The organism is Rhodococcus sp. NPDC076796, assembly GCF_040702765.1.
Taxonomy (GTDB): domain Bacteria; phylum Actinomycetota; class Actinomycetes; order Mycobacteriales; family Mycobacteriaceae; genus Rhodococcoides.
In genome coordinates this window covers 392162-507504 of the sequence record NZ_JBFBMS010000002.1, presented here as the reverse complement: position 1 = coordinate 507504, position 115343 = coordinate 392162, and the positions used below count along the sequence as shown (strand labels likewise).

Sequence of the window (115343 nt, the reverse complement as noted above, 5' to 3'; positions counted from 1 at the left end):
GTTGGCGCATCGCGCGGTTCGCGGTGTCATCTACGGCTACCGCGAGGCCTACGTGACCGTGTTGGCGGACAACCCGTGGATGCTGCCTGCGGTGAAAATGTTCGCGAAGTCGAATCTGAAGCGTCAGGTCAAGAACCCCGTGAAGCGTGCGGCGCTGACTCCCGACTACGCACCGGGCTGCAAAAGGCTTCTGCTGTCCAACGATTGGCTGCCGACACTCGACCGGTCGGACGTCGATCTCGTGACGTCGGGGCTGACGTCGGTCACCGAGAACGGCGTCGTCGACGCCTCGGGCCGCAACCACGAGGTGGACACGATCATCTTCGCGACGGGGTTCACCCCCACCGAGCCACCCGTGTCGCATCTGTTGCGCGGCAACGACGGCCGGACGCTCGCGGAGCATTGGGGCGGCAGCCCGCAGGCGCATCTCGGGACCACCGTCGCCGGCTTCCCGAACCTGTTCCTGATGTACGGCCCCAACACCAACCTCGGGCACAGTTCCATCGTCTACATGCTCGAGTCGCAGGCCAACTACGTGGTATCCGCGCTGAACGAGATGAAGGATCGCAGGGTCGCGGCCGTCGAGGTCAACGAATCCGCTCAGCGGCAGCACAATTCGTGGGTAGATTCCGAGCTCGACGGCACCGTCTGGAATGCCGGCGGCTGCTCGAGTTGGTACCTCGACGCCAACGGCCGCAACTCCACGATGTGGCCCACCTACACATTCCGGTTCCGCAACAAGACGCGCGAGTTCGACGTCGCGAACTATCGGCTCGCGTCCGACACTCTCGAATCAGACCACGAGGTGGTATCAGCATGAGCGACTACGACGTATTGATCATCGGCTCCGGTTTCGGTGGCAGCGTTGCCGCATTGCGGGCCGTCGAGAAGGGCTACCGGGTGGCGGTTCTCGAGTCCGGCCGCCGATTCGAGGACGACGAGCTGCCGAAGACCAGCTGGCGTCTGCGCAAGTACCTGTGGGCTCCGGCGCTGGGTTGCTATGGGGTGCAACGTATCCACCTGCTTCCCGATGTGCTCGTGATGGCGGGCGCTGGCGTCGGCGGAGGTTCGCTGAACTACGCGAACACGCTGTACCAGCCCCCGGCCAAGTTCTTCGAGGACCCGCAGTGGCGCTCGATCACCGATTGGCAGCGCGAGCTGAATCCGTACTACGACCAGGCCCGCCGAATGCTCGGCGTCGAGACCAACCCGACCATCACCGCCTCGGACAAGGTGATGAAAGAGGTGGCCGAGGACATGGGTGTGGGGGACACGTTCACCTCGACCCCGGTGGGCGTCTACTTCGGCGATCGCGGCCGCACTGCGCCCGACCCGTTCTTCGGCGGTGCCGGCCCCGAGCGCACCGGCTGCACCGAATGCGGAGCCTGCATGACCGGCTGCCGCGTCGGCGCGAAGAACACCCTCGTCAAGAACTACCTGTATCTCGCCGAACACGCTGGCGCGCATGTTCTTCCGTTGACCACCGTGGTGGACGTGCGCCCGAACGGCGCAGGCTACGACGTGGTGACGCGACGCACGGGCGGGAAGCTGCGTCGCAAGGAGAAGACGATCACCGCCGATCAGGTGATCTTCTCGGCCGGCACCTACGGCACCCAGAAGCTGATGCTCGCGGCCAAGGAGAAGGGCTCGCTGCCGCGGCTGTCCGAGCGGATCGGTTCGCTCGTGCGCACCAACTCCGAGGCCGTGCTCGCGGCGACCGCCCGCGGCCGTGAGGTCGACTACCACGAGGGCGTGGCGATCACGTCGTCGTTCCATCCGGACGATCACACGCACATCGAGCCGGTGCGATACGGCAAGGGCAGCAACGCCATCGGCCTGTTGCAGACCGTGCTCAGCGACGGCGGCGGCAAGATGCCGCGCATCCTCAAGACCCTCGGCGTCGCGCTGCGTCATCCCGGCGCTGCGGCGCGCAGCCTGTCGGTGCATCGTTGGTCGGAGCGCACCGTCATCGCATTGGTGATGCAGACCGACGACAACTCGCTCGAGCTCGGATCGAAGAAGGGACCCTTCGGGCGTCGCCTCACCAGCAGGCCCGGCGCGGGTGATCCACCGCCGCAGTGGATTCCGCAGGGTCACGAAGCCATTCGTCTGCTCGCGGACAAGATCGGCGGCGACCCGGGTGGATCGATCGCCGAGATCGTCAACATTCCGATGACCGCGCACTTCCTCGGTGGCTGCGCGATCGGCGACTCGCCGCAGACCGGCGTGATCGATGGGTACCAGCGCGTCTACGGCTACGAGGGACTGCATGTGCTCGACGGCTCTGCCGTCAGCGCCAACCTCGGCGTCAATCCGTCCCTGACGATCACGGCCCAGGCCGAGCGAGCAATGGCGTTGTGGCCCAACAAGGGTGAGCCCGATCGGCGACCCGCGGTGGGCTCGGACTATCAGGAGATCACACCCACTCAGCCGGTGCACCCGGTGGTGCCGGTGTCGGCCCCGGGCGCTCTGCGGCTCCCTCTGACCGTCGTGGGGAGGGATTCCTGATGTGGAGTGTCACCGAATCCGAGACCGAGCGCACCGACTGGCCGGTCAGCCCGGCAGCGCCGTGGCCGGCGAATGTCCGCGCCACGATCTGGTGGCATCGGGCCCGGTCGTCTGATTTCGCGCCGAACGGTGCCAAGACGCTGCCGATCACGATGTGCATGGTCGTCGACTACACCACCTCGCCGGTCGGCCCGTACCGCGAAATACTGGCGAGCCCGGCGCTGCGCCGGGACGTCGGACGCGTGCCTCGCATGGCGGTGCCGTTCATCGCCGTCGATTCCGCGACGTCGGTGCACGGTGGCCGGACCAACTGGCACCTGCCCAAGGTGTTGGCCGAATTCGAGGGTGACGTGCTGGGCGAGGCCGGGGCGAGCGGCGACGAATGGTCGGTGCGAACGACGTCCCGCGCCGTGGGACCGCAGTTCCCGATGCTCGGCTCCCTCGGTTTCGCCCAGCCGGTGTCCGGCGGCTCGGCCGTCGCCACCGCGAGTCTGAAGGGCAAGGCCAGGGTGGCCCGCGTCGAGGTGGACGCCAAGGGCCCGACGTTGAGTCGCTGGATGCCGTCGGGCACGTATTTCGGGTTGCAGATCGTGTCGGGGTCGATGCGGACGGGTGAAGCGCGCCTGGTCGGATAGCCACGAGCCACTTTTCTTGACTTAGTCCAGAATAAGGGCATACTGGAGCGCATGCAGCTCTGAATGCGGTCACAGCCCGACCGTATTCGGACGCCGACGGCATCGCGGACAGCCCACGGATTTGTCGTCGACGAAGACGAGATCGTGTTCTGGGGTTTGTGCGACGGCTGCATGAGGCATCCCGTCTGACATTGCGGTCCAGCGTACGGCCGCTCGGTTTCACAGATCTTTCGAAGAGCAGCCCTTTTCGAACTCGATTCAGCCCTTCAGGAGGCTTCGTATGACCAAGCCGATCACCAACAAGCCGACCACCAGCAACTCGGGAATCCCCGTCCCCAGCGATGATCAGTCGCTGACCGCCGGAACGCAGGGACCGATTCTTCTGCACGACCACTACCTCATCGAGAAGATGGCGCAGTTCAACCGGGAGCGGGTCCCTGAGCGCGTCGTGCACGCCAAGGGCGCAGGCGCGTTCGGTGAACTCGAGATCACCGGAGACATCAGCAAGTACACCAAGGCGAAGGCGTTGCAGCCCGGTGCCAAGACCGAGATGCTGGCGCGCTTCTCCACTGTCGCGGGCGAGCAGGGCAGCCCCGACACCTGGCGCGACCCGCGCGGCTTCTCGCTGAAGTTCTACACCGAGGAAGGCAACTGGGACCTGGTCGGCAACAACACCCCGATCTTCTTCGTCAAGGACCCGATCAAGTTCCAGGACTTCATCCGTAGCCAGAAGCGCATGCCCGACTCCGGTCTGCGCGACAACAACATGCAGTGGGACTTCTGGACTCTGTCGCCCGAGTCGGCACACCAGGTGACGTGGCTCATGGGTGACCGCGGAATCCCCAAGTCGTTCCGCCACATGGACGGATTCGGTTCGCACACGTACCAGCTCATCGCCGAGGACGGCACGAAGACCTGGGTGAAGTTCCACTTCAAGACCGACCAGGGCATCGACTACCTGACGCAGGACAAGGCCGACGAGGTCGCGGGCACGTCCCCCGATCACCACCGTCAGGACCTCTTCGGATCCATCAAGAACGGCGACTTTCCCAGCTGGACCCTCAAGGTCCAGCTCATGCCGTACGACGAGGCCGAGAACTACAAGTACAACCCGTTCGACCTCACCAAGGTCTGGTCGCAGAAGGACTACCCGTTGATCGAGGTCGGCAAGATGACCTTGAACCGCAACCCGGAGAACTTCTTCGCGCAGATCGAGCAGAGCTCGTTCGAGCCGTCCAACACCGTGCCCGGCATCGGCTTCAGCCCCGACAAGATGCTGCTCGGACGCGTCTTCTCGTACGCCGACGCGCACCGGTACCGCATCGGAGCGAACTATGCGCAGCTGCCGGTCAACGCCCCTAAGTCCGAGGTCAACTCGTACTCCAAGGACGGCAACATGCGGTACTCGTTCAATTCCCCGGAAACGCCCGTCTACGCGCCGAACTCGTTCGGTGGCCCGTCGGCGGACACGAACAAGTACGGCGACGACGGAGCGTGGGACTTCGAGGCTCGTTTCGTGCGCACCGGGTACATCGAGCACCCCGAGGACGGTGACTTCGTGCAGGCGGGAGCCTTGGTCCGCGAGGTCATGGACGACGCGCAGCGCGAGCGTCTCGTCGGAAACATCGTCGGACACGTCCTCAACGGCGTCAGCGAGCCCGTCCTGAGCCGCGTGTTCGAGTACTGGACCAACGTCGATCCCGAGCTCGGCAAGAAGGTCGAGGAAGGCGTTCGGTCGCAGCAGAACGAGACCGCGCCGACCACCGGTGCAGGCGCCATCGACGATCCTGCCGACGAGGCCGCAAAGGTCTGATCCAATCGGACCTGGGATCGGCGTCACAGCGATGATGGCGTCGATCCGGAACAACGCTCGGGTACATGCCGTTGTGTAGTACAGACGGAAGAACAATAATGGTGTGCGATGCATACCGTCGTCCAACGGCAGGGAGGCCACATCATGACGAACCCCATTACCAGCACCCTCGACGCAGGTCAGCAGAAGATCGCCGGCGACGCGCTCCAGGGAACCGTGGTCGATCTCATCGACCTCTCGCTCATCGCCAAGCAGGCGCACTGGAACGTTATCGGTAAGAACTTCCGGTCGGTGCACCTCGAGCTCGACGAGTTGGTCACGGCCGCACGTGAATTCACCGATCAGGCCGCCGAGCGTGCCACCGCTATCGGCGTCAGCCCCGACGGCCGCGCAGCCACTGTCTCCTCGACGGCAGGCACCAAGGGCTTCGGTGCCGGATGGACTCAGGACAGCGAGGTCGTCCCGGCCGTCGTCGACAACCTCGCCGCGGTCGTCGAGCGTCTTCGCGGACGCATCGCCGACACCGGTGAAGCCGATCCGGTCACCCAGGACCTGCTCATCGGCATCACAGCTCGGCTCGAGCAGCTGCACTGGATGTGGCAGGCCCAGGCCAGCTAGCCAGCGGTTCTGCACTCGACAGGCCCCTCGCGGACAGCGGGGGGCCTGTTGTTTTTGTCTGTTGATTGTTTGCCTGCACCACCCCCGGGTATCCGACGGTCATGCCTGTTCCGAAGCCGACTGTCGAGGCTGTTCTGCTCGACATCGACGGCACCCTCGTCGATTCCAACTACGTGCACGTCGACGCGTGGTCGCGTGCGTTTCGTGAGGCCGGCCACGAAGTGCCGTCATGGCGCGTTCATCGCAGCATCGGGATGGACGGGTCGAAGTTGCTCGAGACGCTCGTCGGGTCGTCCGACAGTGCGGTGGCGCAGGAGGCGAAGAAGCTGCACGGCGAGTACTACGCCGATGCCTCGGCCGATCTCGAGGTTCTCCCGGGTGCCCGTGAACTGTTGGCGGACTTGAACTCTCGCGGCGTGACCGTCGTGCTCGCCACCTCGGCTCCCGAGAGCGAATTGTCGACGTTGCGCGACCTGCTCGCGGTGGAGGATTCCGTCGCGGTGGTGACGAGCGGCGAGGATGCCGAGGTCGCGAAGCCGGAGCCCGACATCGTCGCGGTCGCCCTCGAACGGGCCGGCGTCGAGGCAGCGAATGCCGTGATGGTCGGCGACAGTGTGTGGGACATCGAATCGGCCGGGCGCGCAGGTGTACGCGCCATCGGCGTTCTCAGTGGCGGCATCTCGCGTGGTGAGTTGCTCGACGCGGGCGCGGTTGCCGTGTTCGACGACCCGGCCGATCTGCTGGAGCACGTCGAGAGCAGCCCGATCTTCGCTGGAAAGGCACGTGCTTGAACGAGTTCCGTAAGCCGTGCCCCAGGGTCGACGGCTACGTCCCCATCGAAAGTTACGGAGCGATTGGCGACGGCCGAACCGTGGCGATGATCGCCGACGACGGCCGAATCGACTGGTTTCCGGTGCCCAACCTCGACTCGCCGCCGCCGTTCGCATCGTTGCTGGATGCCGGGAACGGTGGATACATCGAACTGACGCCGCTGGCAGAATACACCGTCCAGCGTGAATTCGTCGCTGGGACAAACGTTCTGAGTACCACGTTCCGTACCGACACCGGTACGGTCAGGGTTACCGACTCGTTGAATACCGGGGTCGCCGGGCGTCTTCCGTGGGTGGAGTTGGCCCGCCGCGTCGAGGGTGTCGACGGCACTGTCGAGTTGGCGTGGTCCGTGGCACCGGGCACCATGCTCGGCATCGCGTCGCCGTGGGCGTACGACACCGAACACGGCACCGTTCTGCGTGTCGACGGATTGACCTTGGCAGTGCGGACTCTGGGCATCGAGAACGTGCGCGTGGCGGACCGCGACATCGGTGGGGTTGTCTCCACGCAACCGGGCTCGCGACATGTGCTGGGTGTCGTGGGGACGGAGAACGAGCCGCTGCCGTTGCCCGATCCGCAGCATCTCGACGAGGGGATCGACCGGACCATCGACAATTGGCGCGTCTGGTCCGGCGAGTTCTCGTACGAGGGTCCGTGGGCGGAGCACGTAGCCCGCAGCGCGCTGGCACTGAAGCTGTTGCTGCACAGTCCGTCCGGTGCCATTGCTGCCGCAGCGACAACCTCGCTGCCCGAGAATCGGACCGGTGGCAAGAACTGGGACTACCGCTACGCGTGGGTTCGCGACGCCGCGTACACCATTCGTGCTCTGCAACGCTTCGGTCTTCGCGAGGAGATCCATGCTGCGGTGGCGTGGCTGCTGAAGGTGATCCGTGTCAACGATCCGTTGGTCAACGTGTTCTACACCCTCGGCGGCGAATTGCCCGGTGGCACCGAACAACCCGACGTTCCCGGCTGGCGGGGCATCGGGCCGGTGGTCAACGGCAACGCCGCGGCGGACCAGCTGCAATTGATGATCTTCGGCGACCTGTTCTCGATCATCCGGCAGTACGTCGACGCAGGAAACATCCTCGATGCGCAAACGGGTCGGCTGCTCGCGACCATCGCCGACGAGGCCTGCGACTCGTGGCAGCGCAAGGACGCCGGGATCTGGGAGCTCGAGGACGAGCAGCATTACACGAGCTCCAAACTGGGCTGTTGGCAGGCGCTCGACTGCGCGGTGCACCTTGCCGAGGCGGGGGAGATCCCGGGCATACCGGATCGGTGGAAGGCCGAGAAGGAACGCATCCGGCACTACATCGATACCGAGTGTTGGTCGGACGAGCGTCAGGCCTACCTCGCGTACCCGGGTGCAGACGGGCTCGATGCGTCGGTGCTGCTGGCAGCCGAGATGGATTTCGATCGCGGAGAACGTCTTTCGTCCACCATCGATGCGCTCGTCGAAGAACTCGGTGCCGGACCGCTGATGTATCGCTACAGCGGCGTGTCCGAGGAAGAAGTGACCTTCGTGGCCTGCGCCTTCTGGCGGGTGTCGGCGTTGTCCTGCGTCGGTCGAGACGACGAGGCCACGGCCCTGATGGACCAGTTGGTGGAGCTGTCCAACGACGTCGGGTTGTACAGCGAAATGATCGATGCTTCGGATGGATCGTTTCTGGGTAACTTCCCGCAGGGCTTGAGCCACCTGGCCCTGGTGAATGCGGCGCTGACCATCGCGCGCTCGCACGACGCCACAGCCTGACATCAACCTCTAGTGCAAAGTGGGATCGTATGGATCTGGGAATCGACGGTAGAACTGCGCTGGTGACCGGCGCAGACTCCGGCATCGGCTGGCACACCGCGAAAATGCTGTTGGCCGAGGGCGTTCGGGTCGTCGTCAGCGACAAGGATCAGAGCTCGCTCGACGACGCAGCGGCCGAACTCGGGGCACCGGAAGGGCAATTGTTCGCCTTCGCTGCGGACGTCACCGACACCGAGGCCGTCGAGAACCTGGCCGCACGCACGCAGCAGGCCGTGGGCGACATCGACATCTTCGTCCAGTCCTCTGGCGTGACGGGTGCCCAGGGGCTGTTCCACGAGATCGACGAGGAAGGGTGGCGTTCCACCCTCGACATCGACCTGATGGGACCGGTGCGACTGTTGCGGGCATTCCTGCCCGCCCTCCGCCGCGGTGGCTGGGGACGCATCGTGCTGCTGACGTCGGAGGACGCCGTGCAGCCCTACGACGACGAATTGCCTTATTGCTCAGCCAAAGCCGGGGTTCTGGCTCTGGCCAAGGGGCTCTCGCGCAGCTACGCGTCGGAGGGGCTGCTGGTCAATGCGGTCTCTCCTGCGTTCATTCACACCCCGATGACCGACGCGATGATGGACAAGCGCGCCGAGGAGAAGGGCACCGACCGCGACGGTGCCATCGAGAGCTTCCTCGACGAGGAGCGTCCGTACATGGAGCTGGGACGCCGGGGCGAACCCGAGGAAGTTGCCGCGGTGATCACGTTCCTGTGCTCGGACCGCGCCAGCTTCGTCAACGGATCGAACTACCGAGTCGACGCCGGTTCCGTCGCAACAATTTAGGAGACACATATGACCAATTTCGGATACACCTTGATGACCGAGCAGAGCGGCCCGAAAGAGTTGGTGAAGTACGCCGTCGGTGCCGAGAAGGTCGGTTTCGACTTCGAGGTCGCCAGCGACCACTACTCGCCGTGGCTGTCCTCGATGGGGCACTCGCCGTACGCCTGGACGACGCTGGGCGCGGTCGCTCAGGCCACCGAACGCGTCGAGCTGATGACGTACGTGACGTGCCCAATCATCCGGTACCACCCCGCCGTCGTCGCGCAGAAGGCCGCGACGATGCAGATCCTGGCCGACGGCCGCTTCACCCTCGGCCTCGGCAGTGGCGAGAACCTCAACGAGCACGTCGTCGGCGAGGGCTGGCCGTCCATCGACAAGCGGCAGGACATGTTCGTCGAGGCGCTCGAGATCATCAGGGCGTTGCACGCCGGTGGCTTGGTCACATACGACGGCAAGCACTTTCGCGTCGACTCCGCCCGGATCTGGGACCTGCCCGAGGGTGGCGTGCCCATCGGCATCGCAGCCGGCGGTGAGAAGGCCGTGGCCCGGTTCGCCGAATACGGCGATCACCTGATCGCCACCGAGCCGGACGCCGATCTCGTCAAAGCATGGTCCGACAACCACGAGGGACCGGCGCGGTCCATCGGGCAGATCCCCATCTCCTGGGATCCGGACTCCGGCGCCGCGATCGATCGGGCTCACGACCGATTCCGCTGGTTCGCGGGCGGCTGGGCCGTCAACGCCGATCTACCGACGACGGCCGGATTCGCCGGAGCCACCAAGTTCGTGCGCAAAGAGGACGTGGCCGACACCATTCCGTGTGGACCGGACCTGGACGCCATCGTCGAGGCCGTGAAGCCGTACTGGGAGGCCGGGTATACCGACATCGCCCTGGTTCAGGTAGGCGACGAAACTCAGGAACGCTTCCTGGCCGAGGCCGCGGGACCGCTGTTGGAAAAACTGCGCGCAGCGTCCAGCTGATTCCGACCACACGAGACCCCGATCGAGACCGTCGATCGGGGTCTCGTGCTGTCAATGGACTTCGGTGCTACTGGGCGAGGGTCGACAGGTTCTTCGAGATGCTCGACGTCAGTGCCTTACCGACGATCGCGGCGAGGCCGGGGACGGGCGCGTCGAACCCGATCGTGTAATCGAGGTCGGTGCCGCCGTCGGCGGTGGGGGTGAACTTCTGCACGCCCCAGTGGCCGCGTAGCGGGCCGCCCTTGGTGATGCGGTACTCGATCAACGAGTGGGGTTCGGAGGTGATCGTGGTTTCCTCGAACGCGGGCAACGGACCCAGCTTCAGGCTGCGAATCGAGCCGACGCCGTTGCGGGAGGTGTCTCCGTCTTTCACGCGACGGATCTTGGCCAGGAACAGCGGGCCCAGGTTCTCGTGCTCGGACAACGCCGCGAAGACGACCTCGGGGGGAGAGACGAAACGGTGCTTGACGTGTACGCGGGTGGGTGTCGGCATGTCGAGAAGTCCGTTCGCTGGCTCCGGCAAGGTCGACTCACAGTACGTGACCGCCGCACAACTGAAAATGGACCCGCTCGAGTGAATCGAGCGAGTCCATCTACGCCTATCTGTGTCGGGGTGGCGGGATTCGAACCCACGACCTCTTCGTCCCGAACGAAGCGCGCTACCAAGCTGCGCCACACCCCGTGTACCGCTGGAGAAGTCTAACTCACGACTGCCTCGGAACGCGAAACGCCCTCGTCGGAGACGTTTTTCGGACCCATTCTCGGGGCCGGAGTCAGCGTGATCAGGGTTGCTTCGGGCCGGCAGCAGAACCGCGCAGGCGCGTACGGCGACGTTCCGAGGCCAGCGGAGACGTGCAGCTGGGTGTGCGCACCCCACTTGGACGGACCCTTGACGCGCGAACGGTCGATCTCGCAGTTGGTCACCAGAGCGCCGTAGAACGGCAGGCACAGCTGGCCGCCGTGGGTGTGTCCGGCGAGGACGAGGTCGTAACCATCCTGGGCGAACTTGTCCAGCACTCGCGGCTCGGGCGAATGGGTGATGCCCAGGCGCAGGTCTGCCAACGGATTGGGCTGACCGGCGATGGTGTCGTATCGATCGCGCTTCAGATGCGGATCGTCGACGCCCGCCGACGCGATCCGCACCCCGGCCACCTCGAGCTCGCGGCGCACATGCGTCACGTCGAGCCAGCCCCGCTCGGAGAACGCGGCCCGTAGGTCGCGCCACGGCAGCGAGTCGCCGGTGGTGCGCTTGTGGTTCTTGTCGAAGTACTTGAATGGGTTCTTCGGCTTGGGCGCGAAGTAGTCGTTGCTACCGAACACGAACAGACCCGGCCGAGCCAGCAGCGGCCCAAGAGCCTGCACGACGCTGGGGACGGCACGCTGGTGGGAAAGATTGTCTCCGGTGTTGACGACCAGATCGGGGTCGAGGCGGTCCAGTTCGCGCAGCCAGTTCTGCTTCATTCGCTGGCCGGGCATCATGTGCAGGTCGCTGATGTGCAGCACGCGCAGCGTCGCCGAACCCGGCTCGAGCACCGCCATGGATGTCTCGCGCAGCGTGAACGCGTTGCGCTCGATGAGTGTGGCGTATCCGACGCCCAGCGCCGCGGCTCCCGCAGTCCCGATCACGGAACTTCTCAGCGGGGACGCTCTGACGGCATCTCGCGCGTGCTCGGCAACCGAGCGCAGTTGCGTCGAGGCACTGCGCAGCTGGGTCGAGGTGGGGAGTAACGGGTGACTGAATTGTGCGGACACCTCATCCACGATACGTCAGCAACCGGATATGGACGTGCGAGCCGACGACTGCGCCGCGTAGCGTTTCCGCCATGTCCGAACTCAAGGCCCGCCTCCGTACCGACCTGACCGCAGCGATGAAGGCGAAGGACAAACTCCGCCTGGCGACGCTGCGCATGATTCTCGCCGCCATCCAGACCGAGGAGGTCTCCGGCAAGGAGGCCCACGATCTGACCGACGACGACGTTCTCAAAGTGCTTGCCAAGGAAGCGAAGAAGCGCGGCGAGTCGGCCGAGATCTACACGCAGAACGGCCGCGGCGAGCTCGCCGCCAACGAGCATGCAGAGGCGCAGATCATCAACGAGTATCTGCCCACTCCGCTCACGGACGAGGAGCTGGCCACCATCGTGGACACCGCTATCGCCCAGGTCGCTGAAGAACTGGGCGAGCGACCGGCGATGAAGCAGATGGGCCAGGTCATGAAGGTCGCGTCGGGACTCGCCGCAGGCAAGGCCGACGGATCACGCCTGTCGAAGGCTGTCAAAGACCGCTTGTGACCACCCATGTGAGTAGAAGTTCGTAGCACGCTACGAACTTCTACTCACATGCGGCGCAGCCGCTCAACGAGGAACGGTGATACCCGGGATCGCCGGGATCTGGATGCCCGGCGGTAGGTCCGGAATCTGGATGTTCGGCAGCGCGGGCGTCGGAGCCGGGGCCGGTCGAACCGAACCGTCACTGACGTAGATCGTGATGTTGGATCCGGGGACCGCCGAGCCCGACGGCGACGTCGACACCACGGTGCCGCGTGCAGCCTGATCGGCCGTCGTCACCGCGGTCACCTGGAAGCCCGCACCCTGCAGCGTGGACGTCGCAGACGACTGGCTCTGACCGGTGACATCGGGAACCTGGCCGTTGGCCGAGCCGCGGACGTACTTCTGGTCGACGGGTGGCAACGTGACGGGTCCGAAGTTGGTGGCGATCGGGCTCATGGCGTCGAACCACGTCCTGGCCGGCTCGTTACCGCCGAAGAGGTTGCCGGACCCGCAGGGTCGCAGTGGGAACGAGCAGATCTCGCTGGGCGTGGGGGAGTCGCCGTAGGTGTACACGGCGGCGGCGTAGTTGTTGGTGAACCCGAGGAAGCCCGAGGAACGGTTCGACTCGGTGGTGCCGGTCTTACCCGCCATCGGCAGCGTCCAGCCGACCGAGCCGGCCGCGGCGGCGGACGTGCCGCCTGCCTGATCGTCCTTGCTCATCGCGTTGGCGAGGGTGTTCGCCAGACCGGGCTCGACGACCTGCTCACACGCCTGGTGAGCGACCGGAACGGGCTTACCGTCGCGGTCGAAGATCGAGTCGATCGGGGTGGGCGGGCACCATTTGCCACCGGACGCCAGGGTGGCAGCCACGTTGGACAACTCCAGCGGGTTCACCCAGGCGGGTCCGAGGGTGAACGAACCGAGGTTCTGGCTCTTCTGGAAATCGGCCATCGACTGCTCGGTGCCCGACGAACCCGGGTCGTTGTACGAGCGCAGCCCGAGGCGAACGGCCATATCGACCGTAGGGGTGACTCCCACCGATTCGATCAGCTTGACGAACGCGGTGTTGGGGGACTGAGCCAGCGCGTCGGTGATGGACAGCGCTGGTGGGTAATTGCCCGCGTTCTCCACGCAGTAGGTCGCTGCCGGGCAGTTTCGTGCACCGCCGTCGCCGACGCCCTTGACCTCCACGCGTTTGGGAACCTGCAGCGTTGCGCTGGTGCCCAGTCCGCGCTCCATGGCGGCGGCCGTGGTGAAGATCTTGAAGATGGAGCCCGCTCCGTTGCCCACGAGGGAGTGCGGTTGCGGCTGGACGGTCTCGTCGTCGTCGGCATTGAGGCCGTACGTGCGGCTGCTGCCCATCGCGAGCACCCGGTGCTGGTCCTGGCCCGGCGCGACGACGTTCATCACTGTGGCAACGCCGTCGAGCGAGGGGCTGGTGTTCTCGACCAGAGCGGCCTTGGTGGAGTTCTGCACCGCGGGGTCGAGCGTCGTGCGGATCAGGTATCCGCCCTTGTCGATCTGCTCCTGGCTGATTCCGGCCTCGGCGAGGTATTCCAATGCGTAGTCGCAGAAGAACCCGCGGTCACCTGCCGCGATGCATCCGCGGGGCAGGGTCTGCGGGACCGGCAGCACGCCGAGCGGCTCGGACTTGAGTGCCTCCAGCTCCGAAGCGCGCTCGGGGAGGTTCTGGATCATCGTGTCGAGCACGGTGTTCCGGCGCTCGATCACGCCCTCCTCGTTGGTGTACGGGTTGAGCGCCGAGCTGGACTGCACCATGCCCGCGAGCATCGCTGCCTGGACGGCGCTGAGCTGGCTGGCGTCGATGCCGAAGTACGTCTGGGCTGCGTCCTGGATGCCGAAGGACGCGTTGCCGAACGGCACCAGGTTGAGGTACCTGGTGAGGATCTCGTCCTTGGTCAGTTCCTTGTCGAGCGTCAACGCCATCCGGATCTCACGGATCTTGCGAGCGGGCGTCGTCTCGATCGCCGCGCGGCGTTCGGCGTCGGTCTTGGCCACCACGAGCAGCTGATAGTTCTTCACGTACTGCTGATCGATGGTGGACGCGCCCTGCTCCACCTGCCCGCTGGTCGTGTTGGTCAGGAACGCTCGGAGCGTGCCCTGCCAGTCCACACCCTGGTGCTCGGCGAAGCGGCGGTCCTCGATCGAGACGATGGCGAGCTTCATCTCGTTGGAGATCTGGTCGCTCGGCACCTCGAATCGGCGCTGCTCGTACAGCCAGGCGATGGGATTGCCGTTGACGTCCGTCATCGTCGAGACGGCAGGCACTGCGCCTTCGACCAGCTCGGCCGAGACGTTGTCGACGGTATCGGCGGCGCGGTTGGACGCGTACCCGAACCCACCGGCCAAGGGGAACATCACGCCGGCGAGCAATGCACCGGCGAGTGCTGAACATCCGGCGAGCTTCGCCACGGTTTTTCCAACTGACACAGAGCACAGCGTACGTGGGTGCCGCCCGGACCGGCAGAGGCATGCATGCGCTGTGTGCTGCGCCCCTGCTCGGGACGGCCGTACCAGAAATGTGACCCCGCCGTCTTGCATTCGGGGCTCGCTTTACCTAAATTATGAGCACGGTGTGATTCGCATAACACTTGATAATGAATGTGGGGCAGCTCCTAGAATTTGTGCTTCGCCTGACGAGGTACAAACCGCTTCGAGCCTCCGGGACGTCCAGCGAGGACGTCCGCAACGCAAAGGGGTATCCGCATGCACACGACAACCGCGCCGACGCGACTCGATGTAGAAGAAGCAGAAGCACGCATCGCCTGGGTGTCGCACGCCCGTTGCAAGGGCACTGACCCGGACCAGCTGTTCGTCCGGGGTGCAGCACAGCGCAAAGCTGCAACCATCTGCAGGCACTGCCCGGTGCTGATGCAGTGCGGTGCGGATGCACTCGACAACCGTGTCGAGTTCGGTGTCTGGGGCGGCATGACGGAACGCCAGCGCCGGGCGCTGCTCAAGCAGCACCCCGAGGTCGATTCCTGGTCCGAGTTCTTCGAGACCCAGCGCCAGCAGCAAGCAGCTATCTAGCACCCTTTCTGGCAGGGCTGGATCAGCCCTGCCAGGTACGGCCGATCTAGCCCTTGCGGGTCAGCTGATCGGCCACCGCACGCAGCGCGGCGAGGTCGGAGACCTCGAACGGCAACGACGGAACACCGACGATGGGCACCCGGGGGTGCGCACCGGTGAAGCGGCGAAGCAACCGCACCTCCCGCGCTGCCGTGACTGCACGCTGGGCGTGGATCCGCAGGACTGCGGCGGTCAGATCCGCGCCGGGGTCCTCGATTCGATCGAGCAGATCCGCGGCGGTCGCGGCGTGATCGGCTTGCACCGTCGACAACGTCGGGTGCGTCCGGTTCACCACCAAGCCGGCCAGCGGCATCTTCTCAGCGGACAATCGCTCCACGAAGAACGCTGCCTCACGCAGGGCGTCGGGTTCTGCGGCAGCGACGACGAGGAAGCTGGTGCCGTCCTCGCGTAGCAACTGGTAGGTACGCGTCGCCCGCTCGCGGAAACCGCCGAACATCGAGTCCAGCGATTGAACGAAAGCCGATGCGTCGGAAAGCATTTGGCTACCGATCACGGTGGAGACACCGCGCATGGCCAAGCTCATCGCACTGGTGACCACGCGGGTGATGCCGCGGCCGGGAGCGGTGAGCAGACGGATGAAACGGCCGTCGAGGAACGAGCCGAGTCGCTGCGGCGCATCGAGAAAGTCCAGTGCATTGCGCGACGGCGGAGTGTCCACCACGATCAGATCCCACGACGAGTCCAGGGACAACTGCCCCAGCTTCTCCATCGCCATGTACTCCTGCGTGCCCGAGAACGACGACGCGACAGTCTGATAGAACGGATTGGCCAGCACCTGCTCGGCCTTCTCCGGCGTCGAGTGCTCGATGACCATCTCGTCGAACGTGCGCCGCATATTCAGCATCATCGCGTGCAGTTCGCCCTTGGCACCGGCACCCAACTTCACCGGCTGCGGGCTGTTGTCGAGATCGCCGAGACCGAGGGCCTGAGCCAGGCGGCGGGCCGGATCGATCGTCAGCACCACCACGCGCCTGCCTTGCTCGGCAGCACGCAGCGCCATCGCTGCTGCGGTGGTCGTCTTGCCGACGCCGCCCGCCCCGCAGACGACGACGATCCGCGACGTGGGATCGGTCAGAATGCGGTCGACATCGAGTTCGGTCGCTACTGGTCGAGTCATCGGACACCCTGTTCTGCAAGCTTGGCGGCGAGCTCGTACAAGCCGCCGAGATCGACACCGTCGGCCAACATCGGCAGCGACATCCGCGCTACGTCGAGTTCGTCGAGCGTGGTTGCGCTCTCCACCTGAGCCGAGAGCGTCGCCGCATGCTCGATCGATTCGGTGAGCAGCCCCGCGAAGTCCGCCTCGGACAACGTGATTCCGGTCTTGGCGAGACCGTCAGCAATGGCGACGGCATCGATCTCGCCCTCGGCGATGGCTTCGAGGGACTCGGCCGGCAGGTACGTCGGTTCGGTGCGATTGACGATGACCGTGCCGAGCCGAAGATCAGCCGCCTCGAGCTCACGTACCGCGTCGGCCGTCTCCTGGACCGGCAGCGCCTCGAGCAGCGTCACCAGGTGCACGACGGTGTCGGCCGAGTGCAGCAATCGAACCACGCCCTCGCTCTGTGAACGAACCGGTCCGCCCTTGGCCAGGTCGGCCATCGCCTTGGTGACGTCCAGGAAGTTTCCGATGCGGCCGGTCGGCGGCGAGTCGACGACGATCTCGTCGTAGATGCGGTTGCCCTTCTTGTCGGTCCGCACCACACATTCCTTGACCTTGCCGGTCAGCAGCACATCGCGCAGGCCGGGTGCGATGGTCGTCGCGAACTCGATGGCACCGATCTTGCGCATCGCGCGGCCGGCGAAGCCGAGGTTGTAGAACATCTCGAGGTATTCGAGGAACGCGGTCTCGATGTCGATGGCCAGTGCGTAGACCTCGCCGCCGCCGTCCGCCGAGGCGACGCGCGTCTCCTGCGGCGGAAGCTGCGGCACGTCGAAGAGCTGCGCGATGCCCTGTCTGCCCTCGACCTCGACCAGCAACACCCGTCGACCGCCCGCCGCGAGCGCCAACGCCAATGCGGCAGCGACGGTCGTCTTGCCGGTCCCGCCCTTACCGGATACGAAATGCAGCCGCGCGGCATCTGCCTTCGCCGGCCATCCCTCTTCGTTCGCTATACCCACACCCCGACCATATAGAGGTCGTCCTCGGGAGTCCGACCGAAGTGTCTAACTCTGCCCCGAGTGTCGGCGGAGTCGGTCGACCAATCCCTGTGTGTACGCGTCGAGATCCGGAACTGCGTCGGGACAGGCGACCATCGCGATCGTCACCATGTTGCCGAGACCGAAGAAACCATGATTCAGACACTGGCCGTCCTCGAGAAACCCGAATCCCGCCGAGAAACGCGCGACGGCACCACACAGCTCGAGATCCGCGCGGCCCCGGTCGACACTGACCACGGTTGTCTGAGCGCCGACGCGCGCCGGAGAGCGGTCGTGTTTTCGGAATCGACGTCCTTGCACGAATCGGACGATCGGAGCAGGCACCCGCTCGTCCGCACGCGCGACGCGAAGCAGTGGTGCAGCCGTCACTCTGGCTCGTTCGACTGCGAGCGACGCACTGATCAGCTCGGCCCGCTTCTCGAGATCGGGTTCGCCGACGTGGAGATCGACCGTCCCGACCACCGCTCGATTCGCTGCCGGCCATTCCACGTCGCGAGGTAGGGCCATCGGAACGAACGCCGCAACGGTGCCTCCGGTCTCGGACAGTGGCTCGAGACCGCCGCCGAGATACCGATCGAGACACGGGCCGACGGCGCAGAGAGCGGACACCGTCACCGACGCGGCGCCCGCGCGGACTTCCGTCATCTGCATCGGCACGATGCGGACGACTCGATACGGCCCCACGGCGCTGTTCAGCGACGTGGCGGCAACCGACGGCGGGCCGGGCGGCGTCCCCTGGTAGGCGCGAATCGCTCGGCGGGCCTCCCACCGCGATCGCACGAGATCCACCGGTGCCCGAACCACAGCACCGAGAACGCCGGCGACGGGGTTCCCCCGCTCGGGCTCGGTCTTCGAAGACGCTGCCGTGCCTGCCGCGGACAACGGCTCGAACAGTGCGCGAACCATCTTCGAGACGCCCAGCCCGTCGGTCAGGGCGTGCCCGACCTGCAATATCACCACCGTGACCGCACCCTGCATCAACGGAGCAGAACCGATTCCACGCACCACGTGCAGGTGCCAGGAGTGTTCTCGGAGATCGAGACGGGTGCGGAGCAGGTCGCCCATCAAGGCCTCGAATTCGGCCCAGGAAGCACCGCCCAGATCGTGATCGGACATCCGTTCGGCCAGCGGGGAGGTATCGGATACCCATCGCGGATAGTCCAGATTCAGCGGGGCCTCCCGAAGCCGCAGTCCCAGGCGAGGAACGAGGGGCGCTCGGGCCTCCATGTGCGCGACGATCTCGTCGAACGAGGGCGCGGCGCGGTCGACCGAGTCGAACGCAGTCAGGGAGAACTGGTCTCGAGAATCACCGCGGTCGCGCGCGAAGTGATAGATGGCGTCCTTGATATCGAGCCGATCCATGCAACGACTGTAGTTCCGGCACCGCGGGGGCGGAACCGAACGATAGGCTCATCAGTCATGAGCGAAAAGACCATCTGGGAATACTTCACCGCACCTGTTCTGATTCACGCCACCAAGCAGATCCTCGACAACTACGGCTCCGAGGGTTGGGAGCTCGTCACGATCATGGCGGGACCCAACGGCGGCGACACGTTGGTCGCGTACTTCAAGCGCCCGAAGGCCTGAGCGCCCGTGGCGAAGTGGAGCGAACGACTGTCCGAGCTGGGCATCGAGCTGCCCGACGTCGTACCGCCGCTGGCGGCCTACGTCCCGGCGGTGCAGGTCGGCTCGCTCGTCCACACGTCCGGGCAGTTGCCGATCGTGGACGGAAACCTCACGTCCGCGGGCAAGGTCGGCGGCGACGTCACCGCTGAGGACGCCACCGCAGCGGCGCGCATCTGCGCCCTGAACGCGCTCGCCGCCGTGCACGCGCTCGTCGGCATCGATTCGGTGGCCCGGGTGATCAAGGCGGTCGGCTTCGTCGCCTCCGCACCGGGATTCACCGGTCAGCCCGGGGTGATCAACGGGGCGTCGAACGTCATCGGTGAGATCTTCGGCGATGCTGGCAAGCATGCGCGCTCGGCCGTGGGTGTCGCCGAACTGCCCCTCGGTGCTTCGGTGGAAGTGGAGCTCATCGTCGAGCTGCAGTAGTCGAGTTATCGGTCGTGCAGCGCTGAGCAGGTCTCCTCGATCGCCGTTCGTAGAGTCTCGACATAGCCGGCGTGGTCGGGAACCGTTGTAGGGCAGGCTGTTACGCAGACCGTCACGACATCGCCGTACCCGTAGACTGCGTGACTCAGGCTGCAGCCGGGACCGAGCGAGGCCGTTCCTGCGAACAGTCTCGCCCGATTCGACCCCAGTTCGAGGGTCAAGCTCGTCCGGTTCACGCTGGACACCGTGGTGTGTGTGGTCGTGCGTTCGGGCATTCCGGTGCGCTGAGCAGCGAGCCGGGCTCGGCGCCCGAAACCGATCAGCAGGGCGGCTGGGTAGCCCTCGGCGGAGCGGGTGGCGTCGACGTGACGGCGATCGTTCACGTGAGCCCGTTGGGGTGTCATTGCGCGCGAGACGGCGTATGCCCGCTCCGTCGCGTCGGTCAGCTGCGGATGCAGAGCGACGGCAGTGGGAATCGTGCGATTGATGGCCGGCCACTCCACCGACGTATCCAGTGCGGCGGGAACCAGCGCACGCAGATGCTCCACACCTTTCTCTCCGCGCATCCCGAGGTGTTCACGCAAGGCTGCACCCACTGCGGTGAGTGCGGTGACCGTGACGGTCGCGGTGCCGCTGGTCCATCGATCTTTCGGGAATTGCAATATGTGTACGGCTCGGGTGCCGTCCGGGTGTGCATTGAGGTAAGTGGTCTGCACCGGCTGCGGCGCGAAAATCTCACCCGTGGCGACGGCGGCCAAGTATCCACGCTGCGACCGACGCATCGTCTTCTGCGAGCGCAGCCAGCGGACCGGAAGAAGCAGCAGACCTCGGAGTGCATCGCGTATCGGGCGTGGACGAGACACCGCAGGGTCGTCGGCGAAATGCACGTCCTCCGTCAACTCATCCGGCCCGAACAGAGCTCGCGCGATGCCCGTGCCGACGGACCCATCGGACAGGGCGTGACTGATCTGAACGACCACGACCGTGGCCACGCCGCGCACGCCCTCGATCGACGGTGCCCCACGGCCGACGTGGACGGTCCATGCACGGTCGGTTGCATCGATCGGAACGGTGGACAGCTCGGCCAGAAAGGATTCCAACGTGTGCCGGCCGTCCGCCAGATCGTGATCGACCACGTGGTCGCGAACGGGCAGCGGATCGTTCACCCACCGTGGGTGCTCGAGCTGGCCGAGCGCCTCGCAGATGCGGATCTTCAATCTCGGAACGCGTCGCGCACGTCGTTCGAGATGCGCCACGACGTCCTCGAAGCTCGGCGCTTCCGCAGCGTCCGAGTCGAACACGATCGTCATGTACTGGTCCATCGAACGATGCGGCGCGGAGACGTAGTGGAACATCGCGTCTTTGACGTCAATCGTGGTCATCGAATCGGGGTGCCCACTCTCGCGCCCCGTCAATCACCTTCTGCAGGTGCAGTCCTCGGTGTACCGAGCATTCGTGATCGACACCCTTGTCGACCGACTCGAGGAATTCGTCCAGCAGGACGGCGAAGCAGTCGGTCGACGAGGTCGATCGGTCGGTGAGAGTGGCGACGCCGTCGGTGCCGCTGAGTTCGATTCGCATCAGGGACGGCATGATCGGAGTCCGCAGCGACAAGTGCACCGTGCTGCGGGCTCCGCCCTCGTGCTCGAGCACCACGGTCCAACTGTCGGCCGCCACCTCGCGGTGTGAATAAGCAACGTGTGCAATGGTTCCCAGCGCGGCGTCGAGCAGGTCGAACACGTGTGGCCCGATGTCGAGGATCGCCCCGTCGTCGTGTCGCCACTGCGAGTTCGCGTACGCCCCGCCGAGGACAGCACCGGAGAACCAGGTTCCCGAGCCCGCTGCCCACGGTCGCCCGGCGACCGCGTCGAGGAATTGCCTTGTCTCCGAGGCGAACCGGAGAGTCAGCGTCACCATCGAGCGCACGCCTGCAGCCGTCACTGCCGAGGCCAGTTCCTCGGCCTCGGCCACCGTTGCGGCAATCGGCTTGTCCAACAACACATGTTTGCCCGCCTCCACCGCGCGGAGCGCGTATCCGGCCTGCACGGCCGGTGGTACCGCGAAGGCAACCGTGTCGACCGCACCCAGCAGGGCATCGAACGATTCGAAGACCGGTGCCCCCATCTCGGCCGCCGCCTCGGGCCGTCGGGCCCACACTCCGGCGAAGTCGACGCCGGGATGAGCGAGCAACGAGGGGGCTTGAGTCTTGCGAGCCCAGGGGCCCGCTCCGACGAGTCCGATCTTCATAGGTGTCGACGGTAGTCCGCATCTGCAACATGGGTCGCTTCTGCAGGCTCCGCTCCTGGAACACGGGTCGCTTCTGCAGGCTCCGCTCCTGCCCCACCTGGGCCGGCGACCTACAGTATTTCAATGGCCGTTTCGAACCCCCAGCATCCCGCGTACGGACTACTCCGGCAGGTGACGCCCACTGCGTCGGTTCTGCTCGCCGACAACCCGGGCAAGATGACGCTCGACGGAACGAACACCTGGATTCTGCAGGCGCCGGGGTCGGATGAGTGCATCGTCGTCGATCCGGGGCCGAAGGACCGAGCCCATCTCGAGGCCGTCGCCGCGTCGGGCACGGTGGTGCTGACGCTGGTGACCCACCGCCACGCCGATCACACCGGTGGGCTGAAGCGTTTTCACCGAAAGACGGCGGCGCCGGTTCGCGCGGTCGGGGAGAAGTTCCTGCACGGGGACGGCGTTAGCCTGGTCGACGGCGAGGTCATCGAGGCCGCCGGGCTTCGGATCGAGGTTCTGCACACGCCCGGTCACACCGCGGATTCGGTGAGCTTCGTGCTGGACGACGCGATCCTGACGGGAGACACGATCCTCGGCCGCGGCACCACGGTCCTGGACCCGAAGGACGGCTCGCTCGCGGATTATCTGCAGTCGTTGGACCGGCTCGAAGCAGCCGGAGCGGGGAAGACCGTGCTTCCCGGTCACGGGCCGGAGTTGCCGGACACCGCCGAGGTGGCGCGAGCGTATCGCGCCCACCGTCGGCAGCGGCTGGATCAGGTTCGCTCGGCGCTCGCCGAGCTCGGCGAGAACGCGAAACCGATGCAGGTGGTACGGCACGTCTATGCGGACGTGGACAAGAAGTTGTGGCCGGCTGCGCGGATGTCGGTCAAGACGCAGCTGGCCTACCTCCGCGAGAGCTAGCGAGCTGCTGTCCCGACGGAACTCGGCCTAGCGAGCTCGGCGTGCCAGACGCTCGGAGTCCGAGATCAGCACGGACTTGCCTTCGAGGCGCAGCCATCCGCGGTGCGCGAAGTCGGCCAGTGCCTTGTTGACGGTCTCACGAGAGGCACCGACGAGCTGAGCGATCTCTTCCTGCGTCAGGTCGTGGGTGACGCGCAGCGATCCCGCTTCCTGAGTGCCGAAGCGCTGAGCGAGCTGCAACAGCGCCTTCGCCACGCGTCCGGGGACGTCGGTGAAGATGAGGTCGGCCAGGTTGTTGTTGGTGCGACGCAACCGGCGGGCCAGTACGCGCAGCAACTGCTCGGCGATCTCGGGGCGCTGGTCTATCCAGTCCTTGAGTGCTGCTCGGTCCATGCTGACCGCGCGCACCTCGGTGACCGTGGTGGCCGAGGACGTACGGGGGCCGGGGTCGAAGATCGACAGCTCGCCGAACATGTCCGACGGTCCCATGATCGTCAGCAGGTTCTCGCGGCCGTCGGGGGAGCGTCGCCCGAGCTTGATCTTGCCGGAAACGATGATGTAGAGCCGGTCTCCGGGCTCACCCTCGTTGAACACCACGTGTCCACGGGGGAAATCGACAGGCTGCAGCTGCTTCGTCAGTGCCGCAACCGCAGAGGGTTCGACTCCTTGGAAGATGCCGGCCCGTGCCAGGACGTCGTCCACTTGCGCTCCTTTTGGGATGTCGGTGACGCGGCAACCCGCACCACCGAAAGCGTTTGTACACAGTTCGTGCCATGCACCGAACTGCGGTGCAGTTCAGGCGTCGACGCCGATCCGATGATCAAACACAACAATTACCTCAGGGGAGTCTACTTCGAGTCGGTGAAAACCGAGTGATCGACGCCACCACAGGTTGCCAGAGGTCTCGGTCGTGTGTTCCCGTTCACTCTAAATTCATCGAAATTACGACCAATGGGACGAAACGTGCGCTCAGCTGGCTCGTTGGTCGACCATGCCGTCGCGCGTGTCGACGGTCCGCGGCGGGGTCTGTCGGCGCTTGCGGGTGTTGAATCGGGCCAACGCGTGCGGGAAGCCCTCGTTCGCGAGGGTGGCGACCTCGGACGTACTCGCCTGATCGAGGAACTCCTGCACTTCCTGCTCCCGGACGCCGAGCTTGCTGAGCCGGAACTCGACGCGTTCCATCGCGAGTGCGAAGAGCATGAGTAGTACCGGAAAGAGCACCACGGCGAGTCCTTGCATACCGGCCAGTTAACACCGAAAAGGTCTCGATACAAACACAGCCCACTGCTGCCGCGAGGAACGTTACGCATTCTTGTCCGTACAGTTGTGGAGTGGATTCGACAGCTCCGAAACGCCCCGACGTGCGCAAACGCGAGGAGACTCACCTCGGGCTCGTGCGCCGAGCTCGGCGGATGAACCGGACGTTGAACACTGCCTTCCCGCATGTGTACTGCGAGCTGGACTTCACCACGCCCCTCGAACTCGCCGTCGCGACCATCCTGTCCGCGCAGTGCACCGACAAGCGCGTCAACATGGTCACCCCGGCACTGTTCGTGAAATACCGCACAGCCCGCGACTACGCAGAGGCCGACCGCGCCGAGCTCGAGGAGTACATCCGCACCACGGGGTTCTACCGCAACAAGGCGAACTCGCTGATCGGCCTCGGACAGAAGTTGCTGGAGAATTTCGACGGCGAGGTGCCGGCGAAGCTGAAGGATCTCGTCACGCTCCCCGGGATCGGCCGCAAGACTGCCAACGTGGTGCTCGGTAATGCCTTCGATGTTCCGGGAATCACCGTCGACACTCATTTCGGACGGCTCGTTCGGCGCTGGCAGTGGACCGAAGAGCAGGACCCGGTCAAGGTCGAGCACGCCGTCGGCGCGCTCATCGAACGCAAGGAGTGGACGCTGCTCTCGCATCGAGTCATCTTTCACGGTCGACGCGTCTGCCACGCTCGTACGCCCGCATGTGGGGTGTGCGTCCTCGCCAAGGACTGCCCCTCCTTCGGGACCGGCCCGACCGACCCCGCCGCCGCGGCTGCGTTGGTGAAGGGACCGGAAACCGATCACCTCCTCGCCCTCGCCGGAATCGTGCCGTGAACAAGTCTGCTCTGCGGTGGTCACTGGTCGCTCTGATCCTGGTGGTCGGGATGGTCTACGCGCTGTGGCCCCGGAGCGATGCACCTACCGCGCAGCCCCTGGACTCTCCCGGCCTCGGGCAGCGAGCGCCGGGAACGGACGAGCGTCGCGCCGCCGACACCCCCGAGGCCCTCGCTCCGCTACGGCAAGACGCAGGCCTCGCCGCATGTCCGACGCCGTCCGGTGCTGCATCCGGTCCGCTGACGGGGATCACCCTCGAGTGCATCGGCGACGGCTCGTACGTCGACCTCGGCCAGGTACTCGCGGGTCGCCCGGCCCTGCTCAACATCTGGGCGTACTGGTGCGGGCCCTGCGCCGAAGAGCTGCCCTACCTGCAGCAGTACGCCGAACGGGCGGGCGAGAAGATCGAGGTCCTGACGGTCCACAACGACGCCAACGAGGCCAACGGCCTGACTCGGCTCACCGATTACGGCATCACTCTGCCCGGGGTTCAAGACGGAGCGGGCCGCGTCGTCGCGGCCGTGGGAGCACCCAACGTGTTGCCCGTTTCCGTTTTGATATCTGCGGATGGCACTGTCGCCAAGGTGCTGCCACAACCCTTCCGGAGCGTCGACGACATCGCCGACGCCGTTCGCGTGAACCTCGGGGTCGATTCGTGAGTGCACCCGATTGGCTCGGGCGGATGCTCGACGTCGCAGGCAGGGCGGGCGGACTGACCGACACCACCGGCATCAACCCGGTGCTGCAGCGGCACGCGCAGCCGGCCGACCGGACCCGTTCGGCGGCGGTGTTGGTGCTCTTCGGCGGACCTGCCGACGCCGATCCGACGGCGCCCGGCGGACTGCCCGCCGAGGCCGACGTCCTGCTGACCCAGCGTGCGTCGACTCTGCGAGATCACAGCGGACAGATCGCGTTCCCCGGTGGGGCGACCGACCCGGGCGACGACGGCCCGATCGGCACGGCACTGCGCGAGGCGCAGGAGGAAACCGGACTCGATCCGGCGGGCGTCGTGCCACTGGCAACGATGCCCGGCATCTACGTTCCGCCGTCGCGCTTCGACGTGGTTCCGGTGCTCTCGTACTGGAAGCAGCCGACCCCGGTTCGCGTCGTCGATCCGGGCGAGACCGAGCGAGTGGTGCGAGTTCCGTTGCGCGAGTTGCTCGATCCGGACAATCGCTTCCAGGTGCGCCACCCGGCGGGCTACCAGGGGCCGGCGTTCGCTGTGCAGGGAATGCTGGTGTGGGGCTTCACGGGCGGTATCCTGGCGGGTCTGCTGGCTGTATCGGGCTGGGAGCCCGAGTGGGACACGGGGGACGTACGCGATCTGGAGGCCAGCTTGACTGCGGTAGGAGCGAGGCTCGATCGGTGACAGGTTCAGGGTGGGTCGATATCGCGGTGGTTGCCATCGCACTGCTGGCGGCGTCGTCGGGATGGCGGCAGGGGGCGGTGGCGTCGGCGCTGGCGTTTCTCGGTGTCGTTCTCGGTGCCGTCGCCGGAATTCTGGTGGCACCGCACGTGCTCGAACACGTCGACGGTTCGCGAACGCGGGTGTTCGTCGGAATCGCACTGATCGTGGTGTTGGTGATCGTCGGTGAGGTGGCCGGCATGGTTCTCGGGCGGGCACTGCGCAGCGGAATCCATTCGCGCGGAGCACGATCCGTCGACAGCACCATCGGTGCCGGGTTGCAGGCCGCAGCCGTTCTCGCGGCCGCGTGGCTGCTCGCCATCCCACTGACGTCGTCCTCGCAGCCCGAGGTCGCCAGTGCGGTACGCGGCTCGACGGTCCTGGGCAAAGTCGACGAGGTGGCACCCGACTGGTTGCGGCAGGTACCCGAGGAATTCTCGGCGTTGCTCGATACGTCCGGGCTCCCCGACGTCATCGGACCGTTCGGACGCACCCCGGTCGCGAACGTCGCCGCACCCGATTCCGGGATCGCAGCGGGACCGATTCCGGTGCAACTGCAATCGAGCGTCATCAAGATCAACGGCATCGCGCCGAGCTGCCAGAAGGCGCTGGAAGGTTCGGGCTTCGTCGTCGGATCGGATCTGGTGATGACCAACGCGCACGTCGTCGCAGGCACGTCCGAGGTGACCGTCGATTCGCCGAACGGACCTCTGGCGGCCGACGTCGTGTTGTTCGACCCCGAAGAAGACGTTGCCGTGCTTCGGGTTTCGCAGCTCCAGGCCCCGGTGCTGCCGTTTGCGCCTGCGCCTGCCGAATCCGGAACGGACGCCATCGTGCTCGGCTATCCCGGCGGCGGACCGTACACGGCGAGCCCGGCGCGCATCCGCGAGATCATCAATCTCAGCGGGCCGGACATCTACCGCACCGGCACCGTCCAACGCGAGGTGTACACCGTCCGCGGATCGGTGCGGCAGGGCAACTCCGGTGGACCGCTGGTCAACTCGTCCGGAGAGGTACTCGGAGTCGTGTTCGGTGCCGCCGTCGACGACCCCGACACCGGATTCGTGCTGACGGCGACGGAGATCGCGGACGAACTTGCGCAGAGTTTCGATGCCCCGGTGCCGGTCGCCACGGGCGACTGCATCGTCTAGCTTTCGCGCACGACCCGCAGAATCTCCTCGGACACCACGTCGGGTGCTTCCTGGTGCACGTAATGCCCCACGTCCCGCACCGTTCGACGCGTCAGCCCCGGTGCCCAGTGTCGATCTCTGTCGAGGGTGGTGGGCAGCACATACGGGTCGAGGTCGCCGCTGATCTGCGCGACGGGGATCGAGGTGCGTACGTCCACGGCGTCCATGAAGCGGCGGCCCTCGGCACGGAACTGGCTGCGGAACGCCCAGCGCTGATATTCGAGTGCGCAGTGCGCGGCACCCGGAATTCGGATGGCCGACCGCATCTTTGCCGTGGTGTCCGTGAAATCCTCGGTGCCCTGCCACGCGGACCCGGCGCGGCTGCTCATCAGCTCTTCCACCGCGATGCCGCCTCGCCGGGTCAGCAGTCTCTCGGGGCGCAACGGAACCTGGTAGCGAACGAAGTGTGGCAGCAGGGCAGCGCGCTGCGCGGAGTCCTTCAACACGGAGCGACGTAGCGAGATGGGATGTGGGGCGTTGATCAGCACCATCGAACGCACCAGGCGGGGGTGGAGCGCAACACTGGCCCAGCAGACGAGACCGCCGTCTGCATGGCCGACGAACGTGGCGTGCGGATAACCCAGGGCGCGAACGAGTCCGACGATGTCGCCGGCGAGGGTCCACCCGTCGTATCCGCGTGGAGGCTTGTCGGAGTCACCGTATCCGCGCAGGTCGACGGCGATGGCGCGGACACCCGAGCGCGTGAGCGCCTCGAGTTGGTGTCGCCACGAGTACCAGAAGTCGGCGAAGCCGTGCAGCAGAACCACCAGCGGTGCGTCCGGTGCGTGTTCGCCGACCTCCACGATGTGGAACCGGATTCCGTTGGCGTGTATGTCGCGATGGATCCACTGTCCCGGATATCGGACCGTGGACGGATCGGGCTGATTCATACTGCTCGATTCGCCGGGCTACTACTTCTTGTAGCCGGGAACTCCGGGGATGGAATCGTGCTGGTTCGGCAGCACCGTCGACGCCTGCTTGAGCGAGTCGATGGTCTTCTCGGGCTTGCGCAGCTTCTTGACCCTGCGGTAGCCCAGGAATCCGAACAGCGCCGCGGCCAACACCATGAATACGAACACGATGAGGAAGGCGGCCCAACGGTAGAGCCACACATCGAGCAGCTCCGCGGCGAAGAAGAAGAAGAAGAAGGAGCTGAACAGCAACACCGTCAACGCGATGATGAAGAAGACGCTGCCCTGCAGACCCTTCTTGACCTCGCCGGTGACCTCGGCCTTGGCGAGGGCGACTTCGGCGCGCACGAGCGTCGAGACCTGAGTGGTGGCGTCCTTGACGAGATTTCCGATGCTGGCGCTACCAGGGGTGCGGGCATCGACATCGGTCAGAGGTATCGACGAAATCGTGTTCGGGACGCCGTTTCCGTATCCCTTGTCATTGCTGACGCTCAACTCTCGACCCCTTGTAATCGCTCTGCTCGGTGTTGTGCGGAAGATCGTATCGACAGTAGTGCCTAGGTAGCAGATTAACTGTTTCCTGTATGCCGAGCGACGCCCGGCTGTCGTGGACGGGTACCTCCGCGTCCGCGCGGGCAAACACGAGAATGTTGCACGAACCGGCAACGAACAGCCCCGGGGCGTGAAATTCTCAGGTGTTCATCAGGTAATTTGCAGGGAACTTCCCCCTTCAGGAGCATTCGTGAGTTCAGCACACGCCGTCGCCCCCGACGGCGCAATTCCCGCACCCCAGGTGCCGCGGTCACGCATCGTGATCGCCTCGATGGTCGGCACGTCCATCGAGTTCTTCGACTTCTACATCTATGCCACCGCCGCAGTGCTCGTCTTCCCCCGTCTGTTCTTCCCCGCGGGCAACGACACCACCGCGCTGCTGGCGTCGTTCGCGACCTTCGGCCTCGCCTTCGTCGCGCGACCCATCGGTTCGATTCTGTTCGGCCACTTCGGCGATCGAATCGGCCGCAAGGCGACCCTCGTCGGGTCCCTGCTCACGATGGGTGTCGCGACGTTCGCGATCGGACTGTTGCCGACGTACGCCGCGGTTGGCCTGTGGGCTCCGGCGCTGCTGGCGATCATGCGCTTCACCCAGGGCGTCGGTCTCGGCGGCGAGTGGAGCGGTGCAGCGTTGCTGGCCACCGAAACCGCCAAGCCGGGCAAGCGAGCCTGGGCGGCGATGTACCCGCAGCTGGGCGCACCCATCGGGTTCTTCTTCGCCAACGGCATCTTCCTGCTCATCGTCATCGCGACGGGCTACGACTCGGTCAACTCCGGCACCGACCATGCGTTCCTCACCTGGGGCTGGCGAATTCCGTTCCTGCTCAGCGCCGTCATGGTCATCATCGGCCTGTACGTTCGGCTCAAGCTCGAGGAGACGCCGGTGTTCAAGCTCGCCGTCGAGCGCGGCCAGAAGGTCAAGACGCCGCTCGCGCAGGTGTTCAAGACCAGTTGGCGTCAGCTGATCATCGGAACGTTCGTCATGCTCGCCACCTACACGCTGTTCTACATCATGACCACGTGGGTGGTCAGCTACGGAACGGGCCAGGTTTCCGACGTCAACGGCCCCGAACTGGCGATTTCGTACACCGACTTCCTGGAGCTGCAGCTCATCGCGGTGCTGTTCTTCGCGGCGCTGATTCCGGTGGCCGGGCTGCTGGCCGACAAGTACGGCCGTCGTCCCACGCTCATCGTCATCACCTCGGCGATCGTGCTGTTCGGTCTGTCGTTCCACTGGTTCGCAGATCCGGCGTCCGCCTCGGCGGGCAAGATGCTGGTGTTCATGTGCGTCGGCCTCGGCCTCATGGGCCTGACCTTCGGCCCGATGAGTGCCGTTCTGCCCGAACTGTTTCCGACCAACGTGCGCTACACGGGCTCGGGAATCTCGTACAACACCGCGTCGATCCTCGGTGCCGCAGTTGCACCGTTCATCGCGACCTGGCTGGTGAGCAGCTACGGCGTCGGCTGGGTGGGCGTGTACCTCGCCATCGCTGCAGCGTTGACGCTGATCTCGTTGATCATCATGAAGGAAACACGAGATCAGTCGCTCGACAGCGTGTGAGCGGCTGCGCCGCATGTGCACGGAACCTCGTAGCCCACTACGAGTTTCCGCGCACATGCGCGAAGCGCCTACCGGCCCTTCTTGATCGCCTCGAATACCTTCGGGTCGACGAGGGTGGACACGTCGCCGAGTTCGCGGCCCTCGGCCACGTCTCGGAGCAGGCGGCGCATGATCTTTCCGGATCGCGTCTTCGGTAGCTCGGGCACGATGGAGATTTCGCGTGGCTTGGCGATCGGCGAAATCTCCTTGGAGACCTGCGCTTTGAGTTCCGCGATCAACGCGTCGCCGGTGTTCTCCTCGCCTGCGCGCAGGATCACGAACGCGACGATGCCCTGACCGGTGGTGTCGTCGGCGGCACCGACGACGGCGGCCTCGGCAACACTGTGATGGGTGACCAGTGCCGATTCCACCTCGGAGGTGGAGATGCGGTGGCCGGAGACGTTCATGACGTCGTCGACGCGGCCGAGGACCCACAGGGCACCGTCCTCGTCGTACTTGGCACCGTCACCGGCGAAGTACCAGCCTTCTTCGGCGTAACGCGACCAGTAGGTGTCCTTGTAGCGGTCCATGTCGCCCCAGATGCCGCGGAGCATCGACGGCCACGGCTCGTCGAGGACGAGGTATCCGTTGCCGCCGTTGCCGAGGGGCTTGGCGTCGTCGTCGACGATCTTGGCGGAGATGCCGGGCAGTGGGGCCATCGCGGAGCCGGGCTTGGTGGCGGTGACGCCGGGGAGCGGGGAGATCATGATCGCGCCGGTCTCGGTCTGCCACCACGTGTCGACGATCGGGGCGGTTCCGCCGCCGACGACGTCGCGGAACCAGCGCCACGCCTCGGGGTTGATCGGCTCGCCGACGGAGCCGAGCAGACGGATCGAGGTCAGATCGTGCGCCTCCGGAATGTCCTTGCCCCACTTCATGAACGTGCGAACGAGGGTGGGGGAGGTGTAGTAGATCGAGACCTTGTACTTCTCGATGACGTTCCAATGCCGGTGCTCGTCGGGCGAATTGGGGGTGCCCTCGTAGACGACCTGCGTTGCGCGATTCGAGAGCGGGCCGTAGACGATGTAGGAGTGCCCGGTGACCCAGCCGATGTCGGCGGTGCACCAGTAGACGTCCGTACCGGCCTTGTGGTCGAAGACGTTGTGGTGGGTGTACGAGGTCTGCGTCAGGTAGCCGCCGGAGGTGTGGATGATGCCCTTGGGCTTACCCGTCGTACCTGAGGTGTACAAGATGAAGAGCGGGTGCTCAGCCGGGAACGGCTGTGCCTCATGCTCTTTCGACGCCTTCGCCACGGTCTCGTGCCACCAGAGGTCGCGTCCCTCGGTCCACGCGACGTCGGAGTCGGTGCGCTTGACGACGAGCACGTGTTCGATCGAAGCTGCGCCGTCGACGGCCTCGTCGACGGTGTCCTTGATGGGTGCGGGCTTGCCGCGTCGCCACTGGCCGTCGGTGGTGATGACGAGCTTGGCTTCGGCGTCGTCGATGCGTGAGCGCAGTGCGGTGGCGGAGAAGCCGGCGAAGACGACCGAGTGGGTCAGGCCGAGGCGAGCGCACGCGAGCATCGAGACGATGGCCTCGGGGATCATGGGCATGTAGATCGCGACGCGGTCGCCGGAGACGAGGCCGAGTTCGGTCAGGGTGTTGGCGGCCTGGCTGACGTCGGCGAGCAGATCGGAGTAGGTGACGTCGCGGCTGTCGCCGGGCTCGCCTTCCCAGTGGATTGCCACCTGGTCGCCGTGTCCGTCGATGACGTGGCGGTCGACGCAGTTGTAGGCGACGTTGAGCTCGCCGTCGGCGAACCACTTGGCGACGGGGGCGTCGGACCAGTCGAGTACTTCGGTGAACGGGGTGTGCCAGTGGAGTCGGCGAGCCTGTTCGGCCCAGAAGCCGAGTCGATCCTCTTCGGCGGCGGCGTAGAGCTCGGCTCCGGCGTTCGCCGCAGCCGAGAACTCGGCCGAGGGTGCGTAGGAGGCAACCGCGGTCTCGTCGGTTCCGGAGGTACTGGTCGTCATCTCGAATAGCTCACTTTCGTCCGGTGCATTTCGCTCATGAAACTGCACTTCCGTGCCGGTCTCGAGCCCCTTGTGAGGGTAGTCACATGTGATGGCAATCGCACCGTTGCAATCGCCTGCAACCCCCTGATCTGCGGTGATCGGTAGTTTCTGCACGCTGGGCGGTAATCGGGGCCGTCGGCGTGCACCCGTGAAGACGGGGATGTCCGAACTGTGAGAAATCGACTTGCCGAAACGTTTCGATCATGTTTCCGGCTTACTCACGGGTCAGCAAAATCTGGGGGAGTTCACATGTTCGTTTCAGGATGTGTCTAAAGTCCATCCCATCAGATCGTTGGAACGGCCCACCTGCCGTGCCATGCGGTCGCCCACGAATCCCCGGGCGTCGCGCCCGAGGAACTGAACACGGATGACCCCGTGTTCACATCTGGATGGAGGATTTTCTTGCGTATCAAACGTGCCGCGGTCGTCACCACGGCTGTGCTGATGAGTGCGAGCCTGCTCGCCGCCTGTGGTGGCGGAGGCTCGAGCTCCGGTGGCAGTGGAGACGGGATCTACAGCATCTACATCGCCGAGCCGGAGAACCCGCTGGTTCCCGGTAACACCACCGAGAGCGAAGGCAGCCAGGTCCTCGAGGCCCTCTTCACTCCGCTGGTCACGTTCAACGACGAGGACAACAGCGTCGAGTACAACGGCGTTGCCGAGTCCGTCGAATCCGAGGACAACACCACCTGGACCGTCAAGCTCAAGGACGGCTGGACGTTCCACGACGGCACCCCTGTCACGGCCGAGTCCTACACCAAGGCGTGGAGCTACAACGCGTTGAGCACCAACGCATTCGGTGCGTCCTACTTCTTCGAGAACATCGAAGGCTACGCAGATCTGCAGGGCAGCGAGACCGCCGAGCCCACCGCGACCGAACTGAGTGGCCTGAACGTCGTCGACGACACGACCTTCACCGTCCAGCTCACCGGACCGTTCGCCATCTTCCCGCTGACGCTCGGCTACACCGCATTCGACCCGCTGCCCGAGGCGTTCTATGCCGACCCCGACGCCTTCGGCGCTCGCCCGATCGGTAACGGCCCGTTCAAGGCCGACGAGGACTTCGTTCCCGGACAGGGATTCACCGTCACCAAGTACGACGATTACGCAGGCGACAACCCCGCCCAGTCCGCAGGCGTCAACTTCAAGGTCTACACCGAGGTGAGCACCGGCTACAACGACGTTCAGGGCGGCGCGCTCGACGTCATGCTCGACCTCCCCGAGGATGCGTGGGCCACCGCTCGCGATACGTTCGGTGACCGGTACGGCGAGCGCGCTCGCCCGGACATCACCTCGCTCGGCTTCCCGACGTACGATCCGCGCTTCCAGGACCCGAACGTGCGCAAGGCATTCTCGATGGCCATCGATCGCCAGGCCATCGCGACCGCGATCTTCACCGACACCCGTACTCCGGCAGACTCTTTCGCCTCTCCCGTGGTCGAGGGCTACCGCGAGGACGCTTGTGGAGCCAACTGCGAGCTCAACCCGGACGAGGCCAACCGCCTGCTCGACGAGGCCGGTTTCGATCGAAGCCAGCCGGTGGACCTGTGGTTCAACGCCGGTGCAGGCCACGATTCGTGGATGACGGCCGTGGGCAACCAGATTCGCGAGAACCTGGGTGTCGACTACGCGCTGCGCGGCGATCTGCAGTTCGCGCAGTACCTGCCGCTGCAGGACGCTCAGGGCATGACCGGTCCGTTCCGCTCGGGCTGGATCATGGACTACCCGTCGATCTACAACTTCCTGTCCCCGCTGTACTCGGCGTCGGCATTGCCGCCGGCCGGTAGCAACGCGACCTTCTTCAACGACCCGGCCTTCGACGCCGCTCTGGTAGAAGGAAACAACGCGGAGGACATCGACGGTGCCACTGAGGACTACCAGCGCGCCGAGGACATCCTGATCGACCAGATGCCCGCGACCCCGCTGTTCTACGGCCTGAACCAGGCCGTGTGGTCCGACCGCGTCTCCGACGTCAAGATCGACAACCGAGGCAACATCATCCTCGAGGACGTCGTAGTCAGCTGACGACGCGCCCAGGTGGGTGGCAGCCATGCGTGATCGGTTGTCACCCACCGGGTCTCGTTCAATCGTGGGTCGGATCCGTCCCACACCGACCTGCGCCGGCAAGACCCGAGGCGCAGGTTCGTCCCTTGTTCAAGGAGAAGACACACAGTGGGTCGCTACATCACTCGCCGATTACTGCTGACGATTCCCGTCCTGATCGGCTCCTCGTTCTTGATCTTCGCGATGGTCTACGCGCTGCCGGGTGATCCCATTCGCGCCCTCGCTGGAGATCGCCCCCTCGCCCCCGGCGTCGTCGCCCAGTTGCGAGAAGACTTCAACCTCGACGACAACCTCTTCGTGCAGTACTTCAAGTACATCGGCGGCTTCTTCCAGGGCGACTTCGGTACCGACTTCTCCGGACGCCCCGTCCTCGACACCATCGAGCGGGCACTTCCGGTCACGGTCCGATTGACCATCGTGGCCGTCGTCATCGAGACCATCATGGGCATCGCCGCAGGCGTGCTCGCCGCCCTCAAGCGCGGATCCTTCTTCGACAACCTGGTGCTCATCTCGACGACGCTGCTGGTGTCGGTGCCGGTGTTCGTTCTCGGCTTCATCGCCCAGTTCACCCTCGGTCTCAAGTTGGGGCTCTTCCCGATCTCCGGCATCAACGACGGCTGGTCGAGCTACCTGCTTCCCGGATTGGTGCTCGCATCGCTGTCGATGGCGTACGTGGCTCGTCTGACGCGCACCTCGGTGGCCGAATCGATGGCCGCGGACTACATCCGCACCGCGAAGTCGAAGGGAATCAGCAACCGACGCATCATCGTTCGGCATGCGTTGCGCAACTCGCTGATTCCGGTTGTCACCTTCATCGGTGCCGACGTCGGCGGGCTGCTGGGCGGTGCCATCGTGACCGAAACGGTGTTCAACCTGCCCGGTCTCGGCCGCGCGATCTACGACGGCCTTGCGCGTCAGGAAGGTGCCGTCGTCGTCGGCATCGTGACGCTCTTCGTGTTCTTCTACATCTTCTTCAACCTCGTGGTGGACGTTCTCTACGCGGTTCTCGATCCAAGGATTCGCTATGAATAAAGAAGATTCGAGCGCAGCTCAGCACGTCGCGGACGAGGGCCAGCCCGGAAACGTCGTCACCGGCGAGGCAATCGAGTTGGTCGGTCAGGCCAGCCTGTGGGGCAACGCGTGGAAGTTCTTGCGGAAGAGCCCGTTCTTCATCATCGGCACGTTCCTGCTGCTGGTGCTGTTGGTGATGGCGGTGTTCCCGCAACTGTTCGCCCGCGGCATCGACCCGCGAGTGTGCTCGCTGTCGAATTCCGGTCAAAAACCCAGTGCAGCACACTGGTTCGGCACCGACATCCAGGGCTGCGACTACTACGCCAACGTCATCTACGGTGCGCGCATCTCGCTGTCCATCGGTGTGCTCTCGGTGATCGGCGTGCTGATCATCGGCGTTCTGATCGGTGCTCTCGCCGGGTACTTCGGCGGTGCGATCGACAGCATCCTGGCGCGCTTCACCGACGTGTTCTTCGGGATTCCGCTGCTGCTCGGTGCTCTGATCCTGCTCACCGTCACCGCCCAGCGCACCATCTTCACCGTGTCGTTGGCCCTGGTGGCCTTCGGTTGGATGACGGCGATGCGCCTGGTGCGATCGTCGGTGATCTCGATCAAGAACAGTGAATACGTCCAGGCGGCACAGGCATTGGGAGCGTCGACCTACCGCATTCTGGTGCGGCACATCCTGCCCAACGCGCTGGCTCCGGTGATCATCTACGCCACCATCTCGGTGGGTACGTTCATCGCGGCCGAGGCGACGCTGACGTTCCTCGGAATCGGATTGCAAGCCCCCGAGATCTCCTGGGGCCTACAGATCAACCTCGGTCAGGCCAGGTTCCTCACGTCACCGCACCTGGTGCTGTTCCCGGCCGCGTTCCTCTCCGTCACGGTGCTCGCGTTCATCATGCTCGGCGACGCACTCCGTGACGCACTCGATCCGAAACGGAACTGACATGAGTATTCAGAAGGACACGGTTCTGAGCGTCACCGATCTGACGGTCGAGTTCGAGGTCGAGAAGGTCTGGCGCAAGGCGGTCGACACCGTCTCGTTCACGGTCGCCTCCGGCGAGGTGCTGGCCATCGTCGGTGAATCCGGATCCGGTAAGTCGACGACGGCCATGGCCGTCCCGGGTCTGCTGGCCGATAATTCGCGGGTATCGGGCAGCATCAAGCTGGGTGAAAAGGAACTGGTCGGGCTGCCCGAGAAGCAGCTCGCACCCATTCGCGGCAAGAACGTCGCGGTGATTTTCCAGGAGCCCATGACGGCGCTCAACCCGGTGTACTCGATCGGCTGGCAGATCACCGAGGCCATCCGGGCGCACACCTCGCTGTCGAAGAAGGAAGCGAAGGCGCGGGCCGTCGAGCTCCTGAAGCTCGTCGAGATGCCGGATCCGGAGACGCGGGTCAACTTCTACCCGCACCAGCTCTCCGGTGGTCAGCGTCAGCGCGCCATGATCGCCCAGGCGCTGTCCTCGGATCCGTCGTTGCTGATCGCGGACGAGCCCACCACGGCGTTGGACGTCACGGTGCAGGCCGAGATTCTGGACCTGATGCGTGACCTGCGAAATCGCATCGACGCCTCCATCGTGTTGATCACCCACGACATGGGTGTGGTGGCAGACATGGCCGACCGCATCGCGGTGATGAAGGACGGCGTCATCGTCGAAACAGACGCTGCGCGAACAATATTCAAGAATGCGTCGCATCCGTACACGCAGCAGTTGCTCGCCTCGGTTCCGCACCTGGGTAGCAGCATCGAGGCCGTGACCGCGGGGAAGATCGCCGAGCCCAGTGCCGTCGAGGAGACCCGGGCACTGAGCATCGTCGACGGCGTCATCGAGTACCCGGGCCGCACCGTGTTCCGGGCCGTCGACGGGGTCAGCCTCGATATCGAGATGGGTGAGGTGGTCGGCCTCGTCGGTGAGTCCGGCTCGGGCAAGTCCACGATCGGCAAGGCCGTGGTGGGGCTGAACAAACTCACCGGCGGCTCGTTGTCGATCGCGGGGGTAGATATCACCAACCTGTCGAATCGTGAACTGCGTTCGGTGCGGAGCAAGGTCGGCATCGTGTTCCAGGATCCGGGTTCGTCGCTGAACCCGCGCTGGCCGATCGGACAGTCGATTGCCGAGCCGATGCTGTTGCACACCGAGCACAGTGCTGCAGACCGAAATCGCAAGGTGGAGGAACTGCTCGACCGCGTCCACCTGTCGCGGACCATGCGCAACCGCTACCCCCACCAGTTGTCCGGTGGGCAGCGTCAGCGTGTCGGTATCGCTCGGGCATTGGCGCTGGAGCCGACGCTGCTGGTTGCCGACGAGCCGACGTCAGCACTCGACGTGTCGGTGCAGGCCAAGGTGCTCGAGCTGTTCAAGGAACTCCAGCGTGAGTACGGGTTCGCATGCCTGTTCATCAGTCACGACCTCGCTGTCGTGGAGGTGTTGGCCAAGCGCATCGCGGTGTTGAACAAGGGCAAGTTGGCCGAGTTCGGTACGACGGATCAGATTCTGCGTCGTCCGACCAACGAGTACACCAAGCGGTTGCTCGCGGCAGTCCCGGTGCCCGACCCGGCCGAACAGGCCAAGCGTCGGCAGGCCCGCGCCGAGCTGTTGGCGGCAGGGGCGAAGTAGGGGGTAAGGGGAGGGGGTACCGTCGTCTGTCGTGACGGACCCCCTCGCCCCGCTGCTGGAACTGCCCGGAGTTCTCGACTCCGCCGAACGTGCGCGCGACGCTCTGGGCGCGGTGCATCGGCACAAGGCCAACCGTCGAGGCTGGCCGGCCACCGCCGCCGAGGCCGCGGTGCGTGCGGCCCGCTCGTCGTCGACTCTCGAGGGCGGTTCGATGGACTTCCCCCGCGAGGGCGAGGAAGGCGACCCCATTCTTGCGGGTGCGCTGCGAGTCGCGGCCGCCCTCGACGGCGACGCGCTGCAGAACACGCTCTCGACGTGGAAGCGCGCACCGCTGCAGACCCTCGCACGACTGCACCTGTTGGCCGCCGCCGACCTCGTCGACGACGCCTCCGAGCTCGGCCGGCCCCGCAGCGATGCCGGTGTAGGCGAGCGACTCGACCTGCTCGCTCAGTTGGTGACCGGTGGAACGTCCGCACCGGCCCCGGTGATCGCGGCGGTGGTCCACGGTGAACTGTTGACGCTCAAAGCTTTCGGATCGGCCGACGGCATCGTTGCGCGGGCTGCATCGCGACTGGTGGCGGCGTCGTCGGGATTCGATCCCCACAACCTCGGAGTGCCGGAGGTGAGCTGGATGCGTCGGGCAAATGCCTACCGAGACGGCGCGACGGGATTCGCCGAGGGTACGGCAACCGGCGTCGGGAGTTGGGTGATCCTGTGCTGCGGAGCATTCGAAGCCGGTGCGGCAGAAGCGACTTCGATTGCCGAAGCTGCTCAGTAGATGATGTGAGCACATAAAAGGGCCGCGAGCGGAGCCTGCAGTAGCGAGCACATAAAAGGGCGGCGATGCCGACTTGCGTCGACGTCGCCGCCCGTTAGCACGGAGCGCCTGGTTACCAAGCGTGCACAGGTGGGCTGTGATGGACTACCACGTGGCCTCGGCGAGAATTCGGCGGTGATGAGGTCATCCCTGCAACCGGTGCAGGGTTCTTGCTGATCACTGGCGAATGTCGCAGGCCCACAGCGCTTCTGCCATTAGGTGGCAAGCTCCGCGTGGGTGCCGGTGTCCGTGCTGGGAATCCCGGTCGGGAGAGCGAATCTTCTCTTCCGATTCGTCCTTGGCCTTCCGTTCTTCCGTACGTCATTTGTACCCCGTGACGCTCCTCACATCAAGGGGTTGAGCGTCATCTTTTTCTTCGGAGCAGTCCGTAGGTGATTGCGCCGGCCGCAAGGGCGCTGAAACCTGCTGCGGCACTTGCCGCTACGGTCTTGCCGGACGGGGTCTGGATTCGTGATCGCAACGAGACCGGGTTGGAGAAGGTGAGAATCGGCCAGCCGCGGGAGGCCGCTTCCTTGCGCAGCGCGCGATCGGGGTTGACGGCCGTGGGATGGCCGACGGCGCGCAGCATCGGCACATCGGTGATCGAGTCCGAGTATGCGTAGCTCGACGCCAAGTCGTAATCGTGTTGCGCGGCCAAAGAGTTCATGGCGTCGACCTTGCCCTCGCCGTAGCAGTAGAAATCGACCTCGCCGATGTACTTGCCCTCCACGGTCACCATCGTGGTGGCCATGCTGTGATCGGCACCCAGTAATTCTGCGATGGGGTGCACGATCTCGTCACCGGACGCCGACACGATCACGACGTCGTGTCCGCGGAGCTTGTGGTCGGCGATGAGATCGGCGGCTTCGGCGAACACGAGGGGGTCGACGATGTCGTGCAGCGTTTCGGCGACGACCGCTCGCACCTGTTCGACGTCCCAGCCTGCGGTCATGCTCGCTATGTGCGCGCGCATGCGCTCCATCTGGTCGTGATCGGCTCCGGAGAGCAGGAACAGGAACTGCGCGTAGCTGCTCTTGAGAACGGCGCGCCGGTTGATGAGTCCTTGGTCGAAGAACGGCTTGCTGAATGCCAACGTGCTGGACTTCGCGATGATCGTCTTGTCGAGGTCGAAGAATGCCGCGACGCGCGCTGCGCGTCGGCCGGCCGGGGCGTCGTCGTTGCTCGCGCTCTGGGTCACGTTTGTCACCATAGTGGCCGGTGGTGACCGGTGGATGTTGCGCGGTGACACTGGCGGACTCGGTCCGACGCGGTCGAGAAAAAGCGACGGTTGAACTTGCAAACAAGGACGTCCACGGGTGTAGTATTTTCTACGAGCCCGGTTCATTCCGGGCGGTGTTCAGCCCGACCCCCCGGGGCTGAACCAGACGACCCTCGCCTCCTCCCCCCCTGGCGAGGGTCGTCCTCTTTTCCGGGGTAGGTCGAAAACTGGTACAGAAGTACCGTTATTCATCCACAGGCCCGAATCTATCCACATTTCCCCAAGTCGCGCTCATCTCGAGCAGATTCTCACGCACGCTTGGCGCATGGAAACGGACTCACGGCAGCGAATCGCGCACCCGGCAGTGACGATGTCGATCGAACTTCGCGGTCTCCGCGAGGACGTCTATCGAATCGCCGCAGCCGCGGATTGTGTTGTGGAAGAGCAGAACTTACTGGTCGGTATCGGTTCGACACGTTCGATGTGGGACCGCGCCGGAACTATTCTGCTCGATTTCGCGTCCGCGGAGACGGCCCTGTCGACTGGATTTCAGCGACGCTCGGGCGTCATTTTGGTCACGGATGCACCGCCGACACTCGACGACTGGCGAATCGCCACATCGCTCGGTGCCGAGCCTGTGATCTCCCTGCCGTGGGACGAGGACGCACTCGTGCGCATACTCGGCGAACCCGCGTCGGCACCGTCGGGAGACGGTGGCGTGATCGCTGTGGTCGGCGCTCGCGGTGGCGCGGGCGCATCCACGTTCGCCGCCGCACTCGGACTCTGCAGCGGCCGCTCGGGTCGACGTGCACTCCTCGTCGAGGGGGACCGGTACGGCAGCGGCCTGGACCTGTTGCTCGGCTGGGAGAGTGCTTCAGGTCTGCGGTGGTCCGGCTTGGTCGTCGAAGGTGGCCGAGTCTCCGGCGACGCTCTGCACGGGGCGCTGCCGTCCCGTGGCGGATTGTCGGTGCTGGCACTGGGCCGATCCGACGACCGGAGCGTCGGACTCTCCGCCGTCGCAGTGGCGGCTGTGCTCGATGCAGGACGCGCAGCGGGTGATCTGGTGGTGTGCGACGCTCCCCGTCATCCCAGCGACGTCTCCGACGCTCTGTATGCCGCGGCTGACCTCGTCACGCTGGTACTTCCGGCCGAACTACGAGCCGTGACGTCGGCCGAGGCGGTGGCTGGGCATGTGGTGGATCGAAATGCCAACGTCGGCCTGGTCGTTCGTGGGCCCGCGCCGGGTGGGCTGAGGGCCGACGACATCGCTCTCGCCCTCGGGCTTCCGCTGTTGACGTCGATGCGCGCCGAGCCCGGGTTGGCCGAGCGCCTCGAACGAGGTGGTCTGGTGCTGGGCCGACGTTCACCGCTGGCCGCAGCAGCCAACGCTGTGCTCGATACGTTCGCGCACAAGCCCGGTGGCCAGCGGTGGGCAGCATGAGCGCCGTCGTCACCGCGGATCTACTCGACCGCGTCCGTGATCGCTTGGCGGCCTCGGCCGACGCTCCGGTTCCAGCCACCGTCGCCGCGGCCATCCGAGCGGAAGCAGGTGGAGTCATCGGCGACACCGATATGCTTGCAGCCCTTCGCGTTCTGCAAACCGAGCTGACCGGCGCGGGGCCATTGGAGCCACTGCTGTCCGAGCCGGGAGTGACCGATGTACTGGTCACCGCACCGGATCAGGTGTGGATCGATCGTGGGCGCGGACTCGAGCGCACCGGAGTTCGTTTCGTCGACGAGGCTGCCGTTCGGCGGCTCGCGCAACGGCTCGCCCTCTCCGCTGGCCGTCGACTCGACGACGCGCAGCCCTGGGTCGACGGACGACTGCCGGGCGTCGGGCAGGGAGCGTTCGGCGTCCGGCTGCACGCCGTGCTGGCACCGGTGGCGAGCGGGGGAACGTGTGTGTCGCTGCGGGTGCTGCGACCCGCGACGCAGGGACTCGCCGCGCTGCGTGCATCGGGAGCCGTGACCGCAGACGGGTACGAGCTGCTGCGTCGAATCGTGTTCGGCCGCTTGGCCTTCTTGGTCGTCGGCGGAACCGGCGCAGGGAAGACGACCCTTCTTGCCGCGCTGCTGGGCGACGTCGATCCTTCCGAACGGATCGTCTGTGTCGAGGACGCGGCCGAGTTGGCACCGGCGCATCCGCACGTGGTTCGTCTCGTGGCCCGCGCACCCAATGTCGAAGGCGTTGGGGAGGTGTCGGTGCGGCAGCTGGTGCGTCAGGCGCTGCGAATGCGGCCTGATCGCCTCGTTGTCGGTGAGGTGCGCGGGGCGGAGGTGATCGACCTGATGACGGCGCTCAACACAGGTCACGACGGTGGAGCCGGAACCATTCACGCGAACTCCCCGGCCGAGGTGCCCGCCCGGCTCGAAGCTCTTGCAGCACTGGGCGGAATGGGGCGAGACGCGCTGCACAGCCAACTCGCCGCGGCGGTTCAGGTGGTGCTGCACGTCCACCGCAGCGCCGACGGTACTCGACGCCTCCGTGAGATCGGGGTGGTCGACGTCGATCCCACCGGGCGAGTGCACATCGCAGCGGCCTGGTCGGTGGATGGCGAACCGACGCCGGGTCAAGGTAGGCTCCACGAGCTGCTCGACCGCCGATGCGGTGACGCCCGATGACGGCCGCGGTGATGGTCCTTGCTGTGGCAGTTGCTCTGTGGCCGAGCAGCTTCCGTCGGCTACCCAGCGAAGTGCGAACGGCGTCGAGCACACCCCGATGGCTGGTGCCGGCGTGCTGCGCTCTGGTTGCGGCAGGGGCGGTGTGGTGGTTCGGCGGAATCTGGGCGGTGAGCGCAGCAGCGGTGGCGGGCAGTACCGGATGGCGGCGCTATCGTCGGCGACTCGAACGCGACCGGCGCGCCGACGAGTTGAACTGGCTCGCAACCGGAATCGAGGTGGTGATCGGAGAGCTCCGCGTCGGGTCCCATCCGGCCACAGCCAGCGCAGCTGCGGCGGACGAGTGTGGCGGCATCGCGTCGTCCGCGCTGCGAGGTGCAGCATCGCGGGCCCGACTGGGCGGCAGGGCTGCCGACGGCATCGCTGCGTCCGATCCGTTGCTGGACGCGGAGCTGGCGCGATTGGCCGCAGCGTGGCGGGTAGCCGATGAGCACGGACTCGCTCTCGCCGAACTACTCGGCGCTGTCCGCGAGGACATGCTGGGGCGCAGACGGTTTCGCGAACGAACCGATGCATCGCTCGCGGGCGCCCGTGCCACCGCGCTGGTGCTGGCCGGTCTACCGATCCTCGGAGTCGCCCTCGGCCAGCTGATGGGAGCCGATCCACTGCGCATTCTGCTCGGCGGTGGGCTCGGCGGAATGCTGCTGCTCATCGGCACGGCGCTTGGCTGCGCGGGACTGCTGTGGACCGACGCGATCACCAGCAAGGTGACGACGTGATGTGGATGACGGTGCTCTGTGTGGCAACGGCATTGATGGTGTTGCCCTCGGTCGCCGGCGGGTTGCACAGGCTGGTGCCCGAGGGGCGGGAGGACGCCGACGCCGTTGATGCGCCGGCACCCGACCCGCTCGCGGTGGCGACGACCTTCGACCTGCTCGCCGCGTGTCTGCGTTCGGGGCTGCCCGTATCGACCGCCGCTGCGGCAGCAGCGCATTCCGCACCGATCTCGTTCGGTGTCGCGCTCCGCAAGGCCGCGGACCTGCTCGAGCTCGGTGCCGATGCCGCGACCGCGTGGGATGCCGTCGCGCAAGATCCCGAGACCGAGGCTCTGGCGAGGATGGCACGGCGATCGGCCCGAGCCGGGTCGTCCATGGCGTCGGCGATGACGGAACTCGCTGCGACCCAACGAACTCGCGCCGAAGATGCATCGGCTGCTGCGGCCGAGCGTGCGGGTGTGCTGATCAGTGGGCCGTTGGGGTTGTGCTTTCTGCCTGCCTTCATCTGTCTGGGGATCATCCCCGTGGTGATCGGACTGGCGGGCAACGTACTGGGCGGCGGTCTGCTGTGACTGCCGCGCACACAGAATTCCGACGCGGAGATGCCGCGTCGGAGAACAGGGAGGGGAATCGAGATGATCGAGAACGCATTGCAGGAGTTGAAGACTCGGATCGTTCTGTTCGGCGTGGAGGACGATGGCATGTCGACCGCGGAGTACGCAATCGGCACTATCGCGGCCGCGGCGTTCGGGGCGGTGCTGTACACGGTAGTGACCGGCGACAGCATCGTGTCGGCGTTGACCGGGATCATCGATCGAGCGTTGAACACAGCCGTCTGAGCTTGGGCGATGACGACGGGGCCGTGACGGTGGAGGCGGCGTTCGCAATTGCGTCCATCGTCGCGGTGATCGTGGTGTGTATCGGGGCGATCGTGTCGGTGACTATGCATATCGGGTGCGTCGATGCGGCGAGGGAGGCGGCTCGGTTGGCGGCGAGAGGTGATGCTGCGCAGGCTGTCTCGGCGGGGGAGCGGGTTGCGCCGGACGGTGCGCGAATCACGGTGACCGAGGATGGGGAGTTCTTCGTCGCGCGGGTGGAGGTGGCGAGTCCGTTGCCGGGATTGACGCTGTCGGTGGAGGCGGTTGCCGCTGCGGAACCGAGTGCGCCCGAATGAGAATGCAGGACGACGAGGGTGGGGCGACGGTGTTGGCGGCGATGGCGATGTCGGCGTTGATTGCGGTCGTCGTGATGGTGATTCATGTCGGATCTGCGGTGGGTGCTCGTCATCAGGCGCAGTCGGCGGCCGATCTCGCGGCGCTGGCCGGTGCGGGGGCTCTCGATCGTGGGGTGGCCGATGCGTGCGAGACGGCGCGGGGGTTGGCGGTGCGAATGGGAACGGAGTTGCGGGAGTGCACGATCGACGAGTGGGATGTGATCGTCACGGTGGGCCAACCGGTGCTTCTCGGACGCTTTGGAATGTCCGACGCCATCGCCTCGGCGCGGGCGGGGCCGGGGTGAGGGTCCGCCCGAAGCCGCCCGAATCCGCAAACGCGCGCGCGTTCGTCAGGTGCGAGCGGAATCGCCCCGTTCGGGCAGCGATTTCGCAAGCGTTCAGCGAATGCGCGCGCGTTTGCCCCGAGCCCAGTCCTCGACGGTCCGTCTCCAACGGTCAGCGCGGCGTGAACGTGCGTGCCCCGGATTGCAGTGGAGCCAACCGGGTGAGTTGAGTGACGTGCTCCGGGGTCAGCTCGGCAAGTGAATTGACTTGCAGCAGTTGCATGGTGCGGACGATTTCTTCGCGCAGGATCTCGATCATGCGGTCGACGCCGGCGCGACCTCCGGCCATCAGGCCGTACAGGTACGCCCGGCCGACGAGGGTGAACGATGCTCCCATCGCGATGGAGGCGACGATATCGGCACCGTGCATGATGCCGGTGTCGACGGCGACCTCGAATTCTGAGCCGACCTCGTGCACCACCTGCGGCAGCAGATGGAAGGGAACGGGGGCGCGATCGAGTTGTCGGCCTCCGTGGTTCGACAGGATGATGCCGTCGACTCCCAGTTCGGCGAGACGGGCCGAATCGGCCACCGACTGAACACCTTTGACGACCAGCTTGCCGGGCCAGATCTCACGGATGACGTCGAGGTCCTCGAACGAGATGGACGGATCCATCGCCGAATTGAGCAGCTCTCCGACCGTGCCGCCAGTAGAAGACAGCGACGCGAACTCGAGCTTGGCCGTGGTGAGGAAATCCCACCACCACCACGGACGCGGGATGGCGTTGGCGATCGTCGACGCGGTCAACTGCGGCGGGATGGAGAATCCGTTGCGCTTGTCGCGCAGGCGCGACCCGGCTACCGGCGTGTCGACCGTGAAGAGCAGGGTGTCGAAGCCTGCTTTCGCGGCGCGTTCGACGAGCCCGAACGAGATGTCACGGTCTCGCATGACGTACAGCTGGAACCAGTTTCGCCCGTTCGGGTTGGTGGCCTTGACGTCCTCGATCGACGTGGTGCCCAGAGTCGAGAGGCAGAACGGAATTCCGGCAGCACCGGCTGCGGCAGACCCGGCGTACTCACCCTCGGTCTGCATCAAGCGGGTGAACCCCGTCGGTGCGATGCCGAACGGGAGCGCGGACGGCCCACCGAACACCGTCGTCGAGGTGTCGACGTGGGAGACGTCCCGCAGGATCGAGGGATGGAATTCGACGTCGCGGAAGGCCTGACGGGCCCGCGAGAGCGAGATCTCGGCGTCGGCGGCACCGTCGGTGTAGTCGAATGCCGCGCGCGGGGTGCGTCGACGGGCGATGGTGCGGAGATCGTCGATGGTGAGCGCGGCGTTGAGGCGTCGACGGCGCAGGTTCAGATCGGGCTTCTTGAACGAGAGGACCTCGCGCAGGTCGGTAGCTTTGGGAATCTGCCGGGTGATGGGCATGTCATGGTCTCGATTCTGTGGGCTGATCCTCTTCCCACCACACCACCCGAGGTGTTGGCCACAACAAGCAGGGTGGCACTCATGCAATCGATCGGTCACAGTCGAGTCGGCGGTGGGCTGGAGATTCGCCTGCCCAGTCCCGCAAACGCGCGCGCGTTTGTCAGGTGCGCGCGAAATCACCCTGCTTGAGCAGCGATTTCGTGAGCGTTCAGCAAATGCGCGCGCGTTTGCCGCTGAACCGGAACCCAGTTTGCGGCTGAACTGGGGCGGCCGCTCACCCCTCCCGAGTGATGGCCGCCAACACTGCGGTCAACACTCGAACGGCACCGTCTTTGTCCAGTGGATCGTTGCCGTTTCCGCATTTGGGTGATTGCACACAGGACGGGCAGCCGGTTTGGCATTCGCACGAGACGATGGCTTCTTTCGTGGCGGTGAGCCAGTCGGCGATGGCCACGTGACCGCGGTCGGCGAAGCCTGCTCCGCCGTCGTATCCGTCGTAGACGAAGACGGTCGGTAGGCCGGTATCGGGGTGCAATGCCGTCGAGACTCCGCCGATGTCCCAGCGATCGCAGGTGGCAACCAGGGGCAGCAACCCGATGGCGGCGTGTTCTGCTGCGTGCAGCGATCCGGGGAATCGTTCGTACGGAACGCCGCTGTGCTCCAACAATTCCGGGGTGATGGTGTACATGACGGCTCGGGTGTCGAGTGTCTGCGCGGGCATGTCGAGTTCGATGGAATCGAGTACCTCGCCGGAGAGCAAGCGTCGCAGATACCCGACGACCTGATGCGTCACGTTCACCTGCACCAGCGCGACGCGTACCTCGCCGTAATCGACGGATTCGTGCACCGCGGTGATCGAGATGTCGGTGATCTCGCGGGCCGAGGTGTTCCACTCGGGCTGCTCGGCGTGCACCAGTGCGAGTCCGGCATCGAGATCGAGTGCGTCGACCACGAATGACTCGCCCTGGTGAATGTGCACGGCACCGGGGTGGGCGGTGGCGGGAGCTCTACCGCCGTCCACGGTGCCCAGCATGCGGCCCGACTCGCCGTCGACGATGGCCACCTGCACACCGGTGCCGCCGCGAATGTTCACCGCACCGTGCGGTGAGAGTTGCTGACCCTCGGGCGTGATGAACCACCCGTGCGGACGCTTGCGCACGTAGCCCTTCAGCTCGAGTTCCTCGAGTACCGATTCCGCGCTCAACGACTCGGCCTCGGTCAACGTGATCGGTAGTTCGACTGCGGCGCAGAGCAATTGCGGAGCCAGAATGTAGGGGTTGGTGGGATCGGTGACGGTGGCCTCGACGGGCTTGTCCAGCAGAGCCGCCGGGTGATGCACCAGATACGTGTCGAGGGGATCGTCGCGCGCCACCAGCACCAGCAGCGAGCCCTCCCCGCGTCGTCCGGCCCGGCCACCTTGCTGCCAGAACGACGCGACGGTGCCGGGGAAGCCCGCCACGATCACCGCGTCCAACCCCGCGATGTCCACGCCCAATTCGAGCGCATTGGTGGTGGCCACTCCGAGCAGCGTGCCGTCGGACAGATCGGATTCGAGTTTGCGCCGATCCTCGGCCAAATACCCTGCGCGATAGGCGGCGACGCGTCGTACCAACTGCGGATCGACGTCGGCGAGAATTCTCTGGGTACCCAGCGCGGTCACCTCGGCTCCGCGTCTGGACCGAACGAATGCCAGAGTTCGCGCACCCTCCACCAGCAGATCGGCCATGATGCGCGACGCTTCTGCTCCGGCGGATTTCCTTACCGGAGCGCCGTTTTCACCGGTGATCTCCTTGAGCAGCGGCGGTTCCCACAGTGCGACGGTGCGTGCCCCGTGCGGGGATCCGTCTTCGGTGATCTCCTCGCACGGCGCTCCGATGAGGCGACTGGCTGCTCGCCCCGGTTCGGATGTCGTCGCACTGGCGAGAACGAATACCGGCGATGCACCGTACCGTGCGCACAGGCGTCGCAACCGGCGTAGCACCAACGCTACGTTGGATCCGAAAACGCCACGGTAGTAATGGCATTCGTCCACCACCACGTAGCGGAGGTTGCGGAGGAAGCGCGACCATCGCTCGTGCGAGCCGAGGATGCCCAGATGCAGCATGTCGGGGTTGGTGAAGATCCATCGCGCATTGGCGCGGGCCCACTGACGTATCTCGATCGGGGTATCGCCGTCGTACGCGCTGGGGAACACCTCGGCGAGTTCGCCTGACAGTGAACGTAACTCGTCGGTGATCGAGATCGTGGTGCGTAGCTGATCGGCACCGAGGGCCTTGGTGGGAGCCAGGTACAGCGCGGTTGCCCGGGCATCGGCGGACAGCGTCGTGAGAATGGGGAGTTGATACGCCAGCGATTTGCCCGACGCGGTGCTGGTCGAGAGCACCACATGACTGCCTTCGGCCGCGAGTGTTGCCGCATGTGCTTGATGCGTCCACGGTTGTGCGATCCCACGAGAGGTGATCACCTGCACCACTTCCGGGCCCACCCACGACGGCCAGGAGGTGAACTGTGATGCCCGTGCCGGCAGTTCGGCGACGTGGGTCAACGGGCTTTCGCTCGCGGGCGATCCCGCCAACACTCGATCCAGCAACCGCTGCCCGTAACTCCCGGCATCCGCACCGCCGTGCGGATGTTCGTCGCTCACTGCCGGTCTCCATGCATTCGTTCGATCTACAAGTGCCGTCGGGCTCTTCGCGACCAGGGATCTCCATGCTAGCGCGGACCCTGTTGGGCTCCTTCGCGCCCTGGTGGAAGCTGCTTTTCACCTGTCCGAGGTTGTCCGTTTCGACAACACGGACAAAATGTTCGAAAACGGTCGACTTTCGACTGTTGCGAACGCGAATCTCATGGTTCACTTGAGCCGGTCGCAGCTTCTGTGTTCGTTCTACGCTCGCAGGATCTATCGTTGCGGGCGCGGTACTGGAAGAGCTCGTCCGTCAGGGGGAATCCTGTGGGGGATTGTTGGAAAGTGCAGCGGTCGGAACCGGCCCGATGGACCGAAAGTGCGCTCCATCGAATCCGGTGTTAGAAAGAGAAGGAAAAGCATGGCTCAGGGAACTGTGAAGTGGTTCAACGCCGAAAAGGGCTTTGGATTCATCGCACCAGAAGACGGCTCCGCTGACGTCTTCGTCCATTACTCCGAGATTCAGGGCAGCGGCTTCCGCACCCTCGAGGAGAACCAGCGCGTCGAGTTCGAGGTCGGCCAGGGCACCAAGGGTCCTCAGGCAACGGGCGTTCGCGCAGTCTGATTCTCTTCTTTTCGGAGACGAGAACCGTCATCCCCCTTTTTCATCGGTCGTACAAGTCCGGTGGAAAAGGGGGATGTTTCGTTTCCGCGAACCACCGGGGAGCGTCGAAAACAGTGAGCGCGGGCGTCGATGTCCTAATGTCCATGCTGTGAACCAGCTGTCCTTCTTCTCCGCCGAGTCGTTGCCGCCCGCGGTGACCGATCTCAGTGGGCTGCTGGCTGCCACCGGCCATGTCGTCACCTCCGCGGGTGCGGCCCGAATCTCCGTCGTGGTCGACGCGCAGTGGCGCGCGGATGCCATCGCCGAACTCATCGAGCAATGCGGTCTGACGCCGGAGCTCGGTCGATCGGAAGAGGACAGGCCACTGGTGCGTACCGCATCGGTGCCCGAACTGTCCGCGTTGGCGTCCCTGTGGACCAAGGGCGCTGTCAAAGCCGTCCCGCCCGGTTGGGTACCGGGTTCCCGCGAACTGCGCGCCTGGGTGCTCGCGTCGGGTCGTCCCGAGGCGGAGGGGGAGCGGTACGTGCTCGGCCTGGATCCCCATGCGCCGGAGACTCACGCCGTTCTCGCTCAGTCGCTGATGCGCGCGGGTATCGCGCCGACGCTCATCGGCACGCGTGGATCCAATCCGGGCCTCAGAATCACCGGTCGACGTCGGCTGTTGCGCCTCACCGAGAACGTCGGCGAGGCTCCACAGAACGTGGACGCACGTACCAATTGGCCCCGCGCCGAGTAGGACGATCTGTGACTGATCTGCGAGTATTTGGCCGACGTATGTCAGTCTGTTAGTAGTGGGCAGGCAAATCTGCCTGTGAAAACGCACTAGGGAAGGTTCGGCAGCAAGGTGGCAGCACGTAACAACGGCACGGGGGACAGCTCCGCCGAGCCACGTCGTCTGGTCATCGTCGAGTCTCCGACCAAGGCAAAGAAGATCGCCCCGTACCTCGGGAGCAACTACGTCGTCGAGGCCTCCGTCGGCCATATTCGCGACCTTCCCCGCGGTGCCGCGGACGTTCCCGCCAAGTACAAGGGTGAGCCCTGGGCGCGGCTCGGCGTGGACGTCGACCACGACTTCGAGGCCCTGTACGTCGTCTCGCCCGAGAAGAAGGGCAAGGTCGCAGAGCTCAAGAGCCTGCTCAAGGACGCCGACGAGCTCTATCTCGCCACTGACCCCGACCGCGAGGGTGAGGCCATCGCCTGGCATCTCCTCGAGACCCTGAACCCCAAGATCCCCGTTCGACGCATGGTGTTCCACGAGATCACCAAGCCGGCCATCCTCGCCGCCGCGGCCGACACCCGCGACCTGGACCAAGACCTGGTCGACGCCCAGGAGACCCGTCGTATCCTCGACCGTCTCTACGGCTACGAGGTCAGCCCGGTGCTGTGGAAGAAGGTCATGCCGAAGCTCTCGGCCGGCCGAGTGCAGTCCGTCGCCACCCGCATCGTCGTCCAGCGTGAGCGCGAGCGGATGGCCTTCCGCAGCGCCGAGTACTGGGACATCTCCGCCACGCTCGACGCCGGAGCCGAGGCAACGCCGCGTAGTTTCGGTGCCCGTCTGGTCAATGTCGACGGCAATCGCGTCGCCGCGGGTCGCGACTTCGGGGCCGACGGCAAGCTCAAGTCCGATGCGGTGACCGTCCTGGACGAACCCCGTGCCCGACGCCTCGCCGAGGCTCTCGAAGGCGTCGATCTGACGGTCGCGTCTGCCGAGGACAAGCCGTACACCCGCAAGCCGTACCCGCCGTTCATGACGTCGACGCTGCAGCAGGAAGCCGCCCGCAAGTTGCGCTTCAGCTCCGAGCGCACCATGCGTGTCGCGCAGCGGCTGTACGAGAACGGCTACATCACCTACATGCGTACCGACTCGACGACGCTCTCTGCGTCGGCGATCTCGGCGGCACGAACCCAGGCGACCGAGCTCTACGGTCCGGAGTACGTCCATCCCTCGCCGCGGCAGTACACCCGCAAGGTCAAGAACGCGCAGGAGGCCCACGAGGCCATCCGCCCATCCGGTGACGTCTTCCAGACGCCCGGTCAGTTGCACTCGGCTCTGCAGACCGACGAATTCCGGCTCTACGAGTTGATCTGGCAGCGTACGGTCGCGTCGCAGATGGCCGACGTTCGCGGTACCACGCTGACACTGCGCATCACCGGAACGGCCGGAACCGGCGAGGAGTGCACGTTCTCCGCGTCGGGTCGCACCATCACGTTCGCCGGCTTCCTCAAGGCATACGTGGAAAGCGTCGACGATCAGGCAGGCGGACAGTCCGACGACGCCGAATCTCGTTTGCCTGCACTGGTTCAGGGCCAGGCAGTCACCGCAACCCAGCTCGATCCCGACGGTCACACCACCAACCCGCCCGCACGGTTCACCGAGGCGTCGCTCATCAAGACGCTCGAGGAACTGGGCATCGGCCGGCCGTCGACGTATTCGTCGATCATCAAGACCATCCTCGACCGCGGTTACGTCTACAAGCGCGGCAGTGCACTGGTGCCGTCGTGGGTGGCGTTCTCGGTGGTTGCGTTGTTGGAGGCGCACTTCGGGCGTCTGGTGGACTTCGACTTCACCGCAGGCATGGAGGACGACCTCGACGCCATCGCGGGAGGCCGTGAGCGACGCGGCAATTGGCTGCAGAGCTTCTACTTCGGCGGCGACACCGGTGCCGAGGGTTCGGTGGCTCGCTCCGGTGGCCTGAAGAAGATGGTCGGCCAGAATCTCGAAGAGATCGATGCGCGCACCATCAACTCCATTCGCTTGTTCGACGACTCCGAGGGTCGCGAAATCCATGTGCGCGTAGGCCGTTACGGCCCGTACCTCGAGCGCATGGTGAAGAACGACGACGATCCCGACGGCGATCCGATCAGCCAGCGCGCCAACCTGCCCGACGATCTGCCGCCGGACGAGCTGACGATCGACTTCGCCGAAAAGCTGTTCGCCACACCGCAAGAGGGACGCAAGCTCGGTGTCGATCCGCTGACCGGTCACGACATCGTGGCCAAGGAAGGCCGTTTCGGGCCCTACGTCACCGAGATCCTGCCCGAGCCGGAACCCGAACCGACGCCTCCCGAGCCGGATATCGTTCCGGTGCCGTCCGGCAACGACGGTGACGGCGGCGGCGGGGTCAAGACGGCGGTGAAGAAGGCCGCGGCCAAGAAAGCTCCGGCCAAGAAGACGGCTGCGAAGAAGGCGACCGGCCCCAAGCCGCGCACCGGTTCTCTGCTCAAGTCCATGGATCTGGCGACCATCACGCTCGAGGATGCGCTCAAGCTGCTGTCGCTGCCGCGCGTCGTCGGAGTCGATCCGGAGTCCAAGGAAGAGATCCTCGCGCAGAACGGTCGCTACGGCCCATATCTGAAGAAGGGCACCGATTCTCGCTCGCTCGCCGACGAGGATCAGATGTTCACTGTCACGCTGGAAGAGGCGCTCAAGATCTACGCCGAGCCCAAGCGTCGGGGTCGTCAGGGTGAAGCCAAGCCGCCGCTGCGCGAGATGGGCGTCGACCCGATCAGTGAGAAGCCGATGGTGATCAAGGACGGTCGCTTCGGGCCGTACGTCACCGACGGCGAGACCAACGCCAGCCTGCGCAAGGACGACGAGGTCGAGTCGATCACCGACGACCGGGCGTCGGAGTTGTTGGCGGACAGGCGTGCTCGCGGACCGGTGAAGAAGAAGGCACCGGCCAAGAAGGCTGCTGCCAAGAAGGCTCCGGCGAAGAAGGCCGCGGCGAAGAAGGCTCCGGCCAAGAAAGCTGCGGCGAAGAAGACGGCCACCAAGACCACTGCCGCGAAGAAGGCCCCGGTCAAGAAGGCTCCGGCCAAGAAGACCGACAGCGAATAGCGCGGGTTCGGGTTGTCGGCCCCAACCACTAGGGTTGCGTGCATGGCGGGTGTGTTCGATCGATTGGTCGGTCAGGAAGATGTCGAGGCCGATCTGACGGCTGCAGCGGTGGCTGCTCGCACCGGCGTCGACTCGTCGGCGATGACGCATTCGTGGCTGTTCACCGGCCCGCCCGGGTCCGGTCGTTCCGTCGCCGCGCTGTGCTTCGCGGCGGCATTGCAGTGCACCACCGAGGGCGTTCCGGGGTGCGGGCAATGCCAGGCCTGCTCGACGACGATGGCCGGCACCCACGGCGATGTGCGACGCGTCGTGCCCGAGGGACTGAGCATCAGCACCAAGGAGATGCGCGACATCGTCTCCATCGCCTCGCGTCGGCCCAGCACCGGGTTGTGGCAGGTGGTCGTGGTCGAGGACGCCGATCGACTCACCGAAGGTGCTGGAAACGTGTTGCTGAAGGTCGTCGAGGAGCCGCCGGCGCGGACGGTGTTCCTGCTGTGTGCGCCGTCGGTCGATCCACAGGACATCTCGGTGACTCTGCGCTCGCGATGCCGTCACGTCTCGCTGGTCACGCCCACGGTGCCGGCGATCGCGCAGGTGCTGCAGACGCGCGACAAGCTCGACGCCGAGACGGCGGAATGGGCTGCGTCGATCAGCGGTGGCCACGTGGGCCGGGCACGTCGCCTCGCCACCGACGAGGACGCTCGGGCGCGGCGTAAACGTGCGCTGGCTCTGGCGTCGGCTGCTGCTCGGCCCAATCAGGCCTACCTCGCGGCCGAGGAGCTGGTGAAGGCCGCCGAGGATGAGGCCAAGGAGATGAGTGCCTCGCGCGACGAGGCCGAAACCGAGGAGCTGCGTACGGCCCTGGGTGCGGGCGGTACCGGCAAGGGTGCGGCAGGTGCGCTTCGTGGCTCGGCCGGGGTGCTCAAGGATCTCGAGAAGCGGCAGAAGTCGCGTGCCACCAGAACCGGTCGCGATTCACTCGATCGCGCGCTGATGGATCTGGTGGGCCTGTACCGAGATGCGCTCGCTCGCTCGTACGGATCGACCGCCACGGCGACGCACCCCGACATGGCCGAGCAGGTCGAACGCATGGCCAAAGCGGTGCCGCCCGAGGCGTTGCTGAAGAGCATCGAGGCAATCCTCGAATGCCGAGAGTCGTTGGCGGTCAACGCAAAACCGAAGTTCGCCATCTACGCGATGGTGGCAACGCTGGGTGATGTGCTGCGCTAGGAGCAGGCCCGCATGGAGGCTCGGGGGAGGGCGATTTTAGTTTCGACCTGATGCTCCGTTAGACTCACCAACGCCGAAAGGCACGCCGCCTTAGCTCAGTCGGTAGAGCATTTCACTCGTAATGAAAAGGTCAAGAGTTCGATTCTCTTAGGCGGCTCAGAGGCTAAGAAGCCCCTCACCAGCAGGAACCGGTGAGGGGCTTTTTCGTGTTCTGCTCCGGTACGCGTCAGGCCGGCTGATGTGGTGGCACCGCGCTCGCGAGCGTGATTCTCGGCTGACCTTTCCTCGTCGGCCGGCCGGTCCGTGAGATGAGCGCTGACCGTCTCCCGGTCGTCGTTAGGTGGTTGCTGCCGACTCTGACAGGTACCGTTTGTGGTACCTGTACCGAAAGTGGTACCTTTTCGCACTGAAGGCGATATCCCGCGCGACGCGGGGTCAAACGGAAGGACGTTGCCCGCGCAAGGCGGGCCGCACACGTCCGACAGCGACCGCCATCGCCACGGACCGGAGGAGCCGAGATCGAAATGTCAGCCATCACTCGCACCGAAGCCCGCAAGAGTCTGTTCCCGCTTGTCGAACAGGTAGTAGAGGATCACACCCCCGTGGAGATCGTCTCCAAGGGAGGCAATGCGATTCTCATGTCGAAGGCCGACTACGACGCGATGATCGAGACCGCGTATCTCTTGCGCAGTCCCGCCAACGCAACCCACCTACTCGAGAGCATGGAGCAGGCCCGCCGCGGGGAGGTGAAACCCAGAAAGCTGGTCGAATGACCGAAGTCCGATTCACCGAAGAAGGATGGGACAGCTACACGTCCTGGACCGTCGTCGACAAGAAGATGCTCGCCCGCATCAACAAACTGATCGACGCGGCTGTGCGCGACCCATACGCCGGGATCGGCAAGCCCGAGCCTTTGAAATATGCTCTGGCCGGGGCATGGTCCCGACGAATCGACACCGAACACCGACTCGTCTACGTGCCTCCCAGCGACGACAATCCGGACCTCGTCATCGTGTCGGCGAGATACCACTACTGACACATCTCGGCACCCCGGCATTGATCCTCTGATCGGAGCGACAGCGCTGGATCGACCTGTTCGCCGCGTCGGTCCTGCAAGATCAGTTCATGCACACCGACAGCGCCCGCAGTGACCTGATGACAGCGATCGTCACCACCGGCACCGGTGGATACGACAAGCTCGTCGTGTCCGAGGTGCCGAGACCCGTGCCGGGTCCGGGTGAGGTGCTCGTTCGAGTGTTGGCGGCGGGGATGAACAACACCGAAATCAACACGCGCGTGGGTTGGTATCCCGACGGCGGATGGAACGACGCGACGCCGTTTCCGCTGATTCAGGGCACTGACTGCTGCGGGCTCGTGTGTGCGAGTCCCGGTATCGACGAGTCCGTCGTCGGTCGCCGGGTCCTGGTTCGATCGTGCATGCGCGTCGACGGAATTTCGTCGGGCGAGACGCGCTGGTTGGGTTCGGACATGGACGGCGCGTTCGCCCAGTTCGTCGTCGTTCCGGCAAGTGAAATCTTCGTGGTCGATTGTGACTGGACCGACGCGGAGCTCGCGACGATTCCGTGTGCGTACGGCACGGCGGAGAACATGATCGCTCGCGCAGGAGTGCGCCCAGGGTCGACAGTGCTGATCACCGGCGCGTCGGGCGGAGTTGGTTCTGCCGCAGTGCAACTCGCCGTTCGGCGCGGGTCGCGCGTGATCGGCGTCGCGAGCCGAGCCAAGCACGACCGACTCCGCGAACTCGGCGTCGACGAGGTCTACGGGCGCGAGGCAGATCTGGCGGGCATCCTCGGCAAGCGCAGCGTCGATGTGGTGATCGACAACGTCGCAGGCGACGGTTTCGGTCCACTGCTCGACATTCTCGTTCGCGGGGGAACGTACGTGTCCTCGGGTGCGATCGCGGGACCCGTCGTCGAGTTGGATCTACGAACCATGTACCTGAACGACCTCACGCTTCTCGGATGTACGGCGTGGAGCGAGGACGTATTTCCGAACCTCGTGTCGTACATCGAGGCCGGTGAGATTCGTCCACTGCTGGCCGAGTCGTTCCCGCTCGAGCAGATCGCGGCGGCGCAGCAGCGCTTTCTGGAGAAGGACCACGTCGGAAAGTTCGTACTCGTTCCGCCGGTCGTCCGCGACCAGGCCTGACGCGCAGGCACACTGGATGGAGTGTTCGCCTCCCTCGCCCCGGCTCGCCGCCGCCTCGTGTTCGCTGTACTCGCTCTCGTCCTGGTCGGGGTCGTCGCGGCCGTGGCTGCCTTCGTCGCATCGCGCTCGACCAACGACCCCGTCGCGAGCGTCGATCAGTCCGTTCCCGGCCCGGTGCTGCTGGTCCCCGGATTCGGCGGTTCCACCGAGTCGCTGGACGTACTCGCGGCCGAACTACGGGACAACGGCCGCGACGCGACCGTCGTGGCCCTGCCCGACGGCGGCGTCGGCGACCTGACCGTGCAGGCGCAGACCTTGCGCGACGCCGTCGACGCGGCTCTGACTCGGACGGGAGCGACCTCGGTCGACGTCGTCGGGTATTCCGCAGGCGGGGTGGTGGCCCGGATCTGGGCCACCGACCTGGGCGGCAACGAGCAGGCCCGACGCATCGTGACCCTCGGCTCCCCGCACCACGGCACTCAGGTGGCGGCTCTGGCGTCCCAGGTCCTGCCCGACCAGTGTCCGACGGCATGTCAGCAGCTGGCTCCGGACAGCTCCGTGCTCGCCGCGTTGAACTCCGGCGACGAGACGCCGGACGGCCCGCAGTGGGTGTCGATCTGGACCGAATTGGATCAGGTGGTGACCCCGCCGTCCTCGGCCCGACTCGACGGAGCGATCGACATCCCCGTCCAGAGCGTGTGTGCGGACTCCACCGTCGACCACGGGAGCCTGCCCCGCGATCCCCTCGTCGGCGCGATGGTCTCCGCCCAGTTGGACGGCGACTCCACGGTCGAGCTCGGTGCAGCTGACTGCAGCCGTCTCAGCTCGTGATGTCCTTGGTCGTGAAGTTCGCCCACGCCGCCCCCAGGAGCACGACGACGTAGACGCCCTGTAGACCGACGCCGCGCACCAGGTCCCGCGTCGGCACCGGGTCGCGAAACAGGTCGACGAAAGCCAACCAGTATCGCGTCGGAAGGTACGGCGCGATGGCGTCAGCGGCGTCCAGCGTCAGCAACAGAGAGCTGGCGATGAGAAACGCCAGCGCACCCAGCGTCGCGGCGAGCGGAGAGTCGGTCAGAGTCGAGAGGAACAGACCCATGGCGGCGACTCCGAGCATGGACAGCGTCACGTAGAGCACGGCGATGACGGTGCGCACGGCGACCTGTTCATCGGTGAGCACCGTGCCGGACACGCTGGCGACGCCCCCAACGGTCGAGACGTCGAACAGCGTGGTGCCGACGAAGTACGCGACAGCAGCCACGATGACCACGGCCAGCAGCACGAAGGCGGCCACCGAGATCAGCTTTGCCATCAGCAGCTTGGTGCGTCCCACCGGGCGGGCCAGCAGGTAGCGCAGGGTGCCGGCCTGAGCCTCCCCGGCTACGGCATCTCCTGCGATGACCGATACCGCGACAGGAAGAAACAGCGGAAGCACGATGGCGAGCGCGGCCAGGGGGAAGAGCTGGCCGTTGGTGAGCACCGCAGAGAGGAAGGCAGGGCCTTCACCGGGCCGCGGACCGACGTCGGTGAGGGCCAGCAGACCCGCGACGATGGTGGGCAGCAGATTGAGCAGGAGAATGACGACCCATGTGCGCGGTCGGCTCAGCATCGCGCGCAGCTCGACGCCGATCATGCGGTCACCTCCGTGCGGGTGGAGCGGACGGGGCCGTCGATTCGGTCGGCGCTCGAGCCGGTGACGGCCAGCACGGACTGCTCCAGACTCATCTGCTGCGGGCTCAACTCGCCCACGCGGACCCCGCCTTCGACGAGCAGTCGATTGAGCAGGGCCGAGTCGGGGTGTTCGATCACGAGCTGCTGCCCTTCACGGTGGAGCACGGTGGCGTTCTGGACTCCGGAGAGCACGGTGACGGCCTCGGCCGGGTCCGGGGTGCTCACGAGCACTCGGCCGGTGGGCTGCTGGAACGCGGAGAGCTGATCCTGCAGAACGAGGCGACCCCGATCGAGCACTCCCACTCGGTCGCACAGTTGCTCCACCTCGGCCAGCAGGTGGCTCGAGAGGAACACCGTGGTGCCCTTCGCATGCAGGCCAAGGAGCAACTCACGAATCTCGAGGATTCCCTGTGGGTCGAGACCGTTGGTCGGCTCGTCGAGGATCAGCAGCTCGGGCGTGCGCATGAGCGCCGCGGCCAAGCCGAGGCGCTGCCGCATACCGAGCGAGTACTGCTTGACCGGCCTGCGTCCCACCCCGGCGAGGCCCACCTGTTCGAGGGCTTCGCCGACGCGGGCGGTCCTGGTGCGCCGGGACCCGCCCGGCCCGGCCGCGTCGAGCAGCGTGAGATTCCGGCGTCCGGAGAGGTTGGGGTAGGCGGCGGGGTTCTCGATCAGCGCCCCCACCCGCGGCAGCACGCTTCTGCGTCGCCGCGGCATCTGTTCGCCGAGCACCTGCATCTGCCCGGAGGTCGCCAGGACCAGCCCGAGCAACATCCGCACGGTCGTCGTCTTGCCGGAACCGTTGGCACCGACGAAGCCGTAGATGTCGCCGGCGCGCACGTCGAGGTCGACGCCGTCGACGGCCCGCACCGATCCGTAGCTCTTGGTCAGGCCGGTCGTGCGGATCATGCGACTGCTCCTTCGAGCTGCTGGGCGGCGGTGGCCAAGGTTTCCGCGGTGACGGTGCCGGAGAGCAGGTAGCGACGCCGGTCGGCGGTGGGCTCGGTGATCAGGACGTTGAGCGGGCCGATCGTCAGAGCGACGCTGCTGCCGGTGACGACCGCGCCCGGAGCTGCCCGCAGCTGATCGACGAGCCCGCGCGCGGCGCGACGCGGTAGCGGAGCGGCGATCAACTCCGTCACACCGCGGCCATAGATTCCCACCGCACCCTGGCCGCCGCGGTCCCTCAGACCGAGTCCCGACAGAGTCGAAGGGAGACGAGCAGAGTCGATCCCGTCGGCGAACGAGGCGATGTCGAGACCGTCCTGCTGCTGCACATCGGTACCCAGCGGCGGGACGAAACGGACGGTATCGGCGTCAGGGGTCGCGGAGGAGAAGTCGAGGAACGCGGTGCTGACGATAGGGCGAGCGACCCCGTCGCCCAGCACGTCGACCTGCAGCGGCAGCCCGCTGTCGGGGTCGGCCCACACGTCGACCTCGGTGATCGTGCTCTGCGGTTCACTCGGGATCAGCCGCAGGCCGGGGGCGTCCAAGCCGGCAATCCGACGAGTCGGCAGCCGAGTGACCTCATCGGCGGTCGCCTCGCTGAGCAACCGCTGCCCGAGCTCCGGGGGTAGCAGGTCGGCTTGGCGAGGCAGGCGCAGACTCGGCTCGGGGACGGGGGTCACCACGGCCGTGTTCTGTTCGTAGTCCCAGCTCCACAGCCGAGCCGGGCTCCGGTAGAGACCGCGCTCACCGGCGAGGCGCACGGTGTCGACGCGCCAGCTGTCCGGGGCGCGATACCAAGCGCGCAAGGTCGTGGTGTCACCCAGCAAGTCCGGTAGACCGCCGAGACCCTCGGTGACCGGCAGAGTGACCCCGCCGACCGCCTGGGCATAGCCCGAATACGGGGTCGCGGTGGAGGACTGGACGCGGGAGAGTAGTTCGGCCGCATCGATGTCCGACGCGTCGACGGGCCAGCGCTCGATCACAGAGGGGGTTGCGACGAGCACGGCGACGCCGAGCACCACCGCCAGCCACCGCCACTTTTTGTGCACTCCATCGACCGTACGGACGTACCCGTTGTGCTGCAGGAGGGAGGTACAAAGCCCGCGTCAGTCGACGAGCACGAACTCCGCGAGACCGTAACTGACACCGTTGATCTGGAGCTCGATCGAGTGCGGGCCGGGGTAGTACTTCCGTGTGGTCAACGTCCGAAAGGAGTGTTGCCGCGCAACGTCGATGCTCTCACCGGGCGCGATCGTCTTGGTCGTCAGCTTGAACGTTTTCCCTGTCACCCCACCGTTGGCTTTGGTGTGGTGGACGATGTAGTCGATCGCGACCTTGGCCGGTTCGGTGCCGACGTTGCGGATCGAAGCATCGAAGCGCACGCTCTCACCGATCCGTAGCTCGGCGACATCGAGGGTGGGGCCTGTCACCTCGAGGTCGGCCGGAGCGAACCCCAGCAGGGCAAGCGCATCGGCGTTTCCGTTCTTGATCACCGTCCGAAGTGCATGTCGCACGAGCCGGTCGGTGTGTGCGTCCGGGGCGTCGAGCCACCGGGCCGCGGTCCGGACGACCAAGTCCGGGACGTCCCGGCTGAAGTCGTTCAGGTGGTTGGCTACCGACCGCCGGACGTAGTCGCTGTCGTCCCGGTAGAGCCTGTCCAGAATCGGCACCGTGACGCCCGGCCGCGCGAGAATCTCGGGAACCCGCACCGACCACGGCAGGTACGGGCGGGTGCCTTCCGATGCCAGACGCCGCACGTGCTCGTCCGAGGATTGCGTCCATTCGATCGCTGTCCCAAGAGCCCGATCCGCGTCGGCTCGCAGAAAAGTGCGGATGGCGAACTCCGAGCTGAGTCGGCCGGTGAGTTCGGCCAGCAACGACATTCCGTCATCGAACGCGGCGGATGTCTGTTCGTCGACGGCTTTCATGGCCACGGCACTCGTGACCGGCCAGATCGACCAGCCTTTCAAGTCCGGATCCTCGGCAGCCCGTCTGATGGTGCGAGCGAAATTCGCGTAGTCGCCGGGCAATCCCGTGACGAGGGCATCGCGCAGTAGATCGGCACGTGCCCGAAGCGCGAGCGGTCCCAACTGATCGACCGATCCTGTCAGCAGCGACAGATCAGCACTCGGTGCGGCGTTGCGAGTGGTCCGAAGCAGCGTGCGAGCCGCGTCCGGGCCGATGAGTTCGTCGGCAAAAGGCATGAGAGCTTCTTACCCGAGATTCATGAGCCGCGAAATTCTTGTAGCTGAATTGGACAGGATCTGAGCTGCGGTTATCGGGAAGGTTTGACCGTCTCCGAGCGTTGACCAGAGGTAATGAACAACGTTCTCTCTGCCCCTACTCGACTGTGGACGCCCTCTCGCGTCCTGGTCACCCGGTCTGCGTCCGAGCTTCCCCATACCGCGGAAATCATTCGTCGATGCGAAGCAGCCGGAGTGAGGGAGATCGATGTGTTGCCGGGGGACCGTCTGACCGGCCTGCGCGGTGAGTCCGAGCGGGAGACCTATGCGCGTGCCAAGACGACGATGGCGGTGGTGGTGGCACCACCGAGTGTGCTGAAACCACAACCGATTCCGCCGAGTGCAGATTGGCGTATCGACCTGGCGAAGGGATGCCCGGCGCACTGTCAGTACTGCTATCTGGCGGGCTCGTTGTCCGGGCCGCCGATCACTCGGGTGTTCGCCAACATCGACGACGTCCTGGCCGGCATCGGCACCCATGCAGGCCGCGGCACCATCACCACGGGAACCGAGGAGCGCGGACACGAGGGCACCACCTTCGAACTCTCCTGCTACACCGACCCTTTGGGGATCGAGCACGTGACGGGATCGCTCGCCGAGGCCGTGCGCAGGGTGGGTGCAGGAACCTACGGCGACGACGTGTCGCTGCGCTTCACCACAAAGTTCGACGACGTCACCGAGTTGGTGACGCTCGATCACGGGCGAAGAACCCGAGTTCGCCTGTCGGTCAACGCCGATGACATCGCGCATCGATTCGAGGGCGGAACCGCGAGGATGCCTGCTCGGATCGAGGCGCTGAGACAGTTGGCTCTCGCCGGATATCGAATCGGGTTGACCATCGCTCCGATCATGCCGATACCGCAGTGGCGCGAACAGTACGGTCGACTGCTCTCGAATGTCGCCGACGCGGTGCGCGACATCCCCGATCTCGACCTCACCGCCGAGATCATCACCCATCGATTCACGCCGTCCAGCAAGGACGTGCTGTTGAGTTGGTACCCGGGGACGAAGCTCGAGATGGACGAAAGTGCCCGCACGGCGAAAAGAAACAAGTTCGGCGGCGTCAAGTACGTCTATCCCAAGGGCACCATGTCGGAGATGCGTACATGGTTCGTGGAAGAACTCGAGTCCGTGCTCCCCGACGCGCAGCTTCTCTACTGGACGTGAAGACGCCCGGCTAGTGTTCCCCGGTCAAAAATCGTGATCGGGATGTGGAACGGAGATGACCGTAAGCCCGTCGATTCCCGTGAAGTCGTTGGGGTTGCATGTGAAAAGAGGCAAGTCGAGCGACAGCGCTGATGCTGCGATCAGGGCGTCGTACGCTCGTGCAGCCGGCTTCCTCCCCGATTCGCGAAGAGAGGCTGCGACGCGTCCGAAAGTTCGAGCAGCGGCTGCATCGAACGGCATCGCGTCGAAGTCCGACTCGGCCTGCTGAAGGTGTAGTTGCCTTGCCGCGCGTTCAGTTCGAGAGCCAGCAACGTGTGGACCGACCGACAACTCTGCCAAGGTCACTGTACTGATGGAACACTCGGCCGGGAGTGCATCAACGTCGCGAATCCTTCCGAGCAAGATCACGGTGGATGTATCCAGCATGCCCCGCGGGTGCCGAGCGCTCACAGTGAAGCGTCCAAGACCGAATCGATGTCTCTGCGCATCGACATAGGGTCGACCTGCGGCAAATTTCTGCGCCGACTGATCAGCTGCGCCGTCGAGACGCTGCGACGGGGAATCGGCCGGAGTTCGGCAATTTCCGTTCCGTCTCGGGTGACGATCAGTGATTCCCCCCGCTCGACACGTGCGAGGACGTCGCCACCGTGGTTCCTCAGATCGCGCATGCTGACCGGTTCCATGCTGTGACTGTATCACCGGTGATACGGGTAAGCCAGGGTTCCTGCAGGTCGCATTGTCGGCGTGCGAAGTCGCCCGGCCTCCACCGTCGTGGGGTGGAGGCCGGGATGGGAAACGGGAGGGGCTAACTCATCTTTCCGAACGTGGCGTCGATATCTGCCATCTCCATCTCGGCGGTCTGCTGAATCGGCTCCATGAGGTCGGTGTCCAGGCCGGGAGCGAACTCCTCGAGCCGCTCCGGTGAGATTTCCATGGGAGCGCCGGCGGGGGCCTGCTGCTGCGCTCACGTAGTGGGTGCCCCGTATGTCTGCACTCGAATCCTGGGCCCCCCTCGGCATGGCCGTCGACCAGGCGATCTATTCCTTGCCCAGCGCCCGGTACATCGAACCGGCGCTGTTTCGCTCGAGGAATCCGGTGTCGACGAGTTCGCGTCGCAACGTGGCGTAGTCGTCGTCGAAGAACCGGCACAGTTCGTTCACCTGATGCTCCGAGGACCACGTCGTCGAACTCAATTGCTGTGCAATCACCTTCAGGAATTCGGCTCGATCACGGCTGTATCGAGACATCTGCGTCGGCTGCGGCTTCGTTCGTGGAAGCTTCAGAAATTCCTCGAATGTCTTCTCGTCGATGACGAGTCGATCGTCCACCCGAGTCACCACCGACATAGCGAACAGGCGCGCGATGGCCTTGTGTAGTGCACGGCCCGGCAGTCCGGAGTGGGACTGGAGCGCAACCACTGTCGAGATTCCACTGCCGATCGCGAACAGGACCGTCCGAAGATCGGGATCTGCGAGAACATGGAGGACTCCGGTGGCGCGGTCCGGCAACGGCGCATCATCGTGGACCCCGATGGACTCGAACCGCAAGGGAACCCCGGTGGCGGCCACCATGTCGTCGGTGAAATTCACCTCTCGTGCGGAGTCGGATCGTCTCCTCAGAAGGCCGACCCCCATCGAATCCTCGGCGCCGACTCTCGGGAGCGTCAGGGCCTCGACGTCGTCTGCGCAGAAGCGCAGTATCGCGTTCCACAGCGGGTTCGCCTCAGCCGGCAGGTGCGAGTTCTCCATGGCGAGAATGCCGTTCGGCCCGACATGTGGCCACAGTGCACGCACGAATCGTGCATCCGTAACGAGCGATTCGCCGTCGATCCACACGAGATCGAACGGGCCGACGTCTCGCAAGTGTCGCGGTGGCATGTCGAACAGCGAGCCGTCGATCGGCTCGACGAAATCGAACCTCGGTCGATTCTCCCGAGCGAAACGTTCGACGCCGGAATCACCGCCGTCGTCGGCGAAGCTCAGGAGTCGGGGAGTGATCCCGCAACCGACCGATTCGAGTGCGCGTGCCAGAGCGAGCGTCGATCTCCCGGAGCCGACGCTGAGCACGCTCGTCGGCCGCAGCAGGGTGACCAGACCGGACAGGATCTCGAACGAGCTGTCGATGCGATCCTCGGAACTGGCGGACACTGTGGCCCCTTTCGGACGTTCTCGATGTGAGAGTTGCTGCGCGTGCGTTCGACGAACTCACCCTCCCACGGTCGGCAGCGGCGCTTTATGGTCGGCCGATCGATGTAGTCGATTGCTGATACGATACGCACCGTGTCGTATCGTAAGCCTGCCGCCGTCCCGGAGGCTCGCGCCGGGCGTCCACGGGATGATCAGCGTGAGTTCGAGATCCTCGCGGTCGTCAACGCCGTACTGGGTGAGGTGGGATACGACGGCGTCACCTTCGAGGGTGTGGCGCGTCGTGCGGGAGCGTCCAAATCGACGCTGTACCGACGCTGGAAAACCAAGCGGGAGATGGTCATTGCGGCCGTCAAGGCTGGACCCGCCTCTCACGTAGGTTCTGATGACGTCGATACCGGCACTCTGCGCGGAGACTTGCTCGTTCTCTGCAAGCGCCTGGTACGGACCATGGCGGCCGCCGACGGGTCGATGCCTCTCCTGCTGTTGCAAGCAGGACTGGAAGATCCCGAACTGTGCGATGAGATCGAGAGGTCCGTGGGCCCGACCGGTGCCCGTCTTCCCGCTGCGGTCATCGCGGCCGCCGTAGAGCGTGGCGAACTCCTCGAAGGAACCGATCCGTTCCCCTTCGATGAGGTCGTCGGTTCCGTCATCCTGCTTCGTCGGCTCAATGGTTTGGACATCGACGACCGATACCTCGAAGCACTCATCGATTCGGTGATCCTTCCGGCCCTGCGCGCAACTGCCCTCGACACCGACGAACTACCGCCGGGGATATTCTCCGGCCACCCTGCCCGTGCGTCGGACCCCCAGAACTGAAGGAGCCACAATGAATTCGCTGACCATGGACGGATTCCGGTATCGAATGGTTCCCGTGGACGAGAACGTCGAACTGAGCGTGGCGGTTGCCGGGACCGGGCCGGCTCTGGTTCTGCTGCACGGCTTTCCGCAGACCCACTACATGTGGCGAGACGTGGCGAGTGAGCTCGTGTCGCGGCACACCGTCATCGTGCCGGATCTCCGCGGGTACGGTGCGAGTGCGAAGCCGGCAGAACGTGATTCGGGCACGTACTCGAAGCGGACGATGGCGCGGGACATCGTGCGGGTTGCGGAGTCGCTCGGATTCGATCGTTTCGGGCTGGTGGGACACGATCGCGGTGCGCTCGTCGGAGTCCGCGCAGGACTCGATCATCCATCTGCTGTGCTCTATCTCGGCATCCTCGATGTGCTGCCCACCGCAGACAGCTGGGAAGTATTGCGTGGGGTCGATGCGAAGGTGGCCTGGCACATGTATCTCATGGCTCAGCCCTCGGGACTGCCGGAGAAGATGATCAGGGCTGTCGCTCCCGAGTTCTTCGGCTCGTTCCTCGACGCGTGGGATCCCGATGGTTCGACCTTTCCGCCTGCTGTTCGGCAGCACTACATCGACAGCTCGGTCGACGCGGTGGATTCCGTCGTCGCCGACTACAGGGCCACTGCGGGAGTCGATCTCGAGATGGATCTGCAGGACCGAGCCGATGGAGCGCGACTGACCATGCCGGTGGGAGTGATCTCGCAGGACTGGGGTTCGCAACTGGGCTTCGACGCGGCGTCGCTGTGGGGTGCCTGGGCGTCGGATCTGACCTACGAACCCATCGACGCGGGACATTTCATGGCCGAGGAGAAGCCGAAGGAGATCGCACAGTTCATCACTGCGCTATCGGAGCGTGTAGAAGCCGAGCCTCGGTAGTCGGCATCGATCGAATGCGTCGTGGCCGGTGAATAGTCGGGCTCGACGAGGTCAGTACCCACGATCCCATCCGACTTCAGGAGTGACATGGCAATTCTGACGTACAACATGCACGTTTCTCTCGACGGCTTCATCGAGGATTCCGCGGGCAGTCTCGACTTCTCCATGCCGGACGACGAGACACACAGCTTCTCCAACCGGCAGACGGAGGCCACTGCTGCTTTTCTCTTCGGACGTCGACTGTACGAGGCCATGGAGGACTACTGGACAGACCCGCTACGAGCAGAGGGCGACGACGTCGAGGTGGAGTTTGCGCGTCTGTACGTGGACACCCCGCGGATTGTCTTCTCCGACACTCTCGACTCGGTGGCCGACGGGTGCCGGTTGGTGCGCAGTGCCGATGCCGTCGCCGAGGTCCAGCGTCTGAAACGGGAGACCGAAGGGACGTTGGCGGTGGGCGGTGCCGCATTGGCAGAGTCGCTGGTCGACGAGATCGATCAGTTCGAGGTCATCCTCCTGCCGACCATCCTGGGCGGCGGCAAACCGTATTTTCCGGCCGGTCATCACCTCGATCTGACACTCGCGGAGCAGAAAGTGTTCGCCGCGTCGGGGTGGCTGTATTTGCGCTACAGCGTGTCTCGCTGACATCTCGCGGGTACGGGGCCGGGTTGAGATAACCTCGCTGCAGGACACCGGCGGGCGGGCTCGTTCCCGGTCCGAACCCCAGCAGTTCCAGACCCGCGGAGGTCATCGATGCTGCACTTCCCTTTCGACGCGGATCCGGACGCGACCGACGATGAGTCCGTCGCATGAGCGGTTGGCTCTGGGTCGTGATCTTCAACGCGATCACTGCGTCGGCGTACCTCGGGATCGTGCTGTTCATCGTTCGCGGGCTGAGTCGCACCGCCCAGCTTCGGAAGAACCGATTGGCGCTCGCAACCGCCGCCATCTTCACCACCTGCGCGGCCCACCACGTGCTGCATGCGGTTCACCTGCTCGCAGGGGCCGGGCACGGCGAACACGCCGGCGGCGGAACGATCGCGGTCATGCGGGAATCCATGGGCGGCGGTCTCGATATCGCGGTGACCTTGTCGACAGCGTTGGCAGGTGTCGTGTATCTCGGAATGCGCCGCTCCTACGGACCACTGCTTCGTTCGCCGGCGATGTTCGACGACGCCGGTGAGGCTCGGTACCGTCAGCTCGCGGCGAACCTGCCCCATACGACCGTGTTCATCGTCGACCGCGATCTTCGATTCGTCCTGGTCGAGGGTGCCGATCTGGTCGCCGAGGGCTACGACCCGCGCCGGATGGAAGGGAAGTTGCTCGAGGACACGGTGCCACCGGCGGTCTTCGCGCACGTCGAGCCGTACTACCGGGCAGCTGTCGAGGGGAAGGAATCCTCCTTCGATTCCGTCAGCGCCGGGACCGGAAGAATCTTCCAGGTACGAGCCCGGCCGCTACGCGACGAGGCCGACGCCATCGTCGGTGCCATGGTGCTGTCGGAGGACGTGACGGCAGAGCGTGAGGCGCGGGCGGAGCTGGATCGGGCGCGAGCATTTCGCGACGCCGTGTTGACCGCTTCGCCGGATGTCGCGACGGTCGTCGACGTCGACACGGGGCACTTGACGTGGGCGTCGCGCAGCCTCCGCTCGTTGATCGGTATCCCGACCACCGACGATGCGGAGGGGCGTCGAGAGAGTAATTCGACGGTGGACGGTGCCGAGGATTCGTCCGACATCGAGGTGCTACCGGAAGACCTCGACATCGTCGCGGCGGCCGACCGGGACGCTGCATCGTTGGCCGATGGGGAAAGCCTCACGACCCAGTTCCGAGTGCGTGGCCTCAGCGGTGAGACCAGGTGGCTGTCGCGACGAACCACGCCCTTTCGCCGGACAGCGTCGGGAGAAGTGCTGCAGGTGCTTTCGGTCCTCCGTGAGGTGACCGACGTCGTCGAGGCCGAGCGCGCGCTCGAACGAGCGGCGCTGCAGGATCCGTTGACGGGTCTACCCAATCGCATGCTGCTGTTGGACAGGATCGGCTCTGCGATCGACCGTGGCGCGCGTACCGGTACCGCCGCGGTGGTGCTGTTCTGCGACCTGGACGGTTTCAAGGACGTGAACGACAGCGGCGGGCATGCGGCGGGTGACGCGGTGCTGGTCGAGGTGGCTCGGCGTCTGCGCGCGATACTGCGAACCGGCGACTTCATCGCCCGAGTGGGCGGTGACGAATTCGTCCTCGTCCTCGATGCCCAGATGGACGACCCGGCCTCGGATGCGGACGGTCTCGCCGGCAGTGTGGCCGCGCGGATCAAGGCCGCGCTGTCCTCGGTGATCGAGTTCGAGGGACGGCAGTACGAGGTGTCGGCGAGCATCGGAATGGTTCTGGCTCGCAGAGGTGCCACGGCTCAGGATGTGCTTCGGGACGCAGATTCCGCGATGTACCGGGCCAAGCAGAGGGGCAAGGATCGAGTGGAACTGTTCGACGAATCGCAGGAAACTGTGGCTTCCGTCGAATAGGCGATCGCGGGCACCGCACAATGAACGCATGACTCCAGGAGTTCCCGGCAGCTGGTGGGCACTGCCCTCGCATCGACTGTGGCTCGACACCGAATCGACTCGCCTTCTCGGTTTCGGAAGCACGCTCGACCACCCCGCCGGTGGAGCTGTGTGGCTGGACGAACGCGGGCACCCCGATCTCGATCATCCGGCGCACACGTACATCACCGCGCGGATGGCGCATGTGCATTTTCTCGCGTCGTTGCTGGGTCGTCCGGGGTCCCGACGGCAGGCCGATCGGGTGTTCGACGGATTGCTGATGACGTTGCGGGACAGCAAGAACGGCGGCTGGTTCGAGTCCAGTGCCGACGCGTCCTCGCCCGATGCAGTGAAATCGGCCTACACGCATGCCTTCGCGGTGCTCGCCGCGTCGGCTGCCACCGCTGTGGGGTGCCCACGCGGCCGAGCTCTTCTCGACGAGGCACTCGATATCGTCGATTCTCGATTCTGGGACGAACGGTACGGAATGTGTTCGGACACTTGGACTGTGGACTGGTCCGAGCTCGATCCGTATCGCGGGATCAACGCCAACATGCACATGGTCGAGGCGCTGTTGGCCGCCGCCGACGCCGGTGCGCCCGAGATCTGGCGCGCACGCGCACTACGTATCTGCGACAACGTATGTCGATGGTCGGCGGCCAACGAGTGGCGCATCCCGGAGCACTTCACGGCAGCGTGGATACCGCAGCTCGAGTACAACCGCGACGACGTAGCGAATCAGTTCAAGCCCTACGGGGCCACCGTCGGCCACGGCTTCGAGTGGGCACGACTCCTCGTACAGGCAAGTCTCGTCGCGGGCGGGCGGGACTACGTCGATGCGGCCAAGTCCCTCTACGACCGCGCTGCCGTCGATGGCTGGCAACCCGGACCGACGCCAGGGTTCGTCTACACCACGGATTGGGCAGGGCAGCCGGTTGTCACCGGACGTCTGCACTGGGTGCTGTGCGAGGCGATCGGAGCGGCGGCGACGCTCGCGCGCGTTACGGGAGAAGAGCGCTACGAGAACGACTATCGAACGTGGTGGGACGTCGCGGCCGATTACTTCGTCGACCGCGTCGACGGCTCCTGGCATCACGAACTCGATTCCGGCAACGTACCGGCGGCGACGGTGTGGAGCGGAAAGCCCGATCTCTACCACGCCGTCCAAGCGACGTGGATCAGCCGATATGCGCCGAACTCGAGTATGTTGGCGGCGCTGCAGGCCGATTCGGACTGAGGGCACACCTCGCCCAAAGAATGCATCACCTGGAAATCTGGTGTTCAGGTGTCGTTGTGTGCGGTCTATACCCTGGCGTGACCAACCCACCTCGAAGGGCAGATCATGGAGCTCAGGCATCTGACGGCGTTCATTGCCCTCTCCGAGGAACTGCATTTCGGACGCGCTGCCGCCCGCCTGCATCTCACCCAACCGTCGCTCAGCGCGCAACTGCAGAAGCTCGAGAAGTCGCTGGGGGTGACGTTGGTCGCCAGGACTTCCCACGAGGTGAGGTTGACGCGTGCGGGGCGGGAATTCGAGAGTCAGGCACGCCTCATCGTTCGGCAGATGGAGACGGCTGCGAAGGTCACCAGGGCGATCGCGACCGGCGAAGAACGCTCGCTGAACATCGGATACAACCTGCCTGCGAGTCGGCACGTGCTACCCGACGCCTTGTCTCGGATGAGCCGTGATCACTCCGACGTCGTGGTCTCGTTGTGGGAGAAGCGAACCGGACCTCAGCTGGCGGCACTGAACGACGGCACCCTCGACGTCGCGTTCGTGTACGGCCGACCCGGCTCACCGGAGTTTCGCCACCGCCGGGTGCTGCAGGGGGTGCCGTTGGTGGCCGTGGTCGGTCGAGCGCACAGTTGGGCGGATCGGTCCGGAGTTCCGTTCGCGGAGTTGGCAAGTCAATCCTGCGTATTGTTCGAGAGGGAACAGTGCCCGGCGATGTACGACTCCATTTTCGCGGCTGCCGCCGACAACCGCATCGGACTCCACGTGGCCCAGACTGCCGATGACCCAGGTGCGACCGCCCACGTGGTGTCGGTGAAGCCATTGGTCGGCTTCGCCTCGTGGTCGCGGGCGACCTCGGCGGGGATGGGAGCCGTTGGATCGAACACCGTGGCCGTCAAGCTGTTCGACCCCGTTCCGACAATCGATCTGTATCTCGTCTGGCGAGGCAACGAGTCGAACCCCGCAGTCGACGCCTTCGTGGGCTGCATCGAACCGGCGTGATCATTTCAGGCCCGACCTGACGAACGCGTCGACGATGTGCCGCTGCAGCACGACATAGAGCAGGAACACCGGTAGGCACGCCATTCCCGCGACGGCCATCATCGGTCCCCAGTCGGTGCCTTCGGTGCCCATGAAGCTACGCAGGCCCAATTGCAGGACGGCGTTGCTTCGCTGCAGTACCACTGCAGGCCAGAAGTATTCGTTCCAGGAGTTGATGAACAGCAGGATCGACAGAGCTGCGAGAGCAGGCCTGAGGTTGGGTACCACCACCGTCCAGAGGATCGACCACGACGAACGCCCGTCCATCCGAGCTGCAGAGATCAGCTCCTTCGGGAAGCTCGCCATGTGTTGCCGAAGCAGCAACACCGCCAACGCGGAACAGAGCGTGGGTACGACGACGCCGGCCAGGGTGTTGATCAGTCCCAGCTGATACAGCAGAACGTAGTTCGGCAACATCGTCACCTGGAACGGCACAAGCCACGTGCCGACGAACGCGAGATAGAGCACCTTCTGGAATCTGAACGTGTACATCGCGAAGGCATACGACGCCAGCAGAGCGATCAGCAACTGTGCCGTCGACGAGACCAGAGCGACAGCGAACGTGTTGCCCAACAGCCCGAGCAGGTCCACCTTGGTCGCTGCGTCGAAGTAGTTGGCCAGGGAGAGTGGCCACGGCACGGGAGAGAGGGAGTAGACGTCCTCGGGTCGGCGCAACGATGTCGCGAACAACCAGTAGATCGGGAACGCGCACCCGAGTGCGGTGATGCCCAGTACCAGGTGTCCACGTAGGCGAGAGAAGTCAATCATCATGGAATGCAACCTTTTCCGAGAGCCAGACGAGTCCGCCTGCCAACGCGCCGAATCCGAGGAACAGCACGATCCCCGCGGCGGCGCTCAGACCGGCATCGAAGGTGCGGAACCCGTAGTCCCACAGCAGGTAGTAGATGTTCGTCGTCGATCGAGAGGGGCCACCCTGGGTCAGGGTGTCGATGAGCGGAAAGGTCCACTGCGCGCTGAGCAGCACGGTCATCAGGGCGAGGAACACCAACGTCGGCGACAGCAGCGGCAGTACGATCCAGCGGTCGATCTGCCACTTCGACGCGCCGTCCATCTCGGCTGCCTCCTGATAGGAGGCGTCCACACCGGCCATCCCAGCCGATACAACGAGGACCGCGAAGCCCAGGAAATGCCAACCGGTGATCACGATGATGACGAACTGCGCGGTGTCGGCATCCTGGATCCAATTGCGATCGGATCCGATGATGCGATTGACGATTCCGGCACCGGGATCGAGCAGCCACTGCCAGACGGCCGCGCCTGCGACGGGCGCGATGAGGAACGGCGCGAACACGACGCTCTGATAGACCACTCGCGCACGTCCGTTCACGTTGCGCGTGGCGAACGCGATGACCACCGGGAGAACAATGGAGAAGGGCAGCAGTCCGAGAATCAGAATTGCTGTGCGCCAGAGAGAGTCGCCGACAGCAGGAAGCTCGAGCAATCGCCGATAGTTGTCGGCACCGACCGGCACCATCGGGGTGGTCGGCAACAAATTCCACGAATACGTCGACAGCTCCGCTGCCTGCATCAGTGGCCGATACGTCCAGACGATCAACAATGCGACGGCAGGCGTCAGATACAGGTACGGCTGCGCCGACCTGGCCACTCGCCGCCATCGGCCGGGCCGGGCGTGTTGCTCCCGATCCGCGTCGACCACGAGCACTCGCGGTGGATCCTCGACGGTGACGAACACTGTCGTCACCCGGCCCGGCGCGAGAGATCCGCCAGCTTGGTGAGTACCGACTGCTGAGACTCGTCGTAGACCGTCGCGGCGGGGCTCGCCTCGACAGCGGTTGCGGTGAAGCCGGATTCGAGTAGATCGATCCGAGTGAAACCGAACCCGGTGAGCCCGCGGTGCCGTCCCAGCGGGGGAGCAGTGTCGACCCGATATGACATTGCGGGCCCGATCCACACCGGGACTCCGCCGATGGCCCCCGCCCCGGTGTGGTGGGCATGGCCGCAGAGAACCATGCGCACATCCGAGCCCGCGATCGCGTCCGCAAGCTCGTCGGGGTTCTGCAACCTCAGATAGTCCACCGTCGTCACCGGCGACGAGATCGGCGGGTGGTGCAGCACCAGAATCGTCCCGCGCAGGGATGGTGTCGCCAATCGATCTGCGAGCCAGCGCAATTGGTGCGGCTCGATCCGGCCGTCGTGCCGGCCGGGGGTGGAGCTGTCGAGGACGACGATGCGGACGCCGTCGACGACGTGCACCGCGTCCAACGTGCGATCGGAATCCGTTGCCGCACCGTCGGCTAGCAGTTCGCGAGCGAACCCGGCCCGTTCGTCGTGATTGCCCATCGCGTAAATCGTGGCAGCGCCCAACGATTCGGCAACGGGTTCGACGGCGTCGCGCAGCCGACGGTATGCAGCTGGGTCACCGTCGTCCGCCAGATCTCCGGAGAAAACCAACGCGTCGACGCGTTGACCAGAGGCCACGAGCAGCTCGAGAACGGATGTCAGATTCGCGAAGGTATCGACCCTGCCGTGTACCAGCTCGCCCTCGGCGCGCAAATGCGTGTCGGTGAGCTGCACCAACGTGAAGCCCCCGGTGCCCGGCCGTTCCTCCGTCATGACGCGGGGAGAAGGGTCGTCGCCTGCTCCCGGGCGGCAGTCAATGTCGCAGCCGGGTCCGCCCCCTGGTAGACGATCGATTCGACGGCGTCCATCATGCCGTCCCGGATCTGCAGATAATCGCTGCCGGGCATCGAGATCCACGGCTCCATCGATTCCAGCTGCGTCAGGTTGGGGCCGATCAACGGGCTGGACTCGGCCCAGTCCTTCAATCCGTCGGCATCGTCGACGAGGCCGGTGCGCAAGGGCAGGTAGCCGATTCCCTTCGAGATCGCGGTGTAGGACTCCTCACTGGTCAGAAACTCGATCAGCTCCCACGACGCACGTTGCTTCGCGGGGTCGGAGGCGAAGGTGAACAGCGATGCCCCGGAGTTGGTCGGCACGACGGGCTTGGAGCCGAACGATGGCATCGTGGTCGCGCGCAGGTCCCACTTGCCCTGTGCGCCTTTGATGAACGTGCCCTGAATCGCACTGGTTTCCAGGATCATCCCCATGTCGCCGCGAGCGAAGGCCTCGTACCCCTGTTGTTGGCTGAGCTTCGGGGTGGCTCCGGCGTCGACGAGGTTGCGTGCCATGGTGGTCGCCTCGACGGCGGGTTCACCGTCGAACTCGAGCGTCGACCGGTCCTGTGACAGCACCCGGCCGCCGTTGGATCGAACGAGGCTCTGGAAGCACCAGTCCTTTGCCGACTTGGTGAGGCAGTCCAGGTACACCCCGCCCTTGCCGGTCTTCGACGCGATGGCCGACGCTGCGGACGCGACCTCGTCCCAGGTGGTGGGCGGATCGGCTGGATCGAGGCCGGCTTGCTCGAACAATGTTGCGTTGTAATAGAAGACAGGTGTCGAGAAGACGAATGGCACTCCGTAGGTCTCGCCGTCCCAGTCGGCGAGGACTCGCGCGGTAGCAGCGTACGGGTGACGTGCTCCGTCGAAGTTGCGTTGCACCTCGTCCTCGCCGACCAGATCGTCGAGCGACTTCGCCCCCAATTGATTGATGGTGAAGTCGAGGTCGCTGAAGCCGAGCTGCGCCACGTCGGGAGCGGCCCCGGCGACCATCTGGCTCTGGATGCTCGACACCGTGTCGGTGGCTGGATTGGGGCTGTTGCCCTGAGGCTTCTGTGCCGTGACGGTGATGTTCGGGTGCTGATTCTCGAACTCGGCGATCAGGGCGTCGAAGGTATCCGTCCACGCACCCGCCAGTCCGTAGTTGTAGCTCTCGAAGACGATGGATACCGGTTGATCCGGCGCGAGCTCGGGAATCGGTGCCGATCCTGCGGCCGAGGTGGATGCAGTGGTACTGCCAAGTCCTCCGCATGCGGTCAACAGCAGAGCGCTCACGACGAGCGCCCCCGATCCGGTCATGGTGCGTTTCACTGTCGGTTCTCCATTCGATAGCAGGGGATGGTCGGTCAGGCGACGTACAGGGGTGTGCCGGTGCGCACGGGTGCGTCTTCGGGCCTCCACGTCAGGCGTCGACCGCTGTCGCGGTCGAACAGATGCACGTCCGCAGGATTTATGCGGACCGTGATCGGAGCTCCCGCGCGGGCGGTGGAGGGGCGAGGTGCTCTGATGCACAACGGGTTCGAGCCGACCCGAATGTGAACCAGCTCCTCACTCCCGAGGTTCTCCACCGTGGTAACGACGGCGTCCACGTGGGCGCGCGAGTCTGCGATGTGCATCTTCTCGGGCCGAATTCCGACCACGATCGGGTGTTCGGCGTGCGAGCAGGCTTCGATCCCGAGGGGAATGTTCACTCCGGGAGCGACAGCGTGGAGTTCGCCCTGATGCTCGGCGACGGTCGCGTCGAACAGGTTCATCGGTGGGGCACCGAGGAAACCGGCGACGAACGTCGATCGTGGGGTGTCGTAGAGCTCGGCAGGGGTGCCGACCTGCTCGATCCGGCCGTTGTCCATCAGAGCGATTCGGGTCGCCATGGTCATGGCCTCGACCTGATCGTGTGTGACGTAGAGGAAGGTGGTGCCGATCCGCTCGTGTAGTTCGATCAGCTCGGTACGCGTGGCACTGCGGAGCTTGGCATCGAGATTCGACAGAGGCTCGTCCATCAGGAATGCGCCCGGGTCTCGAACCATGGCTCGCGCCAGTGCAACTCGTTGTCTTTGTCCGCCGGAGAGCTCGGCCGGTCGGCGGTCGAGCAACTCGCTCAGGTCGAGGGTCGAGGCGACCGCTGCCACCGAGTTCGCGATGACCGTTCGGGAGAACTTGCGCGATCGAAGCGGAAAGCCGATGTTCTTGGCAACGCTCAGGTGCGGATAGAGCGCATAGCTCTGGAATACCATCGCAAGATCGCGGTTGCGCGGTGGAGCGGCGGTGATGTCGTTGCCGTCGAGCAGGATTCGGCCGCCGGACGGCTGGATCAGTCCGGCCACCAGTCGCAGCAGGGTCGACTTTCCGCAGCCACTCGGTCCGAGGAGAACCAGGAACTCGCCGTCTGCGATATCGAGATCGACGTCCTCGATTGCGTGTGTGTTGCCGTACTTCTTGGACACGGACTCGAGCTGTATGCGGCCCACCGCAACCCCTCACCTGGTGCTGTCGAATCGATGGCCATATGCCAACACCCGGTGATGTATCGAAGATGAACGGAGTGAGGTCGTTGCGGTCGGTGGGACCCACAGCAGCTGCGATGAGCTGGACCGATAGCTTCTCGCACTCGACCGATCGGCGCCGCAAGAACGTGAGAACCTTCCGATGGGTCTGTATTGTTTCCTCGTGCCCGAAGGTAGAAGACACGACGTCATCATCGACATATCCGTGATAGTCACGGTGGTGGCCCTCGGCGTCGTCGCGGCGGGGCTGCTTCGATCGCCGGAGTCCGCTGTGGCCGAGGGTGATTCCGCTGTCGTGTCCGAGCCGATCGAATACCCGGTGGACATCCCGGGCTGCCCGAAGGTCGAGCCGCCCCCGTCCGACGAAGGTGATCTGGTCATGTCGTCGTCGATCGTGGATGGCACCCCGTCGTACGACGATCCCGCCTTTCCATGGCTCACTTCGGGCAAGGCGGGTGCAATGTCCGGCGCCGTTCTCGCCGCTCTACCGGCCGATGTCACCGTCGTGTTGGCTGCTCCTTCCCAATCCGTGACCTTTCAGCCGGTCGATGACTTCGGCGATGCAGCACCGGACGGCTTCGAGCCCAGCACCAGCGCACGGGGAGAGCTGGCTAGGGCCGACTCGTCCGCCTACGCGAGTATCGACGTCCGGCCGTCCGACACCGGTGTCCCCGCCTGCGTCGCAGGCGCTCTCGATGCGCGAGTCGCCGATTCCGACGGCACCGTCATCGATACCAATGACAGTTGGTACGAGTGGGGTGGCAATCGAACGTACTTCCGGACGGCCACCGCCTATCACCCCGACGGGACGCAGGTGATCGCCAATCTCACCGGCGAGTCGGCCGAATTCCCCCTGGAGGCAGCCGAACTGGCCACCGTCGCGGCGCTGCCGGATCTGCGACTCACGGTTCCGGCTCCGGCTGGCGCCTCTGCGCCACGACAGGATTGCTACGTCTCTTCGGGCGAGACCGGCACTGTGGCCGACATTCGGCCCGGGTCCGTCGAGGCGGCCGACGACGCGTTGACGACGACGTGGGAGTCGCTGCCCGACGCACCGCCGTTGAACCGACCGATCGGGTCTCTTGTTCCCGGTTCGTACGGTTCGGGAGTGTGCACCGATCTCGAGGTCGTCGGCACTGATACTGCACTGTCGATTTCCGTGTCCGGGGGATCGGCACTTCCGGTGGCGTTGGACCCCTACGATCCCGAGTCCGCATACGGACCTGTCATCGAGTTCCGAACGCTGCCCGACGGTTCGGTGGTCGAGAGCTACGACGTCGATATCGCGAACAGTCTCGTGTCCGAGGACGGAACCACTGAGCTCACTCGGTCGGTCACCGTGACCCGCCCGTCCGGCGTGCAGGTGTCGGTGCGGTCGTCGGTGGCTCTCGACCGGACCCAGTCCGCACCGCTGGTGTTACCGGACCCACTGCCCTTCGACATCCTCGACGCCGTGGCACAGGCCCCGATTGTGCAGTGGCCATGATCAATTCGAGATGGAGCCCGAACATCCGTGCCGGAGTTGCGGTGGCTGTCGCCGCCGTATCCGTCGTCGCTGCAGTCGTCGTGGTGTCGAAGCAGGACGTGTCCGCCGAACAGCCGTCGGACAGCCAGGCGATGACACCGACGTTCTCGGAGGAGACGATCACCACGCAGGTGCCGTCCGGGCCCGTCCTCGACCCGAGCTGGCAAATCGACGCAGAAACGGTGTACGGACGTCGGTTCGCCGAGTTTCGTTCTCCTGCAGCAGACCTCTTGTTCGACTCGGGTATCACCGGCGCGGTCGATGCCGGTGATGTTCTCGTCACTGCCATCGGCCTACCGAATCCGCGTTCGTACTCGGTGGATGCGATCGAGTTCGTGGCCGTCGATGCCGAGGACGGCGATGTCCGCTGGAAGAAGTCACCCGGCAGTGTCGATCAGTGCGCGAGCGAGCCGGTTCGCGACGACATCGTCTGTCTCGATTCGTATTCCGACGCCCCGTCGATCGTGAGGATCGGCGTGGACGACGGGGAGGCGCGGAGAACGCCGCTCCCCGAAGCCTGGTTCCCGTACGCGATCGAGAGCGACGGGGAGTCCGTTTTCCTGCTCGAGGGCAACCCGGAGGACGGCGAATCTGTACTGTACGGCGGTTCTGTGGATGCTCTCGACGACATGTGGTCGCGTCCGATCACCTCCTCCGCGGGGTGGGAAGGCGTCGGCAGCGAGCTGATTCACGTGTCCGACGGGCGCGGTCTCGTCACCCTCGGTGGCGAGGCGACATTCTTCGATCCCCGCACCGGCACCGCGGTCGAGGGGCTCGAATTGGCCTCCGATTCAACCGTCGTCGACGAGAGCGGTTCGGACGTGTGGGCGCTGCGCGATCCGTACGCGTCCGAAACTTTCGTCGGCGACACCGTCTACTCGTTCGATGAGAACGCACTCGTGGCCACCGCGAATTCGCGTGACGTGCGATGGCGGTGGCCACTTCGCGAGAGGTCCGACGGCTTCACGGAATCGGGTTCGATAATCGAGACCCGGTCGGGTGTGTTCTTCCTCGGAACCGGTTCGATGGTGCGTCTCGAATCGGTTCCATCATGACGCCGTGATCGACCGAAACGGCGTCACATGGAACTACTCGCGGTGCGGAGTTCTCTCACCCGTGTTGGGGTCGACGTCGAACAGTTGGTCGGTGTTGTCGGGGGCGTAGACGACGGTGTTCGATTCGAGGGCGCGTCGCCTCGCACCGTCTCGAACGGCGAAGAATCCGCCTGCGAACAGCACGATCACGGCGATTCCGGCGATGATCGCCCAACCTTCGAAACCGCCCGCCAATGCGGCGATCAGACCGCCTGCGGCGGCGATCCCGGCGAAGATCAGTACGACGGCCAGCATGTTCTCGACTGCTCTGGCCCAGCTTGTCTTGGTAGGCCTGTTCTCGACCATAGGGGCAATTCCTTTCCATCAGCTCGGACGGCGGATACCCGAAAGCCCGTCGTCTAAGCCCCCGTAGTGCTATTGGGCCTTACGTGCCCGATACGCGGCGACGGCCGCGCGGTTACCGCAGGTGGTGCTGCAGAACCGACGCGACCGGTTGCGCGAGAGGTCGAGGACGAGCCCGTTGCAGTCCGGATCGGCGCAGACGTCGAAGCGCGAGAGCTCGTCCGCTCGGATGACGTCGATCATGGACATCGCGGTCTCGACGACGATGCGGGTCGCTAGTGGACTGTCGTCGGCGACGGCATGGATGTGCCAGTCGAGATCTCCGTGCCGAACCAGTCGGGGTAGGGCCGAGGACTCGGCGAGCAGACGATTCACCTCGACCACGGCGTCGTCACGGCTGCTGGTGAGCAGCGCGCGCAGGGTCGGCCGCAGTGCCCTCACCGCCTCGAGCTCGGTGTCGTCGCCGTCGAAGCGGCCGGAATAACCCTGTTCGGTGAAGAACTCGGCGAGCTGCTCTCGCGTGGTCAACGTGTCCGGCTCCTCGGCGGAATTGACCAGAGCCACGGCCGCCAGCAGTGACAGTTCCGCGTCATGAGCAAAAAGCATGTTGACACCTTACCAAGTCACTCCCTACTGTCACATGTCATGACGGCTTACACTCATGACGCGAACGTGGATCTCGCGGCTACCCGCGATGCTGCCGCACGGTCGCGTCGACTCTCGGGACTCGGTTTCGCGCTGCTCTCCGCGGCGTCCTTCGGGCTTTCCGGCTCACTCGCCAAGGGATTGCTCGACGCCGGCTGGACGGCCGGGGCCGCGGTCACCGCGCGGATTCTGCTCGCCGCAGCCGTCCTGCTGATTCCGTCCCTCCTCGCGTTGCGCGGGCGGTGGAGCTTGCTGGCGAAGAACTGGAAGCTGCTCCTCGCGTACGGAGCCTTCGCGGTGGCCGGGTGCCAGCTCGCCTTCTTCAACGCCGTCGGACGGATGGAGGTGGGGGTGGCGCTGCTGATCGAGTTCACCTCGCCCGTGGCCGTCATCGGCTGGATGTGGTTCCGGCACCAGCAGCGTCCGGGCCGCCTGACCGTGGTGGGCGCACTGCTGGCCGCGATGGGTCTCGTGCTCGTGCTCGACCTGATCTCCGGTGCCGACGTCGACAGCGTCGGCGTGCTGTGGGCGCTGGGCTCGATGGCCGGTGCCGCTGTCTACTGGGTGCTGTCGGCAGACGAGAGCAACGGACTCCCGCCGATCGTGCTCGCCGGGGCAGGCCTGCTCACCGGTGGGCTCATCCTGCTGGTCGCCGGACTCATCGGCATAGTCCCGTTCGCCGCCCCGCTCACCGACGTCACCTTCGTCGACGCGGTTGTGCCATGGTGGGTTCCGATCATCGGCCTCGGCGTCGTGACCGCCGCGCTGGCCTATGTCCTCGGGATCGCCGCGGGCCGACGCCTCGGGTCGCGGTTGGCGTCGTTCATGGGATTGATGGAAGTCGTTGCCGCACTTGTATTCGCGTGGCTGCTGCTCGGGCAGGCTCCGGCACCGATCCAATTGGCCGGTGGCGCACTGGTTCTGCTCGGCGTGGTCGTCGTCAAGTCCGGCGAGCGGGCCACGGCGGAGGAGCCGGTGGAGCCGCTGCAGAGCAGGGCTTGAAAACTCACTAGCCGTCGACGCGTCCGAACACCACCGCGGCCAGGATGGTGTGTGCGCTGGCGATCACCGAATCCAGCGGCTCACGTTCTGGGGAGAGCAGCCATTGTTGGGCGATGGTGAGGACCGCGCCCACCAGGCCCATGGCCAATGTTCGACGGTTGGGCCCGGCCAGGCCACGGCTGGACCCGACGGTCTCGGCCACCTGGAGCACCGTCGTGGAGAACGAGTTGGTGGTCTTGCGGTACAGCGCGTCGACGGTAGGGGACACGCCGAGGATTTCCACGAAGGCAATTCGAGCCGATTTCGGCTGCTCGGCGACGAACGTGAAGAAGCCTGTGAGGGCCCCTCTGAGCACCTGTTCGCTGGAATCCGTTTCTGCAGCTGCGCCGACGAGGATGCTCTCGCGCATCGCGTCGGTGGCGCGAGCGTAGGTCGCCATCAGCAGGTCCTCGCTGTTGGTGAACGACTCGTAGAAGTAGCGCTTGGTCAGGCCTGCCTCGCTGCACACCTTCTCCACGGTTGCCGTCCGGTAGCCGGTGGTGCCGAAGACTTCGACGGCCGCGTCGAGCAGGCGGATTCGACGCTCCTGCTGCCGCTGCTGCGGGTCGGCACCTCGGTAGGTGCGGCCGACTTCACTGTGATGCGTGGTCACACACAGATCTTGACACCGCTCGGTATCAGATGCAAAGTGTTCGCAGACAAGCATTCCGATCGAGGGGGAGCACATGGCGGCGTCGACGCTACGCAACAAGGTCGTTCTGATCACCGGGGCAGCGCGGGGAATCGGTGCCGCCACCGCGCGGACGCTGGCAGGCAAAGGCGCCCGGCTGGTACTCGTCGACGTCGACGAGGCCCCGTTGCGAGAGCTGGCGACGCAGCTGAAGGCCGAGGCGTTCGTGGCAGACGTACGGAATCTGGACGACATGCAGCGCGCCGTCGACGGCGGAATCGAGGCGTACGGCGGCATCGATCTGGTGCTCGCCAACGCCGGAATCGCCAGCTACGGATCGATCATGCAGGTCGATCCCGCCACGTTCCAACGGGTCATGGACATCAACGTGATGGGCGTGTTCAACACCGTCCGCGCCGCCTTGCCGTCGCTGATCGAACGCAACGGCTACATCCTCGTCGTCTCCTCGCTCGCTGCGTTCACTCCGTGCCCCGGCCTGGCTGCATACAACGCCAGTAAGGCTGCAGCAGAACACTTCGCGAATGCCCTCCGGCTCGAGGTCAACTATCGAGGCGTCGACGTCGGTTCCGCGCACATGGCATGGATCGACACACCGATGGTGCAGGACGCCAAATCCGATCTCACCGCATTCCAGGATCTGCTCGCGGTGTTGCCCGGCCCGCTCGGCAAGACCATGACCGTCGAGCAGTGCGTCGACGCGTTCGTCGACGGCCTGGCCAAGCGCAAGCGTCGCGTCTACGTGCCCCGATGGGTGGGCGCAGCGTCGTGGTTCAAGGCCGTCATCACCTCGCGGGTCGGTGATCGCAGCATGCTCGAGCACGTGCCGACGATCCTGCCGAAGATGGACGAAGAAGTAGCCCGCCTCGGCAGGTCCGAGAGCGCTCGCAACAAGACCAGCTGACCCAAGACATCGAAGGAATCGTTGACATGACTGCAGTACTGTCCTCTCCCGAGGTCGACGTCCTCATCATCGGTGCCGGCCTGTCCGGGATCGGGGCCGCGCGCCACCTCGGGCACGATCTGCCCGGCAAGACCTACGCCATTCTCGAGAGCCGCGGCGCGATCGGCGGGACGTGGGATCTGTTTCGCTACCCCGGGATTCGCTCCGACTCCGACATGTACACCCTCGGATACAGCTTCAAGCCGTGGATGGGTGAGAAATCCATCGCCGACGGCACCGACATCCGCAACTACATCGTCGAAACCGCGCGAGAAGCAGGCGTCGACAAGCACATTCGGTTCCATCACAAGGTCGTCGCTCTCGAATGGTCGTCCGAGCAGCAGTTCTGGACAGTGACGGCGCACCGCAGCGATACAGACGAGACGGTTACCATCACCGCGTCTTTCGTGTTCTCCTGCAGCGGTTACTACAACTACGACAAGGGGTTCACCCCCGAGTTCGCCGGTCGCGAGAACTTCGGCGGCCAGGTGATCCACCCGCAGCACTGGCCAGAGGATCTGGACTACTCCGGCAAGAAGGTAGTGGTGATCGGTAGCGGTGCAACGGCAATCACGTTGGCCCCCAACCTGGCTCGCGACGCCGAGCACGTGACGCTGCTACAGCGCTCGCCCAGCTACGTTCTCTCGCTTCCGTCGCAGGACCCGATTGCGCAGACCCTGCGCAGGCGCCTGCCGAAGAAGTTGGCGTACAGCGTCACTCGGCTCAAGAACGTGTCCATGGCGATGCTGATCTACACCCTGAGCCAGAAGTACCCGGAGTTCATGAAGAAGCGGATCCGGACGATGCAGGAGGGGTGGCTGCCCAAGGGTTACGACCTCGACACCCACTTCACCCCGTCCTACAACCCGTGGGATCAGCGTCTGTGCCTGGTGCCCGACAACGATCTGTTTCGTTCGATTCGAAAAGACGAAGTCTCGATCGTCACCGATCACATCGACACGTTCACCGAGACCGGCTTGAAACTGAAGTCCGGTCAGCACCTCGACGCCGATATCGTCGTCACGGCAACGGGGTTGAACCTCTCCGCGCTCGGCGGCGCGACGTTCCGTGTCGACGGCGAGGACGTGGAACTGCCCAGCACCATGGCCTACAAGGGCATGATGCTCACCGGTATCCCCAACTTCGCCTTCGTCGTCGGATACACCAACGCCTCGTGGACACTCAAAGCCGACATGGTCTCGAACTACGTGATGCGACTGCTCGCGCACATGGACGAGAAGGGATACAGCACCGTCGAGCTCGAGCGCGACCCATCGATCGACGAAGAACCGTTCCTCGACTTCGCAGCGGGCTACGTGCTGCGAGCGGTGGACAACTTCCCGCGGCAGGGCAGCGAGACCCCGTGGAAACTGCGGATGAACTACTTCCGCGACCTGCCGGTGCTGCGCTACGGCAAGGTCGTGGACAAGGCCATGAAGTTCGGCCGTCCCCGGTCGAAGGTCTCCGTCGGATCCTGACGGGAATTGTTTCGGGTCGGGTGTGTTGGTTCTCGATATGAAAATTGGAATCATCGGTAGTGGATTCATCGGCGGCACCCTCGTTCGTCGGTGGGCAGCGCTCGGTCACGAGGTTCGATTCTCGAATTCACGTGACCCGGAGACCTTGGCGGATCTGGCTGCGGAAACCGGGGCGACGGCTGTGTGGGCTGCCGACGCCGCACAGGACGCTGACCTGGTGCTGCTGAGCATCCCGCAGAAGAACGTTCCCGACCTTGCCCCGGGAATCGTCAGCGCCCGCAAGCCGGGAGCCCCGATCATCGAGACCAACAACTACTACCCGCAGCAGCGCGACGGGTTGATCGAGGACATCGAGGGTGGGACGCCCGAAAGTGTGTGGGTGTCCCAGCAACTCGGTGAGCCGGTCATCAAGGCGTTCAACGGAATTTGGTACAAGCACCTGCTCGAGAAGGGCGTGCCTGCCGGAACCAGAGGTCGAATCGCGCTTCCGATCGCCGGGGACGACGACGATTCCAAGAAGTTCGTGTTCTCGGTGATCGACGAGCTCGGATTCGACCCCGTCGACGGCGGAACCCTCGCCCAGTCGTGGCGTCAGCAGCCGGGAACGCCCTCGTACGGCAAGGACTTCGGAGTCGACGCCCTCGTCGAGGCACTGGGTCAGGCAACGGACGAACGCAATGCGGAGTGGAAGGCCTGAGCTCGATTCTTCCTGCTACCTGACGCGGCAGCTACTTGACGCGACCTTCGCGGAGTGTGCGCTCCGCGAGGTCGCGTAGCGGCCCGGTCAGGTTCGAGTCGCCCACCCGGCACGAGTGCTCGCCCACCGACACGCTCCAGACGAAGGTGTCGCGGGCGTTCGACTCGGCCGCGTCGGCGGCTTGCTGATCGGCAATGTAGGGCTGCGCTGCCTCGACCAACGACTGCCATTCCGGCTCGTCGGTCTCGACGACTCCGCGTTTGGACATCCCGGCGATACCACCGGTTCGCAGTACCTCGATGCGCAGGCTCATCTGCCTTGGATCACACCCGATCGTCGCTCGGCTCCCGTGTTGACTGAACTCCCACGGTAGACCAACCCTGGGCCACGGCCCTGGCAACGTCGGAACCGGACCCGAATCGCTTGTTCGCAGCGGCGAGCGTCGCGGCCGAGAACCCGGCGAAATCGACTGTCGGGGACAGTCCGCCGACGGTCATCGTGTCGAACCAGACCTGCCCGACGCGATCCCAGGCCGGGCCACCGAGCGTGGTGGCCGCCACGGCGAACGCGCGATTCGGGATACCCGAATTGATGTGCACCCCGCCGTCGTCCTCGGTGGTGACGACGAAATCGTCCATGCTGGCCGGCTGCGGATCCTTACCGAGAACGTCGTCGTCGTAGGCGGTGCCGGGTTCGATCAGCGAGCGCAACGCCTTGCCCTGCACCGCGGGCAGGAACAGGCCTTCGCCGATCAGCCACGACGCGTCCTCGGCGTTCTGCCCGGCCGTGTACTGCTCGACAAGTGCGCCGAACACGTCGGAGATCGACTCGTTCAGCGCGCCGGCCTGGTCCTTGTACTCGAGCGGGGTGGTGTACTGCGTGAACCCGTGCGCGAGTTCGTGTGCGATGACGCCGAGCGAGACAGTGAATCGAGCGAACACCTCGCCGTCACCGTCGCCGAACACCATGCGCGTGCCGTCCCAGAACGCGTTGTCGTAGTCCTGGCCGTAGTGCACCGTCGCGTCGAGGGGCAGGCCGCTACCGTCGAGACTCGAGTACCCGTACACCTTCTCGAAGAACGCATAGGTGGCACCGAGGCCGTCGTATGCCTCGTCTATCGCGGCGTCGCCGGTGGGATCCTCGCCCTCGGCCCGCACCTGCTGGCCGGGTAGATCGCGAGTGGACTTGGCATCGGAGATCGTGCGCTCGAGCGTGCCGCCGGTGCGCGGAGCGATGGCGGTGCGAGCCTGCACCACCTCGCGTCCGGCGCGCATTTCACGATCGGCGAGCAGCGTGGCGCGAGCACCAGGACCCTGCAACCGCTCGAGTAGAAACGGTGGAACTACGGAATGGAACGTCATGCGGACCCCCTACGAGTTGGCGTGACCCCAGTGTGCACGAGACCACCGACACGTCCGCGAGCTCGAATGGCGGTTCGCCCGTGTTCGCCCCCAGCCTGCCCCTGCCGAAGGGATGAGTGGCCCATTCAGTCGATCTGAGTGACTCGGACCGACATCGATCCCGACGGAGCACATCAGAAACGACGACGCAGGCGCATTCCGATCGGGCGGCCGTCGGGGTCGACGAACAAGCGGTATGCGAATGCTGCCAGTCGCTGCTGCCACACGGGTGGCACGGAGATCTCGTGTCGGCGAAGCCTGCCGGCAGGGCGCGGGCCCGAGGACGGGTTGCGGTGCCACTCGTCGAGCGCGGTTGCGCTCGCCGAGATGGCGTCGAAGAACTGCTGCGGATCCACCAGATCGGCGTCGTCACCGTCGGCGCGGCCGAGGTGCTCGCGAATCAGCTCCAGGCGCAGGTTGCGGGCGTGGGTGCGGGCACCGTCGCCCAGGCCTGCCGGGTCGAGAGGTTCGCGGGTGTCCCGTTCTTCGTCGACGATCGCCGCAGTCAGCTCCGAATCATGGGTCCAGGAGCGGCGATTGAAGTTGTCCGAACCCACCGCTGCCCAGACGTCGTCCATGATGCAGACCTTCGAGTGCACGTACACCGGTATCCCGCGGTCGTTCTCGATATCGAGAACCAGCACACGATCACCACCGGCAGCGCGGATCACCTCGAGCGCGGCCGAGTGTCCCAGCAGCGCAGACGGAATGGTGAGTGGGCTGTCGTCGTCGAGGTGCTTGGGAACCACCACCACCAACCGCAGGTTCGGCTTACGGCGCAGTGCCGCAGCGAACACCCGCGCCACGTCGACCGACCACAGGTACTGGTCTTCGATGTAGATCAACTCGGTAGCTCGGTGCAGAGCCTTGGCGTATGCACGTGCCGCGCTGCGCTCGCCCTTGGTGGCAAACGGGTAGGCGGGTCGCCGACGCGGGTAGGTGCGCAGCAGCTGCACCGAGCAGGTGCCCTGCGGATCCGGCGGCGCAGCCGCAGTCGGTAGCTCGGACGGTTCCCGAGTCACCCCGCGCAGCATGTCGGGTACGGCGTGCCAGGGGAGGCGGGACAACGCTGCGGGATCCTCCCAGCGCTCTCGAAAGACATCCTCGACGTCCCGCACGGCGGGTCCCTCGAGCTGGACCTGAACGTCGTGCCAGGCCGGGATCTCGCCGTACTCGGGAGGGAAGGGGCGTGAGACCGGATCGCCGAAATGATCGGCGTCGTCGCGTCGGGCACGGGCCAGATCTATGCCACCGACGAAGGCGACGTCGGGCAGATCTTTCCTGCCGTACCGCACGACGACGAACTTCTGGTGGTGGCTTCCGGTTACCAGCACGCGCTGGTCGAGGATCACCTCGCCGCCGGCCTCCTCGAGCCGTAGGGCGAGCTTGCGATTCTTCGGGCCCGTGAAGCCGAACGTCTCCATGTGCGAGCGCCACACCATGCCCTTCACGACGCCACCGCGGTGCGCCACGCCGGTGAGCGCATCCTCGACGGTCACGCCGTCGTCGGTGAGCAGCTGTTCCGGGTCGCCGCGCCAATCGGTGAAGAGCACCAGATCGTCGCGCTCGGTCCGCTCGAGTGCCTGCGCAAGCGCCGCAAAATACGTCTTGCCGTGCACGAGATTCTCGACGCGGTTGCCCTCGGTCCAGGCTGTGATTCGAGTGTCGTCGTTGCCGCGCTCGGTCGCGGTGAGGAACCACGGGTGCGCAGGATCGAAGTGCCGAGTCGGGGCGGTCAGAGCTGCGGTGGACCGGCCGAGATTCTCGGCAACCCCATCGACGACGCGCCGGATGCGCTGCACTATCACGTTGGCATCATTCCATCCGGTTTGAAGCGGGGGGAGGTCGGGCACCCGAGCGATATGACTCAGGTACCCAACGTCACGCTCAGAAACGGCAAGCAGATCCCGCAGCTCGGCTTCGGCGTGTTCCAGATCGATCCCGAGAAGACGGCCCAGGCCGTCGAAACGGCCCTCGAGATCGGCTACCGCCACATCGACACCGCCGAGATGTACGGAAACGAGAAGCAGGTCGGCGAAGGTATCCGCAACTCCGGCATCGACCGCGAATCGGTCTTCGTCACCAGCAAGCTCAACAACGGCTTCCACAAGCCCGACGATGCGCGGACGGCATTCGACAAGACGCTCAGCGACCTCGGCACCGACTACGTGGACCTCTTTCTGATCCACTGGCCGCTCCCGACCCGCTACGACGGCGACTTCGTCTCCACCTGGAAGACGCTGGAGGAGTTCGTCGCCGACGGCCGAGCTCACAATATCGGCGTATCCAACTTCCAGCCCGCCCACCTGGACCGGTTGGCGGAGGAGACCGAGACGGTCCCCGCGGTGAACCAGATCGAGGTGCACCCGTACTTCGTCAACAACGACGTGTGGGCCTACGGCCGTGAACACGCCATCCCCACCGAGGCGTGGTCACCGATCGCCCAGGGCAACGTTCTCGACGACGCGGAACTGAAGCGAATCGCCGACGCCACAGGCAAATCCGTCGCACAGGTGGTGCTGCGCTGGCACATTCAGCGCGGCAACATCATCTTCCCGAAGTCGGTGACGCCGGAGCGCGTCAAGGCCAACTTCGAGATCTTCGACTTCGAGCTCAGTTCTGCCGATGTCGACGCCATCACAGCCCTGGACAAGGGCGAGCAGGGCCGTAACGGCCCGAACCCGGATACCTTCGACATGATTCCGGACTAGTACGTCTGACTGTGGGCTCGAACGTGTTCGCCACGTTCGAGCCCACAGTTTTGTCAGGTGATCTGTTTCACGTGATCGTGAGCGCCGATCCCGTTGCGGCGGTGACTTCTTCGGAGGTCACTCCGGGTGCGAGCTCGGCGAGTGCGAGTGTTCCGTCGCCGACGACGTCGATGACGGCGAGGTTCGTGATGATGCGATTCACGACGCCTTGGCCGGTCAACGGCAGGGTGCAGGCGTCCAGGATCTTCGGGTTCCCGTCGCGGTCGGTGTGTTCCATGACGACGATGACGCGCCGGGCGCCGTGCACGAGGTCCATCGCACCGCCCATGCCCTTGACCATCTTGCCGGGCACCATCCAGTTGGCCAGGTCGCCGGTGCGCGAGACCTGCATGCCGCCCAGCACGGCGGTGTCGATGTGGCCGCCGCGGATCATGCCGAAGCTCAGCGACGAATCGAAGTACGCCGCACCGGGATTGACGGTGACCGTCTCCTTGCCCGCGTTGATCAGATTTGCGTCGACCTCGTCCTCGGTGGGGTACGGCCCGGTGCCGAGGATGCCGTTCTCCGAGTGCAGGGTGACCTTGACCGCGTCGGTGAGGTACCCGGGGATCAACGTCGGCAGTCCGATGCCGAGATTGACATATTCCCCGTCGACCATTTCCGCTGCGGCGCGCTCGGCCATCTGGTCGCGTGTCCATCCTGCGCTCATGCTCGAACTCCTGAACTGACGGTGCGCTTTTCGATGCGCCTGTCCTGTGGCCCGGTATGCACGACACGTTGGACGAACACGCCGGGAAGATGTACGTGGGCCGGATCGATCTCGCCCGGCTCCACCAGATTCTCGACCTGCGCGATGGTGATCCTGCCCGCCATCGCGGCGAGGGGATTGAAGTTCATCGCAGTCTTGTCGAACACGAGATTTCCTGCTGTGTCACCGATCTCGGCGTGCACCAGTGCGAAGTCGGCGTTGATCGACTCCTCGAGAACGTAGCGCTTGTCACCGAACACCCGAGTCTCCTTGGGTGGCGACGCGATCGAGACGGAACCGTCGGCGTCGTAGCGCCACGGCATTCCGCCGTCGGCGATGGGGCTGCCGACTCCTGCCGGCGTGAAGAACGCGGGAATTCCGGTGCCTCCGGCGCGAAGTCGTTCCGCCAGAGTTCCCTGCGGGGTCAGTTCCACCTCGAGCTCACCGGCCAAATACTGCCGGGCGAACTCCTTGTTCTCGCCGACGTAGGACGCAGTGACACGGCGAATTCGTCCGGCGGCCAGCAGGATTCCGAGCCCGTAGCCGTCGACGCCGCAGTTGTTGGAGAATACTTCGAGCTCGTCGGCGTCGGTGTTCGCGATGGCCTCGATGAGGGCGTCGGGGATGCCGCACAATCCGAAGCCGCCGACCGCGAGGGTCGCTCCTCGGCCGATGTCCGCGACCGCCTCGGCGGCGGACGCGTAGGTCTTTCCAGTCACTGGTAGCTCCTGATGTGTTCGTTGAGCAAACGTTGTAGTCAGTGAACCTGAGCTGTGTATACAGGTGAAGTGAATGCTGGCTTTTGCTCGTTCGATGAACAGATGCGGAGTTGGCGTCCGCTGAGTGGACGTACGATGGCCGGGTGACCTCGGCGGATGCCAACGCAAGTGTGATCGGCAAGATCTGTTCGTTGCTGCGCGCAGCGGGTAGCGAGGAGCCGTCGGGTGCCTCGACCACCGCGCTCGCTCGGGCGACCGGTATCGCGAGACCGACCGCACATCGCCTCCTGGCGTCTATGGCCGACCAAGGATTCGTCGACCGCGACTCCGCCACCGGCCACTGGTCATTGGGCCCGGAGATCTATCTGCTCGGATCGATGGCGGCATTGCGGTACGACATCACCGACCAGGCTCGAAAGATAGTGCAGGCGTTGGCTACCGAGAGCGGAGAAAGCGCGTTCCTGTCGGCCCGGCGAGGGGCGGAGACCGTGTGCCTGCTTCGAGTGGAAGGGAGCTTTCCCTTGCGCTCGCACGTGTTGTACGAGGGCATTCGGCTACCGCTCGGGGTGGCGTCCGCAGGTCTGGCCATTCTGGCGCACCTCCCCGATCGGGAGGTGGACGGGTACCTGAGCGGAGTCGATCTCGTGCCCGAGTGGGGAGACAGTCACTCCGACAACGAGATTCGACGCCGCATCGCACACACCCGCACCACCGGATTTGCCGTCAACCCGGCGTTGCTGGTGGAAGGCAGCTGGGGCCTCGGTGCTGCGGTGTTCGACCGCGCCGGAGGTCCTGCGTGGGCACTGAGCCTGACGGGTGTCGAGACGCGATTCCGTGATGATCGACGCCGGGAGTTGGGCAAGCTGCTGCTCGACGCGGCGCACCGACTCACCGTGCAATTGGGGGAGCGTCCCAGCCCCGGCTAGCTGTCCATCTCTTCGAGAACGTCCGCCGCATCCTGACTGCCCGCCGTGGCCAACCTCTGCAACTCGGCGCGGTCGCCACGTTCACCGGCCAACTCGACGAGGATGTCGACGGCATCGCTGCTGCCTACATCGGCGAGTGAACGTAGTTCGTCGAGGTCGTTTCGAGAGCCTGCAAGTTCGACCAGTTGGTCGATGGCGTCCTGATCACCCTCGTATGCCCGAGCTCGCAACTCGGCCATCTCCGACGCCGCGGAATCGGGCTCGCTCATGGAGTGGAGTGTAGAACGATTGGGCGGATAGTGGCAGGTCCGCTGCCTAATAGTCAGCTCGAACGTTCTTGTCGGTGGGTCGAGTTACTGTTCTTTCAGTTCGAACGCACGTTCTGAAATGTTGCTCACCGGGGGGTGAAAAGATGGGTGCACTGCCAGCTGTGTCACTGGAGGCGTTGACCGCGGCCGCGCGTGAGGAGAATCGGCAGGCGGCCCGCAAGATCTCCGCCTGCTACGACGTCCATCGGAGCTGGATCACCCTCGACACCAAGCACAAGCACTACAGCCGATACGGCCGCACCGAAATGGCAGTCGCGTTGGGATGCTCGGCGACGGTCGCCGAATCGTACGTCTCCGTCGCAGTCGCTCTGCACACCCGACTGCCACTGCTCAAGGTCGCGTTCGAGACCGGCGAGGTCGACCTCCCACGAGTACGCACCGTATGCCGGATCCTCGACAACCTCTCCGACAACATCGTTACCCGCGTCGAAGCCGAGGTCGTCGAAGCGGCGCGGCGGTCGTCACCGGGTCCGCTCGAGAAGGAGATCTGGGACATCCTGGTGCGCGTCGCACCCGAGGAAGCAGCGGCACTGCGGGAGTTCGCGAAGAAGTTCCGCACCGTCACCTACAGCCCTGCCGGGGAACTCGCCCGCATCCGGGCGGAGTTGACCGCACCCGAAGCCGCCGCCGCATGGCAGCTGCTAGAGGAGATGGCCGACACCCTCTGCCCGAAAGACCCCCGCGGCAAGAAAGAGCGTCTGTGCGATGCGTTCATGGCCCGCATGCACGGCGAACCCCGATTGACATGCCTGTGCCAACGGGAGGATTGTCCCAAGGCGGGTGCGGTGTTGCCGGATCGGCGAGTGCCGTTGACGATGATCACCGTCGACATCGCCACCCTCATCGGACTGCTCGCCAACCCCGCCTACCTCGCCGGGCACGGATCCATCGACCCGGACCTCGCGCGGGAATTGGCCCGCAACAGCCACTGGCAGATCCTGCTCACCGAGGCGATCACCCTCGCCGAATCCCTCGGCCTCGCCGTGCAGAACCCGGAGACGGGGGATTGGGAACGAACACCGAAAGACCAAGCCCAGGAATCGGACTCAGAGTCGGATCTGGCAACCACGAGAACGGACACGGACACGGACTCAGGGACGAGCGCTGCTTCGGGAACACGCGCTACCGAGACTCACAGCCGCACCGACAGCAACCCGGAACCCGAGACCGAGGCCGAGACCGACTCCTGCTCGACCACGGGAGCTTCCGTCGACGTCGACACCGATGCGGCTACTGCCCCGAATATGGAACCGGCGAACGAATCCGCCACCGCAGCATCGCCCGCCCCCGCGCCCTCTCCGACCAGCGCGACGGCAACGACCACGCCCACCTCGCCCTCGCCCTCGCCCTCGCCGACCACCGTGACAGCAACGGCGACGGCATCGGCACCGCCGACGGCTGCAGAATCCGCAGCTTCGGCCCGAGGTCCGGTCGGCACATCAGATTCACCGCACGACCCGACCGGCGAACCACCTCGAACACCGGACCCAGCACCTGCGCCGACGCCGATGCCGCCCATCACTGCACCCGATCGAAGCGAGTCGTGCACTGCTTCAGATCGACCTGAGCAAACCAGGACAGCCCTGCCGATATCTGGGCCACCGCCGGCAACGAACACCGCGGCGACCTGTCCAGGCGCAGACACATCCCCACCCGCACCTGATCGCAGCGACAACCAACGACGGACGCAGTCACTGACGTCCGCCGCAGCCCTGTTCTGCACTCACACCCCTGTCGGCAGGGGCACACGGCACAGCTCTGCCCTCGATCTGGACGCCATCAGACATCCCGCCCACAACATGAGGGCACTGGACCTACGCTCGACACTCCGGCCGGACCACCGCACCGGCTGCACAGCCAGTGGCATCTACCTCGGCACTGCATCCCTTGCTGCCGCACTCGAAGCCGCCATCGCCGCCGACCCCACCCTCGGAAAATCCGTCGCCCGCGACCCACTCACCGACCGCGCCCTGATCTACCGCCCCGACACCCTCACCACCGCAGCGGTCCGACTCCGCGACAAACACTGCCGATTCCCTGGTTGCCACCGCCCCGCCGCACGCTGCCAACTCGACCACATCAACCCGTTCGACCACACCAACCCCCTCGGCGGCGGCTGGACCACCGTCAACAACCTGCAATGCCTCTGCGAATACCACCACTCCGTCAAAACCGCCGGCTACTGGAAAGCTGTCATGCTCCCCGGCGGAGCCATCCTGTGGACATCGACATCGAAGACCACCCGAATCACGCTGCCCGCCAACGGCACAGCCGTCCCCATCCTCGGCAACGACCTCAGACCACACATCCCCACCAAACCGAAACGATCCGGCATCATCGCCTACCCCCACCCACCCGACAATCAACCGCCCGAGACAGAGGAAACGGCAGCACCGCCGTTCTAGGCGATGCTGCCGTGGATCCCGTACCCGCTATGTTAGACCAGGTGCTGAATGTGGTCGCGGGTGAATTCGATGCGCTCGTCCACGCGGCCGTCTCCGACCTTGTTCACCCACTCGGGGTCGGACAGCAGCGCACGCCCGACGGCCACCAGATCGAATTCGTTGTCCTCGAACTGGCCGACCAATGCATCGAGTCCGGTGACACCGGATGCGGCATCCTCCGACCATGCCGAGGTGAACACCGAGTCCAGACCGACCGATCCAACGGTGATCGTCGGGACGCCGGTGATCTTGCGGGTCCACCCGGCCAAGCCCAGCTTTCCGTCGTTGCCGTCCAGCTCCGGGAACGCGGGATCCCAGTGGCGACGGGTCGAGGCGTGCAGGATGTCCACCCCGGCGTCGACCAGAGGAGTCAGGACTCGTCCGAGTTCCTCCGGATTCTGCGCGATCCGCGCGTCGAAGTGGTTGCTCTTCCACTGCGAGAAGCGGTACACGATGGCGAAGTCTTCGCCCACCGCTGCACGGATCGCGGCAACGACCTGCGCGGGGAAGCGCGTCCGGGCTTCGAGGGAACCGCCGAACTCGTCGTCGCGCACATTGGTGGTGGCCCAGAGGAATTCGTCGAGCAGATACCCGTGCGCGCCGTGCAGCTCTAGGCCGTCGAAGCCGGTGTTCTTCGCGTTGACCGCGGCCTGCACCCACTGCGAGGTGAGGTCGTCGAGATCGGTGTCGGTGAATGCCCGACCCACCGAAGAACCGTCGAGTGCAATGCCCGACGGGCTCACGGTGGTGACGTCCGGGAAGAGGCGAGGCTCGGTGCCGCGCTCGACGCCGAGGTGCCACAGCTGCGGGATGATCGCGCTGCCCTCGGCGTGCACGGCGTCGACGACACCCTTCCAACCCTCGAGGCTGGCGTCACCGTAGATCCGCGGGACGCGGGTGTGGGGGCCGGCGGCGGGATCGGGAATGTAGGTGCCCTCGGTGATGATGAGGCTCGTGCCACCGGCTGCGCGCTTGCGGTAGTACTCGGCCACATCCGGGCCGGGGATGCCGTCGGGAGAGAAGGCGCGCGTCATCGGGGCCATGGCGAAGCGATTGCGCAGCTTCAGCGACTTGACCTCGAACGGCTCGAAGAGCCCGGCGGTGGACAGATGCTGTGTCGTGGATGCAGTTTCGGTCACGCCTGCGCACAACCTGACCGAACACCGAGCTATTCCCGGTGCCAGGCTGTTAGCGTCGGAGCCCTATGAGCCCTTCGCCGCTGATTTCTGCCGCGCAATTGCACGACCTCTTCGAGATGGGACGCGGCCCGGTCGTCCTCGACATTCGATTCGTGCTGCAGACCGGCAGCGACAGAGCCGGATACGAGGCCGGTCACATCCCGAACGCGCAATTCGTGGACCTCGACGCGGAGCTGGCGGCTCCGCCGGATCATGGGAGTGGAGCCAGCAGGAACGACCCGAATCATCGCGGCCGCCACCCGTTGCCCGACGCCGAGACGTTCGTCGCAGCGATGCGCGGTGCCGGGGTCAGTGACGATTCCTCCGTGGTGGTCTACGACGCGGGACCCGCAACTGCCGCGGCGCGCGCGTGGTGGTTGCTGCGCTACTTCGGGCACCGCGACGTGCGTGTCCTCGACGGTGGCCTCGCCCAGTGGGTCGCGGCCGGATTCCCGATAGGTACCGAACCGTCGATCGTCGCGGCCGGATCGTTCACTGCGAGGCCATCCCTGGCGTCGATTCTCGAGGTCGACGATGTGCTCGAGTTCGCGCAGAACAACATCCTGCTCGATGCCCGGGCACCCGAGCGATTCCGCGGAGAAGTGGAACCGGTGGATCCCGTGGCTGGTCACATCCCCGGCGCGGTCAATCGACCGACGACCGAGAACGTCGATGCGGATGGGCGGTTCCTGGCGCCGGAGGTACTCAATGGCACGTTCAGTGGACTTGTGCCGGAGGGGAAGGACGTCGCCGTCTACTGCGGATCCGGGGTGACTGCGGCACATCAGATTCTCGCGCTCGAATTGGCGGGCATCGATGCTGCCTTGTATCCGGGCTCATGGTCGGGATGGATCACCGATCCGACGCGTCCGCGGGCCTAGAGTGCACCTCTGATCAGCGTGTTCATGCAACCAGGGTTGAACTTGAATCCGACTTCAACTATACCTGGGGCATGAAGGTAGAAGGCAAAGTCGCCATCGTCACCGGAGGTGGTGGCGGAATCGGTGGGGCCATCGCCGCTCGACTCTCCGAGCACGGCGCACGCGTCGTCGTCTCCGACCTCGACGAAACCACGGCCCGATCCGTCGCCGACGCCATCGAACACGACCGGCCGGGAACAGCCGTCGCCGCTGCGGCTGACGCGTCGAACATCGAGGACATCCAACGGCTGATCGCGGTGGCCGAGGACTCGTTCGGACCGGTCGACCTCTACTTCGCGAATGCAGGCATCAGCGGCGCACCCGGACTCGACGCCGCCGAGCAGGACTGGGACCTCTCGTTCGATGTCAACGTGCGCGCACATATTCGCGCAGCGCAACTGTTGGTGCCGGGTTGGCTCGAGCGCGGTGAGGGCTACTTCGTCAGCACCGCCTCGGCGGCCGGCTTGCTCACCCAGATCGGCTCGGCCACATACGCGACGACCAAGCACGCGGCCGTCGGATTCGCCGAATGGATGAACGTCACCTACGGCAACCGCGGGATTCGCGTCAGCTGCCTGTGCCCGATGGGTGTCAACACCAAACTGCTCTACGAGGGGCGTGAATCCGGAGATGCGTTGGGAGCGGCGGCAACTGCCGCGGTTCTCAGTGCCGGAGCCGTACTCGAGCCGCTCGATGTCGCCGATGTGGTGCTCGACGCAATGGACCGCGAGCAGTTTCTCATCCTGCCGCACGAGAACGTACTGGACATGTACCGCAACAAGGGTGCCGATTACGACCGGTGGTTGCGCGGCATGCGTCGCTACCAGGACAGCTTGCTCGACAACAACCGATAGGGGCCCACCGTGGCATTTTTCGAGACCTCCGACCGTGCGAAGAAATTCGAGTCGGATCTGTTGGAGTTCATGGACTCTCACATCTACCCGGCCGAGGCGGTGTACGAGCAGCAGATGCTCGAGTCGGGTGACCCGCACTTTCAGCCGCAGATCATCGAGGACCTGAAGAAGGAAGCGCGCTCGCGTGGACTGTGGAATCTGTTCCACCCGCATCCCGAGTGGGGCCCCGGTCTGACCAACCTCGAATACGCACCGCTGGCAGAAATCATGGGACGCAGCCTGCTCGCCCCCGAGGCATGCAACTGCAACGCACCGGACACCGGCAACATGGAGGTCTTCACGCTCTTCGGCACCGACGAGCACAAAGAGAAGTACCTGAAGCCGTTGCTGGACGGCACCATTCGTTCTGCCTTTGCGATGACCGAACCCGACGTGGCCAGTTCCGACGCCACGAACATCGCGATGAAGATGGACCGTGACGGTGACGACTTCATTCTCAACGGGCGCAAGTGGTGGACGTCCAATGCGATGCACAAGAACTGCAAGGTTCTCATCGTGATGGGCAAGACCGATCCCGAGGCGGCCACCCACCGTCAACAGTCGATGCTGGTGGTGCCCATCGACGCACCCGGTGTCACCGTCCTGCGCAACCTGCCGGTATTCGGCTACATCGACCGCGAAGGACACGCCGAGGTGCTCTTCGAGGACGTGCGGGTGCCGGCGAAGGACGTGCTGAAGGGGCCGGGTGAAGGATTCGCCATCAGCCAGGCCCGCTTGGGGCCGGGCCGTATCCACCACGCCATGCGCACCATCGGAGTGGCCGAGCGGGCGCTCGAATTACTTTGTCGCCGTGCGGTATCGCGAGTGACGTTCGGCAAGCCGGTGGCGATGCGCTCGAACATCCAGGACTGGATCGCCGAGGCGCGCATCGAGATCGAGAAGACGCGACTGCTCACGTTCAAAGCCGCGTACCTGATGGACACCGTCGGAAACAAGGAAGCGCGCACCGAGATCGCAGCAATCAAGGTGGCGGCACCGGAGATGGCTCTGAAGATCATCGACCGCGCCATCCAGGTCCACGGCGGAGGCGGAGTGTCCAACGACTTCCCGCTGGCCATGATGTACGCCCACATTCGCACCCTGCGACTCGCAGACGGTCCCGACGAGGTGCACAAGATGTCGATCGCGAAAATGGAACTGAAGAAGTACCTCTGAACGTACGTCTATCGACCCGGCTCCCAGGCCGGGTCACGGCCGATGAAAGCCATCAGCTTGTCCTGCGGGGAAGCGTCGTCGGCAACAGGGACGGCGGGCCCGTATTGCCCGCTGTCCCGCAGCATCTGTTCCACCGGTCGCATCGCATCGAGAGCCGCAGCGCAGCGTTCCTGACCCAGATCGGGCTCTCGGCCGAGGGCTTTCGCCAGGTCCCAGGAGTGCATCCAGACGTCGGCGGTGTAGAACATGTCGATGGCCTTGTCCACCGGCATGTCTCCGGTGTGCGGGTTGCTCAGAACCCGGTCGGCGGGGTCGTCCAGAACTGCTTGGATGTCTGCGACGTGCTGGGTCCAGGCTGCGGCCGGGTCGGCTTCGACGTCCAGGGTCTGCAATTCGATACCGGCCCCGCCGGCGAGGAAGCCGCGGGACCACTCGATCAGGTGCCGCACGATATCGATTGCGGCCCAACCTGATACCGGGCTCGGCCGCGACCAGTCCTCGGACGAGGCGGACTCGACCAGCGCGGTGAACATCGCTGCGTCCTGCCGGTGCTGCTGGGCCGGACTTGTGCTGTGCAAGAGCAGTTCGTCGAGCTTGTCGTAGCCCTCCTTCACGCCGACGTCCATGCCACTCGACAACATGCCGTCGCGAGAGGCGAAGTCCGAGAACACACTCGACACTCTCAGGCGCGTGCCTTCGCCAAGGCTCTCGAAGGTGAGCGTCTCGAGCGCGACCGAGTCGGGTGCGCCCTCCCAGGTGAAGGTCCACACGATTCGCTCGTTCGCACGCACCTCGTGGAAGCTGCCGTAGAAGGCAGCGATCTCCTCACCGTCTCGGTCGTTGGCGAAAGCCCAAGCACCTCCGGTGCGCCCCTCCCACTTCAGGATTCGGGTCGTCAACGATCGCGGACCCACCCACTGGCGATAGAGCTCCGGGTCGATGTGAGCGCGAAACACCCGCTCCGGCGTCGCATCGAACTCTCGAATGATCTCGATCGTGGGGACTTTCTCGTCCGCAACGATCTCGGTTTCGTGTGCAGTCATGACACTTCTTTCGTCTCGGTGGTCTTGTCGTCTGCGATGGTTGCCAGCAGCGCGTCGAGGCGTCGATAACGTTGCTCTGCTTCCTGGCGATAACGTTCGATCCATTTCGTCATCAGGCCGAACACCTCGGCGTCGAGATGCACCGGTCGACGCTGGGCATCCTTGCTTCGCGTGACCAATCCGGCCTCCTCGAGCACTTTCACGTGCTTCGACACCGCTTGCAGGCTCATCTCGTACGGCTCGGCCAATTCGCTGACGTTCGCGTCACCGCCGGCGAGCCGGGCGACGATGTCACGTCGAGTGGGATCGGCCAGGGCCGCGAACGTTCTGTTGAGCTGCTCTGTTGGATCGTTCATGGGGTTCCTCGCTGTGCGTTGTGGTCGAGAGTAGGCCGCTCACCGGTCGTAGTCAACCATTTGGTTGATAAAGCGGATCGCCTATCCTGGCCTTATGAGCGTCGGTGATGACATGGTGCGGGACGTACTCTCCCGGGTTCCGGGGCATCCGCTACGGGTGGCGATCGACGGGGTGACGGCTTCGGGTAAGTCCACCTGTGCGCGATGGCTGGTGAATGCTGTTGCAGCGCAGGGGCGTCCGGCATTTCATGTGACAATGGACGGCTTTCATCACCGGCGCGCCCACCGGTATCGACAGGGTCGGGCGTCGGCTCTCGGCTACTACCAGGACGCATACGACTTCGACGCGCTTCGTGCACACGTGCTGATCCCGTTGGGGCCGAACGGAAGCGGCGAAATTCGCCGTCGAATTATCGATCTGGCGAAGGATGAGCCGGTCGATGATCCGCTGGAATCGGTGCCGGCCGACGCGATCGTGGTGGTGGACGGAACCTCTCTTCATCGGCCGCCGCTGCCCGACTACTGGGATTACACCGTCTTCGTCGACACCCCTATGGACGTCGCACGGGCTCGGGGTATAGCCAGGGATGCGGATGCGCTCGGGGGTGACGAGGCCGCGGGTAAGGCCTTCGATCAGCGCTATCACGCGGCGTGCCGGATCTATCTGGACGAGGTGGATCCTCGTGCACGGGCCACTCGGGTGTTGCCGATCGACTGGAGATGACCACCATCGTTCGTGCATTCGGATGCGCGCGACGGTGCGGTCGAGTGCCATCCAACGCACTCGACCGCACCACTGCCGCAGCGTGTTTCAGAAGTGGATTACCCCGCGCATGTTCTTACCGTCACGCAGGTCCTGGTATCCCTCGTTGACCTGTTCGAGGGAGTAGGTCGAGGTGATCAGCTCGTCGAGCTTGAGTTGCCCGGCGTCGTAGAGGCGTAGCAAGCGCACAATGTCGTACTGCGGGTTCGCGGACCCGAAGAGCGTGCCCTTGATCGTCTTCTGATTCAACGTCAGATCCGTGCCGGACACGTGCACCGTCAGCTTCTCGGGATCGGCGAGGCCGGTGATGACGACGGTGCCACCCTTACCGATTGCCGCGGTCGCGGCCTGCACGACCTCCTCGTCGACGGTTCCGACCAGAATCAGAGCCTGGTCCGCTCCCTGGCCCCACGTGAGTTCGGTCAACTTCTCCTGGGCCGACGCGGCATCCGCGAACGCGTGAGTTGCCCCGAACTTCAGTGCCTGGTTCCGCTTGAACTCGAGCGGATCCACGACGAGTACGTGCTTCGCGCCCGAATGTACCGCTCCCTGAACGGCATTGATGCCGAGGCCGCCGATGCCGTAGATGATCACCGAGTCACCTGCGCGTACACCGCCCGCGTACACGGCGGTACCCCAGCCGGACGGAACGCCGCAGCCCACGAGAACTGCTGTCTCCAAAGGCAACCAGTCGTCGATCTTGACGACGGAATGCTGCGAGATGGTGGCGCGTTCGGAGAAGGTACCGAGCATGCACATCGCTCCGAATTCGGTGCCCTTGCTGTCGCGGCGACGGAACGTGCCGTCGGGCATACAGCCCTCGAGGATCGTTGCGCCCATGTCGCACAGGTTCTGTCGGCCGGTGGAGCAATAGCGGCAGGTGCCGCAGTTCGGGATGAACGAACAGACGACATGGTCGCCGGGCTTGACCTTGGTGACGCCCGGACCGACGTCCTCGATGATGCCGGAACCCTCGTGGCCGCCGACGATGGGGAAGCGTGGTGGAAGGTCGCCGTCGAGCAGGTGCAGATCCGAATGGCACAGCCCTGCTGCGACATACTTGATCAGGACTTCACCGGGGCCGGGGCCGTCCATGTCGAGTTCGATGATCTCGAACGGCTTGTGCGGCTCGAACAGTACTGCTGCTTTGGTCTTCACAGAGATTCTCCTCGATTGATTCAGCGGTCGATGTGATTCAGCGGTAGATGGACTTGACGTGTTGAAAGTTTCCGATGGCGTCGGGCCCGAGCTCGCGCCCGATTCCGCTGTCCTTGACCCCTCCGAACGGGGACGAGGGATCCACCATGTAGTGGTTGATACCGATGGTTCCGGTGTGAATTCGTTTGGCTACGTCGAAACCTCTCTCGTCGTCGGCGGTCCAGACGGATCCGCCGAGGCCGAAATCGGAGTCGTTGGCAATGCTGATCGCCTCGGCTTCGTCGCCGTACGGGATGATCGACAGGACGGGTCCGAAGATCTCCTCCTGTGCGATGGTGTGGTTGTTGTCGACGTCGGCGAAGATCGTCGGTTGAACGAACCAGCCGCGATCGAGGAATGCGGGCCTACCGCCGCCGGTGACGAGCCGAGCGCCGTCGCCGCTGCCTTTGGCGATGTACCCCTCGACGCGATCGCGTTGCCGCTCGCTGGCCATCGGGCCGATCTGGGTGGCCGGGTCGAGCGCGTCGCCGACGGCCAGAGAATTCGCGAACGCTTCCATCATGCCGACCACCTCGTCGTAGCGGGAGCGCGGCGCGAGGACTCGGGTGCCGAGGAAGCATGTCTGACCGTTGTTGAGAAATGTTGCACCGAAAAGGTTCTCACCGATCTCGGCGAGATCGAGATTCGCGTCGTCGAGGATGATCGACGCCGACTTGCCGCCCAGTTCGAGAGTCACCGGGCGCAACAGGCGGCCACATGTTTCGGCGATGGACCGCCCGGCTGCGGTGGAGCCGGTGAACGCGACCTTGTCGATGCCTCGATGCGAGACCAGATGGGCACCGATCTCACGTCCACCGGGAACGATGTTGATGACGCCGGGCGGAAATCCAGCGGCAATGATGGCCTCGGCCAACACAACCGAGTCGAGCACCGTCTCGGGAGATGGCTTGAGCACGACGGTGCAGCCGGCTGCGAGGGCAGGTGCGTACTTGAACGCGGCCAGAGTCTGCGGGAAGTTCCATGGTGCGATGGCACCGACGACGCCGATCGGCTCTCGTCGAACCGTCGTCGTCCCGCCCAGCAGATGGGGGTGCGATTCCTCGAATTGCGCGGTTCGCGCGAGACCCGAGAAGTACCGCATCACTGCGACCGGGAAGCCGCCTTCGAGCTGCTGCGCGATGGAGATCGGCATGCCGTTCTGCGCCGACACGAGTCGGGCGAGCTGGTCCGCTCGCTTCTCGTACTCGTCGGCGAGTCGATCGATCGCGTCGGCGCGCTTCGAGGGCTCCCACCGACTCCAACCGCTGGGGTCCTCGAATGCGCGGCGGGCGGCGGCCACCGCGGCATCGACGTCGGCTTCCTGCGCCTCGGGTACCGATCCGATGCGTTCTTCGTTACTCGCCGAACGGACTTCGATGCGTGCGGACGAGCTGGGTTCCACCCACTCGCCGCCGATGAAGAGCGACGGTGCGTCGAGCTGCTCTCGTGTTGTCGTGTGTGCATCCATGCATACGATTGTGACCCCGATCACGGATGCCGAGTGTTCAGAAAGTGGACAACCTCAGCCGAGGATGCCGAACTCGCGCATCCGCTTGTACAGGGTGGTCCGACTGATTCCCAGGCTCTCCGCCGTCGTGCGTTTGTTGCCGCCCTGCCGCGCCAGCTCGTGCACGATGGCGTCGCGCATCGCGGTGTCGAGGGTGCTCATCCGAGTCGTCGACGCGTTCTTGCGCGGCCTGACCAGTTCTCGCTCGGTGATGTCTCCGACTGATCTACGCGACGCGGCCTCGGTGACCTCGGCTCGGAGTTCGCCGATGTTGCCTGGCCAGTCGTAGTCGATCAGCGCCGACAACGCCGCAGGCGTGAAGTGCGCGCGGGACTCGAGCTCGGCCATGATGGCGCGGACCAGGTCCGGGATTTCGTGTCGGCGAGAACGCAGGGGGGCCAACTCGATGGTTTCGGCGCACAGTGAAAGGAGCTGGCGGTGCTCGAGTTCGGCCGAGTCGGTGGCCGAGCTCGACAACGCGTACCACCCGGGGGCGGACGACAGAGTCGAATGCAACCGGCTCGCCACCGGACCCGGGAGAAAGTGCACGTTCTTGATCACCACATCGTGTGCGGCCTCGATCCGATGCTCGACGCCTGCCAACCACACGGCGGGGGTGGTCGTCACCAGATCTGCGGCGTCGAACCAGTGCGGTGACGTCGTTGCTGTCAATCTGGCGAGGGTGGTCGACTTTCCGGTGCCCGGTTCACCGATGACGCACAACGGCTTTCGAATCTTCGGAGCGGGCAGAGGGGTGCGCACGGTGTCGTGAGGATCGATCTCGATGACGATGCCCGCGGCCGATACCGGACGCTCCCAGCGCACGGTGGCGTGCAGTCCGGAATTGAGGATCACATCGTGCACGACGCCACTGCGCCGCATCGAATCGTCGGTGAGCGAGCGCAGCGCGGAGTGATCGACTGTGTCGATCATTGCTGCAGCGCTGGTGTTTTCGAGCAGAATCTCGTCGGCGATCGCGATGACGGGCGCACCGCGGCGCTGAGAGGACGCGTACTGAAATGCCTGAAAGAGTCGTTGCTCGCCGGAGCGGGTCTCTACGAGGAGCCTGCCCTGGATGTCCTGTGCGGCATGGACGAGCATCGGTTTGAGTAGCGGGTTGTCGCCGGAGGCCAGGAAGGTGATGTCGAGAACGCCCTCGATGCGGCGTGTGACGGGGTGGATCAGGGGATGGCCGTAGCAACTGAAGGTCTTCATCGACTCGATGTAGTGCTCCTCGGCATGCACGGCACAGGGTGCGCGCATCTCGAAGCTCGTCGAGATCGAATTGGTGCCCGATGCCTGTTCGGTGAACGAACGGCCGACGACCGCGCCGACCGAGGACACCGCATCTCGTAGCGAACGGGTTCCGAAACGGAGATCGACCAGCCGGGCATCGCGATCGGCGAGCAGGACGCAGTACCCGGAGCCGTCGAGCACACTCTCCATCCGATCGAGGATGGGGTTTGCCGCCGCGAGGAGGCGGCTGCGACGGTCGACGTCACGAAGACTCGCCTGCTCCAGGGTGTCCGCCGGTGCGAGACCGCTCTGCGCTGACCGTTGCCAGGACTTGGCAATGGAATCTCGGAGCTTCTCTGCACCGCTGTGCATCGCGCGTACCTCCGTTGGCCGGCGCTTGGTCGTGCTGTGACGTTAGCGCCGACTGTCCGGTTCGACGCGCGTTTCGTCAGAACCTGTCCGATCGGGCAGTGATGTATTGACAGTGTGCTGTCGTGTGCGCAGAATGACAGCACGCTGTCCAATTCTGGAGGTTCGAAATGACAACTATTGCTCTGTACGCCACCGACACCATGGCCGACTGGGAGTACGGGTACCTCACCGCCGGGCTCGCCATGGCCCGTGAGCAAGACCCGGACGCCAACCGGTTGATCGTCGTGTCCGAAACGGGGGAAGCCGTCACGACGAAGGGAGGATTGAGAATCACTCCCGACGTCGCGCTCGCCGACCTTCCGATCCTCGATGCATTGATTCTGCCGGGCGCGGACACTTGGGACTCCGGGCACGACACGGTACTGAAGGTCGCCGCCGAACTGGTTGCGGCGGGGAAGCCGGTCGCCGCGATCTGTGGGGCAACATTGGGTTTGGCCCGAAAGGGACTGCTCGACGATCGGCCACATACCTCGAATGCCGCCGAGTTCCTCACGCAGGCAACCGAATATCGGGGAGCTGAGCACTATCGCGAAGAGAAGGCGGTCACCGATGGCACCGTGATCACCGCAGGCGGCGTGCACCCGTTGGAGTTCGCGAAGCTGGTGTTCGAGCGGCTGAACGTGTTTCCGCAACCCGTCGTCGACGCCTGGTACGGCCTCTACACGACAGGGGAACGCAAGTACTACGACCAGCTCGCGGGCGCATGAAACAACGCACCCCCGAGGGCGATGCACTGACAGCGTTGGTGTTGCCCATCTTCGAGCTCAACGGCGAATTCCTCGCTGCCGCGCACGACATCACCGAGCCTGCGGGTCTGACTCCGGCGTGGTGGCAGGTTCTCGGAGCCACCCTGGACGAGCCGCTGTCGGTCGCTGACATCGCGCGACGCGTCGGGCTGGGGTTGGCGCGGCAGAGCGTGCAGCGGACGGCAAATCTGTTGGTGGACAAAGGCTGGGCCGTGTACGTCGACAACCCCAACCACAGGCGCGCGAAGCTGTTGGAACCCACCCCCAAGGGGCGCGACACCGTTGCAGAGCTGCGGGTTGCGCAACATGCATGGTCCGATGCCGTGGGAGCCGCTGTGGGAGAGAGTGAACTGCATGCCTTCGCGGCCACTCTCAGCAGGATCCTTGCGGCATCACGGGACTATCGCGGCGGCAGTGCATAATTCGGGCATGGTTGCGCTCGGGGTACTTCTGACCGGATTGCTGGCCGGATTGTCGATGCAGTCCGACGGCATCGACATCTTCGGCGATGCCAGATTCGGCGGGCTGCTGTTCTCCAGTGGCGGCGGGGGAGTCGCGATTGCAGTGATTCTGGCAATGGTCGTTCGTCGACGCAGCATTCTGGCCGCACTGTCCATCGCCGCGGCTGTCGTCATCGGGGGCTCGGCACTGTTGTTCTCGTCCGACTCCGCCGAGGTGGTGGCAGGCGGAGTCCTGTTGGGATGCAGTGCAGTACAGGCGAATCGTGATCGAGTTCGTCAGGCGCTGCTGATGGGGTCGTTCCTTCTCGGCCTACTGTCGGCCGGCGCGGTCGAGGCATTGCACTACCCCGATGTTCCCCGGCGCTACGCCGATTACCTCACCGAATCCGATATGGGCACACCGGTGGTCGTGCCCGTGCTCTGCGTGCTGGTGGTGTTGGCAGTGGCGTGGGCAGCGCGCGTCGAACACCAGGCCGAAAGTCCGGCGACCGATCGCAGCGTTCGCCCAGTCGCGGCGATACTGCTCGTGGCAATCGGTGGGCTACTGCTCAATATATTGTTCGTGTACAACGTTTTCCAGACAAGTGGAGGTTGGTACTTCGGCCTTCTTGTCTTCCCTGTGTTGTTCGCTGCCGCTGCTCTGCTGCCAGGGCGAGGCGGCATCATGGTTCTCGCCGGAACCGCCGTGTTGCTCACCTCGACCACCACGTCGGGGGTGGGTATCAGTGTCTCGGCCTGGGTCTGGACACTCGGACTCGTAGCTGTCATTGCAGTGTCGGTTGCGGCGGGTGCCGCACTCGGATTGCGTTGGGAGCGTCCGATGGTCGGTGTCGCAGTTCTGGCGGTGGTCTGCTCGACGGCACTGTTCGAGCAGCCGCCGCTGGACAACATTCACTATGTGGCGAGTCTGATCGTCTTTCCGGCCGCCGCGGCCTACCTGTACGTAGCGTGCACACCGGCCGACCCCACACCGGCGACCCTCGGCCTCGCGGTGCCGGTCGCGATCACCGTGCCGATGGTCGTCACCTACGGCTGGACGGCGTACACGCCGTTGACGTCTGCCATAAGGAGCACGTCCTGGCCGGAAATGTGGCTCTCGACGGGTGGTGCATTCGCAACGGTCGTACTCGCCGGCGTCGGGATCGGGGCTCTGAACCGCTACCGGACTGCACGGTAGACGACTGATGGAACCTCCGTCGGTCACCGGAGTACCGTTTTCTTCATGGCTTACAGATACCTCGGAAACAGCGGACTGAAGATTTCGGAGATCACCTACGGCAACTGGTTGACCCATGGATCGCAGGTGGAGAACGACATCGCCACCCAGTGCGTACGTGCGGCGCTCGATGCCGGCATCACCACCTTCGACACCGCCGACGTCTACGCCAACGGAGCCGCCGAGACGGTGCTCGGGGACGCGCTGAAAGGGGAGCGTCGAGAATCGCTCGAGATATTCACCAAGGTCTACTTCCCCGTCGGACCCAAGGGGCCCAACGACACCGGACTCTCGCGCAAGCACATCCTCGAAGGCATCGACGCGTCACTGCGCCGACTCGGCACCGACTACGTGGACCTCTACCAGGCGCATCGCTACGACGTCGAGACCCCGCTGGAGGAGACCATCGCCGCCTTCGGTGACGTCGTCCGCCAGGGCAAGGCGCTCTACATCGGCGTCTCCGAATGGACCGCCGATCAACTGCGCGCCGGGCAGGAACTCGCCCGTCAGAACGGCTTCTCGATCATCTCGAACCAGCCGCAGTACTCGGCACTGTGGCGCGTCATCGAGGATCAGGTGATCCCGACGTCGAAGGAACTGGGCATTTCGCAGATCGTCTGGTCGCCCATCGCGCAGGGCGTTCTCACCGGCAAGTACCTCCCCGGACAGCCGCTGCCCGACGGCTCTCGCGCCAAGGACGATAAGGGCGGCGACAAGATGATCGCGCGCTACCTCGACGATCAGACGCTCACCCGGGTGCAGCAACTCAAGCCCATCGCCGACGATCTGGGAATCACCATGGCGCAGTTGGCCGTTGCGTGGGTACTGGCAAACGACAACATCGCGGCAGCGCTCGTCGGAGCCTCGCGTCCCGAGCAGATCGCCGAGAACATCAAGGCCTCCGAGGTGACCCTCGACGCCGATGTGCTCGCCAAGATCGACGACGCACTCGGCGATTCCGTGGAGCGCGACCCGGGCAAGACAGGCTCGCCCGAGGCGCGACTGGTCTGACCGCCTGAGGGCCTCGGTCCGATCCGAACAGGGTAGTAATGAGGTATGGACACGATCACCGTCGACACACCTCAGGGCCAGGTTCGCGGTCGGACCGGCGCAGGCATCACCTCGTTCCTCGGAGTGCCGTACGCCGAGGCCCCGTTCGGAGCCCGTCGATTTCAGGCACCCTCGCCGCCGCCGATGTGGGACGGTGTTCGCGACGCCCTCGAGCTCGGGGCAACCGTCCCCAAGGTGGGATACCGGCCGCCGACCAGCGAGATCCTCAGCGAGCCGGTGGTACCCGGTGACGACTGCCTGAACGTCAACGTCTTCACCCCCGACGTCGGTGGATCGGCGCCGGTGTTCGTCTGGATTCACGGCGGAGCATTCGTCAACGGCAGCAACGCCATTCCCACGTACGACGGATCCGCCTTCGCCCGAGACGGCGTCGTCGCCGTGGTGATCAACTACCGCCTCGGAGTCGACGGTTTCGCACTGATCGACGGTGCCCCGGCCAACCGCGGAATGCTGGACCAGGTCGCGGCCCTCGAATGGGTGCGTGACCACATCGCCTCCTACGGCGGCGACCCCGCGCGAGTGACCATCGCGGGGGAGTCGGCCGGCGCGATGAGCGTCGGCACCCTGATGTCGATGCCCAGCGCCGAAGGGCTCTTCCAGCGGGCGATTCTGCAGAGTGGAGCCGGGCACCACGTCATCACCGCCGAGACCGCCGCGAAGGTCTCCGCGGCGTTGGCGTCGGCGCTCGGCGTGGAGGCCTCGGTCGACGGCTTCGGTTCGGTGCCGGTGGATGCGTTGGTGGACGCACAACGCGAACTGTCCGATCGGATCACGGCCGAGGCGCCTACCGGAGCATGGGGTGAGCTGGCCCTGAACGTGATGGCCTTCGAGCCGTACATCGACGGTGATGTCGTTCCCGCGCTGCCCTTTTCGCGCATCAGCGACGGTGCGAGCGCGCAGGTCGACGTGCTGATCGGAACCACCAGCGAGGAGCACGCGTTCTTCATCGTCCCGGCCGGGCTGGTCCCACACCTCACCGAGGACTACGTGAAGATGGTCCTCGCCGGGTACCGAGCCGACCCGTCGGCGCTGGAGAAGTACCGTGAACAGCTGCCCGACGCCTCGGCCGGCGAGCTGATGATCGCCGTCATGACCGACTGGTTCTTTCGGATTCCGGCAACGCGTCTGGTCGAAGCCCGCTCCGGAAACGCCTTCGTCTACGAATTCACCTGGCGCTCATCGCTGTTCGACGGCGCTCTCGGAGCCTGCCACGCACTCGAGATCCCGTTCGTGTTCGACATGTTGCACAAGCCCGAGACCGAGCGCATCACGGGACCGAATCCGCCGCAGCAGGTGGCCGACCGGATGCACCGCGCCTGGGTCGACTTCGTGCGCGACGGCTCTCCAGGCTGGGACCCGTACGGTACCGACCGCGCAGTGATGATGTTCGGCAACGAGCCCGGCGTCGCCCTCGACCCGAGGCCGGCGACACGCGCGGTGTGGGACGGGGTGCGCTGACCTCCTTTCCGCAACCTGCGAACGTCGTCTGCGAGGTGGCTCGCCGTCGGGTTAATCTCGGATATGCGCAGATTCCTTCCCGGTTTCGGTACGAGTTCTCCGGCCCCCGCGCGGCCTGCTCGCGTCGTGGTGGTCGGTGGCGGCTTCGGCGGCTTCAACGCTTTGCAGCAGCTGACGAAGCTGCTGGGGCCCGATCGCGCCGTGCTGACATTGGTGGCCCCCACCGACTACCTGCTCTACAGTCCGCTGCTGCCCGAGGTCGCCACCGGTGTGCTCGATCCGCGGGACATCGCCGTCTCCACCCGGCAGGCACTGCCGCGCGTGAAGTTGGTGCTCGGTCACGTCACCACCGTCGATTTCGAGTCGCGCGAGCTGACGGTGACCGGCCCCGACGGTGACTCGACGCTCGAGTGGGACAAGCTGATACTCGCGCCCGGGTCGGTGACCAAGCAGTTCGACATCCCCGGCGTCGACGAGCATGCGTACGGGCTCAAGACGTTGAGCGAGGCCGTCTACATCCGCAACCATGTGCTCGCGCAACTCGACGCAGCCGATGCCCTGCCCGATACCCCGGAGGGCCGGAGCGAACGCGCCGAGCGGTTGACGGTGGTGGCCGTGGGCGCGGGCTACACGGGCACGGAATTCGTTGCGCAGATGCAGAATTGGGTTCGGGGTATCGCATCTCGGTGGGCGAGCGTCGACCCCGAGGAGGTGCGCTGGGTCCTCGTCGACGTGGCCGATGCGGTACTTCCCGAGCTCGGTGAGCGACTCGGCCGAGAAGCGCTCGCCGTGCTCGCCGAGCGAGGTGTCGACGTCCGGCTCGGGGTGTCGGTGGCCTCGGCCACCGCAACGTCGGTGACGCTCACCGACGACGAGGTCATCCCGTCCCGAACTCTGGTTTGGGGAGCAGGCGTTGCACCGAGCCCGCTCATCGCGCAGCTGGGTCTACCGACAGCGGGCGGACGCCTCGTGGTGCGGGCGGACATGACCGTCCCCGAGGTGTCGGACGTCTGGGCGATCGGCGACGCGGCAGCGGTCCCCGACCTCGCCGCCGACCCGTCGAAGCCGACGCCACCGACGGCTCAGCACGCCCAGCGTCAGGGCGTTGCCGTCGCACGCAATGTCGCGGCGTCGATGGGCGTCGGGCAGGCGCGTCCGTACAAGCACAAGGACTTGGGGCTCGTCGCCGATCTCGGCGGATTCGACGGTGTCGCAAAGCCTCTCGGCATTCCGCTGACCGGACCGGTGGCGAAGTTCGTCGCACGCGGCTATCACCTCTACGCGTTGCCGACGGTCTCCGCGCGAGTGCGGGTGGCGACGGACTGGCTGTATTCCTCGGTGCTGCCGACCCGGGTCGTCAACCTCGCGCAGGTGCGATCCGAGGATGCGCTGATCAAGAAGGCTCAGGCAATCGACCTGTACGACCGAACGTAGCCGAGAGGGACACATGGCATGCCGCATCAGTGAACTCGTCCTCGAATGCCGAAGCCCGGAACTGTTGGCGCAATTCTGGTGCGAGGTACTCGGTTTCGTCGTACTCGATCGCGAGGGCGAGGAACTGATCGAGATCGGCCCGGCCGAGGGTTTCGGCGGGCCCCAGCCCACGATCATTCTGAGCGGGCACGAGCAGCCGAGAACGGGAAAGGGTCGGCTGCACATCGACGTCAACCCCACCGACCGGGATCAGGACGACGAACTGGAACGGCTTCTCGCGCTCGGAGCCCGCCCGGCCGATGTGGGCCAGACGGGCACCGAGCAATGGCACGTCCTCGCCGATCCCGAAGGCAACGAGTTCTGCCTGCTTCGGACGCGGTTGTCGTAGGTGTCCATGTGCACGGAACTTCGTAGCCTGCTACGAAGTTCCGCTCACATCGGTCACCGAAGGTGATGCACTTCCTGCAGCCCGTAGACCGGGGTGTCGATGCCCTCGTAGCGCGCCTTGATCTGCAGTGCGAGGTAGAGCGAATAGTGCCGCGACTGATGCAGATTGCCGCCGTGGAACCAGAAGTTCTCCTGTTGTGTCGGCTTCCACATGTTGCGCTGCTCGCCCTCCCACGGACCGGGATCCTTGGTGGTGTCGGAGCCGAGGCCCCAGCACTTGCCGACCTTGTCGGCGGTCTCCTGGTCGATCAGGTCGGCGACCCAGCCGTTCATCGAGCCGTAGCCGGTGGCGTAGACGATCAGATCCGCCGGTAGCTCTGTGCCGTCGTCGAGCACAACGCCGGTCTTGCTGATCCGATCGACCTGTCCGGCAACGAGTTTGATCTTGCCGTCCGCGACCAGCTCGGATGCGCCGACGTCGATGTAGTAGCCCGAGCCGCGGCGCAGGTACTTCATGAACAGGCCGGATCCGTCGTCACCGAAATCGAGTTGGAACCCGGCCTTCTCCAGCCGATCGTAGAAGTCCTTGTCCTGTTCCGCGATCTGCTGATACACCGGAATCTGGAACTCGTGCATGATCCGGTAGGGCAGCGACGCGAATGTGAGATCAGCCTTGCCCGTGGTCATTCCGGACTCGACGGCTCGCTCGGAGTACAGATCTCCGAGCGCGATTTCACACAGCGAATCGGACTTGACGATGTGCGTCGACGAACGCTGCAGCATCGTCACGTCGACGCCCGTCTCGTACAGCGCCTTGCAGATGTCGTGCGCAGAATTGTTGGAGCCGACCACCACCACGCGCTTGCCGACATACGCGTCGGGACCGGGGTGTTCGCTGGAATGGTGCTGCTCGCCCTCGAACTCGTCCATGCCGGGGAAATTGGGGACGTTCTTCTTGCCGGACATTCCAGTGGCCATCACCAGCTGCTTGGGCCGCAGGATCACCTCTTCGCCGTCTCGGTCGACGACGACCGTCCACTCCTTCGCCACCTCGTCGTAAGTAGCGGACTTGGCAGTGGTCTTGGTCCAGTAGGGGACCTCCATGACCTTGGTGTACATCTCGAGCCAGTCGCCGATCTTGTCCTTCGGCGCGAACACCGGCCAGTTCGGCGGGAACGGCAGGTAGGGGAGATGGTCGTACCAGACCGGATCGTGCAGGCACAGCGACTTGTACCGACCGCGCCACTGGTCGCCGGGGCGCTCGGCCCGGTCGACGACGATGGCCGGCACACCGAGCTGCCGGAACCGCGCGCCCAGAGCGATGCCGCCCTGGCCTCCGCCGACGACGAGGGCGTACGGCTGCACGCTGTACCCGAGTTCCTTCTCCTCGATCTCCTTCTTCTCCGCCCAGTTCTGGGTATCGGCGTTGGAGCCGTGCACTGCGCCCTTGATGCGGGACTTGCCCTGACGCTCCTCGTGGCCCTTGAGTTCCTGCATCGTGGTCAGCAGAGTCCAGGCCACGTCCTCGCCCGTGTCGGAGTCCACCGTCAATCGCAGATGTCCTTTGCCGCGGCTCGTGGCGGTCTCGAACTCGATCCACGCCGAGACCACGCCGTCCGCCTCGTCGGGGACCTCGGTGGTGTGAAAGCCCGTCGGATCGGTGTCGTCGAGCCGCTCGGACAGCATGTCGCTGACGCCATCACGGCCTTCGACGGTCTTGAGATTCCAGGTGAACGTGACGAGATCGCGCCAGAAGCTGCTGACGGCGAACATGCCGGCAACGCGAGGAACATCGCGTGCGACCAGTGCCTCCTCGAACTTCGACAGCCAGGCGTCGACCCGTTCCTGAGGACTACGCGTGCGGGTGATCTCGATCGGCTCGATGGTCTGGGTCATGAAAACTCCTTGCGATGAAGAGATGCTCGTTCTGTGACCCAGCACACTCCTTTTGGGAAGTGAGAGCGAGAGTTGCAGTGGGTTGCAGTGCGAATCGGGTGCAGCTGACCGCGCTCACCGCGGCTGGTTGCACCCGATTTCGAGTCCGCGACTGCAACGCGCTGCAACCCTGTCCGAAGTGGTCGGCATCACATAGACATGAATGCATCCGACGATCAGGAGTGAGAACCGATGCGTGCAGCTGTGTATTACGGCCCCAACAAGGTGGAGATCACCGACGTACCCGAGCCGAATCCCGGTGAAGGCCAGGTCAAGGTCAAGGTCGGGTTCAACGGAATCTGCGGAACCGACCTGCACGAGTACTACGCAGGCCCCATCTTCATCCCCACCTCCCCGCATCCGCTGACCGGACAGGAGATGCCGCTGGTGCTCGGGCACGAGTTCTCGGGCACCGTCACCGAACTCGGCACAGGCGTGACCGGCATCGCCGTGGGCGACCGCGTCGCCATCGAGCCGCTGTACCGCTGCGGCCACTGTGGTCCGTGCCGCGCGGGGAACTACAACATCTGCGCTCAGATCGGCTTCCACGGACTGATGTCCGACGGCGGAATGGCCGAGTACACCGTGGTGCCCACCGACATGATTCACGCCTTGCCCGACAACGTCTCCCTCGAACTCGGAGCCCTCGTCGAACCGATGTCGGTCGCCTATCATGCTGCGACACTGGGAGATCCGAAACCCGAGGACACCGCGATGGTGTTCGGAGCCGGCCCCATCGGCATCGGACTGTGGTTCGCCCTGCGCGGCAAGGGGCTGGGCAACGTCTACGTCGTCGAGCCGTCGCCGACGCGTCGAGCATCGATCGAAGCCCTGGGCGCGAAGACTCTCGATCCGACGGCCGTCGACATTCCCGCCTACATCGCCGACCTCACCGACGGCAAGGGTGCCGATGCCATCTACGACGCGGCAGGTGTGCAACCTGCCGTCGAGACCGCGCTCGGATGCATCGGTGCTCGCAAGCCGTTGGTCAGCGTCGCGATCTACGAAAAGCCCTTGACCACACCGCTGCAGAAGCTGGTGATGAACGAATCCCGGATTCAGGGCTCGCTCTGTTACACCGCCGCCGACTACGAGGCCGTCATCGAGCTGATGAGCCAGGGTCACTACGACACGACGGGGTGGGTCGACAAGATTGCCCTCGACGGCGTCATCGACGACGGGTTCGAGGCGCTGCATGCGGGCACCAAGATGAAGGTCCTGGTCGACCCTTCGACCGGAGCATCGGCATGAGCGCGGTGTTGGTGACCGGTGCCGGACAGGGCATCGGCCGGGCCATCGCGTTGCGGTTGGCCAACGACGGGCATGACATCGCTCTGGCGGACCTGAACGAGGACAAGATTACA

113 protein-coding genes and 2 tRNA genes (2 of these 115 running past the window's edge) are annotated in these 115343 nt (G+C 65.1%); 69 read left to right on the top strand and 46 right to left on the bottom strand.

The window, feature by feature from the left end:
- The 9 genes from AB0366_RS07665 to AB0366_RS07625 all read left to right on the top strand — a co-directional run.
- Positions 1-820: the 3' portion of an NAD(P)/FAD-dependent oxidoreductase gene (locus AB0366_RS07665; RefSeq protein WP_366243327.1), read on the top strand. The gene continues 710 nt to the left of window position 1, outside the view; 820 of the gene's 1530 nt are visible here — the last part of the coding sequence; the start codon falls outside the window, past its left edge; the stop codon is at positions 818-820.
- Positions 817-2508 (top strand): GMC family oxidoreductase, encoded by a 1692-nt coding sequence (locus AB0366_RS07660; protein ID WP_366243326.1) that lies wholly within the window; start codon positions 817-819, stop codon positions 2506-2508. The genes AB0366_RS07665 and AB0366_RS07660 overlap by 4 nt, the downstream gene beginning before the upstream one ends.
- Complete coding sequence (locus AB0366_RS07655) at positions 2508-3143, top strand: acetoacetate decarboxylase family protein (protein ID WP_366243325.1); 636 nt, start codon at positions 2508-2510, stop codon at positions 3141-3143. Before AB0366_RS07660 ends, AB0366_RS07655 begins: the two co-directional genes overlap by 1 nt.
- A gap of 292 nt (positions 3144-3435) precedes the next feature.
- Positions 3436-4956 carry a catalase gene (locus tag AB0366_RS07650; protein ID WP_366243817.1) on the top strand — a complete coding sequence of 507 codons (1521 nt, stop codon included), beginning with the start codon at positions 3436-3438 and terminating at the stop codon, positions 4954-4956.
- A 144-nt stretch (positions 4957-5100) separates the two neighbouring features.
- A complete protein-coding gene (locus AB0366_RS07645) occupies positions 5101-5574 on the top strand; it encodes a DNA starvation/stationary phase protection protein (protein ID WP_037188889.1) in 474 nt (157 codons plus the stop codon).
- 101 nt (positions 5575-5675) lie between these two features.
- Entirely contained in the window at positions 5676-6365 is a 690-nt protein-coding gene (locus tag AB0366_RS07640; RefSeq protein ID WP_366243324.1) for an HAD family hydrolase, read from the top strand.
- A complete protein-coding gene (locus AB0366_RS07635; protein WP_366243323.1) occupies positions 6362-8161 on the top strand; it encodes a glycoside hydrolase family 15 protein in 1800 nt (599 codons plus the stop codon). Before AB0366_RS07640 ends, AB0366_RS07635 begins: the two co-directional genes overlap by 4 nt.
- Before the next feature lie 29 nt (positions 8162-8190).
- Positions 8191-8991, top strand: a complete 801-nt coding sequence (locus tag AB0366_RS07630) for an SDR family oxidoreductase (RefSeq protein WP_366243322.1) — start codon at positions 8191-8193, stop codon at positions 8989-8991.
- Between the two features lie 9 nt (positions 8992-9000).
- A complete protein-coding gene (locus AB0366_RS07625; RefSeq protein WP_366243321.1) occupies positions 9001-9972 on the top strand; it encodes an LLM class F420-dependent oxidoreductase in 972 nt (323 codons plus the stop codon).
- A 67-nt stretch (positions 9973-10039) separates the two neighbouring features.
- Here AB0366_RS07625 and AB0366_RS07620 read toward each other — a convergent pair whose 3' ends face one another.
- The 3 genes from AB0366_RS07620 to AB0366_RS07610 form a co-directional block, all read right to left on the bottom strand.
- Positions 10040-10465, bottom strand: coding sequence for an SRPBCC family protein (locus tag AB0366_RS07620; protein ID WP_366243320.1), 426 nt, complete (start codon positions 10463-10465; stop codon positions 10040-10042).
- Between the two features lie 115 nt (positions 10466-10580).
- A tRNA-Pro gene (locus tag AB0366_RS07615) sits at positions 10581-10654 on the bottom strand.
- Between the two features lie 17 nt (positions 10655-10671).
- Positions 10672-11610, bottom strand: coding sequence for a metallophosphoesterase (locus AB0366_RS07610; RefSeq protein ID WP_259468205.1), 939 nt, complete (start codon positions 11608-11610; stop codon positions 10672-10674).
- 185 nt (positions 11611-11795) lie between these two features.
- On the opposite strand from AB0366_RS07610, the gene AB0366_RS07605 reads away from it, so the two are divergent.
- Positions 11796-12260 carry a GatB/YqeY domain-containing protein gene (locus tag AB0366_RS07605; RefSeq protein ID WP_366243319.1) on the top strand — a complete coding sequence of 155 codons (465 nt, stop codon included), beginning with the start codon at positions 11796-11798 and terminating at the stop codon, positions 12258-12260.
- A 63-nt stretch (positions 12261-12323) separates the two neighbouring features.
- Here the strand turns inward: AB0366_RS07605 and AB0366_RS07600 are convergent, their stop codons facing one another.
- Positions 12324-14672, bottom strand: a complete 2349-nt coding sequence (locus AB0366_RS07600) for a penicillin-binding protein (protein WP_366243814.1) — start codon at positions 14670-14672, stop codon at positions 12324-12326.
- A 294-nt stretch (positions 14673-14966) separates the two neighbouring features.
- On the opposite strand from AB0366_RS07600, the gene AB0366_RS07595 reads away from it, so the two are divergent.
- Positions 14967-15290 (top strand): WhiB family transcriptional regulator, encoded by a 324-nt coding sequence (locus AB0366_RS07595; RefSeq protein ID WP_008712729.1) that lies wholly within the window; start codon positions 14967-14969, stop codon positions 15288-15290.
- A 46-nt stretch (positions 15291-15336) separates the two neighbouring features.
- Here the strand turns inward: AB0366_RS07595 and AB0366_RS07590 are convergent, their stop codons facing one another.
- Genes AB0366_RS07590 through AB0366_RS07580 form a run of 3 tightly spaced genes read right to left on the bottom strand, consistent with a single transcriptional unit; the run spans position 15337 to position 18872 of the window.
- Complete coding sequence (locus tag AB0366_RS07590; protein ID WP_032395265.1) at positions 15337-16467, bottom strand: ArsA family ATPase; 1131 nt, start codon at positions 16465-16467, stop codon at positions 15337-15339.
- A complete protein-coding gene (locus AB0366_RS07585) occupies positions 16464-17471 on the bottom strand; it encodes an ArsA-related P-loop ATPase (protein WP_121872040.1) in 1008 nt (335 codons plus the stop codon). Before AB0366_RS07585 ends, AB0366_RS07590 begins: the two co-directional genes overlap by 4 nt.
- Before the next feature lie 45 nt (positions 17472-17516).
- Positions 17517-18872: a wax ester/triacylglycerol synthase domain-containing protein gene (locus AB0366_RS07580; protein ID WP_366243318.1), complete on the bottom strand. Its 1356-nt coding sequence runs from the start codon at positions 18870-18872 to the stop codon at positions 17517-17519.
- Between the two features lie 57 nt (positions 18873-18929).
- Here AB0366_RS07580 and AB0366_RS07575 point away from each other — a divergent pair, with 57 nt between their 5' ends.
- A complete protein-coding gene (locus AB0366_RS07575; protein ID WP_121872042.1) occupies positions 18930-19097 on the top strand; it encodes a DUF4177 domain-containing protein in 168 nt (55 codons plus the stop codon).
- Positions 19098-19103: 6 nt separating this feature from the next.
- Entirely contained in the window at positions 19104-19562 is a 459-nt protein-coding gene (locus tag AB0366_RS07570; protein WP_121872043.1) for a RidA family protein, read from the top strand.
- 5 nt (positions 19563-19567) lie between these two features.
- On the opposite strand, the gene AB0366_RS07565 is transcribed toward AB0366_RS07570, so the two are convergent.
- Both AB0366_RS07565 and AB0366_RS07560 read right to left on the bottom strand, forming a co-directional pair.
- Positions 19568-20944 (bottom strand): wax ester/triacylglycerol synthase domain-containing protein, encoded by a 1377-nt coding sequence (locus AB0366_RS07565; protein ID WP_366243317.1) that lies wholly within the window; start codon positions 20942-20944, stop codon positions 19568-19570.
- A complete protein-coding gene (locus tag AB0366_RS07560) occupies positions 20931-21809 on the bottom strand; it encodes a Gfo/Idh/MocA family oxidoreductase (RefSeq protein WP_366243316.1) in 879 nt (292 codons plus the stop codon). Before AB0366_RS07560 ends, AB0366_RS07565 begins: the two co-directional genes overlap by 14 nt.
- A 123-nt stretch (positions 21810-21932) precedes the next feature.
- On the opposite strand from AB0366_RS07560, the gene AB0366_RS07555 reads away from it, so the two are divergent.
- Positions 21933-22724: an MBL fold metallo-hydrolase gene (locus AB0366_RS07555; protein ID WP_366243315.1), complete on the top strand. Its 792-nt coding sequence runs from the start codon at positions 21933-21935 to the stop codon at positions 22722-22724.
- Between the two features lie 27 nt (positions 22725-22751).
- On the opposite strand, the gene AB0366_RS07550 is transcribed toward AB0366_RS07555, so the two are convergent.
- Together AB0366_RS07550 and AB0366_RS07545 are read right to left on the bottom strand one after the other, a co-directional pair.
- The gene (locus tag AB0366_RS07550) at positions 22752-23426 is read right to left on the bottom strand and encodes a Crp/Fnr family transcriptional regulator (RefSeq protein ID WP_027494494.1); all 675 of its coding nucleotides are present in this window, start codon (positions 23424-23426) and stop codon (positions 22752-22754) included.
- A gap of 267 nt (positions 23427-23693) precedes the next feature.
- On the bottom strand, positions 23694-23963 hold the full coding sequence (locus AB0366_RS07545) for a hypothetical protein (RefSeq protein ID WP_032395258.1): 270 nt from the start codon (positions 23961-23963) through the stop codon (positions 23694-23696).
- A gap of 173 nt (positions 23964-24136) precedes the next feature.
- Here AB0366_RS07545 and nth point away from each other — a divergent pair, with 173 nt between their 5' ends.
- The 4 genes from nth to marP are packed head-to-tail and all read left to right on the top strand — an operon-like array spanning position 24137 to position 27379.
- Positions 24137-24823 carry an endonuclease III gene (gene nth, locus AB0366_RS07540; protein ID WP_366243812.1) on the top strand — a complete coding sequence of 229 codons (687 nt, stop codon included), beginning with the start codon at positions 24137-24139 and terminating at the stop codon, positions 24821-24823.
- 50 nt (positions 24824-24873) lie between these two features.
- Positions 24874-25482: a TlpA disulfide reductase family protein gene (locus AB0366_RS07535; RefSeq protein WP_366243810.1), complete on the top strand. Its 609-nt coding sequence runs from the start codon at positions 24874-24876 to the stop codon at positions 25480-25482.
- 23 nt (positions 25483-25505) lie between these two features.
- Entirely contained in the window at positions 25506-26192 is a 687-nt protein-coding gene (locus AB0366_RS07530; protein WP_366243808.1) for a CoA pyrophosphatase, read from the top strand.
- Positions 26189-27379, top strand: coding sequence for an acid resistance serine protease MarP (gene marP / locus AB0366_RS07525; protein WP_121872049.1), 1191 nt, complete (start codon positions 26189-26191; stop codon positions 27377-27379). The genes AB0366_RS07530 and marP overlap by 4 nt, the downstream gene beginning before the upstream one ends.
- Here marP and AB0366_RS07520 read toward each other — a convergent pair.
- Together AB0366_RS07520 and AB0366_RS07515 are read right to left on the bottom strand one after the other, a co-directional pair.
- Positions 27376-28308, bottom strand: a complete 933-nt coding sequence (locus tag AB0366_RS07520) for an alpha/beta hydrolase (protein WP_366243314.1) — start codon at positions 28306-28308, stop codon at positions 27376-27378. The two genes, marP and AB0366_RS07520, sit on opposite strands and share 4 nt — an antisense overlap.
- 21 nt (positions 28309-28329) lie before the next feature.
- Positions 28330-28824, bottom strand: coding sequence for a phage holin family protein (locus AB0366_RS07515; RefSeq protein WP_121872051.1), 495 nt, complete (start codon positions 28822-28824; stop codon positions 28330-28332).
- A 247-nt stretch (positions 28825-29071) separates the two neighbouring features.
- Here AB0366_RS07515 and AB0366_RS07510 point away from each other — a divergent pair, with 247 nt between their 5' ends.
- Positions 29072-30442: an MFS transporter gene (locus AB0366_RS07510; RefSeq protein ID WP_366243313.1), complete on the top strand. Its 1371-nt coding sequence runs from the start codon at positions 29072-29074 to the stop codon at positions 30440-30442.
- Between the two features lie 68 nt (positions 30443-30510).
- Here AB0366_RS07510 and acs read toward each other — a convergent pair whose 3' ends face one another.
- On the bottom strand, positions 30511-32454 hold the full coding sequence (gene acs, locus AB0366_RS07505) for an acetate--CoA ligase (protein WP_366243312.1): 1944 nt from the start codon (positions 32452-32454) through the stop codon (positions 30511-30513).
- 444 nt (positions 32455-32898) lie between these two features.
- On the opposite strand from acs, the gene AB0366_RS07500 reads away from it, so the two are divergent.
- The 5 genes from AB0366_RS07500 (at position 32899) to AB0366_RS07480 (ending at position 38976) form a co-directional block, all read left to right on the top strand.
- Entirely contained in the window at positions 32899-34521 is a 1623-nt protein-coding gene (locus tag AB0366_RS07500; protein WP_366243311.1) for an ABC transporter substrate-binding protein, read from the top strand.
- A 147-nt stretch (positions 34522-34668) separates the two neighbouring features.
- The gene (locus AB0366_RS07495; RefSeq protein ID WP_314145678.1) at positions 34669-35592 is read left to right on the top strand and encodes an ABC transporter permease; all 924 of its coding nucleotides are present in this window, start codon (positions 34669-34671) and stop codon (positions 35590-35592) included.
- Positions 35585-36523 (top strand): ABC transporter permease, encoded by a 939-nt coding sequence (locus tag AB0366_RS07490; protein ID WP_366243310.1) that lies wholly within the window; start codon positions 35585-35587, stop codon positions 36521-36523. Before AB0366_RS07495 ends, AB0366_RS07490 begins: the two co-directional genes overlap by 8 nt.
- Before the next feature lies 1 nt (position 36524).
- A complete protein-coding gene (locus AB0366_RS07485; protein WP_366243309.1) occupies positions 36525-38198 on the top strand; it encodes an ABC transporter ATP-binding protein in 1674 nt (557 codons plus the stop codon).
- Between the two features lie 31 nt (positions 38199-38229).
- Positions 38230-38976: an oxidoreductase gene (locus AB0366_RS07480; protein WP_366243308.1), complete on the top strand. Its 747-nt coding sequence runs from the start codon at positions 38230-38232 to the stop codon at positions 38974-38976.
- A gap of 403 nt (positions 38977-39379) precedes the next feature.
- On the opposite strand, the gene AB0366_RS07475 is transcribed toward AB0366_RS07480, so the two are convergent.
- A complete protein-coding gene (locus tag AB0366_RS07475; protein ID WP_366243307.1) occupies positions 39380-40213 on the bottom strand; it encodes an HAD-IB family hydrolase in 834 nt (277 codons plus the stop codon).
- A gap of 346 nt (positions 40214-40559) precedes the next feature.
- On the opposite strand from AB0366_RS07475, the gene ssd reads away from it, so the two are divergent.
- From ssd to AB0366_RS07440, 7 genes are all read left to right on the top strand, one after another.
- Positions 40560-41675, top strand: a complete 1116-nt coding sequence (gene ssd, locus AB0366_RS07470; protein ID WP_366243306.1) for a septum site-determining protein Ssd — start codon at positions 40560-40562, stop codon at positions 41673-41675.
- On the top strand, positions 41672-42856 hold the full coding sequence (locus tag AB0366_RS07465; RefSeq protein WP_366243305.1) for a TadA family conjugal transfer-associated ATPase: 1185 nt from the start codon (positions 41672-41674) through the stop codon (positions 42854-42856). The genes ssd and AB0366_RS07465 overlap by 4 nt, the downstream gene beginning before the upstream one ends.
- A complete protein-coding gene (locus AB0366_RS07460; RefSeq protein ID WP_366243304.1) occupies positions 42853-43632 on the top strand; it encodes a type II secretion system F family protein in 780 nt (259 codons plus the stop codon). Before AB0366_RS07465 ends, AB0366_RS07460 begins: the two co-directional genes overlap by 4 nt.
- Complete coding sequence (locus AB0366_RS07455; RefSeq protein ID WP_366243303.1) at positions 43629-44201, top strand: type II secretion system F family protein; 573 nt, start codon at positions 43629-43631, stop codon at positions 44199-44201. Before AB0366_RS07460 ends, AB0366_RS07455 begins: the two co-directional genes overlap by 4 nt.
- Positions 44202-44264: 63 nt before the next feature.
- Positions 44265-44468: a DUF4244 domain-containing protein gene (locus AB0366_RS07450; RefSeq protein WP_032380048.1), complete on the top strand. Its 204-nt coding sequence runs from the start codon at positions 44265-44267 to the stop codon at positions 44466-44468.
- Positions 44469-44470: 2 nt separating this feature from the next.
- The gene (locus tag AB0366_RS07445; RefSeq protein WP_366243302.1) at positions 44471-44803 is read left to right on the top strand and encodes a TadE family type IV pilus minor pilin; all 333 of its coding nucleotides are present in this window, start codon (positions 44471-44473) and stop codon (positions 44801-44803) included.
- Complete coding sequence (locus AB0366_RS07440; RefSeq protein WP_366243301.1) at positions 44800-45147, top strand: Rv3654c family TadE-like protein; 348 nt, start codon at positions 44800-44802, stop codon at positions 45145-45147. Before AB0366_RS07445 ends, AB0366_RS07440 begins: the two co-directional genes overlap by 4 nt.
- 151 nt (positions 45148-45298) lie before the next feature.
- Here the strand turns inward: AB0366_RS07440 and AB0366_RS07435 are convergent, their stop codons facing one another.
- Together AB0366_RS07435 and AB0366_RS07430 are read right to left on the bottom strand one after the other, a co-directional pair.
- A complete protein-coding gene (locus AB0366_RS07435) occupies positions 45299-46561 on the bottom strand; it encodes an alpha-hydroxy acid oxidase (RefSeq protein ID WP_366243300.1) in 1263 nt (420 codons plus the stop codon).
- Between the two features lie 274 nt (positions 46562-46835).
- Positions 46836-49205: a DEAD/DEAH box helicase gene (locus AB0366_RS07430; protein ID WP_366243299.1), complete on the bottom strand. Its 2370-nt coding sequence runs from the start codon at positions 49203-49205 to the stop codon at positions 46836-46838.
- A 400-nt stretch (positions 49206-49605) separates the two neighbouring features.
- Here AB0366_RS07430 and AB0366_RS07425 point away from each other — a divergent pair, with 400 nt between their 5' ends.
- From AB0366_RS07425 to AB0366_RS07385, 9 genes are all read left to right on the top strand, one after another.
- Positions 49606-49809: a cold-shock protein gene (locus tag AB0366_RS07425; RefSeq protein WP_005248460.1), complete on the top strand. Its 204-nt coding sequence runs from the start codon at positions 49606-49608 to the stop codon at positions 49807-49809.
- Between the two features lie 148 nt (positions 49810-49957).
- Complete coding sequence (locus tag AB0366_RS07420) at positions 49958-50545, top strand: hypothetical protein (protein WP_366243298.1); 588 nt, start codon at positions 49958-49960, stop codon at positions 50543-50545.
- A 108-nt stretch (positions 50546-50653) separates the two neighbouring features.
- Entirely contained in the window at positions 50654-53647 is a 2994-nt protein-coding gene (gene topA / locus AB0366_RS07415) for a type I DNA topoisomerase (RefSeq protein ID WP_366243297.1), read from the top strand.
- A gap of 42 nt (positions 53648-53689) precedes the next feature.
- Positions 53690-54877, top strand: coding sequence for a DNA polymerase III subunit delta' (locus AB0366_RS07410; RefSeq protein WP_366243296.1), 1188 nt, complete (start codon positions 53690-53692; stop codon positions 54875-54877).
- A gap of 84 nt (positions 54878-54961) precedes the next feature.
- Positions 54962-55034, top strand: a tRNA-Thr gene (locus tag AB0366_RS07405).
- Positions 55035-55401: 367 nt separating this feature from the next.
- On the top strand, positions 55402-55650 hold the full coding sequence (locus AB0366_RS07400) for a type II toxin-antitoxin system prevent-host-death family antitoxin (protein ID WP_366243295.1): 249 nt from the start codon (positions 55402-55404) through the stop codon (positions 55648-55650).
- Positions 55647-55913: a Txe/YoeB family addiction module toxin gene (locus AB0366_RS07395; RefSeq protein ID WP_366243294.1), complete on the top strand. Its 267-nt coding sequence runs from the start codon at positions 55647-55649 to the stop codon at positions 55911-55913. The genes AB0366_RS07400 and AB0366_RS07395 overlap by 4 nt, the downstream gene beginning before the upstream one ends.
- Positions 55914-56002: 89 nt before the next feature.
- Complete coding sequence (locus tag AB0366_RS07390) at positions 56003-57046, top strand: zinc-binding dehydrogenase (RefSeq protein WP_366243293.1); 1044 nt, start codon at positions 56003-56005, stop codon at positions 57044-57046.
- A 21-nt stretch (positions 57047-57067) separates the two neighbouring features.
- Entirely contained in the window at positions 57068-57877 is an 810-nt protein-coding gene (locus AB0366_RS07385; RefSeq protein WP_366243292.1) for an alpha/beta fold hydrolase, read from the top strand.
- Here AB0366_RS07385 and AB0366_RS07380 read toward each other — a convergent pair.
- The 4 genes from AB0366_RS07380 to AB0366_RS07365 are packed head-to-tail and all read right to left on the bottom strand — an operon-like array spanning position 57867 to position 61869.
- Positions 57867-58679, bottom strand: coding sequence for an ABC transporter permease (locus AB0366_RS07380; RefSeq protein ID WP_366243291.1), 813 nt, complete (start codon positions 58677-58679; stop codon positions 57867-57869). The genes AB0366_RS07385 and AB0366_RS07380 overlap by 11 nt on opposite strands.
- Positions 58676-59626 carry an ATP-binding cassette domain-containing protein gene (locus tag AB0366_RS07375; protein ID WP_366243290.1) on the bottom strand — a complete coding sequence of 317 codons (951 nt, stop codon included), beginning with the start codon at positions 59624-59626 and terminating at the stop codon, positions 58676-58678. Before AB0366_RS07375 ends, AB0366_RS07380 begins: the two co-directional genes overlap by 4 nt.
- Complete coding sequence (locus AB0366_RS07370; protein WP_366243289.1) at positions 59623-60714, bottom strand: hypothetical protein; 1092 nt, start codon at positions 60712-60714, stop codon at positions 59623-59625. Before AB0366_RS07370 ends, AB0366_RS07375 begins: the two co-directional genes overlap by 4 nt.
- A 57-nt stretch (positions 60715-60771) precedes the next feature.
- Positions 60772-61869 (bottom strand): DNA alkylation repair protein, encoded by a 1098-nt coding sequence (locus AB0366_RS07365; RefSeq protein WP_366243288.1) that lies wholly within the window; start codon positions 61867-61869, stop codon positions 60772-60774.
- A 114-nt stretch (positions 61870-61983) separates the two neighbouring features.
- Between AB0366_RS07365 and AB0366_RS07360 the strand changes: the two genes are divergently transcribed.
- A complete protein-coding gene (locus AB0366_RS07360) occupies positions 61984-63075 on the top strand; it encodes a spore photoproduct lyase family protein (protein WP_366243287.1) in 1092 nt (363 codons plus the stop codon).
- A 24-nt stretch (positions 63076-63099) separates the two neighbouring features.
- Here AB0366_RS07360 and AB0366_RS07355 read toward each other — a convergent pair whose 3' ends face one another.
- The 4 genes from AB0366_RS07355 to AB0366_RS07340 form a co-directional block, all read right to left on the bottom strand.
- Positions 63100-63501, bottom strand: coding sequence for a type II toxin-antitoxin system VapC family toxin (locus AB0366_RS07355; protein ID WP_121872930.1), 402 nt, complete (start codon positions 63499-63501; stop codon positions 63100-63102).
- Positions 63502-63521: 20 nt separating this feature from the next.
- The gene (locus tag AB0366_RS07350) at positions 63522-63758 is read right to left on the bottom strand and encodes a type II toxin-antitoxin system prevent-host-death family antitoxin (RefSeq protein WP_183130364.1); all 237 of its coding nucleotides are present in this window, start codon (positions 63756-63758) and stop codon (positions 63522-63524) included.
- Positions 63759-63880: 122 nt separating this feature from the next.
- Positions 63881-64009: a hypothetical protein gene (locus tag AB0366_RS07345; protein ID WP_259468129.1), complete on the bottom strand. Its 129-nt coding sequence runs from the start codon at positions 64007-64009 to the stop codon at positions 63881-63883.
- 103 nt (positions 64010-64112) lie between these two features.
- On the bottom strand, positions 64113-65222 hold the full coding sequence (locus AB0366_RS07340) for a DUF2087 domain-containing protein (RefSeq protein WP_366243286.1): 1110 nt from the start codon (positions 65220-65222) through the stop codon (positions 64113-64115).
- Positions 65223-65354: 132 nt separating this feature from the next.
- Here AB0366_RS07340 and AB0366_RS07335 point away from each other — a divergent pair, with 132 nt between their 5' ends.
- The 6 genes from AB0366_RS07335 to AB0366_RS07310 all read left to right on the top strand — a co-directional run bounded on the left by AB0366_RS07335 (position 65355) and on the right by AB0366_RS07310 (position 71718).
- Positions 65355-66038 (top strand): TetR/AcrR family transcriptional regulator, encoded by a 684-nt coding sequence (locus tag AB0366_RS07335; RefSeq protein ID WP_366243285.1) that lies wholly within the window; start codon positions 65355-65357, stop codon positions 66036-66038.
- A gap of 10 nt (positions 66039-66048) precedes the next feature.
- Positions 66049-66948: an alpha/beta hydrolase gene (locus AB0366_RS07330; protein ID WP_366243284.1), complete on the top strand. Its 900-nt coding sequence runs from the start codon at positions 66049-66051 to the stop codon at positions 66946-66948.
- 87 nt (positions 66949-67035) lie between these two features.
- A complete protein-coding gene (locus tag AB0366_RS07325; RefSeq protein WP_366243283.1) occupies positions 67036-67593 on the top strand; it encodes a dihydrofolate reductase family protein in 558 nt (185 codons plus the stop codon).
- 164 nt (positions 67594-67757) lie between these two features.
- Positions 67758-69464 carry a diguanylate cyclase gene (locus AB0366_RS07320; RefSeq protein ID WP_366243282.1) on the top strand — a complete coding sequence of 569 codons (1707 nt, stop codon included), beginning with the start codon at positions 67758-67760 and terminating at the stop codon, positions 69462-69464.
- Positions 69465-69492: 28 nt separating this feature from the next.
- Entirely contained in the window at positions 69493-70719 is a 1227-nt protein-coding gene (locus AB0366_RS07315; protein ID WP_366243281.1) for an AGE family epimerase/isomerase, read from the top strand.
- Positions 70720-70824: 105 nt separating this feature from the next.
- Positions 70825-71718 carry a LysR substrate-binding domain-containing protein gene (locus AB0366_RS07310; protein WP_366243280.1) on the top strand — a complete coding sequence of 298 codons (894 nt, stop codon included), beginning with the start codon at positions 70825-70827 and terminating at the stop codon, positions 71716-71718.
- Here AB0366_RS07310 and AB0366_RS07305 read toward each other — a convergent pair whose 3' ends face one another.
- Genes AB0366_RS07305 through AB0366_RS07285 form a run of 5 tightly spaced genes read right to left on the bottom strand, consistent with a single transcriptional unit; the run spans position 71719 to position 76882 of the window.
- A complete protein-coding gene (locus AB0366_RS07305) occupies positions 71719-72528 on the bottom strand; it encodes a carbohydrate ABC transporter permease (RefSeq protein ID WP_366243279.1) in 810 nt (269 codons plus the stop codon).
- Positions 72518-73441 (bottom strand): sugar ABC transporter permease, encoded by a 924-nt coding sequence (locus tag AB0366_RS07300; protein WP_366243806.1) that lies wholly within the window; start codon positions 73439-73441, stop codon positions 72518-72520. Before AB0366_RS07300 ends, AB0366_RS07305 begins: the two co-directional genes overlap by 11 nt.
- Positions 73442-73476: 35 nt before the next feature.
- Positions 73477-74352 carry a metallophosphoesterase gene (locus AB0366_RS07295; RefSeq protein WP_366243278.1) on the bottom strand — a complete coding sequence of 292 codons (876 nt, stop codon included), beginning with the start codon at positions 74350-74352 and terminating at the stop codon, positions 73477-73479.
- Positions 74349-75725 carry an ABC transporter substrate-binding protein gene (locus tag AB0366_RS07290; RefSeq protein ID WP_366243277.1) on the bottom strand — a complete coding sequence of 459 codons (1377 nt, stop codon included), beginning with the start codon at positions 75723-75725 and terminating at the stop codon, positions 74349-74351. The genes AB0366_RS07295 and AB0366_RS07290 overlap by 4 nt, the downstream gene beginning before the upstream one ends.
- 35 nt (positions 75726-75760) lie before the next feature.
- On the bottom strand, positions 75761-76882 hold the full coding sequence (locus AB0366_RS07285; RefSeq protein ID WP_366243276.1) for an ABC transporter ATP-binding protein: 1122 nt from the start codon (positions 76880-76882) through the stop codon (positions 75761-75763).
- 199 nt (positions 76883-77081) lie between these two features.
- Between AB0366_RS07285 and AB0366_RS07280 the strand changes: the two genes are divergently transcribed.
- Complete coding sequence (locus AB0366_RS07280; protein ID WP_366243275.1) at positions 77082-78404, top strand: hypothetical protein; 1323 nt, start codon at positions 77082-77084, stop codon at positions 78402-78404.
- Positions 78401-79498 (top strand): hypothetical protein, encoded by a 1098-nt coding sequence (locus AB0366_RS07275; protein WP_366243274.1) that lies wholly within the window; start codon positions 78401-78403, stop codon positions 79496-79498. The genes AB0366_RS07280 and AB0366_RS07275 overlap by 4 nt, the downstream gene beginning before the upstream one ends.
- A gap of 33 nt (positions 79499-79531) precedes the next feature.
- Here AB0366_RS07275 and AB0366_RS07270 read toward each other — a convergent pair whose 3' ends face one another.
- The gene (locus AB0366_RS07270; protein WP_366243273.1) at positions 79532-79843 is read right to left on the bottom strand and encodes a hypothetical protein; all 312 of its coding nucleotides are present in this window, start codon (positions 79841-79843) and stop codon (positions 79532-79534) included.
- A 69-nt stretch (positions 79844-79912) separates the two neighbouring features.
- Positions 79913-80446, bottom strand: coding sequence for a CGNR zinc finger domain-containing protein (locus tag AB0366_RS07265; protein WP_366243272.1), 534 nt, complete (start codon positions 80444-80446; stop codon positions 79913-79915).
- A gap of 39 nt (positions 80447-80485) precedes the next feature.
- On the opposite strand from AB0366_RS07265, the gene AB0366_RS07260 reads away from it, so the two are divergent.
- Positions 80486-81487, top strand: coding sequence for a DMT family transporter (locus AB0366_RS07260; RefSeq protein ID WP_366243271.1), 1002 nt, complete (start codon positions 80486-80488; stop codon positions 81485-81487).
- Positions 81488-81494: 7 nt separating this feature from the next.
- Here AB0366_RS07260 and AB0366_RS07255 read toward each other — a convergent pair whose 3' ends face one another.
- Positions 81495-82139, bottom strand: coding sequence for a TetR/AcrR family transcriptional regulator (locus AB0366_RS07255; RefSeq protein ID WP_121872083.1), 645 nt, complete (start codon positions 82137-82139; stop codon positions 81495-81497).
- Between the two features lie 73 nt (positions 82140-82212).
- Between AB0366_RS07255 and AB0366_RS07250 the strand changes: the two genes are divergently transcribed.
- From AB0366_RS07250 to AB0366_RS07240, 3 genes are read left to right on the top strand one after another with little or no spacing between them, the layout of a single operon-like run.
- The gene (locus AB0366_RS07250) at positions 82213-83079 is read left to right on the top strand and encodes an SDR family oxidoreductase (RefSeq protein WP_366243270.1); all 867 of its coding nucleotides are present in this window, start codon (positions 82213-82215) and stop codon (positions 83077-83079) included.
- A gap of 26 nt (positions 83080-83105) precedes the next feature.
- The gene (locus AB0366_RS07245; RefSeq protein WP_366243269.1) at positions 83106-84596 is read left to right on the top strand and encodes an NAD(P)/FAD-dependent oxidoreductase; all 1491 of its coding nucleotides are present in this window, start codon (positions 83106-83108) and stop codon (positions 84594-84596) included.
- 37 nt (positions 84597-84633) lie between these two features.
- Entirely contained in the window at positions 84634-85293 is a 660-nt protein-coding gene (locus tag AB0366_RS07240; protein WP_366243268.1) for an NAD(P)-binding domain-containing protein, read from the top strand.
- 31 nt (positions 85294-85324) lie between these two features.
- Here AB0366_RS07240 and AB0366_RS07235 read toward each other — a convergent pair whose 3' ends face one another.
- The 3 genes from AB0366_RS07235 to AB0366_RS07225 all read right to left on the bottom strand — a co-directional run bounded on the left by AB0366_RS07235 (position 85325) and on the right by AB0366_RS07225 (position 88501).
- Positions 85325-85606: a protealysin inhibitor emfourin gene (locus AB0366_RS07235; protein ID WP_121872087.1), complete on the bottom strand. Its 282-nt coding sequence runs from the start codon at positions 85604-85606 to the stop codon at positions 85325-85327.
- A gap of 10 nt (positions 85607-85616) precedes the next feature.
- Positions 85617-86654, bottom strand: coding sequence for a M4 family metallopeptidase (locus AB0366_RS07230; RefSeq protein WP_366243267.1), 1038 nt, complete (start codon positions 86652-86654; stop codon positions 85617-85619).
- 173 nt (positions 86655-86827) lie between these two features.
- The gene (locus AB0366_RS07225; protein WP_366243266.1) at positions 86828-88501 is read right to left on the bottom strand and encodes a phospholipase D-like domain-containing protein; all 1674 of its coding nucleotides are present in this window, start codon (positions 88499-88501) and stop codon (positions 86828-86830) included.
- A gap of 54 nt (positions 88502-88555) precedes the next feature.
- Here AB0366_RS07225 and AB0366_RS07220 point away from each other — a divergent pair, with 54 nt between their 5' ends.
- The gene (locus AB0366_RS07220) at positions 88556-89404 is read left to right on the top strand and encodes an aldo/keto reductase (RefSeq protein ID WP_121872936.1); all 849 of its coding nucleotides are present in this window, start codon (positions 88556-88558) and stop codon (positions 89402-89404) included.
- Between the two features lie 67 nt (positions 89405-89471).
- Here AB0366_RS07220 and AB0366_RS07215 read toward each other — a convergent pair whose 3' ends face one another.
- Together AB0366_RS07215 and AB0366_RS07210 are read right to left on the bottom strand one after the other, a co-directional pair.
- Positions 89472-90113 carry a 3-oxoacid CoA-transferase subunit B gene (locus AB0366_RS07215; protein ID WP_366243265.1) on the bottom strand — a complete coding sequence of 214 codons (642 nt, stop codon included), beginning with the start codon at positions 90111-90113 and terminating at the stop codon, positions 89472-89474.
- Complete coding sequence (locus AB0366_RS07210; protein ID WP_366243264.1) at positions 90110-90871, bottom strand: CoA transferase subunit A; 762 nt, start codon at positions 90869-90871, stop codon at positions 90110-90112. The genes AB0366_RS07215 and AB0366_RS07210 overlap by 4 nt, the downstream gene beginning before the upstream one ends.
- 143 nt (positions 90872-91014) lie before the next feature.
- Between AB0366_RS07210 and AB0366_RS07205 the strand changes: the two genes are divergently transcribed.
- Entirely contained in the window at positions 91015-91797 is a 783-nt protein-coding gene (locus tag AB0366_RS07205; RefSeq protein WP_366243263.1) for an IclR family transcriptional regulator, read from the top strand.
- Here AB0366_RS07205 and AB0366_RS07200 read toward each other — a convergent pair.
- Entirely contained in the window at positions 91794-92066 is a 273-nt protein-coding gene (locus tag AB0366_RS07200; protein WP_366243262.1) for a hypothetical protein, read from the bottom strand. The genes AB0366_RS07205 and AB0366_RS07200 overlap by 4 nt on opposite strands.
- Positions 92067-92209: 143 nt before the next feature.
- On the opposite strand from AB0366_RS07200, the gene AB0366_RS07195 reads away from it, so the two are divergent.
- Complete coding sequence (locus AB0366_RS07195; protein WP_366243261.1) at positions 92210-94531, top strand: DUF222 domain-containing protein; 2322 nt, start codon at positions 92210-92212, stop codon at positions 94529-94531.
- Between the two features lie 32 nt (positions 94532-94563).
- On the opposite strand, the gene AB0366_RS07190 is transcribed toward AB0366_RS07195, so the two are convergent.
- Positions 94564-95709 carry an NADH:flavin oxidoreductase gene (locus AB0366_RS07190; RefSeq protein WP_366243260.1) on the bottom strand — a complete coding sequence of 382 codons (1146 nt, stop codon included), beginning with the start codon at positions 95707-95709 and terminating at the stop codon, positions 94564-94566.
- Positions 95710-95774: 65 nt separating this feature from the next.
- Between AB0366_RS07190 and AB0366_RS07185 the strand changes: the two genes are divergently transcribed.
- The 3 genes from AB0366_RS07185 (at position 95775) to AB0366_RS07175 (ending at position 98737) form a co-directional block, all read left to right on the top strand.
- On the top strand, positions 95775-96629 hold the full coding sequence (locus tag AB0366_RS07185) for a sulfurtransferase (RefSeq protein ID WP_366243259.1): 855 nt from the start codon (positions 95775-95777) through the stop codon (positions 96627-96629).
- A 71-nt stretch (positions 96630-96700) separates the two neighbouring features.
- Positions 96701-97522 (top strand): SDR family oxidoreductase, encoded by an 822-nt coding sequence (locus tag AB0366_RS07180; protein ID WP_366243258.1) that lies wholly within the window; start codon positions 96701-96703, stop codon positions 97520-97522.
- A gap of 9 nt (positions 97523-97531) precedes the next feature.
- On the top strand, positions 97532-98737 hold the full coding sequence (locus AB0366_RS07175) for an acyl-CoA dehydrogenase family protein (protein ID WP_366243257.1): 1206 nt from the start codon (positions 97532-97534) through the stop codon (positions 98735-98737).
- 8 nt (positions 98738-98745) lie between these two features.
- Here the strand turns inward: AB0366_RS07175 and AB0366_RS07170 are convergent, their stop codons facing one another.
- Both AB0366_RS07170 and AB0366_RS07165 read right to left on the bottom strand, forming a co-directional pair.
- Positions 98746-99780, bottom strand: coding sequence for a TIGR03086 family metal-binding protein (locus tag AB0366_RS07170; RefSeq protein ID WP_366243256.1), 1035 nt, complete (start codon positions 99778-99780; stop codon positions 98746-98748).
- Positions 99777-100136, bottom strand: a complete 360-nt coding sequence (locus AB0366_RS07165; protein ID WP_366243255.1) for a metalloregulator ArsR/SmtB family transcription factor — start codon at positions 100134-100136, stop codon at positions 99777-99779. Before AB0366_RS07165 ends, AB0366_RS07170 begins: the two co-directional genes overlap by 4 nt.
- A 94-nt stretch (positions 100137-100230) precedes the next feature.
- On the opposite strand from AB0366_RS07165, the gene AB0366_RS07160 reads away from it, so the two are divergent.
- Entirely contained in the window at positions 100231-100860 is a 630-nt protein-coding gene (locus tag AB0366_RS07160; protein WP_366243254.1) for a hypothetical protein, read from the top strand.
- An 87-nt stretch (positions 100861-100947) separates the two neighbouring features.
- Here AB0366_RS07160 and AB0366_RS07155 read toward each other — a convergent pair whose 3' ends face one another.
- Genes AB0366_RS07155 through AB0366_RS07145 form a run of 3 tightly spaced genes read right to left on the bottom strand, consistent with a single transcriptional unit; the run spans position 100948 to position 105211 of the window.
- Positions 100948-102057, bottom strand: a complete 1110-nt coding sequence (locus AB0366_RS07155; RefSeq protein WP_366243253.1) for an NDMA-dependent alcohol dehydrogenase — start codon at positions 102055-102057, stop codon at positions 100948-100950.
- A 37-nt stretch (positions 102058-102094) separates the two neighbouring features.
- On the bottom strand, positions 102095-103564 hold the full coding sequence (locus AB0366_RS07150) for an aldehyde dehydrogenase (protein WP_366243252.1): 1470 nt from the start codon (positions 103562-103564) through the stop codon (positions 102095-102097).
- A 54-nt stretch (positions 103565-103618) separates the two neighbouring features.
- Positions 103619-105211: a helix-turn-helix domain-containing protein gene (locus AB0366_RS07145; RefSeq protein WP_366243251.1), complete on the bottom strand. Its 1593-nt coding sequence runs from the start codon at positions 105209-105211 to the stop codon at positions 103619-103621.
- Positions 105212-105378: 167 nt separating this feature from the next.
- Between AB0366_RS07145 and AB0366_RS07140 the strand changes: the two genes are divergently transcribed.
- From AB0366_RS07140 to AB0366_RS07110, 7 genes are all read left to right on the top strand, one after another.
- Positions 105379-105978 carry a DJ-1/PfpI family protein gene (locus tag AB0366_RS07140; RefSeq protein WP_366243250.1) on the top strand — a complete coding sequence of 200 codons (600 nt, stop codon included), beginning with the start codon at positions 105379-105381 and terminating at the stop codon, positions 105976-105978.
- Positions 105975-106439: a MarR family transcriptional regulator gene (locus tag AB0366_RS07135; protein ID WP_366243249.1), complete on the top strand. Its 465-nt coding sequence runs from the start codon at positions 105975-105977 to the stop codon at positions 106437-106439. Before AB0366_RS07140 ends, AB0366_RS07135 begins: the two co-directional genes overlap by 4 nt.
- Before the next feature lie 7 nt (positions 106440-106446).
- Positions 106447-107655: a hypothetical protein gene (locus AB0366_RS07130; protein WP_366243248.1), complete on the top strand. Its 1209-nt coding sequence runs from the start codon at positions 106447-106449 to the stop codon at positions 107653-107655.
- 45 nt (positions 107656-107700) lie between these two features.
- Positions 107701-108705: an aldo/keto reductase family protein gene (locus tag AB0366_RS07125; protein ID WP_094683073.1), complete on the top strand. Its 1005-nt coding sequence runs from the start codon at positions 107701-107703 to the stop codon at positions 108703-108705.
- Between the two features lie 45 nt (positions 108706-108750).
- Positions 108751-110223 carry a carboxylesterase family protein gene (locus tag AB0366_RS07120; protein ID WP_366243247.1) on the top strand — a complete coding sequence of 491 codons (1473 nt, stop codon included), beginning with the start codon at positions 108751-108753 and terminating at the stop codon, positions 110221-110223.
- Between the two features lie 63 nt (positions 110224-110286).
- Complete coding sequence (locus tag AB0366_RS07115) at positions 110287-111657, top strand: NAD(P)/FAD-dependent oxidoreductase (RefSeq protein ID WP_366243246.1); 1371 nt, start codon at positions 110287-110289, stop codon at positions 111655-111657.
- A 13-nt stretch (positions 111658-111670) separates the two neighbouring features.
- Positions 111671-112045, top strand: coding sequence for a VOC family protein (locus tag AB0366_RS07110; protein WP_366243245.1), 375 nt, complete (start codon positions 111671-111673; stop codon positions 112043-112045).
- A 53-nt stretch (positions 112046-112098) separates the two neighbouring features.
- Here the strand turns inward: AB0366_RS07110 and AB0366_RS07105 are convergent, their stop codons facing one another.
- The gene (locus AB0366_RS07105) at positions 112099-113940 is read right to left on the bottom strand and encodes an NAD(P)/FAD-dependent oxidoreductase (protein ID WP_366243244.1); all 1842 of its coding nucleotides are present in this window, start codon (positions 113938-113940) and stop codon (positions 112099-112101) included.
- 231 nt (positions 113941-114171) lie between these two features.
- Here AB0366_RS07105 and AB0366_RS07100 point away from each other — a divergent pair, with 231 nt between their 5' ends.
- Both AB0366_RS07100 and AB0366_RS07095 read left to right on the top strand, forming a co-directional pair.
- A complete protein-coding gene (locus tag AB0366_RS07100) occupies positions 114172-115230 on the top strand; it encodes a 2,3-butanediol dehydrogenase (RefSeq protein ID WP_366243243.1) in 1059 nt (352 codons plus the stop codon).
- Positions 115227-115343: the start of an acetoin reductase gene (locus AB0366_RS07095; protein ID WP_366243242.1), read on the top strand. Its footprint extends 651 nt past the window's final position; the window shows 117 of its 768 coding nt (coding positions 1-117); the start codon lies at positions 115227-115229; its stop codon lies beyond the right edge, outside the window. Before AB0366_RS07100 ends, AB0366_RS07095 begins: the two co-directional genes overlap by 4 nt.

Coding starts and splice junctions, on each gene's coding strand:
- AB0366_RS07660 (WP_366243326.1), top strand. CDS start 817: ATGAGCGACTACGACGTATTGATCATCGGCTCCGGTTTCGGTGGCAGC.
- AB0366_RS07655 (WP_366243325.1), top strand. CDS start 2,508: ATGTGGAGTGTCACCGAATCCGAGACCGAGCGCACCGACTGGCCGGTC.
- AB0366_RS07645 (WP_037188889.1), top strand. CDS start 5,101: ATGACGAACCCCATTACCAGCACCCTCGACGCAGGTCAGCAGAAGATC.
- AB0366_RS07640 (WP_366243324.1), top strand. CDS start 5,676: ATGCCTGTTCCGAAGCCGACTGTCGAGGCTGTTCTGCTCGACATCGAC.
- AB0366_RS07630 (WP_366243322.1), top strand. CDS start 8,191: ATGGATCTGGGAATCGACGGTAGAACTGCGCTGGTGACCGGCGCAGAC.
- AB0366_RS07625 (WP_366243321.1), top strand. CDS start 9,001: ATGACCAATTTCGGATACACCTTGATGACCGAGCAGAGCGGCCCGAAA.
- AB0366_RS07620 (WP_366243320.1), bottom strand. CDS start 10,465: ATGCCGACACCCACCCGCGTACACGTCAAGCACCGTTTCGTCTCTCCC.
- AB0366_RS07605 (WP_366243319.1), top strand. CDS start 11,796: ATGTCCGAACTCAAGGCCCGCCTCCGTACCGACCTGACCGCAGCGATG.
- AB0366_RS07595 (WP_008712729.1), top strand. CDS start 14,967: ATGCACACGACAACCGCGCCGACGCGACTCGATGTAGAAGAAGCAGAA.
- AB0366_RS07590 (WP_032395265.1), bottom strand. CDS start 16,467: ATGACTCGACCAGTAGCGACCGAACTCGATGTCGACCGCATTCTGACC.
- AB0366_RS07580 (WP_366243318.1), bottom strand. CDS start 18,872: ATGGATCGGCTCGATATCAAGGACGCCATCTATCACTTCGCGCGCGAC.
- AB0366_RS07575 (WP_121872042.1), top strand. CDS start 18,930: ATGAGCGAAAAGACCATCTGGGAATACTTCACCGCACCTGTTCTGATT.
- AB0366_RS07565 (WP_366243317.1), bottom strand. CDS start 20,944: ATGACCACGATTGACGTCAAAGACGCGATGTTCCACTACGTCTCCGCG.
- AB0366_RS07560 (WP_366243316.1), bottom strand. CDS start 21,809: ATGAAGATCGGACTCGTCGGAGCGGGCCCCTGGGCTCGCAAGACTCAA.
- AB0366_RS07555 (WP_366243315.1), top strand. CDS start 21,933: ATGGCCGTTTCGAACCCCCAGCATCCCGCGTACGGACTACTCCGGCAG.
- AB0366_RS07545 (WP_032395258.1), bottom strand. CDS start 23,963: ATGCAAGGACTCGCCGTGGTGCTCTTTCCGGTACTACTCATGCTCTTC.
- nth (WP_366243812.1), top strand. CDS start 24,137: ATGAACCGGACGTTGAACACTGCCTTCCCGCATGTGTACTGCGAGCTG.
- AB0366_RS07535 (WP_366243810.1), top strand. CDS start 24,874: ATGGTCTACGCGCTGTGGCCCCGGAGCGATGCACCTACCGCGCAGCCC.
- AB0366_RS07530 (WP_366243808.1), top strand. CDS start 25,506: ATGCTCGACGTCGCAGGCAGGGCGGGCGGACTGACCGACACCACCGGC.
- AB0366_RS07520 (WP_366243314.1), bottom strand. CDS start 28,308: ATGAATCAGCCCGATCCGTCCACGGTCCGATATCCGGGACAGTGGATC.
- acs (WP_366243312.1), bottom strand. CDS start 32,454: ATGACGACCAGTACCTCCGGAACCGACGAGACCGCGGTTGCCTCCTAC.
- AB0366_RS07490 (WP_366243310.1), top strand. CDS start 35,585: ATGAATAAAGAAGATTCGAGCGCAGCTCAGCACGTCGCGGACGAGGGC.
- AB0366_RS07485 (WP_366243309.1), top strand. CDS start 36,525: ATGAGTATTCAGAAGGACACGGTTCTGAGCGTCACCGATCTGACGGTC.
- ssd (WP_366243306.1), top strand. CDS start 40,560: ATGGAAACGGACTCACGGCAGCGAATCGCGCACCCGGCAGTGACGATG.
- AB0366_RS07465 (WP_366243305.1), top strand. CDS start 41,672: ATGAGCGCCGTCGTCACCGCGGATCTACTCGACCGCGTCCGTGATCGC.
- AB0366_RS07460 (WP_366243304.1), top strand. CDS start 42,853: ATGACGGCCGCGGTGATGGTCCTTGCTGTGGCAGTTGCTCTGTGGCCG.
- AB0366_RS07450 (WP_032380048.1), top strand. CDS start 44,265: ATGATCGAGAACGCATTGCAGGAGTTGAAGACTCGGATCGTTCTGTTC.
- AB0366_RS07440 (WP_366243301.1), top strand. CDS start 44,800: ATGAGAATGCAGGACGACGAGGGTGGGGCGACGGTGTTGGCGGCGATG.
- AB0366_RS07435 (WP_366243300.1), bottom strand. CDS start 46,561: ATGCCCATCACCCGGCAGATTCCCAAAGCTACCGACCTGCGCGAGGTC.
- AB0366_RS07425 (WP_005248460.1), top strand. CDS start 49,606: ATGGCTCAGGGAACTGTGAAGTGGTTCAACGCCGAAAAGGGCTTTGGA.
- AB0366_RS07410 (WP_366243296.1), top strand. CDS start 53,690: ATGGCGGGTGTGTTCGATCGATTGGTCGGTCAGGAAGATGTCGAGGCC.
- AB0366_RS07400 (WP_366243295.1), top strand. CDS start 55,402: ATGTCAGCCATCACTCGCACCGAAGCCCGCAAGAGTCTGTTCCCGCTT.
- AB0366_RS07395 (WP_366243294.1), top strand. CDS start 55,647: ATGACCGAAGTCCGATTCACCGAAGAAGGATGGGACAGCTACACGTCC.
- AB0366_RS07390 (WP_366243293.1), top strand. CDS start 56,003: ATGCACACCGACAGCGCCCGCAGTGACCTGATGACAGCGATCGTCACC.
- AB0366_RS07380 (WP_366243291.1), bottom strand. CDS start 58,679: ATGATCGGCGTCGAGCTGCGCGCGATGCTGAGCCGACCGCGCACATGG.
- AB0366_RS07375 (WP_366243290.1), bottom strand. CDS start 59,626: ATGATCCGCACGACCGGCCTGACCAAGAGCTACGGATCGGTGCGGGCC.
- AB0366_RS07365 (WP_366243288.1), bottom strand. CDS start 61,869: ATGCCTTTTGCCGACGAACTCATCGGCCCGGACGCGGCTCGCACGCTG.
- AB0366_RS07360 (WP_366243287.1), top strand. CDS start 61,984: ATGAACAACGTTCTCTCTGCCCCTACTCGACTGTGGACGCCCTCTCGC.
- AB0366_RS07355 (WP_121872930.1), bottom strand. CDS start 63,501: ATGCTGGATACATCCACCGTGATCTTGCTCGGAAGGATTCGCGACGTT.
- AB0366_RS07350 (WP_183130364.1), bottom strand. CDS start 63,758: ATGGAACCGGTCAGCATGCGCGATCTGAGGAACCACGGTGGCGACGTC.
- AB0366_RS07345 (WP_259468129.1), bottom strand. CDS start 64,009: ATGGAAATCTCACCGGAGCGGCTCGAGGAGTTCGCTCCCGGCCTGGAC.
- AB0366_RS07330 (WP_366243284.1), top strand. CDS start 66,049: ATGAATTCGCTGACCATGGACGGATTCCGGTATCGAATGGTTCCCGTG.
- AB0366_RS07325 (WP_366243283.1), top strand. CDS start 67,036: ATGGCAATTCTGACGTACAACATGCACGTTTCTCTCGACGGCTTCATC.
- AB0366_RS07320 (WP_366243282.1), top strand. CDS start 67,758: ATGAGCGGTTGGCTCTGGGTCGTGATCTTCAACGCGATCACTGCGTCG.
- AB0366_RS07315 (WP_366243281.1), top strand. CDS start 69,493: ATGACTCCAGGAGTTCCCGGCAGCTGGTGGGCACTGCCCTCGCATCGA.
- AB0366_RS07310 (WP_366243280.1), top strand. CDS start 70,825: ATGGAGCTCAGGCATCTGACGGCGTTCATTGCCCTCTCCGAGGAACTG.
- AB0366_RS07305 (WP_366243279.1), bottom strand. CDS start 72,528: ATGATGATTGACTTCTCTCGCCTACGTGGACACCTGGTACTGGGCATC.
- AB0366_RS07295 (WP_366243278.1), bottom strand. CDS start 74,352: ATGACGGAGGAACGGCCGGGCACCGGGGGCTTCACGTTGGTGCAGCTC.
- AB0366_RS07275 (WP_366243274.1), top strand. CDS start 78,401: ATGATCAATTCGAGATGGAGCCCGAACATCCGTGCCGGAGTTGCGGTG.
- AB0366_RS07270 (WP_366243273.1), bottom strand. CDS start 79,843: ATGGTCGAGAACAGGCCTACCAAGACAAGCTGGGCCAGAGCAGTCGAG.
- AB0366_RS07265 (WP_366243272.1), bottom strand. CDS start 80,446: ATGCTTTTTGCTCATGACGCGGAACTGTCACTGCTGGCGGCCGTGGCT.
- AB0366_RS07260 (WP_366243271.1), top strand. CDS start 80,486: ATGACGGCTTACACTCATGACGCGAACGTGGATCTCGCGGCTACCCGC.
- AB0366_RS07250 (WP_366243270.1), top strand. CDS start 82,213: ATGGCGGCGTCGACGCTACGCAACAAGGTCGTTCTGATCACCGGGGCA.
- AB0366_RS07245 (WP_366243269.1), top strand. CDS start 83,106: ATGACTGCAGTACTGTCCTCTCCCGAGGTCGACGTCCTCATCATCGGT.
- AB0366_RS07240 (WP_366243268.1), top strand. CDS start 84,634: ATGAAAATTGGAATCATCGGTAGTGGATTCATCGGCGGCACCCTCGTT.
- AB0366_RS07235 (WP_121872087.1), bottom strand. CDS start 85,606: ATGAGCCTGCGCATCGAGGTACTGCGAACCGGTGGTATCGCCGGGATG.
- AB0366_RS07230 (WP_366243267.1), bottom strand. CDS start 86,654: ATGACGTTCCATTCCGTAGTTCCACCGTTTCTACTCGAGCGGTTGCAG.
- AB0366_RS07220 (WP_121872936.1), top strand. CDS start 88,556: ATGACTCAGGTACCCAACGTCACGCTCAGAAACGGCAAGCAGATCCCG.
- AB0366_RS07215 (WP_366243265.1), bottom strand. CDS start 90,113: ATGAGCGCAGGATGGACACGCGACCAGATGGCCGAGCGCGCCGCAGCG.
- AB0366_RS07200 (WP_366243262.1), bottom strand. CDS start 92,066: ATGAGCGAGCCCGATTCCGCGGCGTCGGAGATGGCCGAGTTGCGAGCT.
- AB0366_RS07195 (WP_366243261.1), top strand. CDS start 92,210: ATGGGTGCACTGCCAGCTGTGTCACTGGAGGCGTTGACCGCGGCCGCG.
- AB0366_RS07185 (WP_366243259.1), top strand. CDS start 95,775: ATGAGCCCTTCGCCGCTGATTTCTGCCGCGCAATTGCACGACCTCTTC.
- AB0366_RS07180 (WP_366243258.1), top strand. CDS start 96,701: ATGAAGGTAGAAGGCAAAGTCGCCATCGTCACCGGAGGTGGTGGCGGA.
- AB0366_RS07170 (WP_366243256.1), bottom strand. CDS start 99,780: ATGACTGCACACGAAACCGAGATCGTTGCGGACGAGAAAGTCCCCACG.
- AB0366_RS07165 (WP_366243255.1), bottom strand. CDS start 100,136: ATGAACGATCCAACAGAGCAGCTCAACAGAACGTTCGCGGCCCTGGCC.
- AB0366_RS07160 (WP_366243254.1), top strand. CDS start 100,231: ATGAGCGTCGGTGATGACATGGTGCGGGACGTACTCTCCCGGGTTCCG.
- AB0366_RS07150 (WP_366243252.1), bottom strand. CDS start 103,564: ATGGATGCACACACGACAACACGAGAGCAGCTCGACGCACCGTCGCTC.
- AB0366_RS07145 (WP_366243251.1), bottom strand. CDS start 105,211: ATGCACAGCGGTGCAGAGAAGCTCCGAGATTCCATTGCCAAGTCCTGG.
- AB0366_RS07140 (WP_366243250.1), top strand. CDS start 105,379: ATGACAACTATTGCTCTGTACGCCACCGACACCATGGCCGACTGGGAG.
- AB0366_RS07135 (WP_366243249.1), top strand. CDS start 105,975: ATGAAACAACGCACCCCCGAGGGCGATGCACTGACAGCGTTGGTGTTG.
- AB0366_RS07130 (WP_366243248.1), top strand. CDS start 106,447: ATGGTTGCGCTCGGGGTACTTCTGACCGGATTGCTGGCCGGATTGTCG.
- AB0366_RS07125 (WP_094683073.1), top strand. CDS start 107,701: ATGGCTTACAGATACCTCGGAAACAGCGGACTGAAGATTTCGGAGATC.
- AB0366_RS07120 (WP_366243247.1), top strand. CDS start 108,751: ATGGACACGATCACCGTCGACACACCTCAGGGCCAGGTTCGCGGTCGG.
- AB0366_RS07115 (WP_366243246.1), top strand. CDS start 110,287: ATGCGCAGATTCCTTCCCGGTTTCGGTACGAGTTCTCCGGCCCCCGCG.
- AB0366_RS07110 (WP_366243245.1), top strand. CDS start 111,671: ATGGCATGCCGCATCAGTGAACTCGTCCTCGAATGCCGAAGCCCGGAA.
- AB0366_RS07105 (WP_366243244.1), bottom strand. CDS start 113,940: ATGACCCAGACCATCGAGCCGATCGAGATCACCCGCACGCGTAGTCCT.
- AB0366_RS07100 (WP_366243243.1), top strand. CDS start 114,172: ATGCGTGCAGCTGTGTATTACGGCCCCAACAAGGTGGAGATCACCGAC.